Origin of the sequence: Deinococcus sp. HSC-46F16, from assembly GCF_024171495.1 — a bacterium.
Classification (GTDB): Bacteria; Deinococcota; Deinococci; order Deinococcales; family Deinococcaceae; genus Deinococcus.
This window is the reverse complement of the sequence record NZ_JALJZW010000004.1, coordinates 117,150-226,867: the sequence shown is the minus strand read 5'-3', so window position 1 is coordinate 226,867 and position 109,718 is coordinate 117,150. Positions and strand designations below refer to the sequence as shown.

The 109,718-nt window shown below is 70.8% G+C and carries 108 protein-coding genes and 1 tRNA gene (2 of these 109 cut by a window edge); 38 read left to right on the top strand and 71 right to left on the bottom strand.

Annotated features, from left to right (window positions below):
- Positions 1 to 161, bottom strand: partial view of an elongation factor P gene (gene efp / locus L1280_RS10385; RefSeq protein WP_104991370.1) — the 5' end (the start) only. Its footprint begins 397 nt before the window's first position; the window shows 161 of its 558 coding nt (coding positions 1–161); the start codon lies at positions 159 to 161; the stop codon falls past the left edge of the window.
- Positions 162 to 452: 291 nt separating this feature from the next.
- Between efp and L1280_RS10380 the strand changes: the two genes are divergently transcribed.
- Complete coding sequence (locus L1280_RS10380) at positions 453 to 1,178, top strand: 50S ribosomal protein L25/general stress protein Ctc (protein WP_253582172.1); 726 nt, start codon at positions 453 to 455, stop codon at positions 1,176 to 1,178.
- A 51-nt stretch (positions 1,179 to 1,229) separates the two neighbouring features.
- On the opposite strand, the gene L1280_RS10375 is transcribed toward L1280_RS10380, so the two are convergent.
- Positions 1,230 to 2,270 (bottom strand): aminopeptidase, encoded by a 1,041-nt coding sequence (locus L1280_RS10375; protein WP_253582170.1) that lies wholly within the window; start codon positions 2,268 to 2,270, stop codon positions 1,230 to 1,232.
- Between the two features lie 36 nt (positions 2,271 to 2,306).
- On the opposite strand from L1280_RS10375, the gene L1280_RS10370 reads away from it, so the two are divergent.
- On the top strand, positions 2,307 to 2,765 hold the full coding sequence (locus L1280_RS10370; protein WP_253582168.1) for a cupin domain-containing protein: 459 nt from the start codon (positions 2,307 to 2,309) through the stop codon (positions 2,763 to 2,765).
- Positions 2,766 to 2,773: 8 nt separating this feature from the next.
- The gene (locus L1280_RS10365; protein WP_104992039.1) at positions 2,774 to 3,367 is read left to right on the top strand and encodes an HD family hydrolase; all 594 of its coding nucleotides are present in this window, start codon (positions 2,774 to 2,776) and stop codon (positions 3,365 to 3,367) included.
- Positions 3,368 to 3,436: 69 nt separating this feature from the next.
- Here L1280_RS10365 and sufD read toward each other — a convergent pair whose 3' ends face one another.
- The 4 genes from sufD to sufC form a co-directional block, all read right to left on the bottom strand.
- Positions 3,437 to 4,792 (bottom strand): Fe-S cluster assembly protein SufD, encoded by a 1,356-nt coding sequence (gene sufD, locus L1280_RS10360; RefSeq protein ID WP_253582167.1) that lies wholly within the window; start codon positions 4,790 to 4,792, stop codon positions 3,437 to 3,439.
- Positions 4,793 to 4,816: 24 nt separating this feature from the next.
- Positions 4,817 to 5,176, bottom strand: coding sequence for a VOC family protein (locus tag L1280_RS10355; RefSeq protein WP_253582165.1), 360 nt, complete (start codon positions 5,174 to 5,176; stop codon positions 4,817 to 4,819).
- 82 nt (positions 5,177 to 5,258) lie between these two features.
- Positions 5,259 to 6,662: a Fe-S cluster assembly protein SufB gene (gene sufB, locus L1280_RS10350; RefSeq protein WP_253582163.1), complete on the bottom strand. Its 1,404-nt coding sequence runs from the start codon at positions 6,660 to 6,662 to the stop codon at positions 5,259 to 5,261.
- A 27-nt stretch (positions 6,663 to 6,689) separates the two neighbouring features.
- Positions 6,690 to 7,460, bottom strand: a complete 771-nt coding sequence (sufC, locus tag L1280_RS10345; RefSeq protein ID WP_253582162.1) for a Fe-S cluster assembly ATPase SufC — start codon at positions 7,458 to 7,460, stop codon at positions 6,690 to 6,692.
- Positions 7,461 to 7,668: 208 nt separating this feature from the next.
- On the opposite strand from sufC, the gene L1280_RS10340 reads away from it, so the two are divergent.
- From L1280_RS10340 to L1280_RS10310, 7 genes are all read left to right on the top strand, one after another.
- Entirely contained in the window at positions 7,669 to 8,349 is a 681-nt protein-coding gene (locus L1280_RS10340) for a MotA/TolQ/ExbB proton channel family protein (RefSeq protein WP_253582161.1), read from the top strand.
- Complete coding sequence (locus L1280_RS10335; RefSeq protein WP_104991363.1) at positions 8,346 to 8,756, top strand: biopolymer transporter ExbD; 411 nt, start codon at positions 8,346 to 8,348, stop codon at positions 8,754 to 8,756. Before L1280_RS10340 ends, L1280_RS10335 begins: the two co-directional genes overlap by 4 nt.
- Before the next feature lie 4 nt (positions 8,757 to 8,760).
- On the top strand, positions 8,761 to 10,935 hold the full coding sequence (locus L1280_RS10330; RefSeq protein WP_253582160.1) for a hypothetical protein: 2,175 nt from the start codon (positions 8,761 to 8,763) through the stop codon (positions 10,933 to 10,935).
- Positions 10,936 to 10,991: 56 nt separating this feature from the next.
- Positions 10,992 to 11,684, top strand: a complete 693-nt coding sequence (locus L1280_RS10325) for a hypothetical protein (RefSeq protein ID WP_253582158.1) — start codon at positions 10,992 to 10,994, stop codon at positions 11,682 to 11,684.
- 70 nt (positions 11,685 to 11,754) lie between these two features.
- Positions 11,755 to 12,579, top strand: a complete 825-nt coding sequence (locus tag L1280_RS10320; RefSeq protein ID WP_253582156.1) for a type III pantothenate kinase — start codon at positions 11,755 to 11,757, stop codon at positions 12,577 to 12,579.
- A gap of 44 nt (positions 12,580 to 12,623) precedes the next feature.
- On the top strand, positions 12,624 to 13,544 hold the full coding sequence (locus L1280_RS10315) for a cobalamin-binding protein (RefSeq protein ID WP_253582154.1): 921 nt from the start codon (positions 12,624 to 12,626) through the stop codon (positions 13,542 to 13,544).
- Positions 13,545 to 13,890: 346 nt separating this feature from the next.
- Positions 13,891 to 14,028: a hypothetical protein gene (locus tag L1280_RS10310; protein ID WP_253582152.1), complete on the top strand. Its 138-nt coding sequence runs from the start codon at positions 13,891 to 13,893 to the stop codon at positions 14,026 to 14,028.
- 76 nt (positions 14,029 to 14,104) lie between these two features.
- On the opposite strand, the gene L1280_RS10305 is transcribed toward L1280_RS10310, so the two are convergent.
- The 4 genes from L1280_RS10305 to L1280_RS10290 form a co-directional block, all read right to left on the bottom strand.
- A complete protein-coding gene (locus L1280_RS10305) occupies positions 14,105 to 15,106 on the bottom strand; it encodes an inorganic phosphate transporter (RefSeq protein ID WP_253582150.1) in 1,002 nt (333 codons plus the stop codon).
- A 23-nt stretch (positions 15,107 to 15,129) separates the two neighbouring features.
- A complete protein-coding gene (locus L1280_RS10300; protein WP_253582148.1) occupies positions 15,130 to 15,768 on the bottom strand; it encodes a DUF47 domain-containing protein in 639 nt (212 codons plus the stop codon).
- Between the two features lie 117 nt (positions 15,769 to 15,885).
- Positions 15,886 to 18,957 (bottom strand): alpha-amylase family glycosyl hydrolase, encoded by a 3,072-nt coding sequence (locus tag L1280_RS10295; protein ID WP_253582147.1) that lies wholly within the window; start codon positions 18,955 to 18,957, stop codon positions 15,886 to 15,888.
- 52 nt (positions 18,958 to 19,009) lie between these two features.
- The gene (locus tag L1280_RS10290) at positions 19,010 to 20,092 is read right to left on the bottom strand and encodes a diguanylate cyclase domain-containing protein (RefSeq protein WP_253582145.1); all 1,083 of its coding nucleotides are present in this window, start codon (positions 20,090 to 20,092) and stop codon (positions 19,010 to 19,012) included.
- Between the two features lie 164 nt (positions 20,093 to 20,256).
- On the opposite strand from L1280_RS10290, the gene L1280_RS10285 reads away from it, so the two are divergent.
- Positions 20,257 to 20,333: transfer RNA gene (locus L1280_RS10285), tRNA-Ile, on the top strand.
- Between the two features lie 94 nt (positions 20,334 to 20,427).
- Here L1280_RS10285 and lipA read toward each other — a convergent pair.
- Complete coding sequence (gene lipA, locus L1280_RS10280; protein WP_253582143.1) at positions 20,428 to 21,429, bottom strand: lipoyl synthase; 1,002 nt, start codon at positions 21,427 to 21,429, stop codon at positions 20,428 to 20,430.
- Between the two features lie 3 nt (positions 21,430 to 21,432).
- Entirely contained in the window at positions 21,433 to 22,146 is a 714-nt protein-coding gene (gene lipB / locus L1280_RS10275) for a lipoyl(octanoyl) transferase LipB (protein WP_253582141.1), read from the bottom strand.
- Between the two features lie 168 nt (positions 22,147 to 22,314).
- Between lipB and L1280_RS10270 the strand changes: the two genes are divergently transcribed.
- Entirely contained in the window at positions 22,315 to 22,839 is a 525-nt protein-coding gene (locus L1280_RS10270; RefSeq protein WP_253582139.1) for a GNAT family N-acetyltransferase, read from the top strand.
- Here the strand turns inward: L1280_RS10270 and L1280_RS10265 are convergent.
- Positions 22,829 to 23,635, bottom strand: coding sequence for a hypothetical protein (locus tag L1280_RS10265; RefSeq protein ID WP_253582138.1), 807 nt, complete (start codon positions 23,633 to 23,635; stop codon positions 22,829 to 22,831). The two genes, L1280_RS10270 and L1280_RS10265, sit on opposite strands and share 11 nt — an antisense overlap.
- A 239-nt stretch (positions 23,636 to 23,874) precedes the next feature.
- Here L1280_RS10265 and rplS point away from each other — a divergent pair, with 239 nt between their 5' ends.
- The gene (gene rplS / locus L1280_RS10260) at positions 23,875 to 24,372 is read left to right on the top strand and encodes a 50S ribosomal protein L19 (RefSeq protein WP_253582136.1); all 498 of its coding nucleotides are present in this window, start codon (positions 23,875 to 23,877) and stop codon (positions 24,370 to 24,372) included.
- Positions 24,373 to 24,462: 90 nt separating this feature from the next.
- A complete protein-coding gene (locus L1280_RS10255) occupies positions 24,463 to 25,290 on the top strand; it encodes an HAD hydrolase family protein (RefSeq protein ID WP_253582135.1) in 828 nt (275 codons plus the stop codon).
- Here the strand turns inward: L1280_RS10255 and L1280_RS10250 are convergent.
- The 15 genes from L1280_RS10250 to murF all read right to left on the bottom strand — a co-directional run bounded on the left by L1280_RS10250 (position 25,211) and on the right by murF (position 40,398).
- Positions 25,211 to 26,680, bottom strand: a complete 1,470-nt coding sequence (locus L1280_RS10250; RefSeq protein WP_253582133.1) for an ATP-binding cassette domain-containing protein — start codon at positions 26,678 to 26,680, stop codon at positions 25,211 to 25,213. The two genes, L1280_RS10255 and L1280_RS10250, sit on opposite strands and share 80 nt — an antisense overlap.
- Before the next feature lie 78 nt (positions 26,681 to 26,758).
- Positions 26,759 to 27,151: a 30S ribosomal protein S9 gene (rpsI, locus tag L1280_RS10245; protein ID WP_104991346.1), complete on the bottom strand. Its 393-nt coding sequence runs from the start codon at positions 27,149 to 27,151 to the stop codon at positions 26,759 to 26,761.
- The gene (rplM, locus tag L1280_RS10240; RefSeq protein WP_253582132.1) at positions 27,151 to 27,576 is read right to left on the bottom strand and encodes a 50S ribosomal protein L13; all 426 of its coding nucleotides are present in this window, start codon (positions 27,574 to 27,576) and stop codon (positions 27,151 to 27,153) included. The genes rpsI and rplM overlap by 1 nt, the downstream gene beginning before the upstream one ends.
- A gap of 161 nt (positions 27,577 to 27,737) precedes the next feature.
- Positions 27,738 to 28,280, bottom strand: coding sequence for a hypothetical protein (locus L1280_RS10235; protein WP_253582130.1), 543 nt, complete (start codon positions 28,278 to 28,280; stop codon positions 27,738 to 27,740).
- Position 28,281: 1 nt separating this feature from the next.
- The gene (aroQ, locus tag L1280_RS10230; RefSeq protein WP_253582128.1) at positions 28,282 to 28,728 is read right to left on the bottom strand and encodes a type II 3-dehydroquinate dehydratase; all 447 of its coding nucleotides are present in this window, start codon (positions 28,726 to 28,728) and stop codon (positions 28,282 to 28,284) included.
- Positions 28,729 to 28,744: 16 nt separating this feature from the next.
- The gene (gene aroB / locus L1280_RS10225) at positions 28,745 to 29,806 is read right to left on the bottom strand and encodes a 3-dehydroquinate synthase (protein ID WP_253582126.1); all 1,062 of its coding nucleotides are present in this window, start codon (positions 29,804 to 29,806) and stop codon (positions 28,745 to 28,747) included.
- A 1-nt stretch (position 29,807) separates the two neighbouring features.
- Complete coding sequence (locus tag L1280_RS10220; protein ID WP_253582125.1) at positions 29,808 to 30,398, bottom strand: shikimate kinase; 591 nt, start codon at positions 30,396 to 30,398, stop codon at positions 29,808 to 29,810.
- 158 nt (positions 30,399 to 30,556) lie between these two features.
- Positions 30,557 to 31,705, bottom strand: a complete 1,149-nt coding sequence (aroC, locus tag L1280_RS10215; RefSeq protein ID WP_253582123.1) for a chorismate synthase — start codon at positions 31,703 to 31,705, stop codon at positions 30,557 to 30,559.
- A gap of 142 nt (positions 31,706 to 31,847) precedes the next feature.
- On the bottom strand, positions 31,848 to 34,052 hold the full coding sequence (locus tag L1280_RS10210; protein ID WP_253582121.1) for a type II secretion system protein GspD: 2,205 nt from the start codon (positions 34,050 to 34,052) through the stop codon (positions 31,848 to 31,850).
- On the bottom strand, positions 34,049 to 35,536 hold the full coding sequence (locus tag L1280_RS10205; RefSeq protein ID WP_253582120.1) for a hypothetical protein: 1,488 nt from the start codon (positions 35,534 to 35,536) through the stop codon (positions 34,049 to 34,051). Before L1280_RS10205 ends, L1280_RS10210 begins: the two co-directional genes overlap by 4 nt.
- The gene (locus L1280_RS10200; protein WP_253582118.1) at positions 35,533 to 36,198 is read right to left on the bottom strand and encodes a type 4a pilus biogenesis protein PilO; all 666 of its coding nucleotides are present in this window, start codon (positions 36,196 to 36,198) and stop codon (positions 35,533 to 35,535) included. Before L1280_RS10200 ends, L1280_RS10205 begins: the two co-directional genes overlap by 4 nt.
- On the bottom strand, positions 36,191 to 36,895 hold the full coding sequence (locus tag L1280_RS10195) for a fimbrial assembly protein (protein ID WP_253582117.1): 705 nt from the start codon (positions 36,893 to 36,895) through the stop codon (positions 36,191 to 36,193). Before L1280_RS10195 ends, L1280_RS10200 begins: the two co-directional genes overlap by 8 nt.
- Positions 36,888 to 38,063, bottom strand: a complete 1,176-nt coding sequence (pilM, locus tag L1280_RS10190) for a type IV pilus assembly protein PilM (protein WP_253582115.1) — start codon at positions 38,061 to 38,063, stop codon at positions 36,888 to 36,890. Before pilM ends, L1280_RS10195 begins: the two co-directional genes overlap by 8 nt.
- Before the next feature lie 245 nt (positions 38,064 to 38,308).
- Entirely contained in the window at positions 38,309 to 39,058 is a 750-nt protein-coding gene (locus tag L1280_RS10185; protein ID WP_253582334.1) for a hypothetical protein, read from the bottom strand.
- 65 nt (positions 39,059 to 39,123) lie between these two features.
- The gene (gene murF / locus L1280_RS10180) at positions 39,124 to 40,398 is read right to left on the bottom strand and encodes a UDP-N-acetylmuramoyl-tripeptide--D-alanyl-D-alanine ligase (RefSeq protein ID WP_253582114.1); all 1,275 of its coding nucleotides are present in this window, start codon (positions 40,396 to 40,398) and stop codon (positions 39,124 to 39,126) included.
- A 44-nt stretch (positions 40,399 to 40,442) separates the two neighbouring features.
- On the opposite strand from murF, the gene L1280_RS10175 reads away from it, so the two are divergent.
- A complete protein-coding gene (locus L1280_RS10175; protein ID WP_253582113.1) occupies positions 40,443 to 41,426 on the top strand; it encodes an acetamidase/formamidase family protein in 984 nt (327 codons plus the stop codon).
- A 49-nt stretch (positions 41,427 to 41,475) separates the two neighbouring features.
- On the opposite strand, the gene L1280_RS10170 is transcribed toward L1280_RS10175, so the two are convergent.
- Positions 41,476 to 42,855: an amidohydrolase family protein gene (locus L1280_RS10170; RefSeq protein ID WP_253582111.1), complete on the bottom strand. Its 1,380-nt coding sequence runs from the start codon at positions 42,853 to 42,855 to the stop codon at positions 41,476 to 41,478.
- Positions 42,856 to 42,885: 30 nt separating this feature from the next.
- On the opposite strand from L1280_RS10170, the gene L1280_RS10165 reads away from it, so the two are divergent.
- On the top strand, positions 42,886 to 43,605 hold the full coding sequence (locus L1280_RS10165) for a hypothetical protein (RefSeq protein ID WP_253582109.1): 720 nt from the start codon (positions 42,886 to 42,888) through the stop codon (positions 43,603 to 43,605).
- 120 nt (positions 43,606 to 43,725) lie between these two features.
- Here L1280_RS10165 and L1280_RS10160 read toward each other — a convergent pair whose 3' ends face one another.
- The 4 genes from L1280_RS10160 to L1280_RS10145 form a co-directional block, all read right to left on the bottom strand.
- Positions 43,726 to 45,297 carry a DAK2 domain-containing protein gene (locus L1280_RS10160; protein ID WP_253582323.1) on the bottom strand — a complete coding sequence of 524 codons (1,572 nt, stop codon included), beginning with the start codon at positions 45,295 to 45,297 and terminating at the stop codon, positions 43,726 to 43,728.
- 37 nt (positions 45,298 to 45,334) lie between these two features.
- The gene (locus tag L1280_RS10155; protein ID WP_253582108.1) at positions 45,335 to 45,667 is read right to left on the bottom strand and encodes an Asp23/Gls24 family envelope stress response protein; all 333 of its coding nucleotides are present in this window, start codon (positions 45,665 to 45,667) and stop codon (positions 45,335 to 45,337) included.
- Positions 45,668 to 45,910: 243 nt separating this feature from the next.
- Positions 45,911 to 47,953 carry an MFS transporter gene (locus L1280_RS10150; RefSeq protein WP_253582106.1) on the bottom strand — a complete coding sequence of 681 codons (2,043 nt, stop codon included), beginning with the start codon at positions 47,951 to 47,953 and terminating at the stop codon, positions 45,911 to 45,913.
- A complete protein-coding gene (locus tag L1280_RS10145; RefSeq protein ID WP_253582104.1) occupies positions 47,950 to 48,414 on the bottom strand; it encodes a MarR family winged helix-turn-helix transcriptional regulator in 465 nt (154 codons plus the stop codon). Before L1280_RS10145 ends, L1280_RS10150 begins: the two co-directional genes overlap by 4 nt.
- 107 nt (positions 48,415 to 48,521) lie before the next feature.
- Between L1280_RS10145 and L1280_RS10140 the strand changes: the two genes are divergently transcribed.
- Positions 48,522 to 49,868: a leucyl aminopeptidase family protein gene (locus tag L1280_RS10140; protein WP_253582102.1), complete on the top strand. Its 1,347-nt coding sequence runs from the start codon at positions 48,522 to 48,524 to the stop codon at positions 49,866 to 49,868.
- A 35-nt stretch (positions 49,869 to 49,903) separates the two neighbouring features.
- On the opposite strand, the gene L1280_RS10135 is transcribed toward L1280_RS10140, so the two are convergent.
- Positions 49,904 to 50,830, bottom strand: a complete 927-nt coding sequence (locus L1280_RS10135) for a DUF4032 domain-containing protein (protein WP_253582100.1) — start codon at positions 50,828 to 50,830, stop codon at positions 49,904 to 49,906.
- Between the two features lie 183 nt (positions 50,831 to 51,013).
- Here L1280_RS10135 and L1280_RS10130 point away from each other — a divergent pair, with 183 nt between their 5' ends.
- From L1280_RS10130 to L1280_RS10120, 3 genes are read left to right on the top strand one after another with little or no spacing between them, the layout of a single operon-like run.
- Positions 51,014 to 51,610, top strand: coding sequence for a sulfite oxidase-like oxidoreductase (locus L1280_RS10130; RefSeq protein WP_253582098.1), 597 nt, complete (start codon positions 51,014 to 51,016; stop codon positions 51,608 to 51,610).
- Positions 51,597 to 52,160 (top strand): mismatch-specific DNA-glycosylase, encoded by a 564-nt coding sequence (locus tag L1280_RS10125; protein WP_253582097.1) that lies wholly within the window; start codon positions 51,597 to 51,599, stop codon positions 52,158 to 52,160. Before L1280_RS10130 ends, L1280_RS10125 begins: the two co-directional genes overlap by 14 nt.
- Positions 52,161 to 52,164: 4 nt before the next feature.
- Positions 52,165 to 52,878, top strand: coding sequence for a hypothetical protein (locus L1280_RS10120; protein WP_253582095.1), 714 nt, complete (start codon positions 52,165 to 52,167; stop codon positions 52,876 to 52,878).
- 164 nt (positions 52,879 to 53,042) lie between these two features.
- Here the strand turns inward: L1280_RS10120 and L1280_RS10115 are convergent, their stop codons facing one another.
- The 5 genes from L1280_RS10115 to cysS form a co-directional block, all read right to left on the bottom strand.
- Positions 53,043 to 53,546 (bottom strand): DUF2243 domain-containing protein, encoded by a 504-nt coding sequence (locus L1280_RS10115; RefSeq protein WP_253582094.1) that lies wholly within the window; start codon positions 53,544 to 53,546, stop codon positions 53,043 to 53,045.
- A gap of 119 nt (positions 53,547 to 53,665) precedes the next feature.
- On the bottom strand, positions 53,666 to 53,869 hold the full coding sequence (locus tag L1280_RS15840; RefSeq protein WP_371922909.1) for a DUF1272 domain-containing protein: 204 nt from the start codon (positions 53,867 to 53,869) through the stop codon (positions 53,666 to 53,668).
- Positions 53,870 to 53,956: 87 nt separating this feature from the next.
- Positions 53,957 to 55,471: a glycine--tRNA ligase gene (locus L1280_RS10110; protein ID WP_253582092.1), complete on the bottom strand. Its 1,515-nt coding sequence runs from the start codon at positions 55,469 to 55,471 to the stop codon at positions 53,957 to 53,959.
- A 280-nt stretch (positions 55,472 to 55,751) separates the two neighbouring features.
- Complete coding sequence (locus tag L1280_RS10105) at positions 55,752 to 56,336, bottom strand: YcjF family protein (RefSeq protein ID WP_253582090.1); 585 nt, start codon at positions 56,334 to 56,336, stop codon at positions 55,752 to 55,754.
- An 82-nt stretch (positions 56,337 to 56,418) separates the two neighbouring features.
- Complete coding sequence (cysS, locus tag L1280_RS10100) at positions 56,419 to 57,894, bottom strand: cysteine--tRNA ligase (RefSeq protein WP_253582089.1); 1,476 nt, start codon at positions 57,892 to 57,894, stop codon at positions 56,419 to 56,421.
- 204 nt (positions 57,895 to 58,098) lie between these two features.
- Here cysS and L1280_RS10095 point away from each other — a divergent pair, with 204 nt between their 5' ends.
- Positions 58,099 to 59,214: an AI-2E family transporter gene (locus tag L1280_RS10095; protein WP_253582087.1), complete on the top strand. Its 1,116-nt coding sequence runs from the start codon at positions 58,099 to 58,101 to the stop codon at positions 59,212 to 59,214.
- Between the two features lie 106 nt (positions 59,215 to 59,320).
- Here L1280_RS10095 and L1280_RS10090 read toward each other — a convergent pair whose 3' ends face one another.
- Positions 59,321 to 59,683, bottom strand: a complete 363-nt coding sequence (locus L1280_RS10090) for a VOC family protein (protein WP_253582085.1) — start codon at positions 59,681 to 59,683, stop codon at positions 59,321 to 59,323.
- A 31-nt stretch (positions 59,684 to 59,714) separates the two neighbouring features.
- Here L1280_RS10090 and L1280_RS10085 point away from each other — a divergent pair, with 31 nt between their 5' ends.
- Complete coding sequence (locus L1280_RS10085) at positions 59,715 to 60,329, top strand: hypothetical protein (protein ID WP_253582084.1); 615 nt, start codon at positions 59,715 to 59,717, stop codon at positions 60,327 to 60,329.
- A gap of 53 nt (positions 60,330 to 60,382) precedes the next feature.
- On the opposite strand, the gene L1280_RS10080 is transcribed toward L1280_RS10085, so the two are convergent.
- The 5 genes from L1280_RS10080 to cphA form a co-directional block, all read right to left on the bottom strand.
- Positions 60,383 to 60,607, bottom strand: coding sequence for a hypothetical protein (locus L1280_RS10080; protein WP_253582082.1), 225 nt, complete (start codon positions 60,605 to 60,607; stop codon positions 60,383 to 60,385).
- 7 nt (positions 60,608 to 60,614) lie between these two features.
- Complete coding sequence (locus L1280_RS10075; RefSeq protein WP_253582081.1) at positions 60,615 to 61,265, bottom strand: hypothetical protein; 651 nt, start codon at positions 61,263 to 61,265, stop codon at positions 60,615 to 60,617.
- A 149-nt stretch (positions 61,266 to 61,414) separates the two neighbouring features.
- Entirely contained in the window at positions 61,415 to 62,272 is an 858-nt protein-coding gene (locus L1280_RS10070; RefSeq protein ID WP_253582079.1) for a cyanophycinase, read from the bottom strand.
- Positions 62,250 to 63,149: an isoaspartyl peptidase/L-asparaginase family protein gene (locus tag L1280_RS10065; protein ID WP_253582077.1), complete on the bottom strand. Its 900-nt coding sequence runs from the start codon at positions 63,147 to 63,149 to the stop codon at positions 62,250 to 62,252. The genes L1280_RS10070 and L1280_RS10065 overlap by 23 nt, the downstream gene beginning before the upstream one ends.
- Positions 63,142 to 65,955 (bottom strand): cyanophycin synthetase, encoded by a 2,814-nt coding sequence (gene cphA, locus L1280_RS10060; protein WP_253582076.1) that lies wholly within the window; start codon positions 65,953 to 65,955, stop codon positions 63,142 to 63,144. The genes L1280_RS10065 and cphA overlap by 8 nt, the downstream gene beginning before the upstream one ends.
- Positions 65,956 to 66,200: 245 nt before the next feature.
- Between cphA and L1280_RS10055 the strand changes: the two genes are divergently transcribed.
- Both L1280_RS10055 and L1280_RS10050 read left to right on the top strand, forming a co-directional pair.
- Positions 66,201 to 67,229 carry an aldo/keto reductase gene (locus L1280_RS10055; RefSeq protein WP_253582075.1) on the top strand — a complete coding sequence of 343 codons (1,029 nt, stop codon included), beginning with the start codon at positions 66,201 to 66,203 and terminating at the stop codon, positions 67,227 to 67,229.
- Between the two features lie 89 nt (positions 67,230 to 67,318).
- Positions 67,319 to 68,065, top strand: a complete 747-nt coding sequence (locus L1280_RS10050; RefSeq protein ID WP_253582322.1) for a chlorite dismutase family protein — start codon at positions 67,319 to 67,321, stop codon at positions 68,063 to 68,065.
- Positions 68,066 to 68,119: 54 nt separating this feature from the next.
- Here L1280_RS10050 and L1280_RS10045 read toward each other — a convergent pair whose 3' ends face one another.
- From L1280_RS10045 to L1280_RS09985, 13 genes are all read right to left on the bottom strand, one after another.
- Positions 68,120 to 68,998 carry a hypothetical protein gene (locus tag L1280_RS10045; RefSeq protein WP_253582073.1) on the bottom strand — a complete coding sequence of 293 codons (879 nt, stop codon included), beginning with the start codon at positions 68,996 to 68,998 and terminating at the stop codon, positions 68,120 to 68,122.
- 47 nt (positions 68,999 to 69,045) lie between these two features.
- Entirely contained in the window at positions 69,046 to 69,348 is a 303-nt protein-coding gene (locus L1280_RS10040) for a hypothetical protein (RefSeq protein ID WP_253582072.1), read from the bottom strand.
- Positions 69,345 to 70,220, bottom strand: coding sequence for a hypothetical protein (locus L1280_RS10035; RefSeq protein ID WP_253582071.1), 876 nt, complete (start codon positions 70,218 to 70,220; stop codon positions 69,345 to 69,347). The genes L1280_RS10040 and L1280_RS10035 overlap by 4 nt, the downstream gene beginning before the upstream one ends.
- Positions 70,217 to 70,861, bottom strand: a complete 645-nt coding sequence (locus L1280_RS10030) for a response regulator transcription factor (protein ID WP_253582069.1) — start codon at positions 70,859 to 70,861, stop codon at positions 70,217 to 70,219. The genes L1280_RS10035 and L1280_RS10030 overlap by 4 nt, the downstream gene beginning before the upstream one ends.
- The gene (locus tag L1280_RS10025) at positions 70,858 to 71,910 is read right to left on the bottom strand and encodes a DUF4097 family beta strand repeat-containing protein (protein WP_253582068.1); all 1,053 of its coding nucleotides are present in this window, start codon (positions 71,908 to 71,910) and stop codon (positions 70,858 to 70,860) included. Before L1280_RS10025 ends, L1280_RS10030 begins: the two co-directional genes overlap by 4 nt.
- Positions 71,907 to 73,604, bottom strand: coding sequence for a sensor histidine kinase (locus tag L1280_RS10020; protein WP_253582066.1), 1,698 nt, complete (start codon positions 73,602 to 73,604; stop codon positions 71,907 to 71,909). Before L1280_RS10020 ends, L1280_RS10025 begins: the two co-directional genes overlap by 4 nt.
- 56 nt (positions 73,605 to 73,660) lie before the next feature.
- Complete coding sequence (locus L1280_RS10015) at positions 73,661 to 75,094, bottom strand: M1 family metallopeptidase (RefSeq protein WP_253582064.1); 1,434 nt, start codon at positions 75,092 to 75,094, stop codon at positions 73,661 to 73,663.
- 76 nt (positions 75,095 to 75,170) lie between these two features.
- Entirely contained in the window at positions 75,171 to 75,647 is a 477-nt protein-coding gene (locus tag L1280_RS10010; protein ID WP_253582063.1) for an NUDIX hydrolase, read from the bottom strand.
- A 12-nt stretch (positions 75,648 to 75,659) separates the two neighbouring features.
- A complete protein-coding gene (locus L1280_RS10005; protein ID WP_371922905.1) occupies positions 75,660 to 76,067 on the bottom strand; it encodes an acyl-CoA thioesterase in 408 nt (135 codons plus the stop codon).
- Entirely contained in the window at positions 76,064 to 76,351 is a 288-nt protein-coding gene (locus L1280_RS10000; protein ID WP_253582061.1) for a ribosome-binding factor A, read from the bottom strand. The genes L1280_RS10005 and L1280_RS10000 overlap by 4 nt, the downstream gene beginning before the upstream one ends.
- 107 nt (positions 76,352 to 76,458) lie before the next feature.
- A complete protein-coding gene (locus L1280_RS09995; protein ID WP_253582059.1) occupies positions 76,459 to 77,787 on the bottom strand; it encodes a LysM peptidoglycan-binding domain-containing protein in 1,329 nt (442 codons plus the stop codon).
- Positions 77,788 to 77,916: 129 nt separating this feature from the next.
- Complete coding sequence (locus L1280_RS09990; protein WP_253582057.1) at positions 77,917 to 78,831, bottom strand: ABC transporter permease; 915 nt, start codon at positions 78,829 to 78,831, stop codon at positions 77,917 to 77,919.
- The gene (locus tag L1280_RS09985) at positions 78,831 to 80,816 is read right to left on the bottom strand and encodes an ABC transporter permease (protein WP_253582056.1); all 1,986 of its coding nucleotides are present in this window, start codon (positions 80,814 to 80,816) and stop codon (positions 78,831 to 78,833) included. The genes L1280_RS09990 and L1280_RS09985 overlap by 1 nt, the downstream gene beginning before the upstream one ends.
- Before the next feature lie 77 nt (positions 80,817 to 80,893).
- Between L1280_RS09985 and ndk the strand changes: the two genes are divergently transcribed.
- The gene (gene ndk / locus L1280_RS09980) at positions 80,894 to 81,310 is read left to right on the top strand and encodes a nucleoside-diphosphate kinase (protein WP_253582055.1); all 417 of its coding nucleotides are present in this window, start codon (positions 80,894 to 80,896) and stop codon (positions 81,308 to 81,310) included.
- Between the two features lie 168 nt (positions 81,311 to 81,478).
- Here ndk and L1280_RS09975 read toward each other — a convergent pair whose 3' ends face one another.
- Entirely contained in the window at positions 81,479 to 81,952 is a 474-nt protein-coding gene (locus L1280_RS09975; RefSeq protein ID WP_253582054.1) for a hypothetical protein, read from the bottom strand.
- Between the two features lie 32 nt (positions 81,953 to 81,984).
- On the opposite strand from L1280_RS09975, the gene L1280_RS09970 reads away from it, so the two are divergent.
- The 4 genes from L1280_RS09970 to L1280_RS09955 all read left to right on the top strand — a co-directional run bounded on the left by L1280_RS09970 (position 81,985) and on the right by L1280_RS09955 (position 85,349).
- Positions 81,985 to 82,293 (top strand): hypothetical protein, encoded by a 309-nt coding sequence (locus L1280_RS09970; RefSeq protein ID WP_253582053.1) that lies wholly within the window; start codon positions 81,985 to 81,987, stop codon positions 82,291 to 82,293.
- 49 nt (positions 82,294 to 82,342) lie between these two features.
- Complete coding sequence (locus L1280_RS09965; protein ID WP_253582052.1) at positions 82,343 to 83,155, top strand: nitroreductase family protein; 813 nt, start codon at positions 82,343 to 82,345, stop codon at positions 83,153 to 83,155.
- An 86-nt stretch (positions 83,156 to 83,241) separates the two neighbouring features.
- Complete coding sequence (locus L1280_RS09960; RefSeq protein WP_253582051.1) at positions 83,242 to 84,141, top strand: aldo/keto reductase; 900 nt, start codon at positions 83,242 to 83,244, stop codon at positions 84,139 to 84,141.
- A gap of 134 nt (positions 84,142 to 84,275) precedes the next feature.
- Positions 84,276 to 85,349 carry a type III polyketide synthase gene (locus tag L1280_RS09955; protein ID WP_253582050.1) on the top strand — a complete coding sequence of 358 codons (1,074 nt, stop codon included), beginning with the start codon at positions 84,276 to 84,278 and terminating at the stop codon, positions 85,347 to 85,349.
- Positions 85,350 to 85,552: 203 nt separating this feature from the next.
- Here the strand turns inward: L1280_RS09955 and L1280_RS09950 are convergent, their stop codons facing one another.
- The 4 genes from L1280_RS09950 to L1280_RS09935 form a co-directional block, all read right to left on the bottom strand.
- A complete protein-coding gene (locus tag L1280_RS09950) occupies positions 85,553 to 85,876 on the bottom strand; it encodes a hypothetical protein (protein ID WP_253582049.1) in 324 nt (107 codons plus the stop codon).
- Positions 85,877 to 85,896: 20 nt separating this feature from the next.
- Positions 85,897 to 86,088 (bottom strand): hypothetical protein, encoded by a 192-nt coding sequence (locus L1280_RS09945; RefSeq protein WP_253582048.1) that lies wholly within the window; start codon positions 86,086 to 86,088, stop codon positions 85,897 to 85,899.
- A gap of 103 nt (positions 86,089 to 86,191) precedes the next feature.
- The gene (locus L1280_RS09940) at positions 86,192 to 88,111 is read right to left on the bottom strand and encodes a heavy metal translocating P-type ATPase (protein ID WP_253582046.1); all 1,920 of its coding nucleotides are present in this window, start codon (positions 88,109 to 88,111) and stop codon (positions 86,192 to 86,194) included.
- A gap of 84 nt (positions 88,112 to 88,195) precedes the next feature.
- Positions 88,196 to 89,053, bottom strand: a complete 858-nt coding sequence (locus L1280_RS09935) for a CoA transferase (RefSeq protein ID WP_253582044.1) — start codon at positions 89,051 to 89,053, stop codon at positions 88,196 to 88,198.
- Between the two features lie 156 nt (positions 89,054 to 89,209).
- Between L1280_RS09935 and acnA the strand changes: the two genes are divergently transcribed.
- Positions 89,210 to 91,927 carry an aconitate hydratase AcnA gene (gene acnA, locus L1280_RS09930; RefSeq protein WP_253582043.1) on the top strand — a complete coding sequence of 906 codons (2,718 nt, stop codon included), beginning with the start codon at positions 89,210 to 89,212 and terminating at the stop codon, positions 91,925 to 91,927.
- Positions 91,928 to 91,996: 69 nt separating this feature from the next.
- Here the strand turns inward: acnA and L1280_RS09925 are convergent, their stop codons facing one another.
- The gene (locus L1280_RS09925; protein WP_253582041.1) at positions 91,997 to 92,272 is read right to left on the bottom strand and encodes a hypothetical protein; all 276 of its coding nucleotides are present in this window, start codon (positions 92,270 to 92,272) and stop codon (positions 91,997 to 91,999) included.
- 193 nt (positions 92,273 to 92,465) lie between these two features.
- Between L1280_RS09925 and L1280_RS15710 the strand changes: the two genes are divergently transcribed.
- Together L1280_RS15710 and L1280_RS09920 are read left to right on the top strand one after the other, a co-directional pair.
- A complete protein-coding gene (locus L1280_RS15710) occupies positions 92,466 to 92,600 on the top strand; it encodes a hypothetical protein (protein ID WP_256488195.1) in 135 nt (44 codons plus the stop codon).
- A 27-nt stretch (positions 92,601 to 92,627) separates the two neighbouring features.
- Positions 92,628 to 94,316 (top strand): PRC-barrel domain-containing protein, encoded by a 1,689-nt coding sequence (locus L1280_RS09920; protein WP_253582040.1) that lies wholly within the window; start codon positions 92,628 to 92,630, stop codon positions 94,314 to 94,316.
- 74 nt (positions 94,317 to 94,390) lie between these two features.
- Here the strand turns inward: L1280_RS09920 and L1280_RS09915 are convergent, their stop codons facing one another.
- Both L1280_RS09915 and L1280_RS09910 read right to left on the bottom strand, forming a co-directional pair.
- The gene (locus L1280_RS09915; RefSeq protein ID WP_253582038.1) at positions 94,391 to 95,638 is read right to left on the bottom strand and encodes an ABC transporter permease; all 1,248 of its coding nucleotides are present in this window, start codon (positions 95,636 to 95,638) and stop codon (positions 94,391 to 94,393) included.
- Positions 95,628 to 96,371 carry an ATP-binding cassette domain-containing protein gene (locus tag L1280_RS09910; RefSeq protein WP_253582036.1) on the bottom strand — a complete coding sequence of 248 codons (744 nt, stop codon included), beginning with the start codon at positions 96,369 to 96,371 and terminating at the stop codon, positions 95,628 to 95,630. Before L1280_RS09910 ends, L1280_RS09915 begins: the two co-directional genes overlap by 11 nt.
- Positions 96,372 to 96,779: 408 nt before the next feature.
- Here L1280_RS09910 and L1280_RS09905 point away from each other — a divergent pair, with 408 nt between their 5' ends.
- Together L1280_RS09905 and L1280_RS09900 are read left to right on the top strand one after the other, a co-directional pair.
- On the top strand, positions 96,780 to 97,289 hold the full coding sequence (locus L1280_RS09905) for a transcriptional regulator (RefSeq protein ID WP_253582034.1): 510 nt from the start codon (positions 96,780 to 96,782) through the stop codon (positions 97,287 to 97,289).
- A gap of 101 nt (positions 97,290 to 97,390) precedes the next feature.
- Positions 97,391 to 97,720: a cyclic-di-AMP receptor gene (locus tag L1280_RS09900; RefSeq protein ID WP_104992031.1), complete on the top strand. Its 330-nt coding sequence runs from the start codon at positions 97,391 to 97,393 to the stop codon at positions 97,718 to 97,720.
- 84 nt (positions 97,721 to 97,804) lie between these two features.
- Here the strand turns inward: L1280_RS09900 and polA are convergent, their stop codons facing one another.
- The gene (polA, locus tag L1280_RS09895; protein WP_253582033.1) at positions 97,805 to 100,522 is read right to left on the bottom strand and encodes a DNA polymerase I; all 2,718 of its coding nucleotides are present in this window, start codon (positions 100,520 to 100,522) and stop codon (positions 97,805 to 97,807) included.
- A 68-nt stretch (positions 100,523 to 100,590) separates the two neighbouring features.
- Here polA and L1280_RS09890 point away from each other — a divergent pair, with 68 nt between their 5' ends.
- On the top strand, positions 100,591 to 101,394 hold the full coding sequence (locus L1280_RS09890) for an alpha/beta hydrolase fold domain-containing protein (protein ID WP_253582031.1): 804 nt from the start codon (positions 100,591 to 100,593) through the stop codon (positions 101,392 to 101,394).
- 12 nt (positions 101,395 to 101,406) lie between these two features.
- Here L1280_RS09890 and L1280_RS09885 read toward each other — a convergent pair whose 3' ends face one another.
- Both L1280_RS09885 and glmM read right to left on the bottom strand, forming a co-directional pair.
- Positions 101,407 to 103,392: an Ig-like domain-containing protein gene (locus L1280_RS09885; RefSeq protein ID WP_253582030.1), complete on the bottom strand. Its 1,986-nt coding sequence runs from the start codon at positions 103,390 to 103,392 to the stop codon at positions 101,407 to 101,409.
- A gap of 185 nt (positions 103,393 to 103,577) precedes the next feature.
- Positions 103,578 to 104,909, bottom strand: a complete 1,332-nt coding sequence (gene glmM, locus L1280_RS09880; RefSeq protein ID WP_253582028.1) for a phosphoglucosamine mutase — start codon at positions 104,907 to 104,909, stop codon at positions 103,578 to 103,580.
- Between the two features lie 98 nt (positions 104,910 to 105,007).
- Between glmM and L1280_RS09875 the strand changes: the two genes are divergently transcribed.
- Both L1280_RS09875 and L1280_RS09870 read left to right on the top strand, forming a co-directional pair.
- Positions 105,008 to 105,295 (top strand): hypothetical protein, encoded by a 288-nt coding sequence (locus tag L1280_RS09875; RefSeq protein WP_253582027.1) that lies wholly within the window; start codon positions 105,008 to 105,010, stop codon positions 105,293 to 105,295.
- The gene (locus L1280_RS09870) at positions 105,292 to 106,275 is read left to right on the top strand and encodes a phosphotransferase (protein ID WP_253582026.1); all 984 of its coding nucleotides are present in this window, start codon (positions 105,292 to 105,294) and stop codon (positions 106,273 to 106,275) included. Before L1280_RS09875 ends, L1280_RS09870 begins: the two co-directional genes overlap by 4 nt.
- Here L1280_RS09870 and L1280_RS09865 read toward each other — a convergent pair.
- On the bottom strand, positions 106,272 to 107,372 hold the full coding sequence (locus L1280_RS09865) for a DNA glycosylase AlkZ-like family protein (protein WP_253582025.1): 1,101 nt from the start codon (positions 107,370 to 107,372) through the stop codon (positions 106,272 to 106,274). The two genes, L1280_RS09870 and L1280_RS09865, sit on opposite strands and share 4 nt — an antisense overlap.
- A 413-nt stretch (positions 107,373 to 107,785) precedes the next feature.
- The gene (locus L1280_RS09860) at positions 107,786 to 108,388 is read right to left on the bottom strand and encodes a DNA-3-methyladenine glycosylase (RefSeq protein WP_253582024.1); all 603 of its coding nucleotides are present in this window, start codon (positions 108,386 to 108,388) and stop codon (positions 107,786 to 107,788) included.
- A 50-nt stretch (positions 108,389 to 108,438) separates the two neighbouring features.
- On the opposite strand from L1280_RS09860, the gene L1280_RS09855 reads away from it, so the two are divergent.
- Positions 108,439 to 109,718, top strand: partial view of a polysaccharide deacetylase family protein gene (locus tag L1280_RS09855; protein ID WP_253582022.1) — the 5' portion only. It continues 28 nt past the right edge of the window; only the first 1,280 of its 1,308 coding nucleotides appear in the window; its start codon is at positions 108,439 to 108,441; its stop codon lies beyond the right edge, outside the window.

The window sequence follows — 109,718 nt, the reverse complement described above, 5'->3', positions numbered from 1 at the left end:
AAGGTGCGGTCCACGATGGAGCCGGTCTCCATGTTGCGGAACTTGGTGACCACCTTCGCGCCGCCGCGTCCCATCTTGAGGTGGGAGTACTCCAGGCACTCCCACAGCCCGCCGTCCATCTCCACCTTGGTGCCGTTGCGCAGTTCCGTCACGCTGATCATGTGTGTCTCCTTGGTTGTGCCGACCCGTGGGCAGGCGGGGGGATTGACCGGGGCGCATTCCCTTGCCGGGGCGCCGCTCGGCAACAGGCCGGATTCTAGCAGAGGCGGCGGCATGGCCGGGAGCCGGAGGCGAAGTCGCCCGTCCCGTTCCCGCGCCCGCCCCGATTTGCTACACTGCTAGGGTTGCATGGCCCCCGCCCCCATGTCTCCGTGACCCCCTGCATCAAGAGACTGGGTCCGGGACGCGGCGCGGGTGAGGCGGCCACTGCGGACCCCGGAGGAAACACGCACATGGAACTGAGAGCCATCCCCCGCACCGGCCAGCAGAAGCTGGCGCCCGGACTGATCCCCGCCGTCGCCTACAACAAGGAGAAGAACGTCTCCTTCGCCATCGAGCGCAAGGCCTTTGACCGCGCCTTCCGTCAGCAGGGCACCACGGGCCTGTTCGACATCACCCTGGAAGGCGGCGAAACCTTCCCGGCCCTCGTCAAGACGGTCCAGATGGACAAGCGCCGCCGCGAGGCGATCCACGCCGACTTCTACCTGGTGACCTACGGCGAGCCCGTGCAGGTCAGCGTGCCCGTGCACACGGCGGGCAAGAGCCAGGGCGAAGTCATGGGCGGCCTGGTCGACATCGTGGTGCACAACCTCGACATCGTGGCCCCCGGCCCCCGCCGCATCCCGCAGGAAATCAGCGTGGACGTGACGGCCTTGAACATCGGCGACCACGTGACCGCCGGGCAGATCAAGTTGCCCGAGGGCGTCAAGCTCGCCGTGGAAGAGGACCTCGTGGTCATCAGCGTGCTGCCGCCCCGCCTCACCGCCGAGGAGCTGGAAGCCGAGACCCAGGCCGCCCAGGTTGCCGGTCTGGTCGCTGCGGGCGAACTCTCCGAGGAGGCTGCCGCCGCCGTGCTGGAGGGCGACGCCAGCATCGAGGAGGTCAAGGCCGAGGCCGCCGAGGGCAGCGAAGCCCAGCGCGAGACCGCCGAGGCCAGCGACGAGGCCAACCAGGGCTAAGCCCCCTGCGCGTCCGGGCCGGGATTCCCAGTCAGGGGTCCCGGCCCTCTTCTATTCTCGCTGACCCCTGAGGCAGGCCACCCGTTCCTCCCCAGGCCGCTCGCCGCAGCGCCGCGCCAGCTCGTAGAAAGCGGGAAGTTCGCCTCCGACCCGTCCCAGCGCCGTCTCAAACTCGGGCACCAGCGTCGCGTAGGCCGCGACCGAGGCGAGGGCCGCGTTGTTCACCCCGGCGGCAAACCAACCGTCGTAGCCCGCGTAGCCGCCCCAGCTTGCCTTGAGGGCTGCATAGCGTTCCTGCAAGGCGGCCAGCACCGCTGCCTTGCGTGTCCGCAGCTCGTCCGGCGCGAGGGGCTGCGCGTAGAGGGCCTGCAACTCCGCCCGCGCCCCCAGCAGCAGGGCCTCGAATGCCTGCGCCCGCTCCCGCGCGACCCGGTCGGCCTCTCCCAGTTCTGGCGTGCCGTGCGCCGAGAACCAGCGCCGCCAGCCTTCCTCCTCGACAGCGGTGGCGAAGGACTCGTTGTAGACGGTATCGCCGGGCACGTACACGGCGGGGTGGGCGAGTTCGTGAATTACCGTGCGGATCAGCGTGGGGTCGGGGTAGGCCAGCATGGTGGAGAGTACCGGGTCGCGCAGGTAGCCCAGCGTGCTGTACGCCGTCACGCCGCCCACCCGGACGTCCTCGCCCGCCGCCCGCCGCGTGTCGGCATAGGCCCGCGCGTCCGCCTCCCGGAAGTAGCCCCGGTAGCCCACGCACCCGGCCACCGGAAAGCAGGAGGTCAGCAGATCCAGACCGAACTCTGGTGCCCGGAACACGTTCCACACCACGTAAGGGCGGCCCACGTCCACATACTTGCGGTAGGCCCCCCGGTCGGGCAGGCCCAGCTCATTTACCGCGAAGGTCCGGACCTCCTGTACCAGCGCCAGCTTGCGCCGGGTTTCCGCCGGGGTCGCGGGGTCCGCCAGCACGTCCGCCACCGGCCGCGCCCGCACCAGCAGGTCAAGCTGCCCGGCCGCCGCCTGGGTCAGATACCGGACCTCGCCGCAGCCACTCAGGGCCAGCATCAGCACGCCGCCCACCACCCACGCCTTCATGGGAGGCAGCATAGCGGCGGGCGCGTAGGCTGGAGCATGGTGCCTGAAGCTCTGCCCCTCGCGCCCAACGGGGATGTGCCCAATAACCCCCGTCCCGTGCTGATCTACCGCGCCGCGTTGACGGGCCGCACGCCTGCCCAGATCGAGGGGCATCTTGCTGAACGCGGCTGGACGAACGCCTGGCGAAATGGCATCTACGACTTCCACCACTACCACTCCACCGCCCACGAAGTCCTCGTGGTCGCCCGTGGTCAGGCCCGCCTCACCCTCGGCGGCGAGGGCGGCCCGCAGGTGCAGGTGGGGGAGGGGGACGTGCTGCTCCTGCCCGCTGGAACCGGACACAGGAATGACGGCAGCAGCGCCGACCTGCTGGTGATCGGTGCCTATGCTGGGGGACGCGAGTGGGACCTGTGCCGCCCGGAGGAGACAGACGCGGAGGAGGCGCGGGAGAGGATTGAGCGGGTGCCGGGGTGGGGGAGGGAGCCGGTAGGATGAACTCACTGATGCAGCGCCTGCCCGCCCAAATTGACTTTCTGCTGGCTTGTGACCGCCTGAAGAGCGTGCAGCGAACGACTTTCCTGCATGCTGGCGTCCGTGCTGAGAACAGTGCCGAGCACTCCTGGCACCTGGCACTGATGGCTCTCACGCTGGGTGAGCATGCTCCTAGGGGTACCGACCTGAACCATGTTGTGCGCCTGCTGCTCATCCACGACCTCGTGGAGATTCACGCTGGGGACTTGCCCTTCACCGCCACCGCCGAGCAGCACGCTGCTCAAGCAGATGCCGAGAAATCTGCCGCTGCAAGGCTGTTCGGCACCCTTCCTGCTGAACAGGCCGCTGAGTTTCTTGCCCTCTGGCAGGAATTTGAGGCCTGTGAAACTGGAGAGGCTCGTTTCGCCCGTGCGCTGGACGCCCTTCAGCCTATGCTGCTCACCTGGGGGGACGGTGGCCTGGGTTGTGCGGAGCGTTACCCAGCCCTCACCGCCGAACGCGTGCTGAACCTGAAGGAAAAATACCTGCGCGACTTCCCCACGTTGTGGGCGGTGGCGCGGGAGCTGATCGCCCAAGCCGAGCGGACTGGCCTGATTCACCCTTGAAGCCGCACCAACAGAAACCAGCGGCCAATCCCTCTTCGAGACTGACCGCTGAAAGCTAACCGCTTGTCCTTACGCCGCCCCCACCTTCTCCGCGATGATGCCCTCGATGTACTTCACCACGCTCTGGAGCGGCACGCGCGAGAGCACGTCCTCCAGGAAGGCGGTGACGAGCATCTTCTCGGCGAGTTCCTTGTGGATGCCGCGCGAGCGCAGGAAGAACAGGGCCTCCTGGTTGACGGGGCCGGTGGTCGAGCCGTGCGAGCAGCGCACGTCGTTCGCGTTGATCTCAAGCTGGGGCACCGAGAAGTTTTGTGCCTCGCTCGACAGCATCAGCGTGCGGTGCTTCTGATAGGCGTCGGTCTTCTGGGCGCCCAGGTCCACCTTGATCATGCCGCTGAACACGCCCACCGACTGATCGGCGTTCACGCCCTTGTACAGCAGGTCGGAGTGCGCGTGCGGCGCGGCGTGGTGCTGCAAGGTGTAGTGGTCGAAGTGCTGGTCCTCGTTGGCGAAGTACAGCGCCAACATCTCCGAGTCGCTGCCCTGCCCGCGCAGGTAGGACTGCATCTCGGTGCGGCTCAAGGTCCCGCCCATCGTCACGACGAGGCTGTTCAGGGTCGCGTCCCGGTGAACGTCGCCGCGCTGACGCTGGATGTGCGTCACGCCCTTGCCCCAGTTCTGGATGGAGACGTAGCGCAGCCGCGCTCCCGACTTGACCACCAGCTCGACCGCGCCGATGGCGTAGGTGCCCGGCAGTTCCTCGCTGTCCTGCTCGTCGATGAAGGTGACCTGCGCGTTCTCCTCCGCCACGACGAGGGTGCGGGTCGCCGTGTAGGTGCCCGCCTCGCTCATCACGCGGAAGGAGCCGAGGGGCAATTCCACTTCCACGCCGCGCGGCACGTACACGAAGGCGCCGTTCGTCCACAGGGCCGCCGCCAGGGCGCTGAACTTGCCCTCGCTGGGATCGGGCGATTTGCTGGGCGTGGTGCCGGGCGCGGCGATGGTCGTGTCGTCGGGCACTTCCGCCGGGACCACCGAGTAGAGGTACTGCTGCACCTTGTCCGCGTGTTGCTCCACCGCCGTCTTCAGGTCAGTGAAGATCACGCCCTTCTCGCGCAGTTCGGCGGGCAGTTCGGTCGCGTACACCACGTCCGGACCGTCCAGCACGAGGTAGGCGCCCACGTCGGTGCTCGTCAGGCGCTTCTGCACGCTCCCCGGCAGTGCGGAAATGTCTGTCACGCGCTCGCGCTTGGGGTGGGGGCGCAGCTCGCCGAAGTCCACGTCCACGCGGGTGTACTTCCAGGCCTCGACGCCCTCGTTGGGCACGTCGAGCCTGTTGAAGAGGTCGAGCGACTCGCGGCGCTTGGCGGTCAGCCACTCGGGGCCGCTCGCCTGGCTGAGTTGTTCGGTGAAGGGTTGGGTCATGGAGCCTCCAAAAAAAGGAAAGGGTCAGCCTAGAAAGGACTCGACCTCGATGACGACGCCGATGGGCGCGTTGAAGTAAAAGGTCAGCCGCCCGTGGTTCTCGTGGGGCGCCGGAACTTCGAAGCCGCCCTCGGTGAGCTGGCGGTGAATGGCCCGCACCTGCTCAGGCGTGTCCTGCAAGAACCCGATGTGAAAGACCTTCGGGTACTGCGGGTCCTTGACCCGGAACAGCGAGAGCAGCGCCCCCACGTCGTCGCGCAGGAAGGCCATCTGCTCGCCCATGGGCATGCCGCCCCCCGCAGGCACCAGCCCGAAGTGGCGCTGAAAGAGGTCCACCGCTTGTGGCACGTCGGTCACGCCGAGGTTGATGTGGTTGAGCTTCATGGGTCGGGCTCCTGGGGTAGGTGGGCGGCGTACGGAGGCCCCCACGCCGGACGGGCCGGAACGCGGGGGCAAGGGGTGGGGCTCAGCCGACCGAGCCTTCCATCTCCAGCTCGATCAGGCGGTTGAGCTCCACCGCGTATTCCAGCGGGAGTTCCTTGGCGATGGGCTCGATAAAGCCGCGCACGATCAGGCCCGCCGCCTCGTCCTCGCTCAGGCCGCGGCTCTGGAGGTACAGGATCTGCTCGTCGTTGATCTTGGACACGGTCGCCTCGTGGCCCACGCTGGCGTCCTTCTCCTCGATCTCGATGTAGGGGTAGGTGTCGGTGCGGGCTTCCTCGTCGAGCAGCAGGGCGTCGCACTCCACGTTCGTCTTGCTGCCGCGGGCGCCCTCGTAAATCTTCACGAGGCCACGGTAGCTGCTGCGTCCGCTGTCCTTGGAGATCGACTTGGAGACGATGGTGCCGCTGGTGTACGGCGCGAAGTGGACGATCTTCGCCCCCGCGTCCTGGTGCTGGCCGCGGCCCGCCATAGCGATGCTCAGGACCTCACCACGCGCGCCCTCCTCCAGCAGGTAGCAGGCGGGGTACTTCATGGTGACCTTGGAGCCCAGGTTGCCGTCCACCCACTCCATCACGCCGTTGCCGTACACGGCGGCACGCTGGGTCACGAGGTTGTAGACGTTGTGGCTCCAGTTCTGGATGGTGGAGTAACGGAAGCGGGCGCCTTCCTTGACGATGATCTCGATCACGCCGGAGTGGAAGGAGTCGCTGGCGTAGGTCGGCGCCGTGCAGCCCTCGATGTAGTGGGCCTGGGCGCCCTCGTCCACGATGATCAGCGTGCGCTCGAACTGGCCGCTGCTCTCCGCGTTGATGCGGAAGTAGGTCTGAAGGGGAATGTCCACCTTCACGCCCTTGGGCACGTACACGAAGGACCCCCCGGACCACACGGCGGAGTTGATCGCCGCGAACTTGTTGTCCTCGGGCGGCACGACGGTGGCGAAGTACTCGCGGAAGAGGTCGGGGTACTGCTTCAGGCCGTCCTCGATGGAGAGGAACACGACGCCGAGCTTCTCCCACTCCTCCTTGAGGTTGTGGTACACCATCTCGGATTCGTACTGGGCGCCGACGCCCGCCAGCGCCTTGCGCTCGGCTTCTGGGATGCCCAGGCGCTCGAAGGTCTGCTTCACGTCGTCGGGCACGTCGTCCCAGGAGCGGGCGTTGTAGCCTTCGGGCTTGATGTAGTAGTAGATCTCGTCGAGGTTGAGCCCGCTGAGGTCCGCGCCCCACTCGGGCATGGGCTTGGAGTAGAAGATCTCCAGCGCCTTGAGGCGGAAGTCGAGCATCCACTGCGGCTCGTCCTTGGCCTTGGAGATCATCTCGACGACCTCGCGGCTCAGGCCCTTGGGTGCCTTGACGGCGTACCGCTCGGGGCTGCTCCAGCCGTACTCGTAGTCCTTGTTGATGTTGGCGACTTCAGGGTTCGTCATGGTGAGGCTCCTTGAAAGGAGAGGGGTTCAGGCGCCCGCGACGGCGAGCTGCTTGACCCAGTCGTAGCCCTCGGCGTCGAGCTTCTGGGCCAATTCGGGACCGCCCGACTGCACGACGCGCCCGTTCACGATGATGTGCACCTTGTCGGGGGTGATGTAGTTCAGCAGGCGCTGGTAGTGGGTGATGATCAGGCCGCCCAGATTCGGGCCGCGCAGGCTGTTCACGCCCTTGGCGACGATCTTGAGGGCGTCTACGTCGAGGCCGGAGTCGGTCTCGTCCATGATGATGTAGTTCGGCTCCAGCATCAGCATCTGGAGAATCTCGTTGCGCTTCTTCTCGCCGCCGGAAAAGCCCTCGTTGAGGTAGCGCTCGACGATGCTCTCGTCCCATTCCAGGGTCTTCAGGGCACCCGTGAGCTTGCCGTAGAACTCGGTGAAGCTGACCTCCTCGCCCTCGGCCTTGCGGGCCTGCATGGCGAGGCGCAGGAAGTTGGCGATGGTCACGCCGGGAATCTCGACCGGGTACTGGAAGGCCAGGAAGACGCCGAGGCGGGCACGCTCGTCGGGCTCCATCTCGAGGATGTTCTGGCCGTCCACGAGGACTTCGCCTTCGGTCACGGTGTACTCGGGGTCGCCCACGATCACCTTGGCGAGGGTGCTCTTGCCGTTGCCGTTCGGCCCCATGATCGCGTGCAGTTCGCCGCGCGGCACGACGAGGTTGACTCCCTTGAGAATGGGCTGGTCACCGACGGAGGCGTGGAGGTTGCGAATCTCGAGCTGGTGCGGCTGATCGGTCATGGAAGCTCCTTTGGCTGGGTCACTCTTCTTGAGAATGATTCCTAGTTATGGTGGCATTCTACCCACTCTGCCGCCTAAAGTCGAGTGAGTTGGTGCGGATTGAACGGACAAGCCGGACGCGTCTGACAGCTCGCGCAGTGGCGCCGGATGAGGGTTGGATCAGGCATTTTCACGCTTGCCACGTCCCCGCGTGCTACCCGTGAAGGCCATGAACGTCGTGGAACTTCTGCGGGCCGCTGGCCCCCTGCTCTGGGTCCTGGCCGCGCTGTCCGTGTACGTCGTCTATACCGCCGCCGTGCGGGCGCAGGCGCTGGCCCGGCTGGGCCGCGACCCCGACGCGCTGATCGAGCGGGCGCGGGCCGTGACCGCCGAGAGCGGTCCGGCAGCGGCGCTGGCGGAAGTGGACCGCGCCGCCCATCCGGGCTCGGCCGTCAACGTGCTGCGGGCCGGACTGGGCCGCGCCGACCGTGGTCCGGAGGCCGCGCAGGCCGCCATGAACTCGGCCCTGCTTGCGGAAGACACCCGGCTGTACGCAGGCCTCTCGGCGCTGGGCACCGCCGCGCAGATCGCGCCGCTGTTGGGGCTGCTAGGGACCGTGATCGGGATGGTGCGGTCCTTCCTGGTGTTCTCGCAGACCGCCGCGCCCACGCCCGACCAGCTCGCCACCGGCATCAGCGAGGCGCTCGTCAACACGGCAGCCGGGCTGATCGTGGCGGTGATCGCCTACGTCGCCCGCAACGCGCTCAAGGCCCGCGCCGACCGGATCGCCACCGGGGCCGAGCGGGTGCGCGAGGAGGTTCCCGCGTGGCTGGCGGGCCGGGGCCGGGGCGTGATGCCGGAGGTGGCCCTGCACTTTGATTCCGTTCCGGCGGCGGGAGCGGCACGGTGAGGCGGCGGTTTCGCGAGAGCAGCGAGGGCGGGGTGACCTTCGATTTCGCCCCGATGGTGGACATCGTGCTGCTGCTGCTGATCTTCTTCTTCCTGACGAGCAGCCTCGGGGCGCGGCAAAACGCCCTGCCCCTCGACCTGCCCCGCGCCAGCACGACCGTGCAGGAGACGCCGGAGCTGCCCATCGTGAGCGTGGACCGCTCGGGCAAGATTTTCCTGAATGGCAAGGAAACGACGCTCACCCGGCTGGGCGGGCGGTTGGAGCCCCTGGTGAAGTCGTCCGGCGGGCTGGTGGGCCTGCGGGCCGACGAGCGCGGCAACTACGGGACGGTCGTACGGGTGATGGACGAGATCAAGAAGGCCGGGGGCGAGCGTCTGGCGCTGGGCACCCGCGACGCGGAGGAGTGACCCCATGACCACCCTGCCCGGCCCCCCGCCACCCCCGCCCAACCCCGAGCGCCGCGACCAACTCCGCGCGGCGGGAGTCACGCTGGCCCTGCACGGGGCGCTGCTGCTGGGGCTGCTGGCGCTGCGGCCCGACGTGCGCTTCGCGGCGGCCAGTCCGCCCGATCTGGACCGTGCCCCGCTGGAAGTGGTGACGCTGGCGCCGTCGCCGACCCCCACGGCCACCCTGACACCGCCCCCCCGCGTGGAGGCGCCCGCCGCCCGGCCTGAAACGCCTCCGCCGCCAAAGGCCGAGGCGCAGGTGGAGGAGGCCCCGCCACCCCCGGCGACTCCGGCCCCCGAGCCCGCCCCGCCGTCCCCGCCCCCGGCCCTGCCGCCGGAGACGCGGGCCACGCCGGAGCGGACCCCCCCACCCGAGCCAGACCCCACCCCTGCGTCCCAGACGCAACCGACCCCGCAGCGGGCCGCCTCTCAGCCCCCCGCGAATCCAGCGACGCGCACCACACCCGCCCCGGCGCCAACGCCCAACACGGCAGCTCCCGCCCCCGCCACCGCGAGCACCCCCGATCCCGCCCGTCCCACGAGCGCGGCCCCGGACGCTCCTGCCCCCTCCCCCACGACGGCGGGGGCATCCGCGCCCGAGGCCACTCCGCAGGAACTCGCCCCGGAGGCGTCGGCGGGTGCGCCGAGCGGATCAGGCCTCTTCGTGCCGGAAGCGGAGGCGCCCAGCCAGGCGACCCCGCTCGACGAGGTACCGACAGAGGCCGAGGCCCGCGCAGGAACGTCCGAAACGCCCAGTCCCGCCGAGACGGTCGCCACCCTGCCCCGCCGCGAGGACGCAGCCCCGGCGACTGCGGAGGAAACGGCCGCGCCCGCTCGTGGCAGTGCCACGGCCACCGAGGAACCCGCGCCCGCCCGTGGCGCCGGGGCCGCCTCCACCGAGGCGGGCGGCGAGAGCGCCCCGGCACGCGGCAGCGGGGGCACTCCAGCGGCGGGGGAGACGGCCGAAGCCCCCCGCGCCGCCGCCCGCGCCCCCCAGGGCACCGCGCCCGACGTACCCCTCGCACCGCGCGGCACCCAGGCCCCCGGCACCCCCGAGGCCGTCACCGGACGTGCAGGCACTGTGAGCCGCACCCCGCAGGAGACGGCCCCCGACGCGCCTGCCGCGTCCCGTCCGGCGGCGGGCACGTCGGGCGGAAGTGCGGACCCCGTGGCCTCGGCACGGCCCGGAACCCCGGCCCCAGCGACCGCTCCAGCAGAATCGGCAGGTGGCAGGGGCGCGGCTCCCACCCCCGCCCCCACTCCCGGCGAGGCCAGCGTCCCCACCCGTGGGGCGGCGGGGCAGGGCACCTCCCCGGCTCCCGCTGCCGACACCGCCCGCCCCGGCCCGACCCCCGGCACCCCCGCCGGAACGGGTGAGGGCACGGGCAGCCCCACCCCCCGCGCGGGAACCGCGACGACGCCCCCGGCGGCCCCGACTGCGCCCGCTGCCGGAAGTGGGGGCACAGGGAGCGCTCCGGCTGCACCCGCCGAGACTCCCCGCGCTTCCACCGGCGCAGGGTCTGGGAGCGGGTCCGGTTCGGCCCCCGACCCCGGCCCCGGCGCCGGGCGCGGCGGGTCGGGCGGCGCGGCGAGCGGCCCCGGTGGCGAGGGGACAACTCCGACCGGCGGGCGTCCGGGTGGCAACGGCGCGGGCGGCTCTACCGGAACCGGCGAGGCCCCCGGACGCGGCGGCAGCGGTGCCCCCGGTGGTGGGGGCGGCGCGGGCGGCGGCGAGATTGCCCGTGCGGGCGGCGGTGGCGGCGGAGCGGCAGCGGGAACCGAGACGCGTCCCCTGGCCTGCACCGTCGTTGTGGACGTGCGCGGGCTGGGCCGCTTCGACCGCGACATGACCAGCCGGGTCTACGACGCCTCGGGCACCCAGCTCTGGCCCGACGCGGCGCTGGTGCGGGGTGTGTCCTCCCAGCTCGTCAACGAGGGCAACCTGCACACCTACGCGACCTCGGAAGGGCAGCTCGGCGCCTTCCAGAACATCACCCGCGTCAAGGCCACGCGCGTGCAGGCCCCCCGCATCGCCCCCAACTCCCCGGTCCGGACCGACGTGGTCCTGAGTGCCGATGCCGCCGAGCAATTCCGCAAGGCGGGCGCCGCCTGCCGGGTCGTCTACCTCAAGGACGCCTGACCGACGCACCCCTCCGGGTCAGCCTCCCGTCATTCCCCTTTGTTATGAGGTTCACCATGCGTAAAACTGCTCTGCTTTCCCTCGCTGTGCTGCTCTCCGCGCCCGCCCTCGCCTGGGTGCCCAAGCTGGAGGAGACGACCGCCAAGACCGTCATCGACGGTGCGTATGGCCGCCGCGACGCGGTTGCCACCTACCAGACGATTGACCTGAACGTCAAAGACGGCCAGTTCGTCTCGGGCGCGGGAGCCGTGAAGGCCTTCGACGGCGGCGACAAGTGCGTGGCCGACTGGCTCACCGCCCCGACTGATTTCAAGGCCGGGAGCCGTCCGCTGGCCGTGACCGCGAGCGGGCAGGCCGACCAACTCTACTTCCAGGCGGTGGAGGCCCGCGACAGCTTCAAGAACCTCAGCGCCGCCGACGCGCTGGGCGCCGACCTCGCCGGAAAGCGGCTGGCGGACGGCCTGCTGCGCGTGGACCTTCAGGTGCGTGGCCTCCCCACCGAAAAGGCGCGGGACGCCTACCTCGTGCGGCTGCGCGGCGCGGACGGCAAGCTGGTGGCCCCGGCCCGCCGCTCCTTCGTCAATGACTGGAAGCAGGACGCGGGCACTTGGGCGGGCACGCTGGTCTACTACTTCGAGCCGCTCAAGGCCGGACTGGGCGCCAGCGACAAGGCCGAGCTGCTGATCCGCACCGAGGCCGACACGAACTGCGCCTACAGCGTGACGCTGGACCTGGGCAGCTTCCAGTAAGTCGGGCACCGGGGGCAGGGGGCAGCTTCGGCCCCTGCCCCCATCCTTTGGCCTCTGCCACAATGCCCCCGTGCCTGCCTCCCCCTCCTCCTTCCCGCTGCTCGCCGTGGATATCGGCAACACCAGTACCGTGCTGGGCCTCGCGGACGCCTCGCTGACCCTCACGCACACCTGGCGGGTGCGGACCAACCGCGATCACCTGCCCGACGACCTCGCGCTGCAGCTTCAGGGCCTGTTCGCGCTGGCGGGGGCCGCGCCGCCCCGCGCGGCCGTGCTGAGCAGCGTGGCGCCGCCCCTGGGGCAGAACTACGCGCTGGCGCTGCGGCGGCATTTCCGGGTCGAAGCCTTCGAGGTGAGCGCCGAGAACCTCCCCGACGTGACGGTCGAACTCGACCAGCCGGGCGCGGTGGGGGCCGACCGCCTCGCCAACCTGTTCGGGGCCGAGCGGTACCTCGGCGGGCACGAGTACGCGGTCGTCGTGGACTTCGGCACGTCCACCAACTTCGACGTGATCGGGCGCGGGCGGCGCTTTCTGGGGGGCGTGCTGGCGACGGGAGCGCAGCTCAGCGCCGACGCCCTCTTCTCGCGGGCGGCCAAGCTGCCGCGCATCACGCTCGAAGCCCCGCGCACCGCCATCGGCAAGAACACCACCCACGCCCTGCAATCCGGCCTCGTCTTCGGGTACGCCGAGATGGTGGACGGCCTGTTGCGCCGCATCCGCGCCGAGTTGCCGGGGGAAGCCGTCGCGGTCGCCACGGGCGGCTTCTCGCGCACGGTGGAGGGCCTCTGCCGCGAGATCGACCACTACGACGAGACGCTGACCGTGCGCGGTCTGCTGGAACTGTGGGCCAGCCGCCCATCCCTGGGCGAGGCGCCCGCCTTTCCTCTCCGGTGATGGACGGCTTGGCGGGTCGTCCTGCGAGCGCTTAGGCTCTGGGTATGTCCCCTGCCTCGTCCGGCCGCATCGTGAGTTTGCTTCCCAGCGCCACCGACCTGCTGGTCGCTCTGGGGGTGGGGGAGCGGCTGGTGGGGGTCAGTCATTCCTGCGACCACCCCGCTGCAGCCGGACGCCCGGTGCTGACCCGGTCCATTATCGACAGTGGAGCGCCGCAGGCGGAGATCGACCAGGCGGTGAGTGCTGCGGTGCGCGAGGGCCGCGCCCTGTATCAGGTGGACGGGGCGCAGCTCGACCGTCTGGGTCCCGACCTTGTGGTCACCCAGGGCGTATGCGAGGTGTGCGCGGTGACTCCCGGCACCATTGAATCGGCGGTCCGGTATCTGCCGGGCTGCCTGCCCGCCGCCCAGGTCCTGAGTCTGGAAGGCCGCAGCGTTGCGGGCATTCTGGACGACATGCGTGCCCTGGCCGCGGCGGTTGGCCTCCCGGAACGTGGCGAGGCGCTGATTCGGCAGTCCCAGGCCGAGTGGGACGCCGTGAGGCCCGCAACGCACGCGCCCCGCGTCCTCACCCTGGAGTGGGTGGACCCGCCCTTCTACGGCGGCCACTGGGTTCCCGAGCAGGTCGAGCGGGCGGGCGGACTCAATGTGCTGGGCGCACCAGGGACCGATTCAGGCCGCACGACCTGGGAGGACGTGACGGCCCTCGATCCCGACGTCATCGTGGTGATGTGCTGCGGCTATGGTTTGGCCGAGAACGTGGCGTTTGCCGACGCGGTCCTGAGCCACCGCGAGGTGCGTGCCGTGCAGCACGGAGAGGTGTGGGCAGTGGACGCGAACGCCCTCTTCAGTCGCCCGGCCCTGGGGGTAATGCGCGGTGCCGGGGTGCTCGCGGACCTGCTGCGGGGCGAGGCGAGTGCGGGCGAAAGTGTCCGCGTAGGGCAAGTTCCGGCGCTGACCACTTGAGGGCCAGGCCGGTTCTGCACCTGCCGGAACTGTTTGGTGCATTCCGGCCCGCTCGTCGCGGAAGGTCGCGTGAAGACCCCAACGGCGGCGCAACTCTCGGCCCACGTGAAAGAAGCGCGGCTTCCTGCGGACGTCCGAGTGGTGGTGAGAAGTCACCAGTGATCCTGTCCCAGTTGCGCAGCAGCCAGTCTTGAGCCATTGGCCTCTTCGGGCAAGCCAACGGCAGCCGCTTCGGAGCCTGCATCCCCCCGGGGTTCGGCGGGCAGGCGCTCATGGCACCCCAGGGCGCAGGTCTCCACCATCGTGCCCATGCTTTAAGCCCACCACGTCCTTCCAGCCCACCGCTGTGGTCCCTGAGCAGGGGGCCGCGGAGATTCTCGGCCACGACGAAAAGGCGCAGGCGGCAGCCCTGCTCAAGCAGGCCGCCCACCCCCACGCCCGCCCGTACCTGTGGGAGGAAGCGCGGCGGCTGGGGTTGACCTGAGGCTGCGGGGCGCGAGACAAGCGAAGGTGGGAGACGTCACTCGCGTCTCCCACCTCATCTCTTTCCGCTTCAGGCCCTAGATGCCCAGCGTCAGCAGCATCACCTTGTGAATGGCCCAGCCCAGCGCGATGCACACCGGAATCGTGAAAATCCACGCCTGCACGATGCGCCCGGCGACCTGCCACTTGACCTTGCGGAAACCCTTGGTGGTGCCCACGCCCATGATCGAACTGGAGATGGTGTGGGTGGTGCTCACCGGGATGCCCAGGTGGGTGGCGCCCACGATGATGGCGGCCGCACTCGCTTCCGCGACAAAGCCGTCGACGGGTTTGAGGTCCACGACCTTGAAGCCCATCGTCTTGATGATGCGCCAGCCGCCCACCGACGTGCCCAGGCCCATCGCGAACGCCGCCGAGAGGATGATCCACAGCGGCACCTCGCTGACCTGGGTGCCCAGGTACGCGCTCAGCGCGAAGGTCATGATGCCCATCGCCTTTTGCGCGTCGTTGCCGCCGTGCGAAAAGGCCATGAAGGCCGCCGAGCCGATCTGGAGCCATCGGAAGGTGCGGGTGACTGTGCGGGGGCGCATCCAGCGCAGCACCAGCCACGAAAGCAGCGCCATGAGGAGGATCGGCACGAGGAAGCCGAGCACGGGACTGCTGACCAGCCCCGTCAGCGTCTTCTGCACGCCCTTGGGGATGATGATCTCCCAGCCGCCCGCCGCGACGCCCGCGCCCACCAGCGAGAAGATCAGGGCGTGGCTGGAGGAACTCGGCAGCCCCTTCCACCACGTGAAGAGGTTCCAGATGATGGCGCTCAGGAGCGCCGCGCCCGTCAGCCCCAGGGTGGCGAATTCCTGCGGCACGATGTCGGTGGCGATGGTCTTGGCGACCGCCGTGCCCGCGAGCGCCCCGACCACGTTGAGAATGGCCGCCATGGCGATGGCCTGCGGGGGCGTGAGCACCTTGGTGGCGACCGAGGTGGCGATGGCGTTGGCGGTGTCGTGAAAGCCGTTGATGAAGTCAAAGGCCAGCGCCAGCGCGATGATGATGACAAATCCGATCAGGGCCGCTTCCATAAGTGTCTGCGTGCTTCCCCGGCTCAGGCGTTCTTGAGCAGGATGCTCTCGACCGTCTTGGCGACCCGCTGCGCCTGGTCGGAGGCTTCCTCGATCAACTCGACGATCTCGCCGCCGCGCATCGCCCGGATCATGCCCGGCACGTCGTGGACGCCCACGTACAGCTCGCGCTGCACGTTGTCGCTGATGGTATCGCCCTCGTCCTCAAGCGCCCGGATCTGCCCGGCCAGCGCGGCGAGTTCACGCACGCGGTCCTTGCTTTCGATCAGGGGCATCCCCTGGGCCAGCAGGGCGCACTGCTGCTCGACCACCCGCGCGAGGTGCGCCATCTCGGGCAGCGGACGCTCCACCCCGTAGAGGCTGAGCTTGCGGGCGGCGTCTTCCAGGCTGTCCACGAGGTCGTCGAGTTCATGGTTGAGCGAGATGATGTCCTCGCGGTCGAAGGGCACGATAAAGGACTCGGCCAGCATGTTGGTCACTTCGCGGCTGATGCGGTCCCCCTCGTGTTCAAGGTCGCGGATGCGGTTCACCTTCGCCTCGACATCGGTGTAGTTCTCGAGCAGTTCCACCAGCGCCTGGGCCGTCACATGGGCATTGCGGGCGGCCTGGGCAAACTTGGCGCTGAACTGCGGGTTTTTGGGCATGAATTTAGACAGAACCATGACAATCCCCTCCGATTCTCCGGCCCTGTGTCAGCCCCGTGTCAGGTGGGGACAGAGAGAGCCAGCGAACAGGGGAGCCTGACGGTGAGGCTCCCCCGGTGAACCGAGTCTAAACCTTCAGCGCACCGTGACTGGAGCGGTGAAGGTCGCCCGGCGCTGATCGGCCTCGCTCCCGATGGTGTTGGCGCCGGGGGGCGTGCTGTCCGCGCCTGGGATGATGTCGCCCGCGCCGTAGCTGTCCCCACCCGCGCCGTAGTCGCTGCCGCCGAAGATGCCGCCGACCAGATTCACCCCGGTGGTTGGGGCCGCGCTCAGCCCAAGCGCCGTCCAGGGAATCGCCAGTTCGACCGTCTGGCTGGGGAGGCTCCCCGCCGTGGCGACGGTGTAGCGGGCCGCGTCCACCAGCGTGGCGGCGTTGCCCGCGACCAGCCTCAGTTGGAGGCCCTCGTTTCCCTTACGGGCCAGAAAAGCGTCCACGCCCCCCATGCCCCCGCTGAAGGTCGCGGCCCGCTTCCAGGCGCTGAAATTGTCAGCCTGCGTCGCCCCGCCCGCCTGAGTGTCGAGGTAGAGGATGGCGCTGTTGTTGGCCTCGGTCCTGTAGGTGTAGGCCAGGTACAGGTACTGCGCGTCGCTGTCGGCCCGCAGCGTCAGCCAGTTGTTGTCCGGCCCGAACACGCCCTCGCCGGGACTCTGCACGCTGACCTTGGGCGCCGCCCAGTCGCTCAGGTCGCCGTCGATGCGGTACTTGCCGACCTGCGGCCCCTGCGCTCCGGCGGGCGTCAGCGCGAAATCTGCGCCCGTGGCGGGGGCGGTGGCCTGCCGGGTGGCCTCCGCGTAGCCCTCCGCCGTCGCCTTGAGCGTCTGCGTTCCCGCCGGAACGAAGAGGGTGTATGAGCCGTCGGGGAAGGTCAGGGCGTAATTCACCTTCGGGTCGGCCGAGGTGGCCTCCACCAGTGCCCCCGCCAGCGCCTGCCCCGCGCCCGTCACGCGGCCCTCGATCACGGCTCCCGGCATCGGGCGGGTGATGAAGTCGTAGGTGCCGCTGTACGCCCCGTCGTTCGTGCCCACCACGTAGGAGCGGTCGGGCTGATCCGGCCCCTCGTAGCCGCTGTTCTTCGCCCGGGGATGGTCACTCCCGAACTTGAACTTGACCTCGCGGAAGAGGGGCAGCTCGATGTCGGTCTTCCAGACACCGCGCGACACCTGGGTCATGGGGGACTCGACCTGCTGCCCGGTGTCGAAGCGCCGCAGCTCGATGGGGCCGTTGCCCTGGCTGCGGGCGTCCACCGTGAAGGTGACCTTGACCGTGTTCTTCGCGCTGGGGGTGGCAAGGACCGTCACGCCCCGGCTCTCGGCTCCGGCCGCGTCCACCGTGACCACCCGGAAGGTCGTCTGCTCGTCGTTGGCGAGGCCGCGCACGAGGTAGGTCGTCTGTTCACGCCCCAGCGGCGCGAAGTTCAGCAGCCGCTCGGTCCCGTTCCCGGTACGGGCATAGACCCGGTAGCCCGTGACGGCGGGGTCGGTGGGGGCCGTCCAGCGCAGCTCGGCCGCCCCGTCCCCGGCCCGCGCGGTCACGCCGCCCACCTCGGGGAGCCGGGCGTTGACGGTGCCCGCGCTGCCCGCTGTGCCCGCCACCGCGAGCGCCGCGCGGGGGGGCACGGTGCCCACCAGCCGTCCGCCCTCGACCCGCAGGTCGGAGGCCCGCCCGGTGATCTCCGTCAGCGCCCCCGCCCCGAAGGTCCCCAGCAGCGGGATGCCGCCGCCCGGCAGCGTGGCAAGGTCAAGCGGCGTGTCCCCATTGTTCAGCACGGCCACGACGGGCCGCTCGCCGGAGAGGACCCGGCGGTAGGCGAGGACGGGAGCGCCCCCGTTGGGTCGCCACAGCTCCTGCTGGGCGCCGCGTGTCAGGGCCGGGTACTTCTGCCGGGCGGCGGCCAGCGCCCCCAGGCGCTCGTCGAGCGTGCTGCCCGTCAGGGCCGCGAAGTTCATATCCTCGCGGTTGCCCTGGCCCGCCGGGTGGTCGTAGGGGTCGCCCAGACCGGCCTGCGCGATCTCGGTGCCCTGATAGACGCTGGGGGTGCCGCGCGAGGTGTAGATCAGACTCAGGGCGAGGTCGAGGCGCTCGGCGGCCTGCGGGGCGCTGCCACCCTTGGCCTGCACCTCGCTCACGAAGCGCCGCACGTCGTGGTTGTCCACGAAGGTGGTCAGCCGGGTGGGGTCGCGGTAGGCGCCGTCCTGCGCGAACACGTCCGCCACCCGCCCCAGGTCGCCCCCTGCGCTCGAAAGCTGGTCCTTGATGGCGAAGTACAGCGCGAAGTCGAAGACGCTGGGTGCCCCCAGGTCATTCATGAAGTGCGCCAGCCGCGCCGGGTTGCCGTCGAACACCTCGCCCACCGACCACAGCTTGCGGGGATCGCCCGCGCCGCCCGCCGCGAAGAACTGCCGCCAGTAGTCGTCGGGGACATGCTTCATGGTGTCGATCCGGAGGCCGTCGATGCCGGTCTCGCGCTGCCAGAAGCTCACGAAGTCGTTGAGGTACCTCGTGACCTCCGGCACCTCCTGCCGGAAGTCGGGCAGCCCGGCGAGGCACTGGGTCACCTCGTCCTGGCCGCACTGCTCGCCCGTGCGGAACCACGTGGGCTTCTCGGTGACCAGCTTCGCTCCGTACCCCGCGTGGTTCACGACCACGTCCTGAATGATCTTGAGGCCGTGGCGGTGGGCGGTCCGCACCAGGTCCCTGTACTCCTCTAGGGTCCCGAAGTGGGGGTCCACCTTGAAAAAGTCCTCGGCCCAGTAGCCGTGGTAGCCCGCGAAAGGTCGGCCCTGGTGCGGTCCCGACTCCGCCTCGATCGCGGGCACCTGCAGCACGACCGGGCTAATCCAGATCGCCGTGAAGCCCATCCGCCCGAAATAGCCTTCCTCGATCTTCGCCTTTAGGCCCGCGAAGTCGCCGCCATGCCACGCGAGCGGGTTGGTGCGGTCGGCGCGGTCCCCGGCGTTCCGGTTCGCGCCGTTGTCGTTGGCGGGGTTGCCATTGGCGAAGCGGTCGGTCAGGGCGAAATAGATCGCGTCGTCGCGCCAGTCCGTGTCCACGCCGCGCGAGGGGCCATTCAGGGTGCCGCAGGCCGCGAGGGTCAGGGTGAGGGCCGCCAAGGCGCCCGCACGCCCCATCTGCTGGAAGCGTTTCATGGTGCCCGCATTGGACGCCGGAAGCCGGGGCCGTGTCAATGCGGGCGCAGATTTATTCCGGCGCCACCTCGACCCGGTGTCCGCCCCCAGCCTGCGCGTCCCGCAGGGCGGCCTCCGCCCGTGCGAGCGCCTCTGCCCCGGTGCCCACGGCGAGCCCCACGCTCACGGTGACCACCCGCCCGGCCAGGGGCCGCGAGGCCACCCGCAGCCGCAGCCGCTCGGCCACGACCCGCACGGCGAGGGGGTCGGTGGTGGGCAGCAGGACGGCGAAGGTGCCTTCGCCCAGGCAGGCCACCGGGTCACCCGTGCGGGTGGCCGCCGCCAGCGTGCGGGCGAGGTGCGCCCGTACCGTCTGCACGAGGACCGCGCCGCCGCCCCGCTCCAGGTCCGGCAGATCGTCCACCCCGACGACCGCCACGGCCACCGGACGGCGCAGCGTCCGCAGGCGCCGCTCCATCGGGCGCCGCAGGGGCAGGCCCGTCAACTCGTCGCACTCGCCGGGGAGGAGGCCACTCCAGGGACCCCGACGGTCCTCGGTGCGGGTCAACGTGGCCTCCTGTCCCAGCAGGGCCAGTCCGCCCACCAGCAGCAGTTGCGCGAGCAGCGCGAGAATCAGGCCGCTCTCGCCCGTGCCCAGCAGCACCCGCACTCCATACAGCGCTCCCAGCGCCCCGGTGACTGCCAGCGCCCCACGCGCCACCCAGCGGCCCAGGGAAGAGTCCAGCAGCCACCCCGGCGCCAGCAGCCCCAGCACGAACCACGGCAGCAGCAGCCCCAGCAACTCCGGTCCCCCGTCCACGAGGTGCGGCGCGAACAGCCCCAGCGCCAGCCGCCCCAGCAGGAATGTCCAGCCTCCCAGCAGCAGCAGCCGGTCGAGCACGCCCACCGGGCAGCGCGGCAGGGCCGAGAGTACCAGGGCCACGGCCAGCACCCCGGCCAAGCCTCCCCACAGTGCCGTCTGCGCCGGGTGCAGCGGCCAGACCAGGGCCAGCCCCACGGCCACGGCGAGGAGCGCGATCGGCAGTCCCCACTGGTAGGCCGCGCGGCGGGCCTCCTCGGTGCGGGTGGGGGAGCCTGTCCCACCCTCCCCCAGATAGAACGCCGGGTCGGGCAGGGGCAGCAGGCGGTCGCGCATACGTCCGCAGGGGACCACGCCCCCTCTCACGGCAACCTGACACCGCGCCTCCCCCCGGCGGGGGCATGGGCACGCCGGGAGGGGCATCTCCGGGGGCCGTTGACACCCCGCGCGGGCACTGCTAGATTGACTCCCGCTTGTCCGCAGCGCGGGGAGGCGGGTGCACGGGAGTAGCTCAGCTGGTTAGAGCGCACGCCTGATAAGCGTGAGGTCGGCGGTTCAAGTCCGCCCTTCCGTACCAAGGGAGACACGGGGTTTGCCTCGTGTCTTTTTTCTTTGATTCGGCAGTGGAAAGCGGGGGCCGTCCGCGCTGGCCCCCGCCCCTTCTTGTCGCCTCAGATCAGGCTGAGTTCGCTGCCCGCGTCCAGATGTGCGAGGTGCTCGGGAAGGTTGCCCGGCTTGTCCATCACGATCTGCTCGGCCTTGTACGAGGAACGCACCAGCGGGCCGGACACGACCTCCAGGAAGCCGAAGGCCATCGCCTCCTCGCGGATCTCGTCGAACTCGGCGGGGGAGACGTAGCGCTCGACAGGCAGGTGGTGCATGGTCGGGCGCAGGTACTGCCCGAAGGTCAGCACGTCCACCCCGGCGGCGCGGCAGTCGGCCATCGCCTCGCGCAACTCCTCGCGCGTCTCGCCCAGGCCCAGCATGATGCTGGTCTTGGTGATCACGTCGGGGCGGCTCTCCTTGGCGTGCTGGAGGACGCCCAGCGTCCGCTCGTAGCTCGCGCGGATGTCACGCACCGGGTGGGTCAGGCGGCGCACGGTCTCCAGATTCTGGGCGTAGGTGTCCACGCCGCTGTCCAGCACGAGGTCCACGCAGTACGGGTTGCCGCCGAAGTCGGGCGTCAGGGCCTCCACCCGCGTCTCCGGGTTGAGCTTCTTGATGGCCTGCACCGTCTTGGCGAAGTGGTACGCCCCGCCGTCGGGCAGGTCGTCGCGGTCCACCGAGGTCAGCACGACGTACTTCAGGCCCATCAGGCGCACCGAGTCGGCGACCTGCATGGGCTCGTCGAGGTCGAGCTTGCCCATCGGGTTGCCGGTGTCCACCGCGCAAAAGCGGCAGGCCCGCGTGCAGACGTGCCCCATCAGCATGAAGGTGGCCGTGCCCCGGCTCCAGCACTCGCCGATGTTGGGGCACATCGCTTCCTCGCAGACCGTGTGCAGGCGGTGCTCCTTGACGATCTTGCGGACCTCGCCGTAGACCTGCCCGGTCGGGATGGTCACCTTGAGCCACTCGGGCTTCTTCTCGCGCACGGGCACCGAATCCTTGCGGTAGATGCCGTTCTTGATGAACTTGACTTCCCGGTCCTGCACCGGCTTGTCCTGCTGGGTCATGTCTCAGCCTCCCGCTGCCGCCGTGGGCAACGTCCAGTCGTAAGTCTCAAAGGTGGTGTGAAAGGCCCGCGTGAGGGCCGCCCGCGCTTCTGTCATGTCGGCCACGCGGTCCAGGCCCCGGCGCCCATACTCGCGCTCCACGCTCGTCATGTGGGTGCCCGTGAGGCCGCAGGGCACGATCAGGTCGAAGTGCTGGAGGTTGGTCGTGACGTTGAGCGCCAGCCCATGCAGGGCCACACCGCGCTGCACCGCCACCCCGAAGGAGGCGATCTTCTGCTCGTAGACGCGGCCGTTCACCTCGCGCGGCTCGACGTACACGCCCGCGTAGCCGGGATTGGGCCGGGCGTCGGGCAGGCCGAGGTCGTGCAGCGCCGCGATGGTCACGTGTTCCAGCAGCCGCAGAAAATCGGCCACCCGGCGGCCCACCGGAAAGATCGCGTAGGCCACGAGCTGGCCGGGGCCGTGGTAGGTCACGTCGCCGCCGCGCTCGACTTCCAGCACCTCGATGCCCTGCGCGGCGAGGTACTCGCGCGTCACGACGATGTTGCCGCCCTCCCGCGCCTTGCGGCCCAGCGTGAGCACGGGCGGGTGCTCCACCAGCAGGAGCTGGGGCTGCCCGCCCGCCGCGACCTGCGCGTGGGCCTCGTGCTGCACGTCCCACGCCTCGCGGTACGAGAGCCGCCCCAGGTCCACCGTGCCGAATGCCGCCTCTCTCACGCGCCCGATTGTACGCGCCCTCCCTGGGCTTTTCCGGTGTGGTGGGCGCAATCTGCCCCACCATTGTCCAGTCTGGATGGTCAGTGCCCTGAGCTGGGCTGGAGGGCCGGGGGCACTAGGCCGGGCGGCGGAGGTGGGAAAGGGGCCGGGGCCGCTAGCCTCGGCTCCATGCCCGAACTCGTTCCCCCGTCGGAGAGGTACAAGGAGAGCTTTCTGGCCGCCGTGCGCGAGGCCCAGGCAGACGGCAGTGGCCTGGGCGACACCCTGACCTGGGATGTGGCCGCGCTGGAAGCCGACTTCCCCGCCTTTCTGGAGTCGCTGCGCCAATATGAACCGGGCCGCGAGCTGCCGGAAGGCTATGTCCACTCCGAGCCGCTCTGGCTGGTGGAGGGGGACGGGTACCTCGGGCGGGTGTCCATCCGCCACACGCTCAACCAGCGGCTGCGCGAGTTCGGCGGGCACATCGGCTACGAGGTGCGGCCCTCGGCGCGGAAACGGGGGTACGCGACCCTCGCCCTGCGGCTTGCTCTAGAGCGGGCGCGTGAACTGGGCCTGGAGCGCGTCCTGGTCACCTGCGACGTGGACAACCTCGGGTCGCGGCGGGTGATTGAGGCGAACGGTGGGGTGCTGGAGTACGAGGGGCGGGTGCCCGACCACCCCGCTCCCCTGCGGCGCTACTGGATCACCCTTTAGCGGGGGCGTCGCCGTCCGGCTGGAGGGCCTCGGCCTTCTGCTGGGCGGTCTGGGCCAGGGTTTCGAGGAGTTCGGCCTGCTGTTCGGGCGCGGCGGCCGTCTCGGCGACCTTGCCCAGCGCGGCCTCCGCGATGCGGCCCAGGGCGCCGAGTTGTTCCTCACCCGCCTCGTCGAGTTCGCTGATGCGCTCCACGATCTGCTCGCCCGCCTCGGCCAGCAGCTCGACCTCGTGGTCGGCGCTCAGGGCCTGAATCGCCTCGACCCTGGCCTGATGCTCGGCGCTGAGGCGCTCGAGCCGCCCGACCTGCTCCAGCGTGTCGGCCTGGGCACGGGCCGCCTCGATGATGGTGTTCAGGGCACCCAGTTGGGCCTGCACCCGGTCGTGAATACGGCGCAGCGTCTGCACGCTGACCTCGCTCATGGGGGTGCGGGCGACTTCCTCCAGCGCCTGGCAGATCAGCCCGTCGAGGGCCGCTGCCGCCGTGATCTGTTCCTCGCCGTTTTCCACGATCTCGGCGAGGGCCTGGGCGTGTTCATGGCGCTTCTGCTCCCCGGCGGCGAGGGGCAGGTTGCGGAGCTGCTCGGTGGTCACCTTCACGACCTGCCGCAGCGCGTCGGTGGCGGCCAGCCCTTCTTGCCCGGCGCGGATGATCTGTTCCAGGGTGCTGGTCTGCGCCCACCCGGCCGCGCCCACGTGCTCGCGTGCCCGCACCTCGGCGAGACGCCGCCGCTGACGGCCCACGGCCTGCTGCGCTCCCGCGAGCGCGGTCTCTCTGGCTTCCGGCGAATCGCTCACCCGGCCAGCATAAGGCTTCATCAAGCCTTCATCGTGATCTGGGTCAGGCAGAGCGCCTCTGCCCTCGGGGCCGCCGGATCCCCTTGAGCTGCCCCGGCCCCGGCGCGTATACTCCTCAGGTTCAGCCCCGCGCGATGACGCGGGAGCGTACAGACCAAGAACGTCTCTGCCCGTGCCGGTGTGTTGGGAACTGCTGTGCCGGGAGGTGGGACGGTCCGCTGGTAAAGGAGTGGTGACACATGCAGAGTCAGGTCAAAGTGAATCGCGGCGCGATCCTGCGCTCGGTCGAGCAGGGGCACATCAAGACGGACCACCCCGAGTTCCAGCCCGGTGACACCGTGCGCGTGGAGACGAAGGTCGTCGAAGGCAACCGCACCCGCAACCAGGCCTTTGAGGGCGTGGTCATCGCCATCAACGGCACGGGCAGCCGCAAGAGCTTCACGGTCCGCAAGATCAGCTTCGGCGAGGGCGTCGAGCGCGTCTTCCCGTTCAGCAGCCCGCTCGTCGCCAAGGTGACGGTGCTGGAGCGTGGCAAGGTCCGCCGCGCCAAGCTGTACTACCTGCGCGAACTGCGCGGCAAGGCTGCCCGCATCAAGAGCGACCGCAGCCGCGTGATGAAGGACGCCGCCCGCAGCCAGCAGGCCAAGGCCGCCGCGCTCGCCGCCCAGGCCGCGCCCGCCGAGACGGCCACCGAGACGCAGAGCGACTTCACCCCCATCGAGACGCTGGGCGAATAAGCCCCACCCTCTGCCGAGCCGCCCGCTCCCCTCGCCGGGGGTGGGCGGCCCTCGCGTTGTCCGGTGCCCCCGCCTGCTAGCCTCTCCCCCGTGACGCGCCCGCCCGAACGCCCCCGGCCCCACCGCCTGCCCCTGCTGCTCGCCTTCGACCTTGACGGCACCCTGATTCCCGAGATGGGCCGCGAGGTGCCCGCGCCCACGGCGGCGGCGCTCGCGCGGCTGCGGGGGCTGGGGGTGCGGGTGGCGGTCATCACCGGACGCGACAGCGCCCCCCGCCCGGTGCTGGAGGCCGCGCAGCCCGACGCGGTGGCGACCAACAACGGCGGCCGGGTCGAACTCGGCGGCGAGTTGCACCGTGAGGCCCGCTTCACGGCGGAGGAACTCGCGGCCGTCCTCGCGCACGAACTGGAGGACGCCCGCGTGGTCGTCTTCACGGCGCAGGGGCCGTATGCCCTGATTCCGCCGGGCCAGCAGCCTGAGCCGTGGATGGTCGAGCGCGGCGTGCGCCCCCTCGCGGACGCCCCCACGGACGAGGCGGCCCTGAAGGTGGGCTTCTATCACCCCGGCGTGGCCGATTTCGCCGCCCGGTTGCGCGAGTCGCACCCGCACCTGGTGCTGACCGGGGCGCAGCCGCCCTACACCGAGTTCCTGACGGTGACCCCCACCGGGGCGCACAAGGGCGCGGCCTTGACCCTGATCGCGGAGGGGCTGGGGATCGAGCTGGAGCGCACGGTCGTTTTTGGGGACAGCGACAACGACGTGGCGATGCTGGAACTCGCCGGGTACGCGGTGCAGGTGGGTTACCTGCCACTGCTCACGGTCCACGCCCACGATCAGGTCAGCGGCCCGGAGGCGCTGGGGGCCTATCTGGAAGAGCTGGCGGACAGGTTGGAGGGGGCAGAGGCTTCCCCCGCCTGATCTGTCCCTCCGCCAATTCCAGATGGTGCGTCAACCCCGGCGGCGCGTCGGCCTTGCGGTGGGCGACCACCAGAATGTGCGTGCCCGCTCGGGCGAGGTCCGGCAGCAGGGCCAGGAACCGGGTGCGGGCCTCGGCATCCAGAAAGTCCAGCCCCTCGTCGAGGATCAGCAGGCGGGGACGGTGGGCCACCGCCCGCGCGAGCAGGAGCCGCCGCAATTGCCCCTGCGAGAGCGTGTTGGCGGGGCGGCCGAGCAGGTCGGTCACGCCGAGGTGCCCCGCCAGCGCTTCCACCCGCGCCGTCTGCTCCGTCGTGAGGTTCGGCGCAAACCCCTCGGTCCCGCCCCACGCGCTGCCGATCACCTCACGGCCGGTCCAGCCCCGCCGCTGCCGCACGCCGACCTCGGCGGAGATCAGCCCGACCGTGCGGCGGCGCTCGGTCAGCCGGTCGCGGGCCAGGAAGGGCCGCTCCACCCGCCCACCCAGCGCGGGGTGCAGCTCCCCGGAAATCAGCCGTGCCAGCGTGCTTTTGCCGCTGCCGTTCTCGCCCGTCACCAGCCAGTGCTCGCCCGCCCGCCATGTCCACGAGAGCGGCCCCAGCGCCCGCCGCCCGTTCCGGTAAACCTCCACGTCCCGCAGCCGCACGAGGTCGCCCTCGCCAGGAGGTCGGGGAAGGGGGGTGGGGGAGAGGCGGGTCCGGTGGGTGCCCTCCGTCTCCCGCACCGTCCCCCCCTCCACCCGCAGCCGTCGCCAGGGCAGTTCCGGTGCCTCCTGCGGGCGGTGGGTGGCGAGGACGACCGTGACGCCCGACCCGTGAACCTCGCGCAGCACCTGTCCCAGTCCCTCCTGTGCCCCGGCGCTCAGCCCGTCGGTGAACTCGTCGAGCAGGAGCACTTCCGGCTGGGGCATCAGGGCCCGTGCCAGCATGGCCCGCCGCCGCTGCCCGTGGCTGAGGGTGCGGAAGTCGCGGTCCAGCCAACCCGACACGCCCGTCAGCGCGGCGACCTCGGCCAGCCTCGCCTGCGCTTCCGGCGTCGGCGTCCACAGGCGCAGGGTGCCCCCCTCAAACCCCGCCAGCAGCACGTCCCGCACGGTCTGGAGCCAGTCGCGCGTTAGGTAGAAGGCTTCGGCGTCCAGCCCCACCACGCTCAATGTCTGCCGTGCCCGCACCGCCGAACGCCGTGTCTGCCCGCCCAGCCCGTAGACCCGCTCGCCGCCCACCGGAGCAACCTCGCCCGCCAGCAGCCGCAGCAGGGTCGTCTTGCCGCCGCCGTTCGGTCCCTCCAGCCGCAGCGCCTCGCCGGGCCAGACCCGCAGGGTCACGCCTCGCAGCGGCGTCTCTCCGCCCACCCGCACGGTGACGTTCTGGAGGTCGATCAGCGGCCCAGCCATCGCGGGAAAGTGTAGAGGACACGCCACAGAAAAGTCCCCCTCCACTCGGGAAGGGGGACTCTCGGGACCGCGTCCGAATCAGCGTTTGCTGAACTGGGGAGCGCGGCGGGCCTTCTTGAGGCCGTACTTCTTGCGCTCGACCTCGCGGGGGTCGCGGGTCAGGAGGCCCTTGGGCTTCATCTGGGCGCGGAAGTCGGGGTTGACCTTCAGGAGCGCACGGGCAATGCCGAGCTTGATCGCGTCGGCCTGACCGCTGGGGCCGCCGCCCGTCACGGTGATGTAGGCGTCGTAGCGCCCGGCAGTGCCCGTCTCGCGGAAGGCCTGGAGCGCGTGCACGGCGCGGAGCAGCCCACGGAAGTAGGTCTGGAACTCCTTGCCGTTGACGATGATCTTGCCCTCGCCCGCACGCAGGAAGACGCGGGCGACGGCGGCCTTGCGGCGGCCCGTGCCGTAGAACTGTTCAATAGCCATCAGCGAACCTCGAGAGTCTGGGGCTTCTGGGCGGTGTGGGGGTGCGTCTCGCCCGCGTATACCTTCAGGCGGCTGTGCATCGCTCGGCCCTGACGGCCCTTGGGCAGCATGCCGAACACCGCGTGCTCGATGACGCGCTCGGGGTGCTTCTTGAGCGCCTCGCGGGCGGTTTCGGTCTTCAGGCCGCCCTGGTAGCCGGTGTAACGGGTGTACACCTTGCCGTCGAGCTTGCCGCCCGTCAGCACGACCTGCGCGGCGTTCAGCACGACCACGAAGTCGCCCTGAATCATGTTGGGCGTGAAGTCGGGGCGGTGCTTGCCGCGAATGCGGCTGGCGATCAGGGTGGCGAGGCGGCCCAGGGGCACGCCCGCAGCGTCCACCACGACCCAGTTCTGCTCGTCGTTCTTGGGAACAAAGGTTTTCACCGTGAAACTCCGTAAGGATGGGATTTGGCGGCGACACGCCCCGCCCTGACGGGGGAGAAAGTGCGTGCGTGTCCGGGTGCCTCCCGGTCGTTTCGGCCCTACCAAGCACGAAACACTAAAGGTGAGGGTATCAGACCTTGGGGGCGGGGGGCAAGCGGAGCTCAGGGGACCGACTGCATCTCAAGCTGGCGACGAATCAGGTCCCAGTTGTGCTCGTATGGTTCCAGTTGGGCGGCATCCAGCCGTGCGTCGAAGGAAGCGTGATTTCGGGGCCGTTGCCAGGGGACCGAACGGCTTTCCATATAGGCACGGTAGGCAGGGGCCACGATCTGCTGAACGTCCCGCTGGGTCAGGACGAAGAAGCGGTCGCGCGGTGGGGTGGGCGAGTCCGTTCTGGGCGCGATCGCCACATACACGTAAATCAAGCTGGGATGGTCCAACTCCCGGTCACCGTGGTCCACCTGACGCCTCCCGACGACTTCCAAGTGCAGCCAAGCATCGGCGCGGGTCGACCATTGCAGACCCCGTGCGGCCTTGACCTGAATCGGGAGGGACCGACATTGCTCGTCCGCGACCAGCAGATCGAAGAGCGGCACATTGCCCGCAAACGGGGTGGCAATCAAGTCGAGTTGGCGGCCCAGTTCCGCACAGACCAGAAACTCCCCGATCTGACCCGTGAGCTTGTTGCCGAGTCCACTCGCCATCTCAGCCCCCTACTTCTGCGGTGCCCTCATCCACCAGCGCCTCAATCGCCAGCCGGTATCCCAAAAACCCCAGCCCACTGATCTTGCCCCGGCACACGGCCGCCGTGACCGACCGGTGGCGGAACTCCTCGCGGGCGTCGACGTTGGAGATGTGAACCTCCACGACTGGAAGGCGTTGCCCGGCGATGGCGTCGCGCAGAGAGTAGGAATAGTGCGTCAAGGCCCCCGGATTCAGCACGATGCCCGCAAAGCCGTGCTCCTCGGCATCCTGAATCCATTCCAGCAGTTGGCCCTCGTAGTTGCTCTGGCGGCAGGTGACGGCGGTGCCCAGCTCGGCACCCCAGCCCTCGCACAGCCGTTCGAGGTCTTCGAGCGTCTGAGAGCCGTACACGCCCGGCTCGCGCAGGCCGAGGCGGTTCAGATTCGGGCCGTTGAGGACGAGAATCATGCCCCAGCGTAGCGGGTCAGCGCGGCGGGATGAGGTCGGTCTGCCACCCCGCGAATTCCCGGCGCAGCACGTCCTCCGGCACCCGGCCCAGGTAGGGCCGCGCGAGGTCGTGGAGGAGCACGAAGCGCACGCCGTCCGCGTCGGCCTTCTTGTCACGGGCCATGTAGGGCCACAGGTCATCGAAGGTCAGGTCGGGGAGGGGCGTGGGCTGCTGCCAGCGCAGGAAAGCCAACGTGTGCCCGGTCAGGTCGGCCCCGCCCAGCGCCCGCGAGAGCCGCGCCGCGTAGTGCATTCCGTAGCCCACCGCCTCGCCGTGGGGAACGGCGTGGTGCGTGTGGGCCTCCAGCGCGTGCGCCAGCGTGTGGCCGAAGTTCAGGAAGGCCCGCTCGCCCCGCTCGGTGGGGTCGCGGGTCACCACGTCCGCCTTGACCCGAATGGCATCTGCGAGGGTGGATTTCAGGCTGGGACCGCCAGGCTGGAACTCCGGCGAGAGCACGCGGGCCAGCAGGGAAGGGTCCGCGATCAGGCCGTGCTTGTACGCCTCGGCGGCGCCCTCGCGAAAGACCTCCGGCGGCAGGGTGCTCAGCGTCTCCACGTCGCACCAGACGGCGCGGGGCGGCCAGAAGGCCCCCACTAGATTCTTGCCCTCGGGGAGATTCACGCCCGTCTTGCCGCCCACCGCCGCGTCCACCATGCCCAGCAGGGTGGTCGGCAGGGTGTAAAAGGCCACGCCGCGCAGGTACGAGGCCGCCACGAAGCCCGCGAGGTCGGTCGCCGCACCGCCCCCCAGCCCGACGACGGCCCCGTCACGCGGCAAGTTCGCCGCTGCCAACCGTGAAAGCACATCCGTGTAGACGGCCAGCGTCTTGCACTCGTCGCGGGCCGGAACGCTGATGGTGACGGTGGGGGAGAGGGCCGCCTGCACCGTCTTTACGAAAGCGGGAGGCAGGTCGGCGGGGTGAATCAGGGCGACGTGGCGCTGGGGGACCCGTACTTGCCCCAACAGGCCTGCCCCCACGGTGACGGTGTAGGGCTGCTCGCCCCCGACCTCGACCTGCTGGCTGGAGGAGGGCCGCACGCTAGTCGGACGCCCGCTCGGCCACGGGTTCGGCCTCGTCCCATGCGGCGTCCGCGTCGGCCCAGGCCCAGAGGCGGTCGATGACTTCCTCCACGATCTCTTCAGCGGGGCGGCCGTCGCTGTGGACGTGGATGGTGCCCTGGCGGTAGTGCGGCTCGCGTTCAATCATCAGGGTGCGGATACGCGAGAGGGGGTCGGGGGTCTTGAGCAGGGGCCGCTCGGAGTGGCGGGTGCGCTGGTAGACCGTCTCGGGGGAAGCCCACAGCACCACGACCGGGCCGCGTTCCAGCAGCCTGCGTCGGTTGGCCTCGTGGATGAAGGTGCCCCCGCCCAGGCTCACGACGGCGTGGTCCAGCCGCGTGACGCGCTCGACGACCTCCGACTCGCAGGCGCGGAAGTAGCCTTCGCCCTCCTGCTCGAACACCTCGGGGATGGTCTTGCCGACCACGCGGGTGATCAGCTTGTCGGTGTCGACGAAATGTAGGGCCAGCGCCCGCGAGAGTTCCCACCCCACGCGGCTTTTGCCGGTGCCCATAAAGCCCGCCAGCGCCACCCACGTGACGGGACGCTCGATCAGGCCGAACCCGTTCATGGAAGGCAGTCTAGGGCAAGTCGCCCCCAGCTTCCGGGTAAGGAGAACCTTTAGGGCGTGTGGCCGGTGGGTTGTGGCGTGTGGAGAGGTGTGGGAAAGAGGTTTTTCCTCTCTCCCTCTGGGAGAGGGGCGCTGCGAAGCAGCGGGGTGAGGGGTCCTCAGTACCCCCGCGCATACGCCCGCGCCGCCTTCAAGCGCTCCCGAAGCTCGGGCAGGGTGTCGCCACCGAACTTTTCCAGCATCGCGTCGGCCAGGACCCAGCCGATCACGCACTGGAGAATGACCCCGGCGGCGGGCACGGCGGTCGTGTCGCTGCGCTCGCGGGCGGCGTCCGACGCCTCGTGGCTGACCACGTTCACGGTCGGGAGGGGCCTCATCAGGGTGGCGATGGGCTTCATGGCGACGCGCACGATCAACTCCTCGCCGTTCGTCATGCCCGCTTCCAGCCCACCCGCCCCGTTGGTGTCGCGGGCGTAGGTGCCCTCCCGGTAATACACCGGGTCGTGGACCCCGCTGCCGGGCCGGGCCGCGTTCTCGAAGGCCCGCCCGATCTCCACGCCCTTCATCGCCTGCACGCTGAGGCAGGCCTGCGCGATGCGCCCGTCGAGCTTGCGGTCCCAGTGGACGTGGCTGCCCAGCCCCACCGGCAGGCCCCGGAAGCGCACTTCCAGAATGCCGCCCAGGGTGTCGCCGTCCTTTTTCGCCCCGTCAATCCGCTCGCGCATCCGCGCCGCCGCGTCCTCGTCGGGGGTGCGGAGGTCGGACGCCTCGATGGCCTCCAGCGCGTCCCAGGAGAAGGGCTGCCGCGTCTCGATGCCGCCCAGGCTGGCGACGTAGTTCGCGCCCTCCACGCCGAGTTCGCCCAGCAGCTTCAGCGCCACCGCCCCCACCGCCACCCGCGCCGCCGTCTCCCGCGCCGAGGCCCGTTCCAGCACGTCGCGCAGGTCCTTGTGGCGGTACTTGATGCCCCCCGTCAGGTCGGCGTGGCCGGGGCGGGCGTCGGTGAGGGCCTTTTTGCGGGGCTCGTTCCCCGGCTCCGGCGACATGATCTCGATCCAGTTGCGGTGGTCGCGGTTCTCGATCACCAGCGTGACGGGAGCGCCCGTCGTGCGGCCCGCCCGGACCCCGCTGAGAATCTGCGCCTCGTCTGTCTCGATCACCATGCGCCGCCCGCGCCCGTAGCCGCCCTGCCGCCGCCGCAGCCAGGGGTCGAGATCGGGCTTGCCCAGCGGCAACTGGGCGGGCAGTCCCTCAATGATGGCCGTCAGTTGCGGCCCGTGCGACTCCCCGGCGGTGAGGTACCTCATCGGGACTCCTGGGCGGGTTGGGCAAAGGTGAGAGAAAGGGCACGCATGGCCGGAATCTAGCGCCGGGCCGCCGGGCCACACCGTGCCCTGCCCAAACAAACACGCCCCCGGCGAGGGAGGGCGTGTGGGAGGGTGAGGCGGGTTACTTGACGACAGTCCCGGTGATGATGACCAGAAGCTGCGTTTGCGAGCGGTCGGTGCGCTGCTGGCTGAAGGCCGCGCCGATCACCGGGATGCTGCTCAGCAGGGGCACGCCGCTGTTGGTGCGCGACTCGGTGGTCCCCAGCAGGCCGCTCATCAGGACCGTCTGTCCGTTCTTGAAGGTGACGGTGCTCTGGGCCTCGGAGTTGGTGAAGTTCAGCAGGTTGGGCAGCGCGTTGGTGGGCAGCGCCCCGGCGATGTTGTTCACCTGCCCGCGCACCCGCAGCGTGATGGTGCCGTCGGGAGCCACCTGCGGGTCGAAGAAGTCGAGGTTGAGGCCGTAGTCGATCTGCTTCTCGATGTTCCCCGCCGCCGACGGGATGTTGATCTCCAGCCGTCCACCGCTCTTGATGGAGGCCGCCGCGTTCGCCGACGCATTCTGCGAGGTGGTCCCGGTGCCCAGCGACCGCTGCCCGCTCTGCATGGAGATGTTGCCGTCGTAGACGCGCTTGGTAAAGCCCTGGGTCTCCAGCGCCTGCAGGGTGGGGAAGATGTTGAAGCCCACCAGGCTCTTGGTCGGGTCGAAGGTCGCGCCCAGGCCGCTGCCGCCCACATTGACGTTGAAGCCCCCGAAGTTGACCTTCCAGTCCATGCCCAGGGTCCGGGCGGCCGTCTCGTTGATCTCCTGAATGCGGACCTGCACGTTGATCTGGGGCACGACCTGATCGAGTTGCGGAATCAGCTCGGCTACCTGCGCGACCTGGGCCGCCGTGCCGCGCACGATCAGGGTGTTCGTGCGGCGGTCGGCGATCAGGGTGGCCGCGTTGGGGTTGGCGGTCGGGGCTTCTGCCGCCTGCGCGGTCTGGGGCTGCGCGGCATTCGCGTTCGAGGCGGGCACCGTCACCGTGATCGCGTTGCCGTTGGCATCGGTGGCGTTGACAGGCACGTTCGTGATGGCGGGCTTGTCGGGGGTGACCTCGCGGGCCAGCGTCCCTTCCAGGGTGGCCTTGACCTCCTCGGCGCTCGCGTTGATCAGGGTAAAGACGCGCTGCACGATCTGCGGCCCGGTCTGGGCGGGCGGCGCGGGGCGGTCCACCTGACCCAGCAGCGCCAGCGCCGCGTCAAGTTGCGTCTGCGGCCCGGTGATCACGAGTTGCCCGGTCTGCCCCACGGGGGTGACCTTCAGCGTCGAGAACTGCGCTCCCAGCAGCGTCACGATGTCGGCCTGCTGGCCCTTGACCGCGTAGACGCGCTGGACGGCAGGCGCCTCGGTCTGGGTGGAGGCAGCGGGGGCAGGAGCGCGGTCTACCTGGGACAGCAGGGCCAGTGCGGCGTCCAACCGGTTTTGCGGCCCGGTGATCACGATCTGGCCGGTCTGGCCCACAGCGGTGGCCCGCAGTTCGGGGAACTGGGCGGTCAGCAGGGCCGTCACGTCGGCAGGAGCGCCCTTGACGGTGTAGATGCGCTGCACGGTGGGCGGCTCACTGGGCGCGACGCGGACATTGGCAGGCTGCGCCGCCACGATCTCCGCGAGCAGGCGCTCGACCTGCGCGACCTCCTGATTGGTCCCCCGAATGATGACGCTGTTGGAAGCGGTCTCTGCGATGATCCGCAGGGTGGGCGAGTCGAGGACGATCTCCTCGCGGGTCGTCTCGGAGGAACTGGTGCTGTTCCCCTGCCCGCCTGTGCTCTGGCCCGTGCTGACCGTCTTCAGGCTGCCAAAGGACAGTTTGAGCTGCCGCTCGACCAGGGGGGCACTCAGGGCGGCGGGCAGGCGCACGATCTTCTGCACCGGGCGGGCGGTCACGCGCAGGACGGGCTTGCCGCCGATCTGGAGCGTCTCGTAGCTCAGGCCGTACAGGTCGAGCACCAGCGGCCAGACCTCATTGAAGGGCTTGCTGACCACGCTGTAGGTCACCAGCGCGGGGGCCGGGCCGCCCGCCGCCGTGCCCGCCCCACCGGGGCTGCCCGCCTGGAGAATCGGCTCCACGCCGGGTTCCAGCAGCACCTCGTACCCGGCGCTTTTGGCGAGGGCCAGCAGCATGGAGGTCAAGTCGCTGCCCGCCCGGCGCAGGTCGAAGGTGACGGCGGCGCCGGAGAGCTGGCGGTCGGCTGTGGCTGTGGGGGCGGTTGCCGGAGCAGGGGTGGAGGGCTGCGCGGCGGCCATGCCGAGCGCGGCGGTCAAGAGCAGGGCGTATCTCTTCATGGCTCACCTTGGTCGCGGGAGAGGTCGGGGGTAGGGGCCGCCAGGGCCAGTGCGAAGCGGGGGTCCGCCGGGGGGTCGGTTTGCGTGGCGTCGAACTCGGCGATCACGGCGAGGTCGCCCCATGCGGAAAAGGCGTCGGCAGGCTGGCGCACGATCACCACGGGCAGGGACTCGGTCAGGCCGGTGGGCTGGGCCTCTTCGCCGAGGTCCAGCGTCTCGCCGCCGAGTTCGAGGGTGACGCCCGCAGCGCGGACCTCGCGCACGACCGCGTCCGAGTCGGGCAGGGTCTGGCCCTGCGAGACGACCACGTAGCCGTCCTTCGAGCGGAAGATCGCGGTGTTCACCGGGCCGAGGACGGCGGCGTCGAACTCCAGGGCACGGGTCTGCACCAGGGTGCCCAGCGGGCTGGCCGCGCTCACGCCTCCCTCCAGGCCGAACTGGGTGACGGGTTGGGGCGTGCCCGGCGCGGTCGCGGGGGCCGGAGCGGGGCTGGCCGCCGGAACTGGGGCCGCCGCCCCCAGGTCGATGGCGTCACGCGGCACGCTGACACCCGCCACCGGGGCCGGACGGGGCGCCGGGGGAACGGTGCCCGTGACGGCGGCGGAGGGCCGCGAGGTCGCCGGGGCGGGCCGCGCCGCCGCGTTGCCCGGAGGACGGCCCGTGCTCGCCGCTGGAGAAGCCGTCGTCGGTCGCGCAGCAGACGCGCTGGGTCGGCTCGTCCGGGGCGCGGAGGCCGTGGGGCTGGTCGTCGCCGGAGCCGGGCGGGTCACGCTGACGCCTCCCGTGCCGGGAAGGGTCGGGGTGGGCAGTGCTCCGGAGGGCCGGGCGGTGGGAGAGGGGGTCGCCGCCGCGGACGGGGTGGGGGCCGGGCGGGAAGCGCCGGTGCCCGGCAGGGGCGAGAGCGCCAGGGCGCCGCCCGTACTCGGGGCAGGCTCGCTCGCGGGGAGGGAGACGGGGTCAGCCGGGGCAGAAGGTTCCGGGGCCGCCGCGACCGGGGACGCGGGGGCCTCGCCGCCCTCGGTGCGCTCCAGTTCCAGCGGCCGGAAGGGGTTGCGGCCCGGCAGCGCGGCAAGGGGGATGTCGGGGTTGATGCCGCCCGGTGTGGGGACGGCCTCGGCGGTTTCCCCAGCCTCCGTCTCCTCGGCTTGCCCGAAGGCGGGAATCTGGGGCACCTCGATCTCGCCGCTGGGTTCGACGGGCACGGCAGCTTCGGGGCCGGGCGTGGCCCCGTCCTGGGGGGTGCCGTCCTGCCCGGTGCCGGGGGCCGGGGTGACCGCCGCCGCGTCCGTGCCCTCCTCGCCCCCGGCAGGCGGGTCGCCCGTGGGGGTGGGGGAGGGCGCGTCCGCCAGGGCCGCCGCGTCCCGGTTCGAGGTCCAGACGAACCAGCCGCCCAGCAGCGCCAGCAGCAGCAGCAACGCGAGCACCAGCCGCATCTCGCGCGAGAGCAGGGGCGGCTTGCCGCCTTCGGTGGGTCGGGAGGTCATTGGGCACCTCCTTGGGCGGGGGCCTCGGCGGGGGTGGCCGGGGCTTCGGGGGCTTCCGCCGCGCCCGTGCCGGTGGCCGCCGCCGCGCTGGGGTCATAGGTGTACACGGTGAGGTTCAGCGTGCCCTCCAGGGGGGGGTTGAACGAGGTGGCCCCCGGCATTTGCAGGCCCACCCCGCCCACCGTCGTGAAGCGGTTCATGGTTTCCAGGCTGCGCAGCGCCCGGAACACTTCGGCGTACTGCCCCTGCACCCCGAGGTTCAACCCGATGGGCCGCACGCCGCCGGGCAGGCCCTCGCCGGGACCGCTCTGCACGGTGAAGGTGCTCAGCTCGGCGCCCGCCGCGAGCACGTTGCGCCGCACCTCGTCCAGCACGGTGCCGAACTGCGCGGTGGGCGGCAGCGCCCGCAGGAACTGGTCGCGCTCGACCCGCAGCCGCGCGACCGTCTCGCGCAGTTCGGGCAGCGCCCGCTGGGCGGCGCGGTAGCGGTCGGCGGTCAGGCGGGTGGTTTCCAGCTCGCTCTCCAGCAGCGCGATCTCCTGCACGCGGGTCTGGTAGCGCCCGAAATACCACGCCATCAGCAGCAGGGCGCTGCCCGCGAGTGCCAGCAGAAAGAGGGTCCGTGGGGCCAGCCCGGACAGGGAGAAGGAAGGCTTAGCCACTGCTGCCTCCGGTGCCGCTCACCGGCTCGGCGGGCGGGGCCTCGGGAGCCGGGGTGCCCTCGGGGGCGGGGGTGCCCGCCGCGTCGGCGGGGGCCGGGGGTTCGCCCACCAGCCCCACCGAGGCGGCGAAGGTGTAGAGGCCGTCCTCGCCCTCGCGCTGCACGCTGCGGAAGTTCACCGCGAAGCCGGGGCTGTTCTCGAAGGCGTTCAGGAAGTTCACCACCGACTGCTGGCTGCGGGCCGTGCCCGAGAGGTCGAACTCGCGGATCACGTTCTTGCCCGCGTACACGCCCGTCTGCTGAAGGCTGCCCAGGGCGGCGGCGTCCAGCGTCTTGACATTCATGGAGGTCAGCGCCACGCCGCCCCCGCTGGGAAGCTGCGCGGAGAAGGCCGCGAGGTCGTTCGTCCAGTAGGTCTTGCCGTCGCGGAGCTGGTTCGCCACCGCCGTCACGCCCTCCAGGGTGCGCTGCTCGGCCACCAGGCCGTCGTGCTCGGTCTTGGCGCCCTGAAGCGCCGCGATCTCGCCCTGAAGTTGGGCCTGTTCGTCGCGCAGCGCGGCCAGGCGGCCCCCCACGCGGGCCTCGCCCAGGGCGATCAGCAGCAGCGAGAGGCCCAGCACGCCGACCGCGCCGTACTTCCAGCCGTCGGGCCGGGTGCTGCGGCGCCCCTCCTGCGGCAGCAGGTTGATCTCAACCATGCGGCACTCCCCGCAGCGCGAGGCCCAGCGGCACGGTGAACTCGGCGGCGTGCTGCTGGAGGTAACCGGGATCGGCCCCGGCGGCGCTCGTGTCCACGGTCAGCCAGGGGTTGGCGACGTCCACCCGGAAGCCCAGCGCGTCGCTGATGGCATTCTCCAGCCCGCGCAGCTTGGCCCCGCCTCCCGCGACGAAGGTCCGGTCGATTACCACGTCGCCCGACTGCACCCGGTAGAACTCCAGCGAACGCCGCACCTCGGTCACCAGGTCGGCCAGCACGGGCCGCACCACCTCGAAGATGCGGGCGGGGCTGTACTGTTCGCGGGCGAGGTCGAAGTTCAGCAGGTCCTCTTCGGCCTCGGTGGGCGTGGAGGCCATCGCGTAGCCCAGCTTGATCTCCTCGGCGGCGCCGAAGTCGAGGTCGAAGGCCTTTTGCAGCGCGGTCGTGAAGTCGTCGGCGGCCACCCCGATGTTGCGGGCCATCAGGATGCGGTCGCCGCGCACCAGGCTGATGACACTGCTGCTCGCGCCGATTTCCAGCACCAGCGCGACCTCGCTGTGCTCGGTGTAGTTCTTGCCCATCAGGGTGGTCTTGTTGAGGTGCTCGCCCAGCAGGTTGCCGCGCAGCGCCCGCAGGGTGGCAAAGCTCTTGAGGTCCACCACCACGGGCTCCAGGCCCGAGAGCCGCAGGACCTCGGCCTGCCGGGCGACCGCCTCGCTGGGCGCCGCCGCGATCACGGCCTCCATCTGGCCGTCCTCGGGCACCTGCGCGGGGTCGTCGAGCAGGTCGTAGTCGAGGTTGACCTCGTCGATGGGGTAGGGGATGTAGCGCTCGGCCTCCCACTTGATCGCCTCGTCGAGGTCCCCACGTTCCATGCGCGGCACCATGATGTTGCGCGTCACCGCCGACTGGTTGGGCACGGCGGTGACGGCGTGCCGGGCGGTGATCCCGTGGGCCGCGAGCAGCCCGCGCAGTTCGGTCGCCACCGCCTGCGGGTCGGCCACCAGCCCGTCGCGCATGCTGCCGATGGGCGTCGGGGTCATGACCGCGTGGTGCAGGCTCGGGGGCGCACCGGGCCGCAGCGCCACCACCTTGATGGCGCTCGTTCCGATCTCCACGCCGATGGCCGCCGGGCGCGGTCGGGTGAGGCGTTGTAGCAGGCTTGACATTCTCCCTCCAGAAGCGGGGCGGATTTAAGACTTCTCACCGAGATCGGGCCGGGGTTCCCACCGCGCCGCAGCGCCGTGCTGGGGGTGGCAGGAGCGTCGGCCGATATCGCCGCCCATGCAACCACCCCCCCCGTCACCGAACTCTGACAGCCGAAAAGGCCGCGCTGGGACGCCTTCGCTTCTGCTCCCCCCGAATCATGAAGACGCGCCCCGCCGGGGGGGGCGGGGCGCGGAGCTGGCGCGAGTCAGCGGCGGACCGGCTCCAGACCCGTCCCGAAGACCCGCACCGCTCCACCGGGCGCGACCGTCACCACGTCCGCCCCGACCAAGCCGACACGGCCCGGCCCGTGCGGCACGCTGACAAGCACGCGGCCCGAGGCGTCCAGCCGTTGCAGCGCCTCGCCCGTCAGCCGGAAGCGGTCCACCCGCGTGGCGGCGGTCGGCGGGGTAAAGGTGGCGGCCCCGGTCGGCGTGGCGGTCAGGAAGGGCAGCGGGCTGGTTTCCACCACGGCCCCGTCCGCGACCCGGCGCAGGGTTCCGGCGACCAGGGCATAGTCCTCGCCGTCGCCGCCCGTCACGACCGCCGTGGGCGCTCCGGCCACCCCCCGCGCGGGCTGTCCGGCGTAGGTCACCGCCGTGCCGTCCTCGCGGTAGGCGCGGGTGCTCGACAGGGCCACCACCCGGCCCACCGGCACCGAGCGGGCCGCCCGGTCGAGGGTCAGCAGGAGGCCCGCGCCGGGCAGGGCCACCCAGGCGTCGCCGTCATTCCAGGCCACCGCGACCGCCGGGCCGGGGAGACGCGGGCAGACGGGATGGTAGGAGGGGGCGCGGGCGACGCAGGCGCGTCCGGCCTCGATCCAGGCCACGCCACCGGGGGAGAAGGCCGCGTCGAAGGCGGGGACGGTCAGGGTGGGGCGGGTGGCAGTGCCGGAGGTGGGGGCAGGGGCACAGGCAGCGAGGAGCAGCAGGGGGCTGAGGCAAAGGAGGGGGCGCATGGGGACATTGTTTCGCGGTCAGGGCTGAGAAGGTGGGGCCGCCCCGTCCCCTCAGCGGCCCCGCCCTACCCCCTCGCCTCCAGCAGCGCTCCCACCACCACGTCCAGCCCCACGCCCTCCTGCGCCCGCCGCTCCGGGGTCCACGAGATGCCCCGGCTGGCCTTGACCAGAATCACGTCGCCGTCTTGGACCTCGGCCAGCAGGTCGGCCAGCAACTCGGAGACGGTGGCGTGGGCCCGGTCGCCCAGTTCATGGGCAAAGGCGCCCACCCCGTAGGTCAGGTCGGCCCGCGCCCGGGCGTGGGCACCGACCTCCGCGTGCAATTCGCGCTCGGTCTCGCCCAGCTCCAGCATCCGCCCCAGCACGCTGATGCGGCGGCCCGGAAAGGCAGCGAGGGCGTCCAGCGCGGCGGTCACCGCGAGCGGGGAGGCGTTGTAAGCGTCGTCAATCACGGTGTAGCGGCCGGGATGGACCCGGTAGCGTCCTCCCGGCACCGTCACCCCGGCGAGCCGGGCGGCGGCCTCCTCCAGCCCCACCCCCGCCTCCGCCGCGAGCGCGAGGCCCAGCACCGCCGCCTCCGCCTGCACGCGCGAGGCGAGGGGCAGCGTGACGGGCACGCCCCGGAAGGTGAACCGGGCGCCCTGCGGGGTCACCTCCAGCCCTTCCCCGGCGTAGGTCACCCCCTCCCCGAAGCCGTAGGTCGGCGTGCGCGGAAACCACGGCGCGGCCTGGGTGCCCACCAGCCCCCGGCGCCCTTGCAGGATCACGCCCTTCTCGCGGGCCACCCCCTCCAGGCTGCCGAGCTGCTCCAGGTGCGCGGCCCCGATCGCGGTCACCACGCCCACGTCCGGCCGCACGAGGTCCACCAACTCGGCCATCTCGCCCACCCGGTCGATGCCCATCTCGACCACCAGGGGCCGCCCGCCGCGCCCGTGCTGGGTCAGGAAGCAGGCGATGGCGGGCATGGTGTTGTAGACCGGCATATAGGCCGCGTCCAGCGCCGCCGCCGCGTAGCTTTTGGCGGTCGTCTTGCCCACGCTCCCCGTGATGCCGACCACCAGCGGGCTGTGTGCCCGTTCCGAGCGTGCCCAGGCGAACAGGGCCTCTCGCGCGTCCGGCACCCGCACCGCCCGCTCCACGTCCAGATCGGTCAGCACGAAGGGGGCGCCCGCCGCCAGCGCCGCCTCCACGAAGCGGTTGCCGTGCATCGTCTCGCCGGGGAGGGCCACGAAGGCGACCTCAGGGGACGCCTCGCGCGAGTCCCAGGTCAGGCGCGTGGCGGGGCGGGCCGTCGGATGAACGGCAGCGGAAAAGGGGAGGGGGCCGTGCGGGTCGAGCATGGGCGGAGGATACCGGGGCGGCGGCCGGGCCGTAGTCTGGCCGCATGACCCATCACCACCTCGGCCCCGAGTCCATCCACACCGCCTGGGACCGCGCCCTGGCCCCGGCCCTGAGCGTTCGCCCCGGCGACACGGTGACCTTCGACACGCTCGACGCCTCGGACGGCGGGGTGGCGCGGCGGGCGGCGCAGGGGGACGCTTCCGGCCCAGCAGACTTGCTCGCGCTCGCGGCGGCGGATGCCCACGGCCCACGCCCCGGCCCACGCGGGCACCCGCTCACTGGCCCCGTCTTCGTGGAGGGCACTGAGCCGGGGGACGCTCTGCGCGTGGAACTCTTGGAGGTTCGCACCGCCGCCTGGGGCTGGACCGGGTGCCGCCCGGACGGCATCGGCCTGCTGGATGCCGTGCTGGGCGCCGAGGGCCTGAAGCCCTACACCCACCTCTGGGACCTGCGGGCAGGCGACCACGCCGAGTTCCTGCCGGGCATCCGGGTCCCACTGGCCCCCTTTCCCGGTGTGATGGGCGTGGCACCGGGCGAGCCTGGGCCGCACCCCACCGCGCCGCCCCGCTCGGTGGGCGGCAACATGGACATCCGGCAACTCGTGGCGGGCAGCACCCTCTGGTTGCCGGTCGAGGCGCCGGGGGCGCTGTTCTCGGTGGGCGACCTGCACGCGGCGCAGGGCGACGGCGAGCTGTCAGGCACCGGGATCGAGTGCGCGGGGCGGGTCACCCTGCGCTTCGGCGTGGAGCGCGGCGCGAACCTCGTCACCCCCGAGTTCGCCACCCCCACCCACGGCGGAAGCAGCCGCCGCTGGCACGCGGCCACCGGCCACCACCCCGACCTGATGGAAGCCGCCCGCCTTGCCCTGCGCCCCCTGCTGCGGCGGCTGGAGGCGCGGGGCCTGACGCTGGAGCAGGCGTATGTCCTGTCGAGCGCCTGCGTGGACCTCAAGATCAGCCAGATCGTGGACGCGCCCAACTACACGGTGAGCGCCTTTTTGCCGCTGGACGTGTTCGGGGAGGAATGAGGGCGGGACGCGGCCTGGCTCCTCCGCGTTCCGCCCTCTTGGGAAGCGGTCAGGAGGACCGTGCCAGCTCCATTTCCGCTCCCTGCCGCACGACCGCCTCGCGCAAGGCCTCTGGGGTGTGGACCCGTCCGCCCTGCACCACCGCCGCGATCTGCCGGGTCGCCCGCAGGTCGCGCAGGGGATTGCCGCGCACGACGAGCACGTCGGCCACCGCGCCCTCCCGCAGCACGCCGAGGTCCGGCCGCCCCAGAATCTGCCCGGCCTCGCTCGTCGCGGCCCTCAGGGCATCCAGGGGCGAGAGGCCCGCCTGCGCCAGCAGCTCCAGCTCCTGATGCAGCCCGCCACCGGGCAGGTTGAACGCGGCAGCGGGGGTGTCGGTGCCCGCCCCGATGCGTCCGCCCAACGCCCGAACGCGGGTCAGCAGTTCGGAGGCCAGCCGCAAGTCCGCGCGGGCATGGTGGCGAACGGGCGCGGTGCCCGCGTGAACCCTCTGCCACTGGGCTTGAAGACTCGCCTGCACCGCATCGTCCAGATCGGCCAGCGGCACGCCGGACGTATCAAAGGCTTCATCGCGGGCGAGCGTGGCGAAGATCATCAGGGTGGGGACGAGCGCCGTGCCTGCCTCCACCGTGAGGCCCGCGAGGTCGTCCAGCAGGGTGCCGTCCAGCCTCTCCGCGAGGGGATCACCGCCCATCCTCTGGTAGGCCAGGGCGTAGCCGGACACGTGCTCGATGGTCCGCACACCCAGCGCGAGCGCCTGCCGGGCGTCCACCCGCGCACCCGTCAGCCCGCGCGTGCTCAGCATGCCGAGGTCGGTCATGACGGGCAGGTCCAGCTCCCGAGCACGGAGGGCCGCCGCCTCGTACACCTCCGGCGCAAGTTGCTCGTACAGCTTGAGCTGGGTGATGCCCTGCGCGTGCAGGAAGGTCACTGCGTCCCGCGCCGCCTGGGGCGTGTCCACCACCCACGCCCCGGCGCGGCGTTCCAGTCCGTCGCCCGGCCGGTGGACGGCTCCCGGACCGAAGTTGTGGAAGAAGGCGTCGGGGCCGTCCAGCAGCGGGCCGCAGGGCAGCAACCGGGGCTTCAGCGCGAGCGCCTGCATCCGCTCCACCATCTCCAGCGCGTTGCAGGCGTCCCGCACGGTCGTCACGCCCGCCGCCATGAACCAGGCCAGATAGCCCGGTCGGGCGTGAACATGCAGGTCGATCAGGCCCGGCATCAGCGTGCCCCCGGTACGAATGGTCAGGGCGGTGTCCGGAACCTCCAGCGCCGCCCGTTCGCCCGCGAAGCTGATGCGACCATTCTCGATCTGCACTGCGCCGTCCTCGGTCGCGTGCTCGTCCACCCCATTCCACAGGCGGCCCAGCAGGACCAGCGGCGCCTCGGGGTTGGTTCGTGCGGTCAGTTCCGACAAGGTGAGTTCAGTCATGCCCCGAGTGTCCGCGCCATACTACTCACCGTGAAATCCTCAAGTGCGAGTAGCCCGGACGGCGACTTCTTCGAGGTCGCCGACCCCGCCGCCATCGCCCTGCTGCTGCGCGAGCGGCCCCGGCGGGTGCTGGCGGCCTTTCTGAGTGGGGAGACGACCGTTTCGGCGGCGGCCCGCCAGACGGGGCTGGACCTGCGGGTGGTCCACCGGGACGTGCAGGCCCTCGCGCGGGCCGGGCTGCTGCGGGTGAGCCGCCTGGAACGTCGGGCAGGCCGCGCGGTCAAGCACTACCGACCCAGTGCCGACGCCTATTTCGTGGATCACCTGAACACGCCCGCCGCCGACCTGGGGGAACTGACCGGCGCTTCTGCGGCGCGGACCTATCACCTGTTCCACCACGCCGCCGACCGCGAATTCAGCCGTGCCCTGCGCGAGTCCGGACGGCGCTGGGGCTGGTGGCTGTACGCGACGCCGGAGCCGCCCGGCTACCACATGGATCAGGGCAGCCCGGCTGACCGCCGCGTCAGCGCCCTCCAGGAGTGGCAGGGACCCGCCGCGCTGATGCTGCAAGGCTTTCCTGTCTTCCGCCTCACCGACGAGCAGGCCCGCGAGCTGCAACGCGACCTGATTCTTCTGATGCGGAAGGGCGAAGCCTATGAGGAGGCCAATGCCGGAGGGGGCCGCTCTTTTCTGCTGCCGCTGGGAATCGCGCCGCTGACGGAAGAAGAGGCGGCGGGGCTGCACCGCTGAGGGATGCCGCGTGCTTGTGCGGTTTGTTGCCCCAGCGTGCGCCTCCCGCCTCCCAACCGGGTGAGGGCCAAAGGCGAAGGGCCGGGAAATGCCCCGACCCCTCCGGCGCTCTCTTGCCGCCTACTCCAGCGTCACCAGATAGTCGTACAGGTCCGGCCCGCCCGAGTGCACCTCCACCTCCGCGAGCGGGAAGGCGTGGCGGAGGCGCCCAGCCAGGGCTTCCAGACTCTCGGGGGTGCTCTGCGGCCCACCGAAGACCGTGATGACCTCCTGGCCCTCGTAGCTGCGGTTCAGCATGTGCAGCACGCTGTCTTCCGGGGTGCCGCCCGATTGCACGAGTTCGTCGTCCTTCAGACCGATCACGTCGCCCTCCGTGATCTCCAGCGTCTCGCCTTCCTTCGTCGTGATGTTGGTCGAGCGGCTCGCGCGGGTGACTTCAAAGGTGGTCACCCGGCCCGCCGCCTCCGCCATCGCCTCGCGCAGGCTCTCGGCGTCGCTGTCGGGCTGGAAGGCGAGCGCGGCCCCGATGCCTTGTCCCAGCGTGCGGGTCGGCACGACCACGGCGCGGCCCTCCATCAGTTCCATCGCCTTTTCGGCGGCCATCAGCACGTTCTTGTTGTTGGGGAGGATCAGCACCTGATCGGCACTGACCGACCGCACCGCGTCCACGATGTCCTGCACGCTGGGGTTGGCGGTCTGTCCGCCCGACACGATGCGGGCACCCAGCGAACGGAACAGCTTGACGAGGCCGTAGCCGCTCGCCACCGCGACGAGGCCGGACGGCGGCACCTCCTCCTCGGCGCGGGCCGCCGCCCCCGCCATGCCCAGAATCTCGGTGTGCTGCTCGGACATGTCCTCGACCTTGGTCTTGAGCATCCGCCCGTAGCGGCCCACCGTCGCCAGCAGCGCGTCGGGCTCGTTGGTGTGGATGTGGCCCTTGACGTAGCCCTCCGCGCCCACGACGAGCAGGCTGTCCCCGAAGGGCGTCACGAGGTCGCGGATCTCCTCGATGGGCTTGGTCGCCTCCGACATCAGGAACTCGGTGCAGTAGCCGAATTCCTCGGTCTCGAACTGCTCGCCCGCGTAGCCCGTGACCTCGGGGGCCTCGGGCAGAGCCTCGCCGCGCAGGGCCGCCAGCATCCCCTGCACCACGTACAGGTAGCCCTGGCCGCCAGAGTCGATCACGCCCGCCTGCTTGAGGGCCGGGAGCATGTCGGGGGTCTGGTCCAGCAATTTCTGCCCTTCAAAAAGGGCCTGTTCCAGCACCGCGTCCACCGTCTCGCGCTCGCGGGGGCCGTTCGCCCCATCCGCCACGCCCCGCGCGACGGTCAGGATGGTGCCCTCGACGGGCTTCATCACGGCCCCGTACCCGGCCTTTTGCGCGGCCCGGAAGGCGGCGGCGAGGGTGGCGGCGTCCACGGCGCTGACCCCGCGCACCGTCTCTGCGAAGCCCTTGAGCAGTTGCGACAGGATCACCCCGGAGTTGCCCCGCGCCCCCAGCAGCGCCCCGTAGCTGATCGCGCGGGCGACCGAGGCCATGCTGGATTCGTCGCAGGTGTCGAGTTCGCGCCGCACCGATTGCAGGGTGAGGTGCATGTTCGTGCCAGTGTCGCCGTCGGGGACCGGGTAGACGTTCAGGGCGTTGACCTGCTCGCGGTACACGCCCAGCCAGTCGGTCGCCACCCGCAGCATCCGGGCGAGGTCGGCGGGGGTCAGGGAAGTGGTGTGCTCAGGCACGCTGCACCCCCACCGCGTGAATCCGCGTGGCCCTGAGGTCGATACCCGCCTGGGTCCGCACGAGGTGCTCGACCCGTTCCTTGATGTTCTGGGCGACGGTCGGGATGCTGACCCCGTAGGCCATCACGATGTAGAGGTCGGCGGAGTAGTCCCCGCCCTCGCGGGTCACCACGACGCCTTCGCGGGCGTTGGCGCGGCCCAGCACGCGGGAGATGCCTTCCTTGAGGTTCGCCGGGGCCATGCCGACCACGCCCGGCACCTCGTGCGCGGTCAGCCCGATCAGGGACGCGAGGGCGCCCTCGGTGATTTGAATGGAACCAGTCACAGTAAGGGGGAGTATACGGCGGGGAGGGAGAGCGGCCTCAGCCTCGGCGCCTCCGCCTCCCCAGTGCTGCCGCGAGGGCGAGGCCCACCCCCAGGCCCAGCGCGAGCCCGGTCGGCCGCCCCTCCTTCCGCGTAGGGTTGGTCATGTCCCAGTTATGCAGGGAAGTCCGGGAAAGTTGCTCCACAGCCACAAACAAAAAAGCCCCCTCCACCGGGGAGAGGGCTGGGCAAGGCTCCGTTGGGTTCAGTCCCCCGGCTGCGCCTCCGGCGTCCCCGCCACCGTCACCGGCTCGGCCTTCGAGCGCAGCGGCAGCACCGGCACGAACAGGGTCACCAGCAGCCCCGCCAGCACGAACCACAGGCTGGTGCCGAACATCTGGGTCATGGCCGCCGTGAAGCCGTCCTTCAGCCCGGTCGTGAGCTGGGCCGCGAGCGTGCGGGCCTGCTCGTTCAGGCGGGTCTTCAGTTCGGCCAGGGTGGTGCGGGTGGTCTCCTGCACGAGTTCCGGCTCCTGCGCGAGGATGGCCTGCCCGACCTGCGCGGCGGTCGTCTGCGCCGCCTGCGGGGTGGCGAGGGCCTGCGCGGGCAGGGCGCGAAGCTGGGCCTTGAGCGCGGCGGGCGTTTCCCCGCTCGCCAGCAGCGCCTGCCGTCCGGCCTCCCCATTCACCAGGGCCGACTGCACGGCGTTCGCCTGGGCTTCCAGGCCCGCGTGGACCCGTGCCTCCAGCCCGCCGCCCGTGACCAGGCCGCGCAGCTCGGCGGGCAGGGCCTGATTGGCCGCGACCGCCTTCACCGCCGCCGCGTCCCCGTTCAGCGCCGCCTCGATCTGGCGGTATTGGGCGTCGAAGGCCGCCTGAATTTCCTTTTCCGGGCCGTTCCCGGTGCCGCTGGCCCGCAGCGCCCCGAGGTCGAAGTTGTCCGCCTTCATCTGCATGCCCGGAATCTGCGGCAGATGCTTGGGCAGTTCGCTGTGGAGGTTGTTCAGCAGCAGGGTGCCGAACACCGCCGCGCCGATGGTCGAGCCGATCTGCCGGAAAAACTGGCTGCTCGACGTGGCGATGCCGAGCTGGCCCAGCGGCACCGCGTTCTGAATCGCCAGGGTAAAGAGGCTCTGCGACGGCCCCAGCCCCAGCCCCACGATGAACATGCGCCAGCCCAGGTCGAGCAGCGTGGTCTGCGGGGTCAGGAAGGTCAGCAGGGAGATGCCCAGCAGCAGCACGGCCGCGCCCCCCAGCATCCAGGGCTTGTATTTCCCGGTGCGGGCCACGACCTGCCCCGCCACGATGCTCGACAGGATCAGCCCGCCCATCAGCGGCAGCATCGCAAAGCCGCTGTTGGTGGCCGACACGCCCAGCACCATCTGCATAAAGAGCGGCAGGAACAGGATCACGCCCAGGAACGCCATCCCCATGATGAACGACGCCAGGTTGCCCAGGCTGAACATCGGCACCCGGAAGAGGTTCAGCGGAATGATCGCGTCCTTGGTGCGCGACTCGGCCCACACGAAGGCGAGCAGCGACACGGCGCTGAGGGCGAACAGACCCAGGATGCGGGCGCTGCCCCAGGGATAGGTCACGCCGCCCCAGGTCAGCGCGAGCAGCAGCGGAATGGTGGTCAGCAGAATGAGCGCCGCGCCGAGGTAGTCGATCCTGCCCGCCATGCGGTGCGTGAGCTTGGGCATCTTCGCCAGAATCAGGAACAGCGCGAAGAGGCCCAGCGGCAGGTTGACGTAAAAGACCCAGCGCCACGACGCCTGGTCCGTCAGAAAGCCCCCCACCGCCGGGCCGATCACACTGGCAAGGCCGAAAATCGCGCCGAACAGCCCGCCGAATTTGGCCCGCTCGGCCGGGTCGAACATGTCGGCCAGGATGGTAAAGGCGATGGTGAACAGCGCCGCGCCGCCGAAGCCCGCCACCGCCCGGAAGGCGATGAGCTGGTTCATCCCGCCGCCCAGGAAATTGCCCAGCCACGGCTCCCCCGCCAGGCCGCTGAGCGCCGACCCCAGCAGAAAGACCACGATCCCGAACACCAGAATGGGTTTGCGGCCGTACAGGTCGGACAGCTTGCCGTAGATGGGCACCATCACCGTGGAGGCGAGCAGGTAGGCGGTGGTCACCCACGAATAGAGGTTGAAGCCCTGAAGGTCCTCAATGATGCGCGGCATCGCCGTGCCCACGATGGTCTGGCTGAGCGCGGCGAGCAAAAAGACCACCAGCAGGCCGATCAGGGTGATGCGTTTTTCCTGGGCGGTGAACTGGGGAGGGGCTGGGGAGAGGGGGGCAGTCACGAAGGGTCCTCCTGGGTAAGCAGATCGAGGGCACCGAGCACCGTCGCCAGGGTCTCGGGGTCGAGGCGGGAGAGCCGGGCGCCCACCAGCGCGTGCACACTTTGCACGGTGGCGGCCAGTGCGTCCTCGCCCGCCGGGGTCAGGCTCAGGCGGGTGCGGCGGGAATCGTCGGGGTCGAGTTGCCGGGCGATCAGGCCCTGCCGCGCCAGCCCGTCGAGGTAGCGGCTGAGCAGCGCGGGCGGCAGTTCCAGCCGCTCGGCGAGCACCTTGGGATAGGTGGCCCCGGTCTGGATGCCGCGCAACACGAAAAAGCGCCGGGTATCGAGGCCGTGTTTCTCGACCAGCAGCGGGTTGATGTCCTGCTTGAGCTTGCGGTTGAACTGCCACATCCGCCCGATAAACAGGCTGACCTGTTCGGGCGTCGGCGCCGCCTTCGGTGAGGGGGAGGGAGGAGCGGTCATCCGCTTAAACTACGGCAACAGTTTACTAAGGTCAACTATCGTCCAAAGGTAGATGAAGTGGCCTAGTTCGCCCCGGCTGCCGGGGGGCGCGTGGTCTACTGGGGGCCATGCAACTCGTGATGGGACCGCTGGGGGGGGCGCAGGCCGCCGACCTGACGCTGACGTTCGTGACGCCGGGAGCGGCCGGGGGACCGGAGCGGGTGACCCGCGACCTGGGGCCGGGCAAGGTCGCCCTGCTCTCGCGCGGCGAGTCGGGGGACGTGGCCGCCGCGCTGACCCCCGAGCACGCGGGACAGGCCCGCGAGGTGGGCGCGGCGTTCGTGAAGCTGGCGACCGACCTCGGTGCGGCGTCCCTGATGGTGGAAGCGACCGAGTACGGGGACGCCCTCGCCCTCGCGGCCCTCGCCGCCGGGCGCAAGGATGCCCGTTACCGGGGGAAGGCCCGTCCCGGCCCCGCCTCCCTGACCGTGCAGGGCCTCGCGGACGCCGCCCGCCTCGAAGCCCTGACCGCTGGCGTCCAGTTCGCCCGCGACCTCGTGAACGCGCCCGCCAACGTGCTCAACCCCGCCACCCTCGCCCGAGAGGCCCGCCGCCTGGAGGGCCACGGCGCCGATGTGGACGTGTGGGACAGCAGCGAGATCGAGGCACGGGGGATGGGTCTGCTCGCCGCCGTCGCCGCCGGGAGCGCGACCGGCCCGCGCCTGATCCGGGTCACCCTCCCCGCGCGGGGCGAGGTGACGCGGGTGGTTGCCCTCGTGGGCAAGGGCGTCACCTTCGACACGGGCGGCTACTCCATCAAGCCCGCGGCGGGCATGGCCCCCATGAAAAACGACATGGGCGGCGCGGCCACCGTCCTCGGCGCGATGCGGGCGCTCGCGGGGCTGCAAGGCCGCCTTCCCGAAGGGTTGGAAGTCCGCGCCTACGTGCCCGCCGCCGAGAACATGGTCGGCCCCCACGCCATGCGTCCCGGCGACATCTACCGCGCCGCGAACGGCAAGACGGTGGAGGTCGTGAACACCGACGCGGAAGGCCGCCTGATCCTGGCCGACGCCCTTGCGGTGGCCTGCGACGAGGGCGCCACCGAGATCGTGGACGTGGCGACCCTGACCGGGGCCAAGATGATCGCCCTCGGCAGCGACATCGCGGGCCTCTTTTCCAGCGACGCCGACCTCGCGGCCCGGCTCAAGGCGAGCGCCGAGGCGGCGGGCGAGTACGTCTGGGAGTTGCCCTTGCACGCGCCGTACCTGAAAGCCTTCCAGAAGGAGACGCTGGCCGACCTGCGCAACTCCGACCTCGTGCCCCAGGGGGGCAGCATCAAAGCGGCCCTCTTCTTGCAAGAGTTCGTCACCCGGCCCTGGGCGCACCTCGACATCGCCGGAAACGCGCAGGAAGGCGGCGAGGCGACCGGGTGGGGCGTGGGGACGCTGGTGGGGTACGTGCTGAACGGAGCGTAGAACGTGGAGGGGTCTTCTTCCACGTTCTACGCTCCCTAGACCGTCCCCAATTTCCCCTGCCAGCGCAGCTTGAGCCGCTGCCCCAACCGGCGGTAGAGGGGCGGGGCGTGGTGCTCCCCGAAGTCGCGGGTGGCTTCCTCGCTGCCCACGTCGTGGCCGTACTGCTGGGTCAGGAAGTAGCGGTGGTCCATGATCCAGAGGTACAGGTCGGCCTCGGTGCGGCCCGGAAAGCGGGCCATGACGCCGTGTTTCTCCAGGTTCTCGACCACCCGGCTGTAGAGGCGGCGGTACCAGCTCTCCACCGCCTCCTCCCACGACACCGGGGGCAGCCCCTCGCGCCCCGGCTTGCGGTCGAGGAAATACTGCCGGGTGCGGATATGGTCCAGCAGGCGATCGTAGCGCCCCGGCGTGGTGAAGCAGATGTCGCGGTGGTCCGGTACCACCTCGTCCAGCCGCGTCTCGCGCAGGAAGCGGGTGTATTCCCCCTTCAGAATGAGGTCGCGCAGGGTGTCGTGCTCGTTCGGCGCCACGGTGACCTGAAGCTCGATCACGTGCGCGTCGATGTACCTCTGCCCCAGCCGCCGCGCCACCGAGACGCGGTGGTTGCCGTCCTTGACGAAGTACAGTTCGCCCACCTTGTACACCTGAATGGGCGGCAACTCCTTGCCCTGAAGCTGCGCCGAGCGCACGCCGATCCACCGCTCGTCGAGGTGACGCTCGCGCGGGAGGTAGTGGCGGTCGAACTCGCGGTAGCGGTCCACCGACCCGGCGATCTTCTCGACCGGAATCGCCTGCACGCCCAGCGCATGCTCGCCCTGGGGCGCGAGGTGGCGCACCCAGTCAAAGGGCAGCAGGTCGCCCCGCTCGCGCCTCAGGATGGCGAGCAGGTCGTGCAGGTGGGCCACCCGGCGGGCGCGTTCCACCTCGTGCCGGGCGCGGGTTCTCTGGTCGTGGTCGGTCATGGCTCTCTCCGGAGGTCGGGTGCCGGTCAGCGCCTCGGCTGGCCCGCGTTGGTGTCCAGCGTACACCTCCCAGGTCAGGCAAATGTCTGCTGTCTGGGCAGCCTGATGAAAGCCTTGAGGAAAGGCCCCCAAAGGTGCCCGCGCCCATAGCCCCGCTCCGCCGCGCGGGGGTGGAATGCCCCCATGCTCGGCAAATTCTTCAAGAAACCCGCGGACGACATGGGGGGCCGCGTTCCCCCCGGCCAGACGCTGACTACCCGCTTTCCGGTGCTGACCTACGGCCCCGCGCAGCAGTACGGCCCGGAGGAAGTCGTCGTGCGCGTCTTCGGGCTGGCCGAGGAGAAGACCCTCACCTGGGCCGACCTGATGGCGCTGCCGCAGACCACCCTGACCTACGACATCCACTGCGTGACCCACTGGAGCAAGCTCGACACGACCTGGACGGGCGTGCGGGTGGTGGACCTGATGGAGCACCTCCAGCTCAAGCCGAGGGCCACCCACGTCATGCAGCACAGCGTCGGCGGGTACACGACCAACCTCTCGCTGGAGGACTTCACCCGGCCCGAGAACCTGTTGGCGCACACCTTCGGCGGCGAGCCGCTGACCCCCGAACACGGAGGCCCGCTACGGCTAGTGGTACCGCACCTGTACTTCTGGAAGAGCGCCAAGTGGCTGACGGGCCTGGAGTTCATGGACGCCGACCGCCCCGGCTTCTGGGAGCGCAACGGGTATCACATGCGCGGCGACCCCTTCGCGGAGGAGCGGTATGACGACGACTGAGGTGCCTGCGGGAGAGGGCTACCTCGTCCCCGACGTGCTGGAGCAGGGGCTGACGCTAGTGCTGGTCGGCACGGCCCCCAGCCGCATCAGCGCCCGCGCGAAGGCGTACTACGCCAACCCGGAGAACAAGTTCTGGCGCGTGCTGGCCGAGGTGGGCCTGACGCCCCGGCAACTCGCTCCGCGCGAGTACCCCACCCTCCCCGAGTACGGCATCGGCCTGACCGACGTGGCGAAGCGGCACAGCGGGGTGGACTCGGCCCTGCCCACCGAGGCGTGGGCGCCCGACGAACTGCGCGAGAAGATTCGGCGCTACCGTCCGGCCCTCGTCGCCTTCACCTCCAAGCGGGGCGCCTCCGAGACGCTGGGCCTGCCTACCGGAAAACTGCCCTACGGCCCGCAACTCCTCCCGCTGGAGGGGGCGGAGGTCTGGGTGCTGCCCTCGACGAGTCCCCTCGGCCACACCCACTTCCGGCTGGAGCCGTGGCAGGCGCTCTCGGACCGGGTGCGGGAGCTCAGGGGGAACCCGGCGGCCCCTCACCCCGTACCCTGACCATATGTCGGCGCGTGTGCCCCCCCGTCCTCCCCGTCCCGGCGACGATCCCTGGGTGTCCTCCCCGCGCCCGGCGCTGCCCCGTCCCGCGCTTCCGCCCGACCTGGGCCGCCGCGCCAAGGGCCTGGGCTGGCTGGCCGTACAGGGCGTGCTGGGCTTCGTCGCCGTCCTGGGGCTGCTGCTGATCTTCGGCATCCTGCTCGCGCTGGGCTGGGACCCGGCGGGGTGGCTGATCGGGATCACCCTGATCCTGGCTTTCTTGGGCGTGGCCCGCACCTTCTTCCAGGGCCGCCGCCTGCTGACCCCCGCGCCCGAGGTGCCGCTCGCGCAGGTCACTCCCGAGGACGACGAGGCGCGGCTGCTGCGGCTGCTGCGCTCCGGCGAGCGGGCCTTGCCCCCCGCCGCCCGCCCCGCCTTCCACGCCGCGATCATCTCCACCCGCGACGCCCTGCGCCTGACCTCCGGGGACGAGGCACTGGGCCGCGACGCTTTCGACGCCCGGCAGGCCGCCCGCGAGGACCTGCCTGAGCTGCTGCACATCTACCAGGCCGCCCCCCGCACCCCCGACGCCGAGCGCCTGCTCGTCTCGCAGCTCGACCTGATCGGCCGCCGCATGGGGGAAGTCGTGTACGAGCGCCGGGGCCAGCACACCCGCATCCTGGAGGCGCAGCGGCGCTATCTGGAGAGCAAGTACGGGGAGGGGGAAGAGCGGGAATAGACGCTGGGGAGAGCAAAGGGCGAAGGCCGTCACTCTGCCTTCGCCCTGACTTGTGTACCTGCCCCCACCCCGGGGGCCAGTGCGAGCAGGGGCGACAGGCCCACGCTACTCCCACCCACCACACGGGCCGCGCCGAGAGCTGCCCGAAGCGCCTGCTTATCCGCTCAGGCCCGAACGGAACCGCCCCATGGCCGCCGCATCAGCGCCCACCCGACGATCAGCATGGCGGCTCCCCACACCAGAAAGCCCACGTCGTACAGCACCTGATTCGGGCCGGGCCGCACATGGTGAATCTGGAGAAGTTGGTGGTTGACCAGCCCCTCGGCCACATTGAACAGTCCCCAGCCGAACAGCAGCGCCCCAATCAGCGCTGGGGTCCCCCAGGGGGCGTGCTGACCCCGCGTCCCCCTCCACAGCAAAGCGAGGCCGATCAGGGTGAAGACCCAGGTGGCCGCGTGGAAAAACCCGTCGGCCACAGTGTTGATCCTCAGGTTCTCCAGCGTGGTAGGGAGGTAGACCTCGCTGAGCAGGTGGTGCCACTGGAGAATCTGGTGCAGCACGATGCCGTCGAAAAACCCGCCCAGGCCGAGGCCCAGCAACACCCCGCCCCACAGCCAGGAGCGGAGGTCGGCGCTGTCGTGAGGCCGGGGTTCCTGGGTCGTGGTCATGCTGTCCTCCGGATCAGGTGCGAATGATGACGGCTCGGCCCCGATTGTAGAAAGTCCCCGGAGTGGAAACCTCCGGTTCGGGTGAGCGTTAGGGCTCCGTGTATCCGCCCACCTGCGGCCTAACGCCGCGCCAGCCGACCCAGCGCCGCCGATACCACGGAACGGGTGCGCCGGGGACGGGCCACGAGTTCTCCGCCGCAGTTGGGGCAGACATGCTCCATGGCAGACGCGCATGCGGGGCAGAAGGTGCACTCGAAAGAGCAAATGGTGGCTTCGCTGCCCGCTGGGAGCGGCGTTCGGCACCGCTCGCAGGCCGCCTTCATTTTGAGCATAGACCGAGCATATAAAGGAGGACCCCCGCGCGGGGCGGGGGCTTTGACTGATCCTGATGGGAAATGCAGGCAGACTGCTTACCGCAGCCGCGCCTGAATCCACCCCGCCAGCTCGCTGATCTTCACCCGCTCCTGCTGCAAGGTGTCGCGGTCGCGCACGGTCACGGTGTCGGTAAGATTGGGGTCCTCGCCCTTGCCCACGGTGTCGAAGTCCACGGTCACGCAGAAGGGCGTCCCCACCTCGTCGTGGCGGCGGTAGGCCTTGCCGATGTTGCCGGAGTCCTCGTACAGCACCCGGCCCAGGCCCAGGCCTTGCAGCTCGGCCTTGATCGCCCGCGCGACCGTCGTGATCTCCTCGCGGTTGCGGGCCAGCGGAATCACCGCCACCTTGATGGGCGCGAGGTGGGGCTTGAGCTTCAGCACGATGCGCTCCGAGCCGTTTTCCAACGTCTCCTTGGTGAACGCCTCACTGAGAACCGCCAGCATCGCCCGGTCCACCCCGGCGGACGGCTCGATCACGAAGGGCACGACGGGCTTGTTCGTCTCGGGGTGCGGGATGGTCAGCTTGGCGACCGAGTCGAGGTTCTCGTCCACCTTCGCCTGAATCCCGAGTTCGCCCTGCGCCTTGGTGTGACTGCCGAGGTCGAAGTCGGTGCGGTTGGCGATGCCCTCGATTTCCTCGTGCCCCAGCGTCGGGTAGTCGTACATCAGGTCGTAGGTGCGCTTGGAGTAGTGGGCGAGGTCTTCTTTGGGCACGTCCAGAATCTCGATCTTGCTGCGCGGCACGCCCTGGTCCTCCCACCACTTCAGGCGCCGCTCCAGCCAGTGCTCGTGCCAGTCCTCGTCGGTGCCGGGCGTGCAGAAAAACTCGATCTCCATCTGCTCGAGTTCGCGCACCCGAAAGATGAAGTTGCGCGGCGTGATCTCGTTGCGAAACGCCTTGCCGATCTGCGCGATGCCGAAGGGGAGGCGGCGCGAGGTCGAGTCCACCACGTTCTTGAAGTTGGTGAAGATGCCCTGCGCGGTTTCCGGGCGCAGGTAGCCGTAGGAGTCGTCATCCGCAACCGGGCCGATGGTCGTCTTGAACATCATGTTGAAGGGGCGCGGCTCGGTCCAGTCGCCCACCTCGCCGGAGAAGGGGTCGCGCACCCCGGCGTCCTTCAGCGCCTGCGACGCCTGCGCGGGATTCGCGTTCAGGGCGGCCACCAGCGCCGCGAAGTTCTCTGGGTCCGCGCCCATCAACTCGGCCACCTTCGCCTGCACGTCGGCCTTCTGATCCTTCACCAGATGGTCGAGGCGGTAGCGCTTGCCGTTCTTCTTGTTGTCCACCATCGGGTCGCTGAAGGTGGCCTCGTGGCCCGAGTGCCGCAGCACCATGCGGTGCATGATGATCGAGGCGTCGAGGCCCTCCATGTCGTCGCGCTCGTAGACGTTGGTGCGCCACCACGCGGCCTTGATGTTGTTCTTCAGCTCCACGCCGAGGGGGCCGTAGTCGTAAAAGCCTTGCAGGCCGCCGTAAATCTCACTGCCCTGGAAAATAAAGCCCCGGCGTTTGCACAGGCTGACGAGTTCTTCCATCGAGGTTGCGGGCATGTCCTGTCTCCTTTCCTGAGCCGGACAAGAACGTCCCCAGACGGCCTTTTCCGGCTCGTCTGGGGACGCAGAAGTTCCGCGCGGTTCCACCCCAGTTCCGCAGGGGGCGCTCGGCCCACCCCGGCACTTTCGTCTCGCTTCAGCTCCCCGCCGCCCTTCGCAGGCCGCCACCTGTCCGGCTCTCACCGTCCCGGACTCGCTCGGAGGTACGTGTCCCGTTACTCCTGCGGATCAACGCTGAGGCAAAGTGTGGCGCAGGCCGGGAGTAGGGGTCAAGAGGTCAGTTCAGGTCGCCCCGGCCCCCACCCTGTCCCTTGTTCTTCTCCTCGGCGCGGCGGCGCAGCTCGGAAGCGAGGTCGGAAAAGTCCTGCGGGCTCGGCAGCACCCGGCGGCTTTGCGCCTTGGCCTCCTGAATCACCTGGACCTGTTCCTGCCGGGTGGCGGGCAGCCCGGCCCGCTTGCGCTCGAAGTACTGCTGCGCGACCCGCCCCAGCGCGAAGGTCCAGCCGTACACAGCGGGCGCGGTGATGATCCCGCCGATCACCGGCAGCGCGATCTTGGCGACCCCGCGCATGACCTGCCGCGCCACGACCCCGTAGGCGACGGTGGCCCCCAGCTCCTGCACGATCTCGCGCGAGCGCTCGGCGGTGATCTCGAAGCCGTAGATCTTGCCGATGTGCAGCACCATCTTGGCCTGGAGGGGCGTGATCAGCAGGATGTCCGCGAAGGGGACCGGCTCGACCGCGATCGCCCCCGAGAGCAGCGCCGCGCTCTTGATGACCTCCTCGACGTTCTCCTCGGTGGAGAGGTCGGGGTCCACGTCGAAATTGAAGTTGTCGAGCACCTGCCGCACGAGGGGGAACATGGGGAAAGTGTAGCGGTGCGGGCCATGAGCGGGGAACGGCGAGTCTTGAGCAAGAGTCAGGACCTGCCCGGCCCCCGCGCCCTCACCTCCTCCAGCGCGGGCCGTCCTTGGTGTCCTCCACCGTCACGCCCACGCGGGTCAGCGTCTCGCGCAGCTGGTCGGCCTCGGCGTACTGCTTTTGCAGGCGGTAGTTCTGCCGGGCCTGCAGCACGAGTTCCATCAGGGCGTCCACGACCTCCGTGTCGTCCTGCCCCGTGGCCGCGCCTTCCGCAAAGAGCCCCAGCACGTCGCCCCCGAGCTGGCGGTAGGCGTCGCGGGCGGCCTCCAGTGCTCCCCTTCCGACCGCGCCGCCGTTCAGCGCCGCGTTCACGTCGGTCGTCAAGCCGAAGAGGGCCGCCACCGCGCGGGGCGTGTTGAAGTCGTCGCGCATGGCGTGCTCGAACTCCTCGACGTGTGCGGCGATCTTGCCGCGCAGGGCCGGGTCGTCGCGTTCCGGGGCGTTCGGCAATCGGCGCTCGACCTCGTGCAGCGCTTCGGTCAGGCGGCGATACCCATTCCGGGCGCTCTGGAAGGCTTCCTCCGAGAACTCGGTCACCGAACGGTAGTGGCTGCCCACCAGCAGGAAGCGCACCACCATCGGGTCGTGGTGCTCGAGCAGGTCACGGATGGTCGTGAAGTTGCCCTTGCTCTTGGACATCTTCTCGCCGCCGATGGTCAGCATGTTGTTGTGCATCCAGTAGCGGGCGAAGGCGTGCCCGGCGGCCTCCGCCTGCGCGATCTCGGCCTCGTGGTGCGGGAACTGGAGGTCCAGCCCCCCGCCGTGGATGTCAAAGCCTTCTCCCAGGTACTTCAGACTCATCGCGCTGCATTCGATGTGCCAACCGGGAAAGCCCACCCCCCAGGGCGACTCCCAGCGCATCAGGTGGGTTGGTTCGGCCCGCTTCCACAGGGCGAAGTCGCGAGGGTCGCGCTTTTCCTCGCGCACGGCTTCCCGCGTCCCCTCGGCTTGCTCGTCAAGCTTGCGGCCCGACAGCTTGCCGTACTCGGGCCACGAGCGCACGTCGAAGTAGACGCTGCCGTTCGACTCGTAGGCGTGGCCCTTCTCGATCAGTTCCTCGATCAGGGCGATCTGCTCGGGGATGTGCCCGGTCGCGCGGGGGTTGATCGACGGCTTGAGGACGTTCAGGGCGTCCATGTCACGTTGGAAGGACCAGAAGTACTTGTCGGCGACCTCCATCGGCTCGAGCTGCTCCAGCCGGGCGCGGGCCTGAAGCTTGTCCTCGCCCTCGTCGGCGTCGTTCTGGAGGTGGCCCACGTCGGTCACGTTGGTGACGTAGCGCACCCCGTACCCGAAGTGCGTCAGCGCCCGCCGCACCACGTCGAAGGCGACCTCCTTCTTCGCGTGTCCGAGGTGCGCGTCCGAGTAGACGGTGGGGCCGCAGAGGTACATCCCCACCCGGCCGGGCGTGGTCGGCACGAAGCGGACCTTCTCGCCGCGCAGGGTGTCGTAGAGGTGGATGTCGGGGTCGGGTGTGCGGGGTACAGGGGGCTGGGTCATGAGGGCTCCTGGGAGGGAAAAAGAAAAAGCCGCGCCGACTCCACACAGGGAAGGGGCGCGGCGGGGGACGTGTCGCTCAGGCCGCGGGGGAGAGGCAACACGGGAACATGGGGCCACTGTAGCAGAAGCCGCCGCGTGGGCAGGGCGCTGGGTTAATTTTCGCTCCTGTGCGGAGGCGGGCAGAGGCTCCGTATCATGCCGGGTGTGATCTCGCCCCCCAAGCCGCCGACCGCCTTCGAGTACGCCTGGCGCAGTCCCTGGATTCGCCTCTTGGTCTTCGGGCTGGCCTTTTACCTCCTCTACCGCGTGCTGGGCGAGGTGCGCACCGTCGTCTGGAACGTCCTGATCGCCTTTCTGATCGCTTACCTCGCCAATCCGCTCCTGACCTGGCTGGAGCGCGGGCGGGTGTCGCGGGGGCTGGGGGTCTTTTTCGTGCTGCTGCTGTTTGTGGCGCTGTTCGCGCTGGCGGGGGCGCTGCTGGTCACCGTCTCGGCGCAGCTCATCGACCTGCTCGCGCGGCTGCCGGACCAGATCGGGCAACTTGGGGTGGTGATCGACCGCCTCTTCGGCTGGCTGGGAGACCGGGGCATCGGCAACCTCGCGGACGCCCGCGAACGCATCACGGAAGCGGTGCAAACCTACGTCGAGAACCTCGGCCAGAACCTGATTCCCATCCTGCAAAACGCGCTGAACTCGACAGGCACGGTCTTTCGGCAGATCGTCTCGATCGGTGGGGTGGTCGGGCAGATCGTGATCATCTTGCTGCTGAGCATCTACCTGATGATGGACTACAGCCGGGTCAACGCCTCGCTCCTGCGGGCCTTTCCGCGCCCCTGGCAGCCGCGCGTGCTGGAACTGAGCGGCCTGCTGGGTACGGCGGTGGGCGGGTACGTGCGTGGGCAGCTCGTGATCGCCACCTTTATCGGCGTCTTCGTGTTCTTGGGGCTGACCCTCCTGGGAATCCCCAGCGCCGCCGCCATCGGGTTTCTGGCGGGAGCCTTCAACATCGTGCCCTACCTCGGCCCGGTGATCGGCGCGACGCCCGCCCTGCTGCTCGCGCTGCCGCTGGGGGGGCTCAAGATGCTGCTCGTGGTCGTGGTCTTTGTCCTCGCCAACCAGATCGAGAGCAACTTTCTGAGTCCCTACGTGCTGGGCCGCACCACCGACCTGCACCCGGTGACCGTGCTCGTCGCCATTCTGGTGGGAGCCTCGCTGCTGGGCTTCGTGGGAGCGCTCCTCGCCGTGCCCGTCGTCGCGCTGGGCAAGCTGCTGCTGGACAAGTACTACTATCCGAGCCGGGTGTACACGGAAGGGCCGTAGGGGGGGAGAGTGCAGGTGGCCCGTGGCTTGTAGCTTGTAGAGGAAGGAGGGAGACGTTCCGTGCGTCTCCCTCCTTCTTTTCTCCCCACACGCCACGAGCCACACGTTACAAGCCCCCCTCCAGCAACTCCACCTGCCGCCCGTCCGGGTCCAGCACAAAGGCCATGTCGCGCCCGCCGGGGCTGGGCTGGAGGTCGCGGCTGACCGTCACCCCGGCGGCCCGCAACTTGGGCAGGAGGCCACGGAGGCCGGGAACGTGCAGGGCGATGTGTTCGGCCCAGTGGGGGTGCGGCATGGACGTCTCGCCGGGAATCTCGAAGAACTGGAGACGGCCTTCCCCCAGACGCACCACGCCCCGGCGGTAACCCTCGGCGGTCGTCAGGTCTTTGTCGACCACGCCGCCCAGCCGCACGTAAAAGGCGAGGGTCGCCGCGAGGTCCCGCGTCACGAAGGAGACGTGCTTGAGCATCGGCAAGCAGGCTAGCGCGTACCCTGGCCGCATGCCCCCGCCTCCCTGGACCCTCACCGGGCGCGGCCTGATCGCCCTCTCGCCCCCCGGCGTGCTGATGCTGGTGCGCTACGCGGCGTCCCCGGTCGGTCCCTACGACGAGTTGCTGTGGGCGCAGTGCACCCGCACCCCCGCCGGGTGGCGACCCCAGGTGCGGGCCATCGTGGTGAGCACCCGCGAAAGCGTCGTGTGGGGGCGGCGCAACTGGGGGATTCCCAAACATCTGGCCCACTTTGCCTGGATTGGAAACGGGCGCGTTGGGGAGGTCCGGGTCACGGACGAGGACGGCGCGGAGGTCGCCCGCCTGGGGTACGAGGTCGGCACCTGGCGCGTGCCCGTCGGCACGGCCCTTCTGCCCCCGCCCCTGCGGACGCTCGCGCAGCCGGGGCTGGATGGGGCAGGTGGTTGGCTGCTGACCCCCCTGGAGGCCAGCGGGCGCGTCACCCCCGCCCGGCTGACCGTGGGGCATCTGCGGGGCCTGACGCCCACGCCGCCGCCCGTTCGTCCCCTGCTGACCCTGGGCGTCCCCGACTTCCGGCTGGTCTTTCCGGTGCCCCAGCCACTCAACACGGGCAGGCATGAAAAAACCGCCACTTCGGGCGGTTGAATGAAGTAAGGATAGCGCGGTATACAGCATTCGTCAATCCCAACCGGGGCGATTCAGGGCAGCACCTGAAGAAACCAGTGCAGGTGCCCGCAGCGGGCGCAGGCAAAATAATCCGCGCTGCCGTTCAGCCAGTCCAACCCCAGGAAGGTGAGGCCCTGGGTATTGAGCTGCGCCTCGCCCGCGTAAAAGGCCGCGTGGCCGCAGTGGGCACAGGTCAGGTCTTTCCCCGCGCGGTGGACAGGCTGGGGTTCGGGGGCAGGGGGGTCAAAGAAACCCATGCCGCCTCTACGGGGTGGCCGGAGTAAGCGTTCCGGCGCGTGGCGTGGGCAGCATCGGGCGCAACTCGTGCCGGATCGCGGCATGCTGGCGGTAGAGGTCGAGCAGCACGGTCAGCAGCATCGTCAGGCGCTGCGCCGCCGCTTCCAGCTCGGCCCGCTGAGGCAGGGCGGCGAGGTGGCGGGGAGTGAGGTCGGGCGGCAACCTGTCCAGCAAGCGCCAGAGGGTCAGTGCCGGGTCCAGACACTGCGCCGCCAAACCGTTGGCGTGCGCCGTGAGGGCGTCCAGTTCCGAGAGTTTGAGGTAGACGGCGGGCGGCACGTACCCCAGGTCTGCCCCCAGCAGCCCCGCCCACACGGGCTGGGTCAGGTTGGGAATGCTCAGGCGCAGGCCGAGTTGCGCGGGCTGATCGGCCTCCGGCCCATTCGTGTTGAGAAGCGCCCGCAGCTCCCCCAGCCAGCGCAGGGTGGCTTCCGCGCTGGCCCGGCTTTCCTCGGCCCCGCCGCTGCCCAGGGCTGCCCCGACCGCCCCCAGCACCGCCCGCGCCCGGTCCTGACCTTGCCGCCGGGCCGCTCCCACGGTCGCCAGGTAGGTCCCGGCGGCCCCCACCAGGGCACCGAGCAGGGCGCCCACAAAGCCGATTATCGCGGCGTCGTCCACCCGGCCAGCCTACGCTTGACCGCTCTGCTGGAGGGGCGAAACATGGGAAGCGGCGGGCATAAAAAAGCCGCCCTTTCGGGCGGTGATAAGACCAAGTTAGCGCGGTATGCAGCATTCGTCAAGCCTTCCGCACCCTCCCGTGGGGACGATTACCCCGCCGCCTCTTCTGCCTCCTCATATTGGCGGGCGGGAACGGGTTTGCGGCGTTCCAGGTCGAAGGCGTCGCCACGCGAGAGGACGTGCAGGCGCACGTCGTACAGCGAGAGGGGTTCTTCCGTGCGGGCCTCGGCGATGTTGGAGTGGGTGATGCCCTCGCCGTCGGCGACATAGACGGCCCCGCTGCCGATCACGGTGAAGTGGCTGCCTTCCAGCACGATGGCCGTGTCCTCGTCAATGCCGATGCCCAGCACGCGGGGATTTTGCGCCACCGCCCCCAGCAGGCGGCCGATGCGCCCGCGCTCGGCGAAGTGCTGGTCGATGATGACTCCGCGCACCAGACCCAGCCCCGGCGCCATCTGAAGGTCCCCGATGCGGTAGGACTCCTTGCTGCTGCCCTTGACCAGCATCGTCTCGCACATCACGGAAGCCCCCGCCGAGGTGCCCGCGATCACGCCGCCGCCTTCGTAGACCTCGCGGATGCGGGCTTCGAGCGGCGTGTCCCCGATCTGGCTGGTGATGCGGAGCTGGTCGCCGCCGGAGAAGAAGACTCCCGCCGCGCCGCCCAGCAGCCCCAGCTTGTCCTCGCGCGAGGCTTCTGCCCGCTCCTCGATGTACAGCTCGGCGAGTTCGCCTACCCCCAGGCCCTCAAAGCCCTCCTGGTAGCTCTCGAAGTAGCCCTCGGGCTGGTGGGAGGCGACGGTGGCGATCACCAGCTTGCCGCCCTGCACGCGGCGGGCGACTTCCTTCAGGATCTCGCGGCGGCGTTCCTTGTCCTCGTGCCCGCCGATGATGATGAGGGTGCCGCGCCCCGGCCGGGCGCCCCGTTCAGCCGTGTGGTGTGTGGACATCGTCTCTCTCCTCGGGTTTGGTCAGGTAGGTGCGGGGGCTGGTCATGTCGGAGTGCTGGTAGGCCGTGGGCATGTCGGGGCTGGTGTGCCACCATCCGGGCTGTCCGTCCGGCGTCAGGGCGATGCCGCCCCCGGTGCCGCCCACCCGCGTGCCCATCTCCTCCAGCACCGTGCGCAGGGCGTCGTCGGGCGTCCCGTTCGTCAGGCGGTGGAGGATGCGGGCCGCCGTCATCCAGCGGGCCAGGCTCTCGCCCTCGCCGGTCAGGGCCACTGCGCCGACCCCGTCTTCGGCGTAGAAGCCGCAGCCGATCAGGGGCGAGTCGCCCACCCGCCCGGCGGGCTGCCCGGTCAGGCCCCCGGTGGAGGTCCCGGCGGCGAGGTGGCCGCGCAGGTCGAGGGCCACGCAACCGACGGTGTCGTGTTCCTGAAAGGTCTTCCGCTGCTGGGGCGAGATCAGTTCTTCGGGGGCGCACAGCTCGGCCCCGCTGCGCTCGGCGAAGCGGCGGGCACCCGCGCCGGTCAGCAGCACTTCTTTCTCACGCAGCAGGCGCCGGGCCACGCTGACCGGGTGACGGACCCCGGCCAGTCCCGCGACCGCGCCCACCTCCAGGGTCTGCCCGTCCATCACGGCGGAGTCCATCTCGACCGTGCCGTCCGCCGTCAGCGCTGAGCCGTACCCGGCATTGAAGGTGGGGTCGTCCTCCAGCACCCGGAGGGCGGCCTCGACTGCCTCGACCGCCGTGCCGCCGCCCTCCAGCACCCGGCGCCCGGCGCTCAGCGCTGCCAGACACCCGGCGCGGCTGGCCGCGACCTGTTCGGGCGGAGTCTGGTGCGCCCCGCCGTGGACGATGATCGCCCAGCGCGGCGTCTCAGTCATGGTAGGCCCCCTGGTGGCCGGGTTCTTCCGGCGTGCCTGCGGGCGGAAGGTGCGAGGAGTCGAAGTCGCGGATGCGCCGCCACGTCTCCTCGACCTCGGTGGCGAGGTAGATCACGAGGTCGCCGGGACGGGCCACGCTCAGCCCGTGGTCCACCGCCGCCCGTTCGGAGAGGATGGTCGTGATGCGCTCGGGCGCGAGGCCCCCCGCGATGGCCCCCTCGCTGAGGATGCGGGCACCCTCTCCGCTGGGGCGGCCCCGGCGCAGCTCGTCCTCGCGCACGACGAGGTCGTCGAACATCTCGGCGGCGATCTCGCCCATCTGCCGGATGTCCTGGTCGCGGCGGTCCCCGGCCACGCCCATCACGCCGATGACGCGGCCACGCGGCGGGCGCAGGTGCGTCACGAGGTCGCGCAGGTGCGCCAGCCCCGCCGGGTTGTGCGCGTAGTCCAGCATCACCCGGAAGGGGTGGCCGTCATAGAGGTTCAGGCGGCCGGGGCTCTGCTCGTAGGAGGTGGTAAAGGATGCGAGCGCCGTGCGAATCACGGAGAGTTCCACCCCCTGCGCGACCGCGATGGCGGCGGCGGCGAGGGCGTTTTGCACATTGACCTGCGCGAAGCCGCCCAGCGTGGCGGGGATGTCCCGCGCCCGCAGGATGGGCTGGCGCTGCCCGCCCTGGTACAGCACGAGTTCGTCGCCCAGCGCGGTGGGCTCGCGCAGCACCGCCGTGCCGCCCCCGGCGATGTGGTCCCGCACCTCGCGGGAACAGGTGCTGCCCCCCTGCATGGAGAACAGGGCGAGGCTCCCGCCCGCCTTCCTCCGCATCCTCAGCGTGAGGGAGTCGTCGGCGTTCAGCACGCTGGTGCCGTTTTTCGTCACGACCTCCACGATCAGCGACTTGACCCAGGCGAGGTCCTCGACCGTCTCGATCCCCTTGAGGCCGAGGTGGTCGGGCTGGATGTTCAGCACCGCGCCCACGTCGCACTGGTCGAAGCCCAGCCCCTCGCGCAGGATGCCGCCACGGGCGGTTTCCAGCACGGCGACCTCCACGCTGGGGTCGCTCAGGACCACCTTCGCGCTTTTCGGGCCGGTGGTATCGCCGCTGAGAATCTGCTCGCCGTCGATATAGATGCCGTTGGAGGTCGTCAGGCCCACCACCTTCCCGGCGTGACGCAGGATGTGCGCGACCATGCGCGAGGTCGTGCTCTTGCCGTTCGTGCCCGTGATGGAAATGATCGGCATCCGGCAGGGGGTGCCCGTCGGAAAGAGCATGCTCAGCACGGGGGCGGCCACGTTGCGCCCCTCGCCCTCCGAGGGTTGCAGGTGCATTCGGAAGCCGGGGGCGGCGTTGACCTCGACGATGCCGCCCCCCGTCTCGTGCACCGAGCGCGAGATGTCGGGGCTGATCAGGTCGATGCCCGCCACGTCCAGCCCGATGACCTGCGCCGCCCGCCGCGCGATGGTGACGTTCTCGGGGTGAATCACGTCGGTGCGGTCCACGGCGGTGCCCCCGGTGGAGATGTTGGCGGTGTCGCGCAGGGGGACCACCTCGCCCGCCGCCGGAACCGTCTCCGGCGTCCGGCCCGAGCGGGCCAGCAGCGTCAGGACATGCTCGTCGAGCTTGATGCGGGTCATCACCTTTTCGTGGCCGTCGCCCCGGCGGGGGTCGCGGTTGACCTCCTCCACGAGTTCGGTGATCGTCCGGCTGCCGTCGCCCACCACATGGGCGGGCACCCGCTCGGCCACCGCGACGACCTCACCGTTCACCACCAGCACCCGGTGGTCGTTGCCGGTGTAGAACTGCTCGACGACCACGCTGCGGCTGTGGGCGCGGGCCTCCTCGAAGCCCTTGCGGACCTCTTCCTCCGTCGTGAGGTTCAGAGACACGCCGCGCCCGTGGTTGCCGTCCAGCGGCTTGGTCACGACCGGGCCGCGCAGCGAGCGGGCGGCCCGCACCGCCTCGTCCGCATCCCGCACGACCACGCCCTGCGGCACGGGCAGCCCCGCGCGGTCGAGCAGCCGCTTGGTGAGGTCCTTGTCGCTCGCGGTCATCGTGGCGATGTGGGGCGTCTTGCTGGTGATGCTCGCGCGAATCTGCTGCTGGTACTTGCCGTAGCCGAGCTGCACCAGGCTGTGCTCGTCCAGCCGCAGGAAGGGAATGCCGCGCCGCTGCGCCTCGTCTACCAGGGACTGGGTGGTCGGCCCGAAGGCGTGACGCCGCGCCAGCCGCCGCAGTTCGCTCAGCTCCGCCGCGAAGTCGAAGGGCGAGTCGGGGTCGAGGTCGCTCACGCCGCCAGGCAGCAGCCGCTCCACCCCCCGAAGGCCCCGCAGCTCCCCCGGCAGCAGGCTCTGCACCAGCCGCAGCGCCACCGCCCCCGCGAGCAGGCCCACCCGTTCCTCGCGGTAGGAATAGAGCACGTTGTAGACACCCGGCTGCCCCTTCACCGAGCGGGTCTTGCCGTAGGTGACCGGCGTGCCCGCCAGCGTCTGAAGTTCCAGCGCGACGTGCTCGGCCACGTGCCCCAGCCAGGTGCCGTCCCGCAGGCGGCGGATAAAGCCCCCCGGCTCGCGGAAGCAGCAGCCATGCCGCTCCAGCGTGGGCAGAAGCTCCAGCAGGCGGTCGTTGAAACCGGGAAGTGTGTCCGACGGGTACTCCTCCAGCGTGCCCAGGTCGAGCTGAAAGCGCACCATGGGCTGGTAGCCGTACACGTTGGGGCCACGGTAGATCTGGTGTTCCAGGACCCGCATGGGCGCCAAGAGAGCGGGCGAGCCCGAGGACTCGCCTGAAGCGGTGGGTGGGTTGGTCATGGATGCGGCTCCCCCTTGAGATGCCCCGAGTCGGGCAGGCCGACAGCCTAAAGCGCGGCTGAGCCCAGCGTGCCCCAGCCATCCCGAACCCCGCTTGACCTGGGCTGACCCCTTTCCCAGATTTGGATAAAGACAGTCTTTATGCGGCTCTTAAAAAAGGCGAGCGGCCCTGGGAGAGGCCTGCCCGCACCTGACCGACCGTTCGGGGCAAAACGTCCCCTGGGCGCGGTGAAACAGTACCGCCCATGGAGTACCGCAAACTGCTGGGCACCGACCTCACCGTGAGCGCGGTGGGGTTCGGCGTGTGGACCGTCGGCACGACGTGGTGGGGCGTCAAGGACGAGGAGATGGCCGTCCGCCTGCTGCGCCGCGCCTACGACCTCGGGGTCACGTTTTTCGACAACGCCGACACCTACGCCTCGGGCCGCGCCGAGGAAATCCAGCGCCGGGCGCTGGGGGACGTGCGCGAGAAGATCGTCATCGGCACCAAATTCGGCTACGACATCTATACCCACCCCGAGCGGCCGGGGCAGCAGGAGCGCCCGCACGACTGGACGCCCGCGTACCTCCGCAAGGCGCTGGAAGGCTCCTTGAAGCGGCTGGGCACCGACTACATCGACTACTACCAGTTGCACAACTGCCGCCTGGACGCCATCCGTCAGGACGATCTGTGGGCCGAGCTGGAGGAGCTCAAGGCCGAGGGACTCATCCGCGCTTACGGCACCGCGCTGGGTCCGGCGCTCAACGAGCGGCAGATCGAGGAGGGCATCGCCTCCATCCGGGAGCGCCGCGCCCCCACCCAGATCATCTACAACCTGCTCGAGCAGGTGCTGGGCGAACAGATTCTGCCTGTCGCGGAAGCCGAGGGCGTGGGCGTGATGGCCCGCGTGCCGCACGCCTCCGGGCTCTTGGAGGGCTACATGACCCTCGACACCGAGTTCGAGCCCGGCGACCACCGCAACTGGCGCATGACCACCAACGCCCGCCGCAAGGCCTGGATGGAAGACGGCCTGAAGAAGGTTGAGCAACTGAATGCCGAGTTCGTGGAGGGCCGGGGCCGGACCATCGGCCAGCTCGCCATCGGGTTCGCGCTGCGTTCGCCCGCGATGGCGAGCATTCTCCCCAACATCTACGACGAGAAGGGGCTGGAGGAATACGTGCAGACCTTTGCCGCCGCGCCCCTGACGGACGCGGAATACGATCAGATTCAGAGCCTCTACCGGGCCAACTTCGGTCTGACCCATGACCTGCGCGGTCAGGCGGTGACGGGGTGAGCGGCGAGGAGCAGAAGCCGACCCAGGCGGGTGAAACGCCGCCCAGCACCGGAGGGCGTCCCGGCGGCGCCCCCGGTGGCCGCCCCAAGATGATGGTGGACCTTGACCCCAGCGGGCAGGTCACCCAGCGGGACCCGGACCGGGCGCAGCGGCAGTTCCTGAACTACGCCTTCTTCAAGCTCGACCCCGCCTTCCGCCGCCTGTCCCCCGCCGAGCGCGAGGAACTGAAGGCCGAGTTCCTCGCCGCCGCCGAGGGCTGGGTCACGGACGCCCCGGCGGAAGCGGGCCATATCCAGCGCACCTACTCGCTCGTCGGCGTGCGCGGGGACGTGGATTTCATGCTGTGGCGCATCGCCTTTGACGTGCGTGACTTTCAAGAAGCGCAGGGGCGCCTGAACCGCACCCGCCTGATGGGCTACCTCACGCAGCCCTACAACTTCATCTCCATGAACAAGCGCAGCCAGTACGTCAACCGCGTGGAGGGCAGCGGGCACGGGCTGGAAATCCTGCCGGGGCAGGGCAAGTTCCTGTTCATCTACCCCTTTGTGAAGACGCGGGCGTGGTATGACCTCACGCCGCTGGCCCGGCAGGGGATGATGGACGAGCACATCTACGCGTCCGGCCCCTTCAAGGGCGTGCGGATCAACACCTCGTATTCCTACGGCATCGACGATCAGGAGTTCGTGGTGTCGTTTGACTCCGACTACCCGCAGGAGTTCGTGGACCTCGTCCACCGCCTGCGCTACACCGAGGCGAGCAACTACACCCTGCAGGACACGCCGATGTTCACGTGCGTGAAAAAGGACCTGGGGGACGTGCTGGGCGACCTAGCCTGAGGGTCAGGAACCGGAGAGGGGGAGGCGCGGTGGGGCGGCCTCCCCTTCAGCCGTTCAGGAGAAGTATCCGCTCTCCCGTGCGAACGCTTCAGGCTCCAGTAGGGCGCGGTGCAGCAGGTCGTGCATCACGTCCGGCCTGTCCCGGTGCCGCCCGTGATACGCCCGCATAATCTGTGCCCCGATGAAATAGCCGAGGTCGGCGGGCTCATCTACCGCCCGGTTTCCCTGATAGAGCCAATGCTCCGGCCCCACTCCCACCGCCATGTCCCGCTGAAACCGTGCCCGGAGCGTGGGTTCGTGGGCCAGGCCGTACTCGAAGAGGCGTGGGTTGATGACCTCGCCGCTGACAAGTTCGCCCACGTAATCGGCCGCGCCTTCGCCCAGGCAGTGCAGCAGCAGGGCAGGCTCGACCTTCTGCGGCACAGGCTGAAGTGTGTGTACGAGTTCGTGCGCGACGATGCTGGGCAGGGCGTCCGGCGTGCGGATCACGGCCCTTTCCCAGGGGTTGAGGTCGTCCGTTATGGCGCCCGGCCCCGCGCAGAAGAATTCCAGCCCGATGATGGCGAATGTCCCGGCCTCGCCCCGTGAGAGCGTTCCCCCGCTGTTCATCGCCCCGATCACGAAGTACACGTCGTGGGTAGGGCCTCCCGGCACAACTTCCGGCAACCGCGCGAGCACCGCGTCAAGGCGCGGCCCCAGATCGGAGAGGGTCGCCAGTGACCGCTCCCGAATGCTGGCGTAGTAGGCCCGCCGGGCGCGGACCGCTGTAACCAGGGACTCGGCCGAAACGATGCGCTCCGGGATAAAGGCTTGGACGCCCGGCGTTCCGGCGTCCAAGTAAAACCGTTGAAAGTGGTCTATGGCGTCCGGAGCATCAAGGTGCTCGAACGCCTGCCAAAAACGGGGTACGTCCGTGGTGATGAGCTGGGGCATGGAGCGCTTCAGGATGGCACGGGGGCGCGAGTGTGCGGCGCTCTGCCTCAGCGTTTGCCACTTGACCTATTGACTCCCGCCCAGCGGCCCGCGACATAGCCCAGCAGGGGCGGCCAGACCACCACGTTGGGTAGAGTCTGGGAACCGGCCGGAAGGATGAGCAGCAGCACCCAGGTCAGGCTCAACCCGAGACACAAACCCCACAGGGCCAGCAGACCGGGCAGGGCCTCCAGCCTCCACGAGAAGGCGGCCTCCCAGCGCCGCAGCAGCGAAATCAGCGCCGAGACGATGGGCAGCAGCGTGGGCAGCGCCAGCGGCCACAGCCAGGGCACCAGGGGAAGGCGTGTCATGGCACCGCCTCCTCTCGCCGCCCCAGCCACCAGCCCACCGCGTACCCGATCAGGGGCGGCGCGGCGTGCAGCAGGATGTAAACCTCCAGCGACAGGCGCGGAACCAGCGCGGACTGTCCGAAGCCAAACAGCCCCAGTGTGACGGCCAATCCCAGACACAGGCCCCAGAACGCGGCGAGGCGGGGCCGCCCGATGCCGTCACGGGCGGTCCGTCCCCGCAGTGCCAGCAGGGCGATCAGGGCGGGGGAGAGGATCACGGCGAGCTGCCCGGCAGAGGTCACGAGTGCGGCCACCAGCAATCCAATCCAGTCGCCCGCGCCCTCCCGCGCCACCCGTCCGAAGGGCTGCACCGATACGGCCAATGACACCAGCGCCGGGGGCACCAGCGGCCACAGCCAGGGCCGCACCGGGGGCCGGGGACGGGCATCCTCCAGCGCGGCGGGAGAGGGAGGCAGCCCGTGCCGACCTTCGGCCAGCAGTCCCAGCCCCGCTCCCACCCCAAAGGCCGGGCCAAGCGGAAACAGCCAACCCAGCATCCCGTAAAGGCCCATCCCGAGGTTCGCGTCCCGGTTGACCTCCGGGTGCAGCAGGCTGACGCTGGCCCACACCGACGCGAGCGCCGCCCCGACCCCTCCCCACGCCGCCGCTGTGGGCTGCCGCCGCCCCAGCCACAGCGCCAGGGCCGCCATCACGCCGACCGGGGCCAGCAGCAGCGGCGTCCAGCTCGCCAGGCTCCACCACCCCGGCCCCTCCAGCGAGACGGCCCGCAGCAGCCCCAGCACGACCCCCAGCCCCGCGAGGCCCAGCATCAGCAGCACCAGCCTGATGCCGCCGAACGCTGGCGGCTGGCCGCTGGAAGCTGGCTGCCTCACTCCAGCCTCGCCAGCCCGTGCCGCAGCGCGTACAGCGCCGCCTGGGTGCGGCTCTCCAGCCCCAGCTTGCTCAGCAACCGGCTCACGTGCGTCTTCACGGTCGCCTCGGTGACGTTCTGGTCGGCGGCGATGTCGCGGTTGGAGTACCCCCGCGCGATCAGTTGCAGCACGATCACCTCCTTGGGCGTCAGGCTCTCGCGCATGTCGGTCGAGCGAAAGTCCCGCACCAGCCGCCGGGCCGCTTCCGGGTGCAGCCGCACCTCGCCCCGTGCGGCGGCGTGGATGGCTTCCGCCAGCGTGTCGGAGGAAGCGTCCTTGAGCATGTAGCCCATCGCCCCGGCGTCGATGGCGCCGTTGACCTTGTGTTCTTCCAGGGTGCTCGTCAGGGCGATGACCTCGGTGTCGGGCAGGCTGCGGCGGATGGCGCGGGTGGCCTGGATGCCGTCCATCACGGGCATCATCAAGTCCATCACGACCACGTCGGGGTGCAGGCGCCCGGCTTCCGCGAGGGCCTCCTCGCCGTTGGCGGCCTCGCCCACGACCTCCAGGGATGGGTCGAGGCCCAGAAAGAGCCGCAGGCCTTGCCGAACGACGGCGTGGTCGTCCACCAGCAGGACACGGACGGGGTGGGGGTCGGTCATGGCATGTCTCCTTCGTCGTCGGGCAGTCGGCGGGCGAGGCGCAAGCGGGGCGCCTCCACCCGGAGGTCGAGGTCGGGGTCGGTCAGGGCGGCGGGGTCGGTGGCGATCACGTCCCCCTGCCGCAGCAGGTCGCCCGGCGGGTCCAGCAAGCGGCCGCCCACCAGCCGCACGCGGGCGGAGGAGTCGGGGGGGAGGCTGAGGCGCACCTCCCCGGAGGTGGTCTGAAACGCGAGGCTCCCCGCCGCCCCGTCCGGCAGCCGCAGGGCGAGGTCGCCGGAGCCGGAGGCCACGCGGCCCGTCTCCCCGCGCGGCAGTTCGCCCGCCACGTCGCCGCTCTGGGTGGTAACGGTCAGCCGCTCTGCCCACGCCTCCCCCAGCCGCAGGGTCACCGCGCCGCTGCCAGTGGTGACGCTCAGGGAGGGCGCCCGCCACGCGGCCGGAGCGCGGAGGGTCACCGCCCCGCTCGCCGTGCCCAGCGTCAGGGGACCGCTCTCCCCGGCGGGCAGGGTCGCCACCAGCGAGCCGGAGCGGGTGCGGGCGGTCAGCTCGCGCAGCCGCAGCGCGTGCAGGTCCAGCCGCAGGTCGCCGCTCGCAGTGTCGGCCCCCAGGGTGAGCGGCACCCCGCGCGAGAGCTGCACCTCCAAGCGGTGCTGCACGGCGGGGGTGTTGAGGTTGACCCGGTCGTCACTCAGCGGGGCCACGTCCAGCCGCACGTCGGCCCGCAGGGTGGCCCCCTCACGCGAGGTCTGAACGTGCAGCGGATTGCGCTCACGGTGGGTGGCCCGCCCGACCAGCGCAGCCCGGCCCGGCCACGGCAGTCCCGCCACGGCGAGGTCGGTGCGGTCGCCCGTCAGCCGCACGGCGAGCGCCGAGGCCCCGTCCAGCGGCACTTCCAGCGGCGTCTCGCGCACACTCAGGCCGGGAATGGGGGTGACCCGCCAGCCCGCCCAGGTCAGGCCCGCCCCCGCCGCGACCAGCCCCAGCCCCAGCGCGATGCGGGCCAGCACCGGGGCCAGGGGCCGCGCGGGGGGCCGGGTGGGGGCGGTCACGAGGACCCCGGGAGGGCAGCGGGCAGGGTCAGGGTGACGGTGGTGCCCGCGCCGGGCTCGCTCTGCACCGTCAACTCGCCCCCCGCCTCCCGTGCCCGCTCGCGCATGGAGCGCTGGCCCAGGGTGCCGCCGGGCAGCGCGGCGGGGTCGAACCCGCGCCCGTCGTCGCGCACTTCCAGTCGCACCCTGCCTCCCTCCCCGCGGACCGAGAGCCACACCTCGCGGGCGCGGGCGTGCTTGACCACGTTGTGCAGGGCCTCCTGCGCGACCCGGTAGGCGGCGGCCTGGGCGTGGGGGGCGAGAGACGGTTCTTCCGGCGTGTCGGCGTGGACGGTCAGGCCGTGCCGCGCTTCCAGGGCGTGGGCGGTCTGCGCGAGGGCCGCGACCAGCCCGCCTTCCTCCAGCGCGTCGGGGCGCAGGCTGAACAGCAGGGCCTTCATCTCGGAGACGCCACCTTCGGCCAGCCGGATGGTGTAGTCGAGGCTCTCGCGGGCGCGGGCCGGGTCGCGGTCCAGGGTGGCGCGGGCGGTCTTGGCGCCCAGGGTGATGCCGTAGAGGGCCTGCGCCACGCTGTCGTGCAACTCGCGGGCCAGCCGCGCCCGTTCCAGCTCGCCGCCGCGCTCGCCCGCCCGCGCGATGAGTTCGGCGGCGTGCAGGGCGGTCCCCGCGTGGTCCGCGATGGACAGCAGGAAGGCGAGTTCCTCCCCGCCGGGGCGGGCGCCCGCCGCGTATGCGGCCCGCAGGGTGCCGCCGTCACGCCCGCCTGCCACCACCGGGAGGGTCGCCAGGGTGCCGCCACCGGGCAGGGGCCGCACGTCCGCCCCGCCGGGTGGCGGCAGGGGACCGGGACCGTGCAGGGCGGGGTGGTCCGGGCCACTCACCGTCCGCAGGGTGCCGTCCGGGGCCGTCAGCGCCACCGCCTGCGCCGTACTCGCCGCCCGCGCCTGCCCCGCGAGGTCCGCCAGGGTCGCCCCCAGGTCGTCTCCCAGCGCCACCCGGCCAGCGGCCCGGCGCAGCGCCACGACCTCCCGCCGGGCACTCACCCCGTCCTGGGGCACCGAGAGCAGCGCGAAGGCCAGCCACGCCCACACCCGCCCCAGCAGGTTTAGAACCCCGCCCGTGACCAGCAGGCCGCCCGCTCCCGCCAGCACCAGCCCCGCCACACCGGGTGCGGAGAGGGTCACCTCCCCACCCCCCCAGCTCACCGGGAGGGGACCCACCGCCCACCACGGCGCAGTCAGTCCCAGCACGGAGGCCGCCAGCAGCACGCCCAGCACCGCCCAGCACAGCGCCGCGAGGGGCAGTTGCAGCAGGTGGAACATCAGCGCCCGGTAGGTCGCCCCGTCCGCGAGGGTGGCCCGCAGCCAGCCCGCCACCCCGCCCGGCGGGGGAGGCCCTGCTGGGGCGAAGTGCAGCCCCAGCAGCCGCGCCATTCCCCGCTGCACGTCCGCCAGCCCCGGCACCAGCCACAGGGTGCCCAGCAGCAGCCCGGCCCCCACGAGGAGCGGCAGCGTCACCACCCCGGCCAGCACGCCCCCCAGCAGCAGCCCCGTCACCAGCAGGCCCAGCGGCAGCGCCAGCGCCACGTACAGGGCCGTGCGGTAGGTTTGCGCGTCCCGCAGGTCGGCCAGCAGGCCGGGGCGGCCAGGCGGCGGGACAGGGGGCAGGGCGGTGCGGGTCATCCGCCTCATCATGCCCGCAGGCTAGGGGGCGGGGGAGGGGGGAAGCGTCCGTCCAAAGGGGGAGGGGATTAGCGCCGCACCACCGGCAACGGCGGCAGCGCCCGCTGCTCCACCCAGCGCTGCACCACCCCCTCGGCCTCTGCGCCCGCCCGCTCGCGCACGAAGGCGAGGAAGGTTGCCGTGCTGACTGTCCCCGACCCCGCCGAGAAGCGCGTCACGTAGGCCCGCAGGAAGTCGCGGAAAGCCGCGTCACCAATCTCCGCCCGCAGTGCGTGGAAAGTCAGAGCGCCGCGCTGGTAGGTGCTGAGGTCAAACAGTTCCTCCGCCCGCGTCGCCCGCAGCGGCCGGGTGCCCGCACGGGTCAGGTTGGCGTGCCAGCGGGCGGCGTAGGCCTGCCCGTCCCCGCCGAGGTGCTCGGTCCACAGCAGCTCCGAATAGGCGGCCAGCCCCTCCGAGAGCCACACGTCGGGCCACGTCGCGGGCGTGACCGCGTTGCCGAACCACTGGTGCGCGATCTCATGGACGGCGGTGCGCTCGGTGCTCATGTTCAGCGGCATGGTGGAAAGGGTGGCCGTTTCCAGTGCGGGCAGCCGGGGCCTGACCACCGCCACCCCGTAGGCGCCGAACGGGTATGGCCCGAACCACTCTGCAAGAACCCGCAGCGCCTCGTCGGTGCGGCGGTAGGCCGCCCGCACCGGGCCGGGCGTCTCCGGCGGGAAGAAGTCCCGCCGCACCACCGCCTGCCCCCCCACGCCCACGGGCACGGCTGGCTCATCTACCCGCAGGAAGCGGTCCACGAAGACTCCCAGCGCATAGGTCGGAATGGGTTCGCGCTGCGAGAAGGTAAAGGTGCTCGTCCCCGCCGCGTCCACCCGCCCCGTCTCCACACCGCTCGCCGCCGCCACGTACCCGCGCGGCACGGTCACCCGCGTGGTAAAGGTCGCCTTGTCGGAGGGATGGTCGTTGGAGGGCAGGAAGGTGTGGGTGCCGTTGGGCTCGCTCAGGACGAAGTTCGCCCCCGCCCGCTCGCCCTCGGCAGGGACGGCCTGCCAGCCCAGCAAGAGCGGCGTGGGGAAGTCGGGGTCCTCGATCTCGCCGGGCGCCCCCGCGTACTCCACCGTCAGCCGGGCGGTCCTGCCGGGTCGCAGCGCGGCAGGGGGTGTCACCGTGAGCTTGGCGGCCTTCTCGTCCACCCGGTAGGGGACCGCCCGGTCATTCCAGCGCACGGCCTCCACCTTCGGCCCCAGGAAATCCAGCCGAATCTGCGCCAGCGGGCGCGTGCTTGCCAGCGTCAGCGTGACCACCCCGTGCACCTCCCGCGTACCGGGTTCCGTGACCGCGAGGTGCAGGTCGTAGTGCCGCACGTCCAGCCCCGCCTGCCCCAGTCCGGGGAAGATGGGGTCGCGCAGCGTATCGGCGGGAGAACTGGGGGCGGGCTGCGCGGGCACGGGTGCCGCCGTCAGTAGCCCCAGCGCGAGCAGGGAGAGGAGGGAACGCCGCATGGCCCAGGCTAGGGCTTGCTCACCCCGGTGGCAGTGGGCCGCGTCGCAGAAGCCCGTCCTAGCTGGAAGCTGGCCGCTAGATCGGGTAGTACGCCCGCGCCTCCCCCTTCAGGAAGTCGCGCGTGGGCACCCAGATCAGGGGGTTGCGTTCCTCGCATTCCGGGGGCGGGCCGTAGCGAATGAGAGCCTCGACCTGCGCGAAGGGCACCCACTTGACGCCCACGACCTCCGGGTCGGTGGGGTCGAGGTCGCCGTGGTAGGCGGCCGTGAAGCGGGCGAAGTTGGCGTAGCACTCGTTGCGGGTGCCGCGCAGCATCTCGCCTTCCAGCAGGCTTACGAAGCGCAGGTCGGTGACCGTCAGGCCCGTTTCCACCGCCACCTGCCGCACGGCGGCGTCCGCGAGGCTCTCGCCGGGGTGCGCCTTGCCGCCGGGCAGGCCGTAGAAGATGCTGCCGTCGTCCATGCGCTCTTCCACGAGCAGCAGTTCCTCGCCCCGCACCAGATAGACGTGCGCGGCGCGTTTGATGGGCAGGGTGCGCGACAGGTGGCTCATGTAGCGGGCAGTCTAGCCCTCCGCCCGGAGGAGCGCCATCACATCCTCGGGCAGCCGCGCCGGGCGGTAGGTCTTGTCGGTGGCGATGTGGCGGGTCTCGCCAGTCGCCAGGAGCGTCCCTTCGTGCCAGAGTTGGTAGGTAAAGGTCATCGTCCGCGAGCGCACTGCTCCCACCCGCGTGACCAGCGTGAGTTCCTCGTCGTAGCGGGCGGCGCGGCGGTATTCCACGTTCAGGCCGGAGAGCATCAGGTAGTAGCCCCGCGCCTCCACCTCGGCGTAGGGCAGGCCGAGGTCGCGCATCAGGTCGCTGCGGCCGACCTCGAACCACACGGGGTAATTGGCGTGGTGGGCGACCCCCATCGCGTCCGTCTCGGCGTAGCGCACGCGGATGGGGGTGCGGGTCTCGCGGGGAGCGGTCACAGCCGCGACTCCGCCGCGTCGTAGAACTCCAGCGTGGGCGTGCGGCGCATCCGCACCTGCGCCGAGACCTCGCGCTGGAGGTGGCCGCGTGCCCGGCCCAGGGCGTCGAGGAGCGCGGGCATGTCCGCCCCCATCGCGCTGACATACACGCGGGCGAGGCCGTAGTCGGGGGTCACGGTCACGCGCTCCACCGTCACGATCAGGGGCACGCGGGGGTCACGCAGTTCCGCGATGGCCGAGGAAAGGACGCGGATGAGCTGGGCCTGCACCTGGGCGGGCTTCATGGGTGGGCCTGTGGGGGGAGGGCCGGGAGGGGAAAAACGGGCATGGGGGCATGGTAAGGGCTAGGCGGGAAGGGTGGGTCGGCGGCCTCCGCCTCACCCCCGGTCCCTCACCGTGCATACCGCCGCCCCTCGTACCCCGTGAACACCCCGATGCCGTACGCCACGCTCCGCACGCTCTCCAGCACCGCCGCGCCGTTCCACGCCAGCCCCGCGCTGCTGCCGCCGTCCAGCAGCAGGGCGTCTCGGACTCCCAGGCGGGCCATCACCTTGCCCATCTCGGTGGTGGTGAGCCGCGCGTGGGTGGTCACGAGCACGAGGTCGCGGTTGCTCACCAGCCCCACCGCGCTGCGGGCCGCCCGCCCGAAGAGGGCCGGGTCACGAAAGGCGCTGGAATACTGGCGGCGCACCACCCCGTCTTTCAGGATGCTCGGCCCGGCAGCGACCACCGTCTCCATGCCCCGCCACGCCACCTTCGCCCCGTCTCCCCGCGCGGGCACGGCCCGGATGGTCGCCCGGTTGTCGGGCGTGATGGCGAGGCCCGCCGGAATGCGCCCCAGCGCCACCAGCCGTCCCCGCACCACAAGGTCCCCCGCCGGGATATACGACTGCGGGTGAAAATAGCTGCCGTTCACCACCGCCTTTGCCCCGCTCACCCGCGACAGGGTGCCCACCCGCGCCCCTTTCCCGATGCCCCCCGGCGGCAGCACGGGCGTGACCAGCACGTCGCGCCAACGCAGGTCCACGTTCACGACCCGCACGGGGACATTCAGGGGCGTCAGCCGCTTGACGCTGACGGGCTTGCCGGTCGGCCTGGGGGGAATGGGCACCGGGACCCGCTGCGGCACCAGCACCCGCTGGCCGGCGTAGAGGCGGCGGCGCCCGAGGTCGTTGAGGGCCAGCAGGTTCTTCTCGGTGGTGCGGTAGCGCTGCGCCAGCGTGCCCAGGGTCTCGCCGGGTTTGGCCGCCACATAGCTGTGAATCACCCGCACCTCGGTGGTGGGACGAGGCGGGGTGGCGCGGGTCGCGGCTCCAGTGCCGCGTGGAGGCACCTTCAGCTTCTGCCCCGGCCGGATCAGGCTTCCCGTGAGCCCGTTCGCCGCCCGCAGCGCCGCCACGCTCACCCCCGCCCGCTCGGCAATCGCGCTCAGGGTGTCCCCGCGCCGCACGGTGTAGGGGGCCAGAGCACCGGAAGATGTGGCCGCCGCCGCCGCCGTTGCCTCCCGCAGCCGCAGCACCTGGCCCGGCCGAATCAGGTTGCCTTTTAATCCGTTGAGCGCCCGGAGTTGCGTCACATCCACCCCGCTCTGCCGGGCCAGGCCGTAGAGGGTATCGCCCGGTCGCACCGTCACGGTCGCCGGGGCTGCCAGCGCGGGCGGGGGAGAGGTCAGCGCGAGGAGGAGGAAGACGCCGGACAGGAAAGCAGCACGCTGGGCCATCCCCCGCAGGGGAGCACGCGGGCGCGGGCGCGGGGATGAGAGGGGCTGACGCGAACTTGGCACACGCCCGGCCCAAACCAAAGGGCCGCAGGGGAACTTCCCCCACGGCCCACATGCCCGCGTCCCCGCCTACCCGTCCAGCGGTTTGCCCAGCGCCTTGGGACCCGCGCTGCGCCCGGTAAAGGCCAGCGCGATGATCGTGATCAGGTATGGCAGCGCCTGCACCAGCGTGGGCGGCAGCAGGTCGGTGCCTCCCAGCGTGATGGACAGGGCCTGAAGGAACCCGAACAGGATCGTCGCCGCGAGCACGCCCAGCGGCTTCCACTGCCCGAAGATCAGCGCGGCCAGCGAGATGAAGCCCAGGCCCGCGCTGATGTTCCGTACGTAGGAATCCAGATTGCCGATGCTCAGGAAGACGCCCGCCGTGCCCGCCAGCAGGCCCGAGAGAATCACGCCGCTGTAGCGCATCCGCCGCACGTTGACGCCCATGCTGGCCGCCGCGCCGGGGTGCTCGCCGGTGGCCCGCAGCCGCAGGCCGAAGGGGGTGCGGTACAGCACGTACCACGTCACCAGGGCCGTGAGCAGCGCGAAGAACACGGGCGGGCTGAAGCGCAGTTCCCCGATGCCCCACAGCGGCAGGGCGTTCTGCACCTTGGGGCTTTCGGTGCTGCTGCCGTACAGGGCGGTCAGAATCACGGCGGGCACCCCGGTCGCCAGCAGGTTGATCGCCGTGCCCGAGATCACCTGATCGGCCCGGTACTTGATGGAGACGACCGCGTGGACCCAGGCGATCAGGCCGCCCACGAGGGCGCCCGCCAGCCACCCCACCCAGGGAGCCAGCGAGCCCAGCGAGGGTTCCAGCGCCAGCGTCGCCACCGCGCCCGCAAGCGCCCCGAAGATGATCAGGCCGTCGAGCGCGATGTTCACCACGCCGCTGCGTTCGGAAAAGAGGCCGCCCAGCCCGGTCAGCAGCAGCGGCACCACGCTGCGGATGAAGGTGGCGAGGAAGGCCGTGGTCAAGAGTTGTGCGAACAAGCCGTCCATTACTGGCTTCCCCCTTGGGTCACGTCTTTGTTGCTTTCACTGGCGAGGGTCACGTTGGGGTTGGGGGTCGCACGTTCCTGCGCGGCGACCGAGGGAGTCAGGCCCGCGACCGCCGGGGCCGCGTTGCCCCCACCTCCCGTCGCCGCGAGCTGGGGGGGCGGCGGATCGGTCACCCGGCGGCTGAGGAACCCGCCCGCCGCGATAAACAGCACGATGAGGGCCTTGAGCACCACCACGATGTCGCGGCTGATGTTCTCCAGCCGCTGCACGCCCACGCTGCCGGTGTCGATGGTGCCGAACAGCAGGCTGGCCGCCATCACGCCCGCCGGGGTGTTCTGGCCCATCAGGGCCACCGCGATCCCGTCGAAGCCCACGCTGACGGGCATGTTCCCCTTGAGGCGGTACTCGTCAAGCGCCCCGCCGTTCACGTAGTGGGTGCCGGCCAGCCCCGCGAACATGCCCGCCAGGGTCATCGCCAGGATGGTGCCGCGGGCCACGCTGATCCCGCCGTACTCCGCCGCGCGGGGCGAGAGGCCCACCGCCCGCAGCGCGTACCCGGTCGCCGTGCGCCACATCAGCACGCCGAACAGGCCCACGCACGCCAGCGCGATCAGGAAGGACGCATTGAGTTGGCTGCCGATCACGGTCACCGGAATCCCGATGCGCCAAGTCAGCAGCCCCGCGAGCAGCGCCGCTCCCAGCGCGATCAGCCCGCCGCGCGGGGTACGGCGCGTCGCCAGCCGCGCCACCACGTATGCCAGCAGCGCGGCGAGGGGTCCGACCGTCAGCGCGGTATTGCCGTCACTCCCCACATTGAACAGGTTGAGCAGCGTGGGCAGCCGTGCCCCCTCGCGCAGCTCCTCGGAAGCGGGCTCGAAGCCCTCGGCCTTGAAGGGCAGCGTGTACTCGCGCCCCAGGAAGGTGAAGGTGTTCGACCCGATCAGGAAGATGAACAGCGCCGAGGCGACGTAGTTCAGCATGATCGTGTTGATGACCTCCGAAGAGCCGAAACGGGCCTTGAGAATCCCCGGAATCGCGCCCCAGAGTGCCCCGCCCGCCGCCGCCGCCAGCACCGAGAGCGGCAGCAGGCCCCAGCCCAGCCCCGCCGGGCCGTACACGCCCACCAGCATCGCCATGATCGCGCCCACCGTGAGCTGCCCCGGCGCCCCGATGTTGAACAGGCCCGTGCGGAACGCAAAGGCCACCGACAACCCGGTGAAGATCAGCGGGGTCGCCAGTTTGAGGCTCTCCAGCAGCGGGTTAAGCGCCGTCACGGGCGCGAAGAGGGTCGAATACACGAAATACACCAGGTCGCTCTTGGCGAGCCAGCCGGTCCAGGGGGTCAGCGGGGTGCCCGAGGCGTTTACGGCGGGCTGCACGATCAAGACGACCACCGCGCCCACCAGCACCGCCAGCGCGATGGCGACGGCGGGCACCAGCAGGCCCCGCAGCCGGTTGAGGCGTTCCCACCACGCCGGAAAGCGGCTGAGGCCCGCCCCCGCCGTGATCAGGCCACCCAGCACGGTCAGGAACAGGCCCAGGTTCATGCCCCCGCCCTCGTAGAAGGAGCGCAGTTGCCGCTTGAAGCCGGGGCGCAGGGTCGTGTCGGCCGCGATGCGGGCGGTCTGCTCGCCCAGGCCCTGCCCCAGCAGCACCACGGCGGCGATGCCCAGCACGGCGGCCAAAAGACCCGTCAGCCACACCCAGGAGGCGCGGCGCAGCGCTCCCACCACGCTGGCGACCAGCAGGGCCAGGGCCGCCCAGCCCAGCGGCAGGACGGTGCCGGTGGGGGGCAGGGGCGCGTCGGGGTTGGCGCTGAGGTTGGTCACGGCGCCGGTCAGGTGCAGGAGGACAGGGTCGGCGTCGAAGCCGCGCCCCAGGGTGGCGAGGGGAAACAGCAGCAGCCCGGCGGCGGCCACCGCGCTCGCCGTCAGCGCGATTCGCGCCGCCACTGGCGAGAGGCGAGAGTCAGGAAGGTGCGTCACCCGAGCATTGTAAGCGGCCCTGAACGGCCGTCACATGAAGGGCTCAGCCCGCCCCGCCTGCTATTCTCGCGGGCGCTATGGAACGCACCTTTGCCATGATCAAGCCCGACGGCGTGCGCCGCGGCCTGACCCCCGAGATTCTCGCCCGCATCCAGAAGAAGGGCTACCGCATCGTCGGCCTCAAGCAGATGATGATCGCCCGCGAGACCGCCGAGACCCACTACGGCGAGCACCGCGAGCGCCCCTTCTTCGGCGAACTGGTGGACTTCATCACGGGCGGCCCCGTGGTCGCCATCGCCCTGGAAGGCGAGAACGCCATCTCCGGCTGGCGGGCCATGATGGGCGCCACCAACCCCGCCAACGCCGCCCCCGGCACCATCCGCGCCGACTTCGCCACCACCACCGGCGAGAACGTGACCCACGGCAGTGACTCGCCCGAGAGCGCCGAGCGCGAGCTGGGGCTGTTCTTCGGGGAAGGCGAGCTGCTGAAGTAAGGCGGCCAGCCGTCAGCTTCCAGCAGCCAGCAACAAAAGCCCCGGCTTCGGCTGGGGTCTTGTTTTTCCCCTCCCCCCTCGTGGAAGAGGGCGTTGCGAAGCAACGGGTGAGGGGGCGGGCGCCCCCCGCTCCCTCACCATTTCCCGCTGGAAGCTGGCGGCTGACCGCTACCGAAATGCGGGCAGCACCCCCGCCTCCGCCTGCGCCGCATACCCCCGCGTGACCACCCGCAGGTCGCCGCCGGGCTGCTCCAGAATCACTGTCTCCGCGAGGCGGCCCCCCGGCGCGGGGCGCAGGCCCCCGGTCCCGTCGGCGGTCCGGACCCGCCGCGCCCCCTCCCCGGCGAGGTCGGCGGCGCTGAACTCCGGGGCCTCGATCTCCAGCGCCCACGCCAGCGGCCGGGCGTCGCTGTCGTACCGGACCGTGACCCGGCGGGCGGGGAGGGGCGGGGCCGTCTCCCAGACCGTCTCGCGCAGACCCCCGGCGATCTTCACGCCCCGGCGGTCGCCCTGGCGGTCGTAAGTGCCGTTCCCCGTGAACAGGACCTGCGCGGTGAGGTCGTTCGCCTCGCCCCCGGTGCGGGGACCGCAACTCGCCAGGGTCAGGAGGGCCACTAGGGGAACGGCGAGGCGGCGGGGCATGGCTCCCAGCGTACCCGTGCCAGCATGGCTGAATGGCCCCGCACCACCTCGCCCTCTTCCTCACCGCCGCCCTGCTGCTGCTGCTCCTGACGCTGGGGCTGGGGCTGCAACTGGGGCGCTGGCGGGTCGTGCGCTGGCTGCACCACGCCCTCTTTTTCGCGGTGTGCGTGGGGGTGGGCCTTTCCGTGCTGCTGGCCTGGCGCTCGGGAGGCTGGGCGCTGCTGCCCGCGCTGGGAGCGCTCCTCCTGATGCCACGCACGAAGCCGGGCCGGGCCGACCACTGGCGGGGAGCGCTCGTGGCGGCGGGGCTGTTCGGGCTGGGCGCGTGGGGCGCGTGGTGAGGGGCGGTGGGGCCGCCCGTCCCCGCATGGCCGCGCTAGCCTGCCCCCAATGAGTTCCCCTCCCGCCCATCCCCCGGCGCTTCCCCTGATCGAGGGGATGCTGGCCCGGCGCACCACCAACGGCCCCTTCCGGCCCGACCCCGTCAGCCGCGAGCACCAGCACCTGCTGATGCGGGTCGCGCAGGCCGCCCCCAGCCACTTCAACAGCCAGCCGTGGCGCTTCGTGCTCGTCGAGAATCCGGCGACCATCGCCGAGATCGCCCGCATCTCGGGCGAGAGCATGACCGAGCTGATCGAGGCCGGGGTCTTTTTCGAGCGCTACCGCCGCTACTTCCGCTTCAGTGAGGCCGAGATGGAGGAGCGGCGCGACGGCATCCACATCGACCACCTGCCCGGCCCGCTGCGGCCCTTTACCCGGCAGGTCTTCAGCGACGCGGGCCTGCGGCTGATGCGGCAACTCGGCGTCCCGAGAAAACTGGGCGAAGACAACCGCAAGCTCGTCGCCGGAAGCCCGCTGCTGCTCGCTGCGCTGCTGGACAGGGCGGAGTACCGCCCCGGCGAACTCAGCGGTTTCTACTCGGTGTTCGGCCTCGGCGCGGCGATGGAGAACATCTGGAACGCGGTCGGGGCGCTGGGCATGGGCATCCAGTTCGTCTCCACCCCGATGGAGATTCCCCGGCAGTGGCAGGCCATTCAGAACTTGCTGGACGTGCCCGACGATCTCGAACTGATGGCCGTCTACCGCCTGGGCTACCTCCCGCACGACCCGAAGCGGCCTTCTATCGACTGGAGCAGCCGCCACCGCAAACGCCTGCCGCAGTTCGTCGCCCGCGAGCGCTGGGGGGAGCCGGAGGAGGAGTAACCCCCCGGCCGCCTGCCGCGCAACCCCCGCCGCTCACCCTCGGCCACCAGTCCACGCGTCAGAATGCCCCCTCGGAGGACCCACCCATGACCCAGACCATTCCCAACGCGGCGGCGAGCGGCACCTTCAAGATCGGCGGCGAACTCAGCGTGAACCGCCTGGGCTTCGGCGCGATGCGCATCACCGGCGAGGGCATCTGGGGCGACCCCGCCGACCGCGAGGGTGCCCTGGCGACCCTGCGCCGCCTGCCCGACCTCGGCGTGAACTTCATCGACACCGCCGACTCCTACGGCCCGGCCGTCTCGGAGGAACTGATCCGCGAGGCGCTGCACCCCTACGACACGGTGGTCGTGGCGACCAAGGGCGGCCTGACCCGCACCGGCCCCGACGTGTGGATTCCGGTGGGCCGCCCCGAGTACCTCAAGCAGCAGGCCTATATCTCGCGCCGCCGCCTGGGGGTCGAGCGCATCGACCTGTGGCAACTGCACCGCATCGACCGCCACGTGCCGCAGGACGAGCAGTTCGGCGCGATCAAGGAACTGATCGACGAGGGCGTCATCCGCTTCGCCGGGCTCAGCGAGGTCGGTGTGGAGGAGATCGAGGCCGCCCGCCGCGTCTTCCCGGTCGCCACCGTGCAGAACCTCTACAACCTCGCCAACCGCAAGTCCGAGGACGTGCTGGACCACTGCGAGCGCGAGGGCATCGGCTTTATCCCCTGGTATCCCCTCGCCGCCGGGCGGCTGGCGCAGGAGGGCAGCGTCCTGACCGAGATCGCCGGGCGCCTCGGCGCCTCCCCCTCGCAGGTGGCCCTCGCCTGGGTGCTGCGGCGTAGCCCCGTCATGCTGCCCATTCCCGGTACCGGCAAGGTGGGGCACCTGGAGGAGAACGTGGCCGCCGCCTCGCTCACCCTCTCCGACGAGGACTTCGCCGCGCTGGACGAGGTGGGCCGCCAGGAGTGGGAGCAGCAGCAGGCCGCCCGGCGCTGAGCCGAACGGGAATCCGGTGGGGGAGAGGGGGCGACCTTCTCCCCTTTGCCGTCGTGCCCCAACGGTGAAGCCCCCGTCAGCTCCGACGGTGCCGCAGCGCACGGTGCCCGGCCGGAGAGGGAGGAGAATGCCGCATGCCTGCCCCCTCGCCCCTGCCGCTGGTGCGCTCGCTCGTGACCGGGCACCCGCCCTACCGCGCCCCCCAGGCCGAGGTTCGCGAGGCCGCCCGCACCCTCTTTCCGCGCATGGCAGCCCGCCCGCACATGCTGGACGTGTTCGACAACGCGCAGATCGAGTCACGTGCCCTGTCCCGTCCGCTGGAGTGGTACCTGAAGTCGCGCGGCTTCGGCGAGAAAAACGCCGTCTTCGTGGAGGAGGCCCGCGCCCTGACGGCCCGGCTGGCACGGGAGGCCTTGGAGCGGGCGGCGGTGGCCCCGGACGAGGTGGACGCGGTGGTCGTGGTGAACACCAGCGGCCTGAGCACGCCCAGCCTCGATGCTTTCCTGATCGGGGCGCTGGGGCTGAATCCACACGCGGCGCGGCTCCCGGTGTGGGGGCTGGGGTGCGCGGGCGGGGCGTCGGGCCTCGCGCGGGCGGCCGACCTCGTGCGGGCGGGGTTCCGACGGGTGCTGTTCGTGGCGGTCGAGCTGTGCAGCCTCACGCTGGTCAAAGGGGACGAGTCCAAGAGCAACTTCGTGGGAACGGCCCTGTTCGCGGACGGCGGCGCGGCGCTTGTCGTCACTGCCGCCGACGTGCCCGGCCCGCCCCCGCTGGCCGCCTTGCACGGCGCTTTCTCCACCCTGATCGAGGACTCCGAGGACATCATGGGCTGGGACGTGGTGGACGACGGCCTGAAGGTGCGCTTCTCGCGCGACATCCCCACCCTGGTGCGTTCGATGATGCGGGAGAACGTCGCGCAGGCCCTCGCCGGGCGCGGTTGGAGCCGGGACGATGTGGGCACCTTCGTGGTCCATCCCGGCGGGGTCAAGGTGCTTGCCGCCTATGAAGAGGCGCTGGACCTGCCCTCAGGGGCGCTCGACTCCAGCCGCCGCGTCCTCGCCGCGCACGGCAACATGAGCAGCGTGACGGTTCTCTTCGTGCTGGAGGAGGTGCTGCGCGGAGAGCCGTTGGGCCGGGGGCTGCTGTCCGCGATGGGACCGGGCTTCAGCGCCGAACACGTGCTGCTGAGCTTCGGGCCGCTGGACTGACAGCGGTGGCTGGACAAGTTGAGGGCAAACCCATCAACTTGTCCAGCCCGAGTGGAGCGAGAATCCGTCATGGAGAGCGGTCGGAGAGGAGTTGAAGGGACGCTTTCTGTCCCTTTAACGGAACGGAGCACCGCGATGAGGAGGGAGGCAGGGGAACGGAGCCTTCGCCGGGTTGGGAAGGCTCCGCTCTCTTTGGCGGGGGCCTAGCTGTGCTCGTCCCCGTCCACGGTCTTCTGCGGCTTCGTCGTCGCTCCACTCGCGGGCAGGCCCGACTCCATGCCGCCGTGGGTGGTGGGGTTGCGGGCCTCGCCGCCCACGGCGCTGGGGGTCGGAGCGTCCAGATTCGCGGTGAGGGGCGTGTCCGCCCCCGCGTCCGCGTTCTCGTCCCCCACCTGATCCCAGTGGGCGTCCGTCTGTCCCTCGTTCGGCGTCTTGGGGGTGCCCGTCTGCCAGTTGGGATTGTCCTGCACCTGCTCCTGCGGCACGTTGTCCTGGGGACCGGTGCCGCTTTTTGTGGGGTCGCTCATGGAAAGCCTCCTCGCGCCCCTCAGGGCAGGCGGCGCTGCGGGGTCAGGGCGTCGTGCTCGCCCGTCACGTCCTTCGGGGTCTGCTCGACCTGTTGGCCTTTCTCGGCCATTCCGGGACGGCGCACGGCCTTCTCGCCGCTGAGGTCATCGGTGTCTTTGGCGCCTCCCTGCGGGCTGCGGTCGGCGGCGGGGTGGGGCTTGTCGTCACTCATGGGTGGACCTCCCTGGGGTGAAGTGGGTGTGGAAGGCCAGCGTACCCCTCCCGGAGCGGCGCGGGCCTTCATTTCCCCTAGAACTGGCCCCTGGACCTAGCCCCTACACCCGGCGCCGCAGCAGCCGCAGGCCCATGAACACCACGAAGACGGTCCCGCCCTCGTGCGCCACCACGCCCAGCGGCAGCGGCACCTGCCCCGCCACCGCGAGCGGCGCGACGATCAGGATCACCCCGAAGGCGAAGGCGAGGTTCAGCCGCACGGTGCGCCGCGCCTCGCGGGCCAGCTGCACCGCGCCCGCCAGCCGCCCCAGGTCGTTTTGCATCAGCACCACGTCGGCGCTCTCGATCGCCACGTCGGTCCCCGAGGCCACCGCCACCCCGAGGTCGGCGCGGGCCAGCGCGGGGGCGTCGTTCACTCCGTCGCCCACCATCGCCACCGGGCCAGGCAACTCCCCGATGATTCGCAGCTTGTCCTCCGGCAGCAGCTCGGCGCGGTACTCGCTCAGGCCGACCTCGCCCGCCACGGTGCGGGCCACCTCCTCGCGGTCGCCCGTCAGCATGACGCGGTGCGGCACGCCGCTGGCCGCGAGGCGGTCCAAGGCGTCGCGGATGCCGGGGCGCAGGGCGTCGGCCACGCCGAGCAGGCCCAGGGTACGGCTTCCCACCCCCACAACCACCACGCTGCGGCCCGCGGCGGCCAGCCCGTCCAGTGTGGCCCGCTGCGCGGCCGAGAGGACCGCTCCCTGCCGCTCGGCCAGCCGGAGGTTGCCCGCCCAGGCGACCTCGCCCTCCGGGGTGCGGGCGGTGATGCCGTGGCCGGGCACGGCCTGCGCGTTCGTGAGGGCCAGCGGCGTGACCCCGCGGTCCTCTGCGGCGGCCACCACCGCCCGCGCGATGGGGTGCTCGCTGTGCGCTTCCAGCCCGGCGGCCAGGGCTAGGGCCGAGCGCTCGTCGGGGGCGTGGACGTGCGAGAGGGTCATCCTCGCCTGGGTCAGCGTGCCCGTCTTGTCGAAGGCGACGGTCTGCACCCCGGCGAGCGCGGCGAGCGCCGCGCTGCTCTTGAACAGCACCCCGGCGCGGGCGGCGGCGGCCATCGCCGAGAGCATCACGGCGGGCGTGGAGATCACCACCGCGCAGGGGCTGGCGACCACCATGAAGGTCATCGCCCGGTACCACGCGTCATCGGTGGGGAGGCCAAAGCCGTAGTACAGCAGCGCGAACACCAGCGGCACACCCAGCAGCACGGCGGTCGCGTAGGGGCTTTCCCACCGTTCGGTGAGGCTCTCGGCGCGGCTCTTCTGGGTTTGCGCCTCCTCCATCAGCCCGACCAGCCGGGCCAGGGTGCTTTCGCCCGCGGGCCGGATCACCTCGGCCTCCACGCTGCCGTTGAGGTTCACCGTCCCCGAGGCGAGGTCACCGCCCGGTCCCTTGTCCACCGGCACGCTCTCCCCGGTGATGGGCGACTCGTCCACGCTGGTCTGCCCACGCACCACCCGCGCGTCGGCGGCCACGCGCTCGCCGGGGCGCACCACCAGCAGGTCGCCCACCCGGATCTCGCCCAGTTCGCACCAGCGCTCCCGACCGTCCCGGCGCACGGTGGCCCCCTCCGGGTTGAGGTCCATCAGCGCCTGAACCGCGTTCTTGGTGCGGCCCATCGCCCAGTCCTGAAGGGTGTTGGACAGGCTGAACAGAAAGAGCAGAATCGCCCCGTCCGCCATCTGCCCAATGGAGGCGGCCCCCAGCGCGGCAAGCACCATCAGCAGGTCCACGTCCAGCTTGCGCTCGCGCAGCAGGCTGTGCACCGCCTCGCGCCCGGCGGGAATTCCCCCCGCCAGATACGCCAGCCCGTACCCCACCCAGACGGCAGCGGGCAGCGCCAGCAGGTGCTCGCCCACCAGACCCAGCAACAGGCCCAGCAGCGTCAGGGTGGTCAGCAGGACAGCCGTCCGCAGTTCCGGGGACAGGCGAAAGGGCCGCGGCGAACGCGCGGGCGAGGGGGTTGGCAGGGTCGAGGTGGTCATGGGGCCTCCGGGCAGGATTTGGGATTAATAGGAATACTTCTCAATAAGCCCAGTCTACTCCTCCGGTGGGTTCGACTCAACGCCCTATTCGGAGCGCAATGGTGGGGAGGACCGGACAGGAGATTGGCCTGGTACGGCGGCGAGTGGCAGGTCGTGGTCGCGGGCCACAGCGAGCCAGTGGGCGGTGGGTCGCGAGCGCAACGTCGCTTCCGGGTCAGGGCCGATCACCTCATGGAAACGGGCGGCGAAGTGCACCTCCAGCGCGGCCACAGCGACCGTGCCGTCGGCGGTGGCATAGAGGCGGTACGTGGGCGAGGCTCCCGACAGCAGTCCCCCCGGTGCCGTCAACCCGAACCGCAGCGGCCCCGCCGCCGCCCGTGCCGTGTCCCCCAGGCCCACCACCCGCTCGCGTTCGGGTGACCCGCGCTCGCGCCCCAGCAGCAGGGCCAGCGCCGCCGCATAGGCCCGCTGCCCGCCCAGCACGTCGGCCAGCAGGGTGCGTGGCAGGGCGGGCCGGGTGGGGTCGATCAGCCCGGCCTGGGCCACATAGGTCAGGTCGTGCCCGGCCACCTCCGGCATGTGCGTATCCCCCACGATGGGGACCCGGCACAGACGCGGAAAGTCCTGCCCCAGCGTCTCCCCATCCAGCCCCAGCCGCGCCAGCGCCGAGGGACGGCTGCTTGTGAGCAGGAGGTCCGTGTCCGCCAGCAGTTCCCGCAACTCCACCTGTCCCGCCGTCCCCTTGAGGTCGAGGCGCCGCACCTCCACCCCCCGCGTCAACTCCGCGTACCCGTCCGGCGCCCAGGCCGCGAAGGGGTCACCCCCCGGCGGCTCCACCTTGACCACCCGCGCCCCATCGTCCCGCAGCGCGGCGGCGGCGAGCGGGCCGGGCAGGTTGGGCGCGAGGCTCAGGACCGTGAAGCCGTGCAGGGGGCCGGACATGGGTCATCCTCTCACCCCGTCTTGTTGTCCCTGCAGGGGTAACGGCGTTCCTGTGCCGGAGACGGGGTGTCCTGGGGGCGCTCCGCCTATGATGGGGGCATCTTTCCCGCGCTCTGCGGGGGCCTGCCGCAAAAGGCGGCCAGAAGGAGACCATTCATGGCGATGAACCTGTTCGGTGCGCGTGACGTGCTCACCACCAAGGCTGGGCAGAAGCTCTATTTCTACGACCTCAACAAGCTTCAGGTGGACGGCGCGGACATTGCCCGCCTGCCCTTCTCGGTCAAGGTGCTGCTCGAGAGCGTCCTGCGCGAGGCCAACAACTACGACGTGCGCGAGGAGGATGTTCGCGCCGTCGCGAACTGGAAGCCCGTCAACGAGGAGATCGAGATTCCCTTCAAGCCCGCCCGCGTGATCCTTCAGGACTTCACGGGCGTGCCCGCCGTCGTGGACCTCGCCTCCATGCGCGACGCGATGGTCAAGCTCGGCGGTGATCCCAACCAGATCAACCCACTGATTCCGGTCGACCTCGTGATCGACCACTCGGTGCAGGTCGACGAGTTCGGCACCGACTTCGCGCTCGCCAACAACATGGCACTGGAGTTCGAGCGCAACCGCGAGCGCTACGAGTTCCTGCGGTGGGGCCAGCAGGCCTTCGACAACTTCGGCGTGGTGCCGCCCGCTTCCGGCATCATCCACCAGGTCAACCTCGAGTACCTCGCCAAGGGCGTGCAGAGCCGCCCCGAGGACGACGGCGTGGTCGTGTATCCCGATTCGCTCGTGGGGACCGACAGCCACACCACCATGATCAACGGCCTGGGCATCGTGGGCTGGGGCGTGGGCGGCATCGAGGCCGAGGCCGTGATGCTGGGCCAGCCCATCTACATGCTGATGCCCGAGGTGATCGGCTTCAAGATCACGGGCGCGATGCCCGAGGGCGCGACCGCCACCGACCTCGCGCTGCGCGTCACGCAGATGCTGCGCGAGAAGGGCGTGGTGGGCAAGTTCGTGGAGTTCTACGGGGCGGGCCTGAGCAGCATGACCCTGCCCGACCGCGCGACCATCGCGAACATGGCCCCCGAGTACGGCGCCACGATGGGCTTTTTCCCGGTGGACGAGGAAGCGCTGCGCTACCTGCGCCGCACGGGCCGCCTGGAGGACGAGATCGAACTCGTGGAGGCGTACTACAAGGCCCAGGGCATGTTCCGCACCGACGAGACGCCCGATCCCGTCTTCACCGACACCATCGAACTCGACCTCTCCACCATCGTGCCCAGCCTCGCCGGGCCGAAGCGCCCCCAGGACCGGGTGGACCTGACCGACATGCACACCGTGTTCGCTGAGGCCCTGACCGCGCCCATCAAGAACCGGGGCTTCGAGTTGGGCCAGGACAAGCTGGACGCGCAGGGGACCATCGGCGGCACCGAGATCAAGATCGGGCACGGCGCGGTGACGCTGGCGTCGATCACCTCCTGCACGAACACCTCCAACCCCAGCGTGCTGATCGCCGCGGGTCTCGTCGCCAAGAAGGCCGTCGAGCGCGGCCTGAAGCCCAAGCCCTGGGTCAAGACCAGCCTCGCGCCCGGCTCCAAGGTCGTCACCGAGTACCTCGAAGCCGCTGGGCTGCAGGACTATCTCGACCAGATCGGTTTCAACACGGTCGGGTACGGCTGCATGACCTGCATCGGCAACTCCGGGCCGCTGCCCGAACCCACCGTGCAGGCCATCGAGGAAGGCAACCTCGTGGTCGCCTCGGTGCTGTCGGGCAACCGCAACTTCGAGGGCCGCGTGAACCCCCACATCAAGGCGAACTACCTCGCCTCGCCGCCCCTGGTCGTGGCCTACGCGCTCGCGGGCACGGTCGTGAACGACATCGTGAACGACCCCATCGGGACGGACCCGGAGGGTCAGCCCGTGTACCTGCGCGACCTGTGGCCGACGGGCGCCGAGATCCAGCAGATCATGGATCAGGCGATCAACGCCGAGATGTTCAAGCGCGTCTACGACGGCATCGAGAAGAGCAACGAGCAGTGGAACGCGATTCCCGTCGCCGAGGGGGCACTGTACAACTGGAACCCCGAGTCCACCTACATCCAGAACCCGCCCTTCTTCGAGACCCTGGCGGGCGGCCCGAGCGACATCACCTCCATCGAGGGCGCCCGCGTGCTCGTGAAGGTGGGCGACTCGGTGACCACCGACCACATCAGCCCGGCCGGGTCTTTCAAGTCGGACACCCCGGCGGGCAAGTACCTGCTGGAGCGCGGCATCCAGCCCAAGGACTTCAACTCCTACGGCTCGCGCCGCGGCAACGACCGCATCATGACGCGCGGCACGTTCGCCAACATCCGCCTCAAGAACCAGCTCGCGCCCGGCACCGAGGGCGGTTTCACCACGAACTTCCTGACGGGTGAGGTCACCTCGATCTTCGACGCCTCGACCGCTTATAAGGAAGCGGGCGTGCCGCTGCTCGTCTTCGCGGGCAAGGACTACGGCATGGGCTCCAGCCGCGACTGGGCCGCCAAGGGCACCTTCCTGCTGGGCGTGAAGGCCGTCGTGGCCGAGAGCTTCGAGCGCATCCACCGCTCCAACCTCGTCGGGATGGGCGTGCTGCCCCTCCAGTACAAGAACGGCGAAACGGCCGACAGCCTCGGCATCCAGGGCGACGAAACCTTCGACCTGATCCTGCCCGGTGACCTGAAGCCCCGTCAGGACGTGACGCTGCGGATTACGAAGGATGGCCAGACCCGCGAGGTCACCCTCCAGTGCCGCATCGACACGCCGGTCGAGATCGACTACTACAAGAACGGCGGCATCCTCCAGACCGTGCTGCGCGGCATCCTGGAGCGTGGCCGCAAGGAGGCGAGCGCTCAGGCGTAAGCCGGTTCAGGTCGCAGCAAAGCCCCCACCCTGTGCTCGGGTGGGGGCTTTCTTGTCGACTGGGCCGCTCTACTCGCCGCGCACCCGCTCCGGTCGGAGGCGTCCCTGCGGCGTCTGAAGGTAGTGGGCCAGCCACGTCACCACGACGAGAAGGTGCAGGGTCAGGAGGCCGAAAAGCGACGTGTCGGGCTGGCTGGTATGCCCGTAAGCCCCGACAAGCTGAAACAGCACCAGGGTCAGCAGCACCCTGGGACGGCGCTCGGGGAACCGCAGGTAGGCGTAGCTGCCCGCCACCATGCTGAACAGCAGGGGAAGCAGCAGAGCGTTGAACATCTCTTGACCCATGCCTCATTCTGAATCAGCCACTCTGACAGGAATTGTGCGTTGGGTGGGGTGTCCTCTGCCCCACCTTGACCGGAACACGTGAGAACCATGTGGACAGCTCAAGGGCAGCGCAAGGTTGCGTCAACTTCGGGTGAGGGAGAAAGCCTCCCACGCGCGGGGCCGACTTTCTACACTCCCCGAAGGAGGCTGACTTATGGCTCGATTGCAAGGCAACGGCGGGGGCGGCGGGCGCACGGCGCTGCTCGTCATTCTGATCCTGCTCATTCTGTTCCTACTCGCGTACTTCCTGTACCTCAAGCCCCAGGGCATCCTCAACCTCGGCTTCTGAGCCGGGGCTTCCACCCGGAGGACTCGCATGATCAAAGGCAAAGAACTCCTCGGCCGCAACGTCGTGGCCATCAACACGGGCGAGCGCATCGACAGCGTGCGTGACCTCGTCTTCGACCATCAAGCCAACCAGGTGCTGGGGCTGCTCGTCGACGAGGGCGGCTGGTTCCGCTCGGCGCGGGTGGTGCCCTTCGAGGCCATTCGCTCGGTCGGCGAGGACGCCATCATGGTGGACAGTGCCGACGCCGTGACCTCCACCCGCGAGGACGGCCGCCTCGCCGAGGTGCTGGACTCCAACATCAGCCTCGTCGGCATGACCCTGCTGACCACCGACGGCCAGAACCTCGGCAAGATCGCCGACGTGTACTTTGACGAGACGACCGGGCGCGTGGAGGGCTACGACGCGACGGGCGGCATTTTCAGCGACCTGACCAGCGGCCGCAGCTTCGTGCCCGCGCCCGAGGACGTGCAGATCGGGCAGGACGCGGCCATCGTGCCCATCAGCGTGGCGACGGCCATGCAGGAGCAGGAGCCCGGCGGCCTGAAGGGGGCCTACCAGAGCGCCGCCGAGAGCGTCAAGCACGGCTACGAGAACATCGCTGAGGCCACCAAGGAGCGCCAGAAGGAATACGTCGTCGGCAAGACGGCGGGCGGCGACATCACCCTGGAGGACGGCACCGTGATCGTCCACAAGGGTGAGACCATCACCGCCGAGCAGGCCGACCGCGCCGAGGGGGCGGGCAAGCTGGCCGCGCTGGCGACCGCCGCGACGGGCGGCGTGCTCTCCGAGGCCTACGGCAGCGCCAAGGAGCGGGTGCAGGGCAGCGTAGACGACCTGCGCGGTGCCAGCGCCGAGCGCCAAAAGGACTACGTGATCGGCAAGACCGCCGCCACCGACGTGACGGCGGAGGTGGCCGATGGGGTGCAGGAAGTCATCGTTCACCAGGGCACGGTCATCACGCCCTTCCACGCCGAGCGGGCCGAACAGGCCGGGCGTCTGCCAGCGCTCGTCGCGGCGGCGGGGGGCGGTAGCCTCGCGGAGACGGTGCAGACCCTGACTGGGCGCAGCGAACCCACCACCGTGGAGGACACCATCGGGCGCCGGGTGCGCAGCGACGTGCGGACCCCCACGGGCAACCTGCTCGCCGTGCAGGGCCAGATCGTGACGCCCGCCGTGGCCGAGCGTGCGCGGACCCTGGGCCTGGACGCCGCCCTGATCGCCGCGACGGTCGCGCCGCAGTCCGGGGGGGGCGGCACGGGCACCGCCGCCGCCCTGTCCGGCGGCGTGGCGAGCGTCAGCGAGGGCGCGAGCAACTTCCTCGACCGCGCCAAGTCGTGGTTCAGCGACAAGCGCGAGGAGGCCGGGGAGGCCCTCGAGAACCGCCAGCAGCAGCAGATGGAACAGAAGGTGCGCGACGCCCTGGGCCGCCCGGTGACCCGCGTGATCCTGGCTCCCGATGACACCATCATCCTGAATGTCGGCGAGATCGTCACCCACAAGGCCATCGACGCGGCCCGCGCCGGGGACGTGCTCGACATCCTGGTGGACAGCGTGAGCAAGGAAGAGCCCGTCATCGACCCTCTTGCCGTGCGTCCCCACGAGACGGGGGTCGCCGCGCTGGAGGGCCAGCCTGACCCCACCGAGGGCCGGATGGACGACGGCGCCCGGCCGGGGATGGACCCGGTGAACCCCACCGACTCCACCCGGCGCAACTGAGCCCTTCAAGCCGAGGGCGGACCTCCCGTGCTGGGGGTCCGCCCTCGGCTGTTCGCCCCCGACTGCCGGGTGTCCTAATTTCGGAAAATCACTTCCTCGCGGTGGAAGGACCGCAGCGCCAGCAGCCCCAGCAGCAGCGTTCCCACCAGATTGGCCCCGATCGCGGTCAGTGCGTGCCCGGCCGTCAGGTTGCCGCGCACCACGTCGAGGATGGACACCATGCTCCCAAAGAGGGGCAGGGCGTAGATGCCGTCACTCAGGGTCAGAAAGTCGCTGAATTGCAGCAGTACCGCCGGAAACACGATGGCGAGCGAGAGCGGCGTGACGTAAGTCTGCGCCTCCTTGTACGAGCGGGCGTAGATGCTCAGGGCGATCAATATGGCGCTGATGAGCAGGGCGGCGCTGATCACCGTGCCCAGCAGGGCGAGTGCTCCCCCCAGCGTCAGCGTGAGCTGCCCGCCGAAAGCCTGGGTGAGTTCGGCGTTCGCCCCGTTCCCGTCGAGCAGTGTCCGCGACAGCACGCCGGTCAGCAGGAAGCCGCCCACACTGAAGAGCGCGGTCGTCAGGGCCGTGATCGTCGTGGCAAGCAGTTTCCCGGCCACCACCTCCGAGCGGCGCACCGGCGAGACGAGCAGGCTTTCCAGGGTACCGCGCTCCTTTTCGCCCGCCGTGGCGTCCAGCGCGGTCGCCATCGCCCCGGTCAGGATGAAGTTCAGCATCAGCAGCGGGATCAGGAAGGCGAGCTGCCCGCTGCGGCGCTCCTGCTCGGGGCTGGCGTCGATGGGGGAGAGGGTCACGGGCGTCAGCGTCTGCGGCCCCAGCCCCAACCCGCCGAGGCGCTGCACGGCCAGCTCGCGGTTGTAGGCCTCCACGGTGGCCTGCACTTTGGCGAAGGCTCCGGTCTGTGCCCGCAGGTTGCCGAGCTTGGCGTACACTTCCAACTCCCCCGCCCCGTCGCCCGCGCGGGTGGGGAGCGGCTCGGGTGCCCGCAGCGCCGCGTCCACCTCGCCCGACTGTACGGCGGCGCGGGGGTCCTCGACGGGGACAAGTTCGACCCCGGCGCGAATCACGGTGCCGTCGGGGGCCTTCTCGTCGCGGGTCAGGGCGGTGCGCAGGGGCGCGGGCAGCGTGCCCACCACCCCGACCTGCTGGCGCTCCTGCGCCTGCCCGCCGATGAAGTTGCCCAGCAGCAGGGGCAGCCCCAGCGTGAACAGCGGGATGAGGAGCAGCGGGATCAGAATCGTGCTCGTCAGCGTGCGGCGGTCGCGCAGGGTCGAGAGCAGATCGCGCGAGGCCACCCGCCAGATGTGGTCAGGACGCACGCGCCGCCTCCCCGTCCATGCCGCGTACCAGCGCGAAGAAAGCCCGTTCCAGATTCCGTTCGCTCGTCCGCGCCAGGATGTCGGGGATGGTCCCCACCGTCACGAGTTCACCCTGGTGCAAGATCGCCACCCGGTCGCAGACCTCCTCGGCCTCGCTCATGACGTGGGTGGAGTAGAGGGTCAGCCGCCCCGGCCGCCGCGCCGCCGCCACGAAGTCGAGCAGGGTGCGCCGCGCGAAGATGTCCAGCCCGCTCGCCGCCTCGTCGAGCACCAGGACCTGCGGGTCGTGGATCACGGCGCGGGCGATCACCACCTTCCGCTTCATGCCCGTCGAGTACTCGCCCGCGCGGGTGTCGAGGGTGCGCCCCAGGTCCAGCGCGGCGTCCAGCTCCGCGATGCGGGCGTCGGCCTGCGCCCGCGTCATGCCGTAGAAGCCCGCGAAGGAGCGCAGCACCTCGCGCCCCGTGAGGCGGGCGGGCAGGCCCATGCCGCCGTTCACCACGCCGATCACCCGGCGCACCGCCTCCGGCTCGCGCCCCACGTCGTGGCCCGCCACGCTCGCGGTGCCCGACGTCGGTTGCAAGAGGGTCGCCAGGATGCGCAGCAGGGTGGTTTTGCCCGCCCCATTGGGGCCGAGCAGCCCGAAGACCTCACCCTCCCCCGCCGTGAGGCTCACGTCCCGCAGCGCCGCGTGCCGCCCGTAGGTCTTGCTCAGGTTCCTTATCTCCAGCATCGTTCCTCCCACCCGACCCTACGGCACGGGCGGGGCAAACGTTGCCGGGCTCACAGTAAGGACGCGAGCCCAGGCGACGGTCAACCGGGCACTTCATCTCCACGGCAGGGCGGCCAGCACCTGCCCCCGCCCTGTCAAGAAATGCTCAGCCGCCCAGTGGCCCCTCTCACGGTGGTCAGATGGCGGAGGGGTACGCTGGAGACCGAACTGACCACCGCGGGCTGCCCTGGCCGCCCAAGCTTTCTGTCCGCCAACCGGTTCAAGGCCAGATCAGCTTGCCTCATCCAGGTGAGGGCCTGATCTGTCACAATAGGAAAGTTGCGCCCTGCGCACTTGTACCGAGTCCACGATCCCGACTCACTGCCGGAGGGGCCTGACCGTCCGCTCTGGTTTTCCGGAGGATAGCGCATGTTTAACCCCCCCACCCTCGAAGACCTGCAAGAGACCCGGCGTGCCAACGAAAAGCTCGTCCTGAAGGCGCTGGAAAGCAAGCCCGAATGGGTCGAGACCGAACTCGCCAAGACCACCGGCCTGGCCCTGTCGCACCTGCGGGCCGCTCTCGCCAGCTTGCTCGACCAGGGCCGGGTGCGCCGCCTGCCCGGCACCGGGACCCGCGCCGTGTATGGCCTGGCCGACCCCGGCCTCGCGGACGTGCCCGCCACACCGCTGACCGAAGATGCCAAGCGGGTGCGCGACTACCTGGAGGGCCGAGCCGACAGCGCCCTGTACATGAGCGACCAGCTCCGCATGACCCGCGACGACGTGATGGCGGCCTTGTCGCTGCTGAACGCGCACGGCATGATCACCTGCACCTTCGTGGGCAGCTTGGTGATCTTCCGCCTCAAGGAAGCGCAGGCGCTGGGGCAGGAGCAGGCCCCCGCCGCCCCCGCGACCGGCAAGAAGAAGCAGGTCGCCTGACCTTCCCCTGATTCCCCGGGCCTCCCACTGCGGAGGCCTTTTTTCATGTCTGCTGGGGCCGCTGACCGGGGGGTGACGGGGCCTCTGTTATGCTGGGCTTCATGAAGCTCGTGCTCGCCGTGATTCAGGATGCCGACGCCGCCGCGCTGATCCGGGTGTTGTCGGAAAACGCCTTCGAGGTCACCAAGCTCGCCAGCACGGGCGGCTTCTTGCGCGAGGGCAACACCACCCTGATGATCGGGGTGCCCGACACCCGCATGGACGAACTCAAGCGCCACGTTCAGCAGACCTGCCGCACCCGCACCCGCCTCGTCACCCCCGGCGTGCCGATGGGCGAGGGCGGCGAGGGCATGGCGTCCGACCCGGTGGAGGTCGCGGTGGGCGGCGCGGTGATGTTCGTGCTGGGCGTGCAGGAGTTCGTGAAGGTCTGACGGCCCGGCGCTGATTTTGAACCCTTGAAGGGGCGAGGTTCAGGGAGTGTTGCTGCCCTGAACCTCGCCCCCTTCGAGTGGTCCCTACTTCGTGTCGTACCAGTTCGGCCCCGCACCGACCTCGACCGCCAGCGGCACGCTGAGTTGCGCGGCGCCCTCCATCACCTCGCGGGTGAGTTGCGCGACCTCCCCCGCGCGGTGCTCGGGGGCCTCGATCAGCAGTTCGTCGTGGACTTGCAGCAGCAGCCTCGCGCCCAGCGCCTCCAGCTCGCGGTCGAGCCGCACCATCGCCAGCTTGATGATGTCGGCGGCGGTGCCCTGAATGGGCATGTTGTACGCCAGCCGCTCGCCTGCTTCGCGCAGGGTGCGGTTGGACGCCTTCAGCTCCGGGACGTAGCGGCGGCGGCCGTACAGCGTCTCGACGTACCCATGCTCGCGCCCGAATTCCAGCGTGCGGTCGATGTAGCGCCGGATACCGGGGTAGGTGCTGAAGTAGACCTCGATAAAGGTGGCGGCCTCCGCGTAGGGAATACCCAGGTCGTTGCTGAGGCGGTGGGCGCTCATACCGTACAGGACGCCGAAGTTGACCGTCTTGGCGGCGCGGCGCTGCTGGGCCGTGACGGTCGCCTCATCCAGCCCCAGCACCTGCGCGGCGGTGCGGCGGTGGATGTCGGCGCCCTCCTGAAAGGCCTGCTGCATCAGGCGGTCTTCGGCAATATGCGCGAGCAGCCGCAGCTCGATCTGCGAGTAGTCGGCGCTGATCAGCACGAAGCCGTCGTCCGCGATAAAGCCCTTGCGAATCTCGCGGCCGAGTTCCGAGCGGATGGGGATGTTCTGGAGGTTGGGATTGAGGCTGCTCAGCCGCCCGGTCGCCACCGCCGTCTGCGCGAAGGTGGTGTGAAGCCTTCCGGTCTGCGGGTTCACCAGGTTGGGCAGCGGATCGAGGTAGGTGCCGCGCAGCTTCTCCAGCTCGCGGTATTCGAGCAGCGCGGGGATGATGGGGTGCTCGTCGCGCAGGGGTTCGAGGGCCGACACGGCGGTGCTCCGTTTGCCCGTCAGCTTGGTCTTCTTGCCGCTGGCGAGGCCGAGCTCGTCGTACAGAACGGTTTCGAGCTGGTCGCGGCTGCGGATGGGGAACTCGCGGCCCGCGTGCCCGTGAATCTCGGCCTCCAGGGTGGCGAGGCGCTCGGCCGTGGCGATGGACAGGCCGCGCAGGTAGGCGCTGTCGAGCCGCACCCCGCGCACCTCCATCCGGGCGAGGACCGCCGAGAGGGGGAGTTCCATTTCCCCGTACAGCTTGCGGCGGGGTTCGTCGAGCTGGGGAGGGAGGTCGGCCATCAGGCGGTGGGTGATCGCGGCGCGGGTGGCCGCGTCGTCGGGCCAGGAGAGGCGCAGGTAGCGCTCAGTGACGGTGGGCATGTTCGTGTTGGCGGGGTCGAGCAGGTAGGCGACGAGGAGGGGATCGTCCCCCGGCTCCACCACCGTGCCGCGCACGCTGAGGTGCGCCGCGAGCGCCTTGGCCCCCGCCGCCCGCACCGACCGCTGCCCGATGAACTCGGCGTCGGAGACGGTGGGGGGATAAAGGGCCGCTAGGCGCTGCGAGGCTTTCTCGGCGGCGCGGGCGGCCTTTTCCAGCGCCTTCTGCTCCGCCTTGGTCCGGGGCGCTTCCGGGAGGAGCGCGGGTTCAGCGGGCGCCTCCGCTGCGGGCAGCGCACCGGGCGGGGGGGTGCGTGCCTCGGTCGGCGCGACGCGGGCGACCTCGCCGTCGAAGGTGGCCGCCGCCACGAGGTCGGCGGTGAGGTCGTCCTCGCGCGAGAGGACGTATCCCCAGGTCACGTCCGGCCCCGGCGTGCGCCACGGCTCGGTCTGGGGTGGGGCGAAGGCTCCAGTTTCAGGGGCAGCAGTGGCGGCGGCCGCGAGCGAGTCGGCCTCCTTCTGCCCCAGCGCGAGCACCTCGCGCTTGAGGGACACCAGCTCCAGCTCGTCGAGCAACTCCATCAGGCGGTCGGGATCGCCGGGGCCACGCGGCACGCCGAGTTCGACCTTCAGCGGCAGGTCGGTGACCATGCACGAGAGGTCGCGGCTGAAATAGATGTCCTTTTCCGAGGCGAGCAGCTTCTCGCGGGTCCCCTTCGGTTCCAAGGTGCCCGCACGGGCGGCCTCCAGCGCGGCGTCGAGGGTGCCGTACTCCTGCAAAATCTTGGCGGCGGTCTTGGGGCCGATGCCCTTGGCACCGGGGATGTTGTCGCTGGCGTCTCCCGTCAGCGCCCGGTAGTCCACCCACTGCCGCACGGTGACCCCGTACTTCTCCAGCACCTCCTGCGGGCCGATCAGCGAGAAGTCGTTGGCGATCACGCGCACGTGGTCGTCAAGCAGTTGGTAGGCGTCGCGGTCGGAGGTCACGATGCGGACTTGCAGCCCCCGGCCTTCGGCCATGCGGGTCACCGAGGCGATCACGTCGTCGGCCTCGTAGCCGAGTTCCTCCAGCCGGGGCCAGCCCAGCGCGTCCACCAGGGCACGCAGGCGGCGAATCTGGCCGGGCAGGTCCGAAGGCGTCTGGGCGCGGCCCGACTTGTATCCGTCGTACTGCTCGTGCCGGAAGCTGCCGCCGGGCGGGTCGAATACCACGATGATCTGGTTGCTGGCCTGCCGCGCGAGCCGCAGCGTCTGGCGCAGGAAGCCCAGAATCGCGTGGGTCGCTTCCCCCTTGCTGTTGCTCAGGGGCGGCAGCGCGAAGTAGGAGCGGAACGCCAGCGCGTGTCCGTCGATGAGCACGAGCGTATCGGGCGAGGGGGGGGTCATGCGGGCATTGTACGGAGGGGTAGGGAAGGGGAGGGCGGCCCAGCCTGCCGTGCGGATAGGGTGGTGGGGTGGAGTCTGCCGCCTTCCCACCCCCGGACCTCGAACTCCTGGAAGACCTGCCCTTCACCACCTACGGGCTGCGGCTGGACCTGTTGCGGCTCCGTGAGAAAACTTCTGAGCGGCGGCCCGCCGTGATGCACCTGCACGGGGGCGCCTGGAGGATGTTCAGCAAGTGGCCGGTCGCCAACGTGTTTCTGGCGCGGGCGGGCTTCGTGACCGTCAGTGTGGACGACCGGCTGGCCCCAGGCGCCCTCTTCCCCGCGCAACTTCACGATGTCAAGACGGCGGTGCGGTGGCTGCGTGCCCACGCCGACCCTTACGGCATCGACCCGGAGCGCATCGGCGTCTGGGGCGTCAGCGCCGGGGGGCACCTCGCCGGACTGCTGGGGACCACCGCCGGGCCGCCTGACTTGGAGGGCACCGAGGGGGGCTGGCCGGGCGCGTCGTCCGGGGTGCAGGCTGTCGGGAACGTCTGCGGGGTGATGGACTTCCTCGACCCGGCCATGGGGTTTGGGCCGGAACCTTTCGCGCTGTTCGGGGCACCGCTGGCCGAGCGGCCCGACCTGGCGGTGCGGGCGAGTCCGGTCACCCACGCCTCGGCCCGTTCGGCCCCCTTTCTGCACCTGCATGGACGGCAGGATGGGGAGGTCCCGGTCTCGCAGGCCCGGCGAATGCACGCGGCCCTGAGCGCGGCGGGCGCCCGCAGTGAGCTGGTCGAGCTGGACGGCGACCATTACATCCACGAGAGCCATCAAGAGGAGGTGGAGCGGCGGCTGCTGGCCTTTTTCCGGCGCGAATTGGCCCACTCGTAAGTCTTTTCCGCCTCAGTGCCCGTGCAGCGGCTCGCCTACCAGCCCGTCCGGCGTGATCAGCCGCTCGACGATGGGGAAGGTTTCCAGCCCTTGCGCGGCCACGTTGGACATGGCGTAGGCGTCCGCCGCCGCGTAGTTCACGCTGTAGCCCAGGTCCGCCAGCGCCCCCAGCGTGAGGCGGCTCAGCGGCATCTGGCCCCGGCCCACGAAGCCGGTCATCAGCTCGGCCCCGAAGACGGACTTCTTCCAGTGGCCGCACTTGGTGCCCTCGCCGTAACTGTCCTCGACCGGGACGGCGGCGGCCAGCCCGCCCAGCGCCCGGTACTCTCGCAGGCCCGCCGCCCCGGTGTACTGCACCTGGGTCGCGGCCGTGCAGGAGGCCGCGTTGGCCGCCAGGAACTTGTTCCACAGGGTGCCGAGGCCCAGCACGTGGCCCATCTCGTGCAGGATCACGCCGGTCAGGGTGCCGTTCGCCTCCATGCCCGCGAGGTCGGCCGAGTCGAATTGCATCTCGCCCCAGAGGGGCAGGCTGGTGCCGGGCCGCACCTGCCTTGGCCCGGCCTGTCCCAGCACCTTGCCGGGGCCGTCGATGGGCACGCTGCTCGCCACGATGGTCAGGTCGTCCACTGTGACCCGCGCCCCGGTGGAAAGCTGCACGCCCGCCACATCCGGCAGCCCCGCCGCGATCACCTGCGACCAGCGGGCCGCTGCCCCGGTGAAGGCGGCCTGTTGCGCGGGGGTCAGCAGGGTGCCGTCCGGAAAGACGACCGTGATGGCGAAGGGGTCCGTGGTGGGTTGGGGGGTGGGCGGCTGGGACGGGGCCACGACCGTCACGGTCAGGGCCATCTTCCGGCTGGAATCGCCCACGCTGACGGCGGTGACGGTGGCGGTGCCGGGGGCCACGGCGCTGACCTGCCCCGAGCTGTCCACCCCCGCCACGCCGGGATTGGAGGTGAACCACGTGACGGCCGCGTCGAAGTTCCCCGTCCCCTGCACGGTCGCGGTGACGGGCTGGCTGCTGCCCGTGGTCAGGGTCAGGGAGGCGGGGCTGAGGGTGACCCCGGTCACCGTGGGCGCCGGGGCGCTGACGGTCACGGTGAGGCTGGCCCGGCGGCTGGGGTCGCCCACACTGGTGGCGGTAATGGTGGCTTGGCCGGGAGCGGCGGCAGTGACCCGGCCCCCCGCGTCCACGCCCGCCACACTGGAGTTGGAGGTCGACCACGTGACAGCCGGGTTGAAGCTGCCGGTCCCCTGTACCGCCGCCGTGACCGTCTGGCTGCCGCCCGTCGTCAGGCTGAGGTTCGCCGGGGACAGGGTCACCCCCGTCACGCTGGCGGTGGGCGCTGGGGCGCTGACCGTCACGGTGAGGCTGGCCCGCTGGCTGGAGTCGCTCACGCTGGTCGCGGTCACGGTCGCGGTGCCGGGGGCGACGGCGGTGATCCGCCCGGCCGCATCCACGCCCGCCACCCCCGGGTTGGAGGTGGTCCAGGTGACGGCCGGATTGAAATTGCCCGTGCCCTGCACCGTGGCGGTGACCGACCGAACCGTGCCCACGGTCAGGCCCAGCGCTGGCTCGCTGAGGGTGACCCCCGAGACGGTGGGAGCCACCGGACCGGGCACGGGGGCCGGGGGGGCCGACACGGTCACCGTCAGGCTGGCCCGGCGGGACGGGTCCTGCACGCTCGTCGCCGTGATGCTGGCGCTTCCGGCCCCCACGGCGCTGACCTGCCCCTGCCCATCCACGCTCGCCACGCCGGGGCGGTCGCTCGCCCAGGTGACCGCCGGGTTGAAGCTGCCCGTGCCCTCCACCGTCGCCTGCACGCGCCGCTGGGCACCGACCGTAAGGTCCAGGGCCGAGGTGTCCAGCCGCAGCCCCGTGACCGAAGCCGCCGGGGCCGTGACGGGCGGGGGCGTCACTGGACCGGGTGACGGGGCCGGGGTGCCGCAGGCGGTCAGGCCGAGGGCAAGGCAGAGGGTCAGGCGCAGGGCAGCAGGCATGAGGCAGGGGTCTCCAGGGGTGACGCGGGAAGGGAAGGCCATTCGTGAGGACAGTCTCAACTCGACTTCATCTCTATTTTAAAAAGGTGACGGTTCCAGACTGCGAGCCAATCGCCACGGCCTGTCGAAAAGCCCACAAAGAAAGACCCCGAGGCTGCGCCCGGGGTCTCCTGACCGCGATGAAGTCAGCCCCCCTGCCCCCGCGCCTCCACCACGCCCGCCAGCGTTCGGGCGACCTCGTGGATCTCGGCCTCGTCGGGGCCTTCGACCATCACCCGGATCAGGTTCTCGGTGCCGCTGGGGCGGAGGTTGACGCGGCCCCGGCCATTCAGGCGGGCCTCGGCCTCGGCGACGGCGGCCTGCACCCTCCCGTCGCGGGAGATGGCCTTTTTGTCGGCCACGCGCACGTTCACCAGCGTCTGCGGAAACATCACGAGGTCGTCGTGCAGAGCGTCGAGGGTGGTGCCCAGCTTCCGCATGTGCCCCAGGGTCAGCAGCGCGGTGAGCACGCCGTCCCCGGTGGGCGACACGTCGAGGAAAAGCATGTGCCCACTCTGCTCGCCGCCCAGGGTCAGGCCCTGCTCGTGCAGCCGCTCGTGGACGTAGCGGTCGCCCACGGCGGTGCGCTCCAGCCGGGCTCCCGCCTCCTTCAGCTTGACTTCCAGGCCCATGTTCGCCATCAGGGTGGTCACCACCGCCGCCTCGCCCCGTGCGCGGGCGCCCAGCAGCAGCATGTGGTCGCCGTGGACGACGTTGCCGCGCGAGTCCACGAACAGGGCGCGGTCGGCGTCCCCGTCGAAGGCCACGCCAAGGTCGTAGTCCCCCTCGCGCACAAGGCGCTGGAGGTGCTCCAGATGGGTCGAGCCGCAGCCCCGGTTGATGTTGCGGCCGTCGGGGGTGGTGTAGACGGCGAACACGTCCGCCCCCGACGCCTGAAAGACCTTCGGCCCCACCCGGTAGGCGGCCCCGTTCGCGCAGTCCATCGCCACCCGCAGCCCCGTGAGGTCGGGCGCGTGCCCCCGCAGGAAGCCCATGTAGATGCGTTCGGCCTCCGCATAGTTCGTCACCGAGCCGAGGTCGATGCCCGTGACGGGCGGCAGCGCGGCCACCTCGTCGATGGCGGCCTCGATCTCCAGTTCGGTCGCGTCGCTGAGCTTCTGGCCGCCGGGGCCGAAGAACTTGATCCCGTTGTCCTGGTAGGGGTTGTGCGAGGCGCTGATGACCACGCCCGCGTCGGCACCGAGGTGCCGGGTGAGGTAGCTCACGCCGGGGGTGGGCAGCACCCCCACGTGAATCACCGTGACGCCCCGGCTGGTCAGGCCCGCCGCGAGGGCGGCTTCCAGCATGTCGCCGCTCTGGCGGGTGTCCTTGCCGATCACCACGCTGGCGCGGGGATTGCGCCGCTTGAAGACCTCGCCCGCCGCCGCCCCCAGGGTCATCACCCAGGCCGGGGTCAGCGGAAATTCGCCCGCCACCGCGCGTACGCCGTCGGTGCCGAAATACTTGCGCTCTGTCATGATCGGCCATCATACGCGGCGACTCCCCATCTGCCGCCATGAAGTCACCGACACCCGCAGGGCGGAACTTCTTCCCGCGCCGCCGCGTACCCTGGGGCATGAGCGGATTTTCAGGCGGCTCCTTTTCCTTCGGTCGCAGTCATAGCCACAGCCACGGTCGCCGGGGTTTCGGGATGCTGGGCCACAGCCACAGCAGCGGGCACCGCCGGGGCGGCTTTCTCGGCGGCCTGACCAGCCACAGCAGCGGCCACCGGGGGCGCTATGTCGGGGGCGGGCACTACCGCCAGGCGCGGCGTCCCCGTGGGCTGGGGTGCCTGGGCGCATTCATGGTGGGCGCGGCCCTGACCGGGGGCACGCTGGCCGGGGTGCTCTCGCTGCTGGCGTGAGGCTGGCGGCCCTCGTAGGCGATCTGCGGCGGCTCTCCGGCCCCGGTCCCGCCCGCTCGGCGCGGGTGTGGCCGGGGGAGTTGCGGGCCGCCTTTCCCGGTCGCCGCCAGTTGCGCGAGGCGTGGGTGGGGGAGGGAGCGGCCTTCGCGCGGTACGCGGGCGGATCCAGCCCCCTTTTCCTGAAGTACCTCCCGGCGGGCTGGCGCGACGAGCGGGCCTACGTCCGGCTGGGGCGCGAGGCGGCCTACCTGCGCGACCTCGCGCCCCTCTCGCCCGTTCCGCATGCCCGCTTCCGGCACGCGGCGAGCGACCCGGCGCGACTGGGAGCACACCTCGTCACCGAGGACCTGACGGACGCGACGACGGGCTGGGGGGCCTTCGCCACCGACGCCGAGCGGGAGGACGCACTGGAGCGGATCGCGCGGCTGCTCGCACGTCATCATGCCTTCTGGCTGGAGAGGCCCGAACTGTGCGGCGAGTGGGGCTGGGACCCGGCGCGGGCGGTGCGGCGGGCGGGGCGGGTCAGGGTCGCCCCGGACTGGACGGATGGGGAGGGGGCGGCGGTGCGGGCGGCGGCCGAGGCCCTCCCCGCCCTCCTGGCTGCCACACGCGGCGTCACCCTCGCGCACGGAGACCTCCACGCCGGGCAGGTGCTGTGGTCGCGGGCGGACGGGTCGCCCATCCTGATCGACTATGGGCAGACGCACGCGGCGCCGCTGGGAGAGGACCTCGCCCACCTGCTGTATGTCCGGTTGGACGCCTCGGACCGCGCCCGCCTCGGCCCCCGGCTGCGCGGGGCGTACCTCGCGGAACTTGCCGCCCACGGCGTCCGCCGCAGCGAGGCCGAGTGGCGGGCGGAGGAACGGGCGGGCCTCGCCCTGAACGTGCTGGCGACGGCCGCGCAGGTCGGGCGCGATCCCGGCAGCGGCGTGCGGGAGGCGTTGGCACGGGTGACGGCGGGATGGCACGGGGAGGGTTAGCCCTCCAGGCCCAGGAACCGCCGGTAGCGCCCCAGTTCTGCCTCCAGCCCGCGCCGCAGCGCCACCGTTTCACGCACGCCGGGGGCGAAGTTCAGGTCGGCCCGCAGCTCGCCGCCCTCTGCCCGCAGGTTGGCCCAGCCCACCGCCCGCTCGGCCTGAAAGACGGGCAGGGCGTAGTAGCCGAATTGCCGCTTCTCGGCGGGCGTGTACGCCTCCAACCGGTAGGTCCAGCCGTGCAGGTGCGCGAAGCGGCGGCGGTCCCACACCAGGGGGTCGAAGGGGCCGACGATTCGCACGCCGCGCGGAGTGGCAGGCGCCGACACGTCCCACTCGGCGGGCCAGACGTAGCGCAGGCCGTCCACCCTCTCCCCGTGGAGTTCTTCCCGGACAGCCCGGCGAAAAGCCGTCCGGAGCTCCGAGCGCAGGTGCGGCAGCCCGAAGCCCGACAGGCTGACGAGGTAGCCCAGGCTCGCTTCCGGCAGCGGGGCATACAGGGCGGCGAGGAGGTGAACGGCGCCGCGCAGCCGCTCTTCCAGCGAGAGAGGCCGCTCGCGCAGGGCCGCCAAGTGGGGGGCCGGACCGTAGAGCCGCACCCCCGACACCCGGCGGGTCACGCGGGCCTCGCCCCGGTGGTGCAGGGCGTCCAGCGCCCGCGTGCTCGCCGCCGACTGCCCGCCCCAGGCATTCGCCACCCGGCCCCGGCCCAGCCGCGCGGCCACCTCGCGGGGGTGCAACTCACCGGACTCGCCCGACTCGCGCAGCAGCGCCCGCACCTCGTCCAAAAGCTCCGGGTGCTCACGCTCAATTCGCGTCTCGCCCACCTCGCGCGGGTGGAGCAGCGCCTGCACCCGCCGGGGCACGAAGCCGTAGTTGGGGAGCATGTCTTCCTCGGCGTCGAGCGTGGTGTAGAGGCGTTCGAGGTCGCCGGCCCGGTAACCGCGCACCCGCTGCATCAGCGTGAGGTCCTGGGCGCGGGCCGGGGCGCGGATGGGGTCAGCCTGGAGGAAACCCATCTCGTTCAGGGCGGCCTGGATGGACGGCTGGCGGGTCAGCGTGCGGTGGGCGAGGGCTCGGAGGGCGGCGGGCGTGGGGGGCATGGGGGGAGGGTAGCGGGTGGGGCTGTGGGCGGGGGCAGGGCATCTTGATTGCGATTTGCCCCCACCCCCCAGCCCCCTACCCCCAGGGGGGGTAGGGGGAGCGGCGCTGCGCTTGGCAAGGGCAGACGGGCGGCGCTGGTGGGCGTGGTCCTCGGCTGTAACGTTTGATCTTGATGCGGCCCATCTGCGGCCACCGTCTCGCTGCGCGAGCCGACGTGGGGAAGGCGGTGCGAGGGCCGTTCGCCCACACCTGTGCGGCGTCCGCTGTGCTCGTTTTCGAAGAGGCTTCAGCTTGGGCGCTGTTCCCCCTCTCCCCCCGTGGGATTCGTAGAGCTGCTTGCAGAGAGGGGCGTTGCGAAGCAACGGGGTGAGGGGGCAATGGGGCAAACGCCTACGCCCCCACTCCCTTCCCCTCACAGCTCCATGCTCGGCACCCCCGGCGACACCCAGGGATTCCCCCGAATCAGGAAGCGCCACGGCAGGGTCTTGCCCGCCAGCAAGCCGACGCGGGCGGTGACCCCGACCTGCTCGTCGGGCACGGCCGGGCCGGGCAGGAGATGCAGGGCCGGACCGTTGACGGGCTGCCCGGCGATCTGTTCAGGATTCAGCCCCAGCGCATAGACGAGCTTGGCGGGGCCGTTGGTGAGGTCACGCTCGCGGGTCACCGGGCGGTGGGTCAGCATGTGGCCGACACCCTCCAGTGGTTCCAGTGCCCGGATCAGCACGCTGGCCGAGACGCCCTCCTCCCGGCAGGCGACTTGCAGCAGGGGGTGGCCGTGCGCTGTCCAGAAGAGCCAATGGCCGGGCGGGATCGCCATCGCCAGGGTGCGGACGGCGTGAAAGCGTCCGGCCGTGCAGGCGGGGTCGCGGATGCAGTCGTAGGCCTCGGCCTCGACCACCCGGCCCGCGAGCACCTCGCCGCCCGGCAGCACGCGCACCAGGGTCGCGCCCAGCAGCTCCCGCGCGGCCCGCACCGGGTCACGGTCAAAAAAGGTGGGGGAGAGGGGCGCAGGCACCGTCCCAGGGTAAGGCAGCAGAGAGAAGAGGCGGCCTAGAGTTGCTCCTCGTGCGCATTCTTGTTCTGCTGCTGGCCCTCGCCTGCCTCGTGATTCTGCCCCGGTCGCGGGCCGGACACGTCCCGCTGGTCTATCACCAGGTGGGCGGGGGCGGCGGCGTGACGCTGGAGATCGACCCCGCCACACTGCGCCGCCGGGTGGAGACGCTGCGGGCCTCGGGCTACCTGTTCGTGACGAGCAGCGAGGCCCTGCGGCTGCCCGCCTCGGCCCGGACGGCCTCGCTGCGCTTCGACGACGGCTTCGAGAGTGTCTATACCCAGGCCTTTCCGGTGCTGCGTGCCCTGGGCGTTCCGGGCACGGTCTATCCCATCTGGGAGCGGGTGGGCCAACCGGGATACCTGACGGTGGCCCAACTGGAGGAACTGCGCGGGGCGGGCTGGGAGATCGGCTCGCACACCCGCACGCACGCGGCCCTGGTGGACCTGACCCCGGCCAGCCTGACGCGGGAACTGGCCTGGCCCGGCGGGGACGTGCCGGGGATGGGGCCGGGCGGCGGTTGCCTGGCCTATCCCTTCTACCTGCAAGACGCGCGGGTGCGGCGGCACGCGCAACTCCACTACGCCTGCGCCGTGGCCGGAACCTTCGGGGTGACGGGCGAGGCCCACGCCCTGCCGGGGCCGCTGGCCTCGCCCTGGGACGACTGGCTGCTGCCGTGGCGGGCGCCGCTGGGCGCGGACCTGCGGGTGCCCGCGCTGCTGGCCGGAGCCGGGCTGGGCGTCCTGGGCACGGGGGACGCCCCGGTTACCGCGCCGACCCTGTGGAACCCCGCCGCCCACGAACTGGTGGGGTCGGGCGCGTTCAGCCTGAGCTGGGAGGGCGGCGTGCGCGACACCCGCTTCCTGTGGCGGCAGGGGGACTGGGTGCTGGGCCTGAACCTGTTGCGCGGCGGGGCGAGCTACAGCGGCGCGAGCCTCGCGTACCACGTCGGCGGGCCGCTGACGGTGGCGGGCGGGTACGGCACGGCGGGGCCGCTGGGAGCGGTGGCCCTCGCGCTGGGCGGCTACGGCGAGGTCTGGGCGCGGGCGCTGCCGGGGTCGCTGGTCCTGGGGACCGAGGTGCTGCCGTTGGACTATCTGCGCCTGCGGGCCGAGTACGACGTGGTTACGCGGCGGGGCTGGGCCGAGGGGGTCTATGCCCTCCCGCTGCGCCCCGGCGAGGGCCGCCCGCTGCGGGCGCTGCTGGGCTACGACGGCAGCCTCTACGCGGGCGCGTCCCTGCGGGTGGGCGCCCACACGGCGGCCCTGACCACCCGGCTGGACCGCCCGGCCTT

What these genes read in the sequence shown, in the direction of transcription:
- aroQ (WP_253582128.1), bottom strand. Translation starts at nt 28,728, where the DNA reads ATGATTCTCGTCCTCAACGGCCCGAATCTGAACCGCCTCGGCCTGCGC.
- L1280_RS10185 (WP_253582334.1), bottom strand. Translation starts at nt 39,058, where the DNA reads ATGCGCCCCCTCCTTTGCCTCAGCCCCCTGCTGCTCCTCGCTGCCTGT.
- L1280_RS09925 (WP_253582041.1), bottom strand. Translation starts at nt 92,272, where the DNA reads ATGGGTCAAGAGATGTTCAACGCTCTGCTGCTTCCCCTGCTGTTCAGC.
- L1280_RS09960 (WP_253582051.1), top strand. Translation starts at nt 83,242, where the DNA reads ATGACCCAGACCATTCCCAACGCGGCGGCGAGCGGCACCTTCAAGATC.
- L1280_RS10340 (WP_253582161.1), top strand. Translation starts at nt 7,669, where the DNA reads ATGAACGTCGTGGAACTTCTGCGGGCCGCTGGCCCCCTGCTCTGGGTC.
- L1280_RS10365 (WP_104992039.1), top strand. Translation starts at nt 2,774, where the DNA reads ATGCAGCGCCTGCCCGCCCAAATTGACTTTCTGCTGGCTTGTGACCGC.
- L1280_RS10205 (WP_253582120.1), bottom strand. Translation starts at nt 35,536, where the DNA reads ATGACCTCCCGACCCACCGAAGGCGGCAAGCCGCCCCTGCTCTCGCGC.
- ndk (WP_253582055.1), top strand. Translation starts at nt 80,894, where the DNA reads ATGGAACGCACCTTTGCCATGATCAAGCCCGACGGCGTGCGCCGCGGC.
- L1280_RS09885 (WP_253582030.1), bottom strand. Translation starts at nt 103,392, where the DNA reads ATGCCTGCTGCCCTGCGCCTGACCCTCTGCCTTGCCCTCGGCCTGACC.
- rpsI (WP_104991346.1), bottom strand. Translation starts at nt 27,151, where the DNA reads ATGGCTATTGAACAGTTCTACGGCACGGGCCGCCGCAAGGCCGCCGTC.
- L1280_RS10055 (WP_253582075.1), top strand. Translation starts at nt 66,201, where the DNA reads ATGGAGTACCGCAAACTGCTGGGCACCGACCTCACCGTGAGCGCGGTG.
- L1280_RS09990 (WP_253582057.1), bottom strand. Translation starts at nt 78,831, where the DNA reads ATGGACGGCTTGTTCGCACAACTCTTGACCACGGCCTTCCTCGCCACC.
- L1280_RS10170 (WP_253582111.1), bottom strand. Translation starts at nt 42,855, where the DNA reads ATGACTGAACTCACCTTGTCGGAACTGACCGCACGAACCAACCCCGAG.
- L1280_RS09945 (WP_253582048.1), bottom strand. Translation starts at nt 86,088, where the DNA reads ATGAGTGACGACAAGCCCCACCCCGCCGCCGACCGCAGCCCGCAGGGA.
- sufB (WP_253582163.1), bottom strand. Translation starts at nt 6,662, where the DNA reads ATGACGAACCCTGAAGTCGCCAACATCAACAAGGACTACGAGTACGGC.
- L1280_RS09965 (WP_253582052.1), top strand. Translation starts at nt 82,343, where the DNA reads ATGAGTTCCCCTCCCGCCCATCCCCCGGCGCTTCCCCTGATCGAGGGG.
- pilM (WP_253582115.1), bottom strand. Translation starts at nt 38,063, where the DNA reads ATGTCAAGCCTGCTACAACGCCTCACCCGACCGCGCCCGGCGGCCATC.
- L1280_RS09905 (WP_253582034.1), top strand. Translation starts at nt 96,780, where the DNA reads ATGTTTAACCCCCCCACCCTCGAAGACCTGCAAGAGACCCGGCGTGCC.
- L1280_RS10050 (WP_253582322.1), top strand. Translation starts at nt 67,319, where the DNA reads ATGATGGTGGACCTTGACCCCAGCGGGCAGGTCACCCAGCGGGACCCG.
- sufD (WP_253582167.1), bottom strand. Translation starts at nt 4,792, where the DNA reads ATGACCCAACCCTTCACCGAACAACTCAGCCAGGCGAGCGGCCCCGAG.
- L1280_RS10235 (WP_253582130.1), bottom strand. Translation starts at nt 28,280, where the DNA reads ATGGCGAGTGGACTCGGCAACAAGCTCACGGGTCAGATCGGGGAGTTT.
- L1280_RS10325 (WP_253582158.1), top strand. Translation starts at nt 10,992, where the DNA reads ATGCGTAAAACTGCTCTGCTTTCCCTCGCTGTGCTGCTCTCCGCGCCC.
- L1280_RS09910 (WP_253582036.1), bottom strand. Translation starts at nt 96,371, where the DNA reads ATGCTGGAGATAAGGAACCTGAGCAAGACCTACGGGCGGCACGCGGCG.
- L1280_RS09900 (WP_104992031.1), top strand. Translation starts at nt 97,391, where the DNA reads ATGAAGCTCGTGCTCGCCGTGATTCAGGATGCCGACGCCGCCGCGCTG.
- L1280_RS10145 (WP_253582104.1), bottom strand. Translation starts at nt 48,414, where the DNA reads ATGACCGCTCCTCCCTCCCCCTCACCGAAGGCGGCGCCGACGCCCGAA.
- L1280_RS10135 (WP_253582100.1), bottom strand. Translation starts at nt 50,830, where the DNA reads ATGACCGACCACGACCAGAGAACCCGCGCCCGGCACGAGGTGGAACGC.
- L1280_RS10270 (WP_253582139.1), top strand. Translation starts at nt 22,315, where the DNA reads ATGCCCGAACTCGTTCCCCCGTCGGAGAGGTACAAGGAGAGCTTTCTG.
- L1280_RS10175 (WP_253582113.1), top strand. Translation starts at nt 40,443, where the DNA reads ATGACCCATCACCACCTCGGCCCCGAGTCCATCCACACCGCCTGGGAC.
- L1280_RS10130 (WP_253582098.1), top strand. Translation starts at nt 51,014, where the DNA reads ATGCTCGGCAAATTCTTCAAGAAACCCGCGGACGACATGGGGGGCCGC.
- L1280_RS09955 (WP_253582050.1), top strand. Translation starts at nt 84,276, where the DNA reads ATGCCTGCCCCCTCGCCCCTGCCGCTGGTGCGCTCGCTCGTGACCGGG.
- L1280_RS09940 (WP_253582046.1), bottom strand. Translation starts at nt 88,111, where the DNA reads ATGACCACCTCGACCCTGCCAACCCCCTCGCCCGCGCGTTCGCCGCGG.
- L1280_RS10300 (WP_253582148.1), bottom strand. Translation starts at nt 15,768, where the DNA reads ATGGTTCTGTCTAAATTCATGCCCAAAAACCCGCAGTTCAGCGCCAAG.
- L1280_RS09865 (WP_253582025.1), bottom strand. Translation starts at nt 107,372, where the DNA reads ATGCCCCCCACGCCCGCCGCCCTCCGAGCCCTCGCCCACCGCACGCTG.
- L1280_RS09970 (WP_253582053.1), top strand. Translation starts at nt 81,985, where the DNA reads ATGGCCCCGCACCACCTCGCCCTCTTCCTCACCGCCGCCCTGCTGCTG.
- cysS (WP_253582089.1), bottom strand. Translation starts at nt 57,894, where the DNA reads ATGACCCAGCCCCCTGTACCCCGCACACCCGACCCCGACATCCACCTC.
- L1280_RS09950 (WP_253582049.1), bottom strand. Translation starts at nt 85,876, where the DNA reads ATGAGCGACCCCACAAAAAGCGGCACCGGTCCCCAGGACAACGTGCCG.
- L1280_RS10090 (WP_253582085.1), bottom strand. Translation starts at nt 59,683, where the DNA reads ATGCTCAAGCACGTCTCCTTCGTGACGCGGGACCTCGCGGCGACCCTC.
- glmM (WP_253582028.1), bottom strand. Translation starts at nt 104,909, where the DNA reads ATGACAGAGCGCAAGTATTTCGGCACCGACGGCGTACGCGCGGTGGCG.
- L1280_RS10305 (WP_253582150.1), bottom strand. Translation starts at nt 15,106, where the DNA reads ATGGAAGCGGCCCTGATCGGATTTGTCATCATCATCGCGCTGGCGCTG.
- L1280_RS09875 (WP_253582027.1), top strand. Translation starts at nt 105,008, where the DNA reads ATGAGCGGATTTTCAGGCGGCTCCTTTTCCTTCGGTCGCAGTCATAGC.
- L1280_RS10105 (WP_253582090.1), bottom strand. Translation starts at nt 56,336, where the DNA reads ATGTTCCCCCTCGTGCGGCAGGTGCTCGACAACTTCAATTTCGACGTG.
- sufC (WP_253582162.1), bottom strand. Translation starts at nt 7,460, where the DNA reads ATGACCGATCAGCCGCACCAGCTCGAGATTCGCAACCTCCACGCCTCC.
- L1280_RS09920 (WP_253582040.1), top strand. Translation starts at nt 92,628, where the DNA reads ATGATCAAAGGCAAAGAACTCCTCGGCCGCAACGTCGTGGCCATCAAC.
- L1280_RS10195 (WP_253582117.1), bottom strand. Translation starts at nt 36,895, where the DNA reads ATGGTTGAGATCAACCTGCTGCCGCAGGAGGGGCGCCGCAGCACCCGG.
- L1280_RS10295 (WP_253582147.1), bottom strand. Translation starts at nt 18,957, where the DNA reads ATGAAACGCTTCCAGCAGATGGGGCGTGCGGGCGCCTTGGCGGCCCTC.
- lipA (WP_253582143.1), bottom strand. Translation starts at nt 21,429, where the DNA reads ATGACCCAGCAGGACAAGCCGGTGCAGGACCGGGAAGTCAAGTTCATC.
- L1280_RS10080 (WP_253582082.1), bottom strand. Translation starts at nt 60,607, where the DNA reads ATGGGTTTCTTTGACCCCCCTGCCCCCGAACCCCAGCCTGTCCACCGC.
- L1280_RS10330 (WP_253582160.1), top strand. Translation starts at nt 8,761, where the DNA reads ATGACCACCCTGCCCGGCCCCCCGCCACCCCCGCCCAACCCCGAGCGC.
- L1280_RS10380 (WP_253582172.1), top strand. Translation starts at nt 453, where the DNA reads ATGGAACTGAGAGCCATCCCCCGCACCGGCCAGCAGAAGCTGGCGCCC.
- L1280_RS10010 (WP_253582063.1), bottom strand. Translation starts at nt 75,647, where the DNA reads ATGAGCCACCTGTCGCGCACCCTGCCCATCAAACGCGCCGCGCACGTC.
- L1280_RS09995 (WP_253582059.1), bottom strand. Translation starts at nt 77,787, where the DNA reads ATGGCCCAGCGTGCTGCTTTCCTGTCCGGCGTCTTCCTCCTCCTCGCG.
- L1280_RS10040 (WP_253582072.1), bottom strand. Translation starts at nt 69,348, where the DNA reads ATGACACGCCTTCCCCTGGTGCCCTGGCTGTGGCCGCTGGCGCTGCCC.
- L1280_RS10140 (WP_253582102.1), top strand. Translation starts at nt 48,522, where the DNA reads ATGCAACTCGTGATGGGACCGCTGGGGGGGGCGCAGGCCGCCGACCTG.
- cphA (WP_253582076.1), bottom strand. Translation starts at nt 65,955, where the DNA reads ATGACCAACCCACCCACCGCTTCAGGCGAGTCCTCGGGCTCGCCCGCT.
- L1280_RS09975 (WP_253582054.1), bottom strand. Translation starts at nt 81,952, where the DNA reads ATGCCCCGCCGCCTCGCCGTTCCCCTAGTGGCCCTCCTGACCCTGGCG.
- L1280_RS10030 (WP_253582069.1), bottom strand. Translation starts at nt 70,861, where the DNA reads ATGACCGACCCCCACCCCGTCCGTGTCCTGCTGGTGGACGACCACGCC.
- aroC (WP_253582123.1), bottom strand. Translation starts at nt 31,705, where the DNA reads ATGAGGTACCTCACCGCCGGGGAGTCGCACGGGCCGCAACTGACGGCC.
- L1280_RS10250 (WP_253582133.1), bottom strand. Translation starts at nt 26,680, where the DNA reads ATGGCTGGGCCGCTGATCGACCTCCAGAACGTCACCGTGCGGGTGGGC.
- acnA (WP_253582043.1), top strand. Translation starts at nt 89,210, where the DNA reads ATGGCGATGAACCTGTTCGGTGCGCGTGACGTGCTCACCACCAAGGCT.
- L1280_RS10110 (WP_253582092.1), bottom strand. Translation starts at nt 55,471, where the DNA reads ATGCCCGCAACCTCGATGGAAGAACTCGTCAGCCTGTGCAAACGCCGG.
- L1280_RS10065 (WP_253582077.1), bottom strand. Translation starts at nt 63,149, where the DNA reads ATGACTGAGACGCCGCGCTGGGCGATCATCGTCCACGGCGGGGCGCAC.
- L1280_RS10210 (WP_253582121.1), bottom strand. Translation starts at nt 34,052, where the DNA reads ATGAAGAGATACGCCCTGCTCTTGACCGCCGCGCTCGGCATGGCCGCC.
- L1280_RS10045 (WP_253582073.1), bottom strand. Translation starts at nt 68,998, where the DNA reads ATGCCCCAGCTCATCACCACGGACGTACCCCGTTTTTGGCAGGCGTTC.
- murF (WP_253582114.1), bottom strand. Translation starts at nt 40,398, where the DNA reads ATGCTCGACCCGCACGGCCCCCTCCCCTTTTCCGCTGCCGTTCATCCG.
- L1280_RS10160 (WP_253582323.1), bottom strand. Translation starts at nt 45,297, where the DNA reads ATGCTGCGGGTGGCGACCGACTGGCTGGGCGTGTACCGCGAGCAGGTC.
- L1280_RS10070 (WP_253582079.1), bottom strand. Translation starts at nt 62,272, where the DNA reads ATGTCCACACACCACACGGCTGAACGGGGCGCCCGGCCGGGGCGCGGC.
- L1280_RS10015 (WP_253582064.1), bottom strand. Translation starts at nt 75,094, where the DNA reads ATGCGGCGTTCCCTCCTCTCCCTGCTCGCGCTGGGGCTACTGACGGCG.
- L1280_RS10355 (WP_253582165.1), bottom strand. Translation starts at nt 5,176, where the DNA reads ATGAAGCTCAACCACATCAACCTCGGCGTGACCGACGTGCCACAAGCG.
- L1280_RS10000 (WP_253582061.1), bottom strand. Translation starts at nt 76,351, where the DNA reads ATGAAGCCCGCCCAGGTGCAGGCCCAGCTCATCCGCGTCCTTTCCTCG.
- rplS (WP_253582136.1), top strand. Translation starts at nt 23,875, where the DNA reads ATGCAGAGTCAGGTCAAAGTGAATCGCGGCGCGATCCTGCGCTCGGTC.
- polA (WP_253582033.1), bottom strand. Translation starts at nt 100,522, where the DNA reads ATGACCCCCCCCTCGCCCGATACGCTCGTGCTCATCGACGGACACGCG.
- L1280_RS15840 (WP_371922909.1), bottom strand. Translation starts at nt 53,869, where the DNA reads ATGAAGGCGGCCTGCGAGCGGTGCCGAACGCCGCTCCCAGCGGGCAGC.
- L1280_RS10085 (WP_253582084.1), top strand. Translation starts at nt 59,715, where the DNA reads ATGCCCCCGCCTCCCTGGACCCTCACCGGGCGCGGCCTGATCGCCCTC.
- L1280_RS10315 (WP_253582154.1), top strand. Translation starts at nt 12,624, where the DNA reads ATGTCCCCTGCCTCGTCCGGCCGCATCGTGAGTTTGCTTCCCAGCGCC.
- L1280_RS10115 (WP_253582094.1), bottom strand. Translation starts at nt 53,546, where the DNA reads ATGACCACGACCCAGGAACCCCGGCCTCACGACAGCGCCGACCTCCGC.
- L1280_RS10120 (WP_253582095.1), top strand. Translation starts at nt 52,165, where the DNA reads ATGTCGGCGCGTGTGCCCCCCCGTCCTCCCCGTCCCGGCGACGATCCC.
- L1280_RS10220 (WP_253582125.1), bottom strand. Translation starts at nt 30,398, where the DNA reads ATGAACGGGTTCGGCCTGATCGAGCGTCCCGTCACGTGGGTGGCGCTG.
- L1280_RS10290 (WP_253582145.1), bottom strand. Translation starts at nt 20,092, where the DNA reads ATGCGCGACCGCCTGCTGCCCCTGCCCGACCCGGCGTTCTATCTGGGG.
- L1280_RS10125 (WP_253582097.1), top strand. Translation starts at nt 51,597, where the DNA reads ATGACGACGACTGAGGTGCCTGCGGGAGAGGGCTACCTCGTCCCCGAC.
- L1280_RS10375 (WP_253582170.1), bottom strand. Translation starts at nt 2,270, where the DNA reads ATGAAGGCGTGGGTGGTGGGCGGCGTGCTGATGCTGGCCCTGAGTGGC.
- L1280_RS09935 (WP_253582044.1), bottom strand. Translation starts at nt 89,053, where the DNA reads ATGTCCGGCCCCCTGCACGGCTTCACGGTCCTGAGCCTCGCGCCCAAC.
- L1280_RS10370 (WP_253582168.1), top strand. Translation starts at nt 2,307, where the DNA reads ATGGTGCCTGAAGCTCTGCCCCTCGCGCCCAACGGGGATGTGCCCAAT.
- L1280_RS15710 (WP_256488195.1), top strand. Translation starts at nt 92,466, where the DNA reads ATGGCTCGATTGCAAGGCAACGGCGGGGGCGGCGGGCGCACGGCGCTG.
- L1280_RS10020 (WP_253582066.1), bottom strand. Translation starts at nt 73,604, where the DNA reads ATGATGAGGCGGATGACCCGCACCGCCCTGCCCCCTGTCCCGCCGCCT.